Here is a 113,012-nt window from a genome sequence, read left to right as displayed (position 1 = left end):
CCTACGCAGGACAAGGCCACACCCCCGGTGAGTCGTGGCTCGCCGCAACGATCGCAAAGGAGATCCGACTGAACCGAGAGATCGCACGAGAAGCCCTCGCCGACATGCCCGACACGCTGACTGAGGGGGAGTGGTGACCATGGATCGACTTCTGACCGTGGAACAGGTCGCCGAAGTCCTCGGGACGGGTGTCCGCTTCCCTCGACGCCTGATCGAAGAACGACGGATCACCTTCGTCAAGGTCGGGCGGCATGTTCGCATCCCTGAAAGTGCGCTGACCTCCTTCGTCGCTGAGCACACAGTCCAGCCGGTAGCGGTTCGGCCTGGCGTGCTGCGGAGGGTGGCCTGATGGCGAACAATCAGGGAAGGCGTCGTCGGTTCGGCTCCGTCCGACAGCTCAAGTCCACTCGGTGGCAAGTCCGTTACCGTGATCCGAACACGGGCCAGCTGCGGAGCGCAGAGCAGACGTACGCGACCAGAACCGATGCGGAAGTCGCGCTGACCCTCATTGAAGCGGACGTCACCCGCGGACAGTGGGCCGATCCGGACGTGGGCAAGGTTCGCTTCGGGGATTACGCCACCGCCTGGCTCGGGGATCGGAAGCTCGCTGCGCGTTCGCGTGAGCGCCATGAGTCGGTGATCCGGCTTCACCTGCTGCCCACCTTCGGTGAGCGTCCGCTGTCCTCGATCACGACGGGACAGGTCCGGGCCTGGCGTACGGCATGCCTGACGCGGACCGGTGAGCCGACCGTGGTGAAGGCCTACCAGATCATGCGGGCGGTCCTGAACACGGCTGTTGATGACGAGCTGATCCGCCGCAACCCGTGCCGGATCAAGGGCGCCGACAGGTACGACGTGCCGGAACGGCCCGTCCTCACCGTGGCAGAGGTGTACGCCGTGGCCGATGCGATGGCTCCGCGGTACCGGCTTCTCGTCCTCCTGGCCGCGTTCACCGGACTGCGCTTCGGCGAGCTGGCCTCACTTCGCCGGCGGGACGTCGACATAAAGAACGGGGCGCTCACGGTCCGCCGCTCGCAAGCGGAGATGCAGACTGGGGCGCTCTTCGACAAGGCACCCAAGTCAGATGCGGGTGTCCGGCCGGTGGCCTTCCCGACCGAGCTCCTGCCGGACGTGAAGCGCCACCTCGACGGCTTCGCCGGGGCCGGCCGGGATGGACACGTCTTCCTCGGCCCCCAGGGCGGTCGGCTGCGGCGGAGCAACTTCCGCGATGACTGGATCAAGGCGCGGGCCGACGCGGGCATTACGGCAGACGTGCACTTCCACGATCTCCGACACACGGGGAACACCCTTGCCGCGTCCGGCGCGAGCCTGCGTGAGCTGATGACCAGGATGGGCCACAGTACGCCGCGCGCGGCGCTGATCTATCAGCACGTGGTCAGCGGCCGTGACCGCGAGATTGCCGATCGGCTCGGTGCGATGATCCGTAAGACTCGGGGCGGTACGGACATCTAGTTAAGGGGTGCGGGAGGAGCAGTCGCTTTCATGAGGGCAAGGCGCAGTGACCGCCTGGTGTGGTGGCTTAGCAAGTCGCTCGCCTCAAAGGCTTGCCGGAGGGCGATCTCAGCCGATTCGAGCGTCTGTTGAAGGCTGGCTGCCTTAACCCGGGTCTCGTCGGTCCAATCGCGGACCGGGCCGTTCGCTCGGACGTAGTCAGCCAACGACACGCGAGCGATATAGGCAGCGGACTGGAGAGCTACCAGGGCTTCGGGAACCTGTATGTCGTCCACCATCGCATGCTAGGCGCAGAGCGTGAGCGGGGAAAACGCCATGGGCCGGACAGTGCGTTGTGGCACGTGTGTGGCACCGCCGTGATCATACGAAAGGGCCAGTTCGGGAGGATCAAGCCTCTGAACTGGCCCTTCATCGTGTGCCCCCGGCAGGATTCGAACCTGCGACACCCGCTTTAGGAGAGCGGTGCTCTATCCCCTGAGCTACGAAGGCGGGACGGATCTCTGTGAGGTCCGGCGACTAGCGTAGCGGATGCGGGCGGGCGCGGGTCGGGGCGTCCGGTCAGTGGGTGATTCGGGTTTCCAGGCCGTCCAGGACGCGGTCCAGTCCGTACTGGAAGTTGGTGTCGCGGGACGCGCGGGGGTCCTTGCCGCGTTGTTCGGCGTAGCCGTCGCGGAGGTGGGGGTAGGACGCGGCGGCCTGTTCGGCGGTGGGCCAGACGTGGTCGACCCAGTCCTGTTCGGTCCGGCCGCTGCGGGCGAGGACGTTGAGGTAGGCGGCCTCGCTGGTGGCCATGCCGGTGACGTACGCGACGAGGGTCGACGCCGCCTGGTCGGCCTCGGTGGCGGGGAGGCCCGCGCGGGTGAAGAGGGCGAGCAGGCCCTCGGCCAGGCGCATCGCGTTCGGGCCGAGGTAGGACATGCCCATCTCGCCCAGCACCGAGGCGATCCAGGGGTGCCGCAGCATCGTGCCGCGCAGGCTCTGCGCGCAGCGGACGGCGTCCGCGCGCCAGGTCGCGGAGTCAGGGGACTCGGTGGGCTCGGGGACCTCGATCTCCCCGTAGATCTCGTCGATGGCCAGTTCGATGAGCTCGTCCTTGTTGGCGACGTGCCGGTAGAGCGAGGTGGCTCCGGCGCCGAGCCGGGTGCCCAGCTTGCGCATGCTCAGAGCGTCGAGGCCGTCCGAGTCGAGGAGGCGCAGTGCCTCGGCGACGATCTGGTCCCGGCTCAGTGCCGGCTGTTCGCGTCCGGACCGGGGGCGGGTCCAGACGGACGGGATCGGCTGCGGGGGCTGTGAGGGCTGAGGCGGCTGGGGCGACTTCGGGGCCCCGGCCTGGTGGCTTGCCGGCTCCTGGTGTGGCATGCGGCGTCCCTCTCTCCCGTTCCGTTCCGTGCGCACACCTTACCCGGTCCGGTACGTCGTTCCCTCTTGCGCACACTGTACGCAGAACCGTACGGTGTTCTTCAGAGCGCACGGCGTGTGCAGCGCGCTCAGTCCGTTCGAGACGTCCGAGACATTTGAGGGGTATGGAGATGGACCGTCATCCGCGCCGCTGGCTCATCCTGATCGTGTTGTGCCTCAGCACCCTGGTGCTGGTCGTGGACAACATGGCGCTCACCGTGGCGATCCCGACGATCGCCGAGGACCTGGACGCCGGCGCCCAGGACCTCCAGTGGATCCTCGACTCGTACATGCTGGTCTTCGCCGGGCTGCTGCTGACCGGGGGCAGCCTCTCCGACAGGTTCGGGCGGCGCAGGGTGATGATCGTGGGGCTCGCGCTCTTCGGAGCGGCCTCGGTGGTGGCCATGGAGGCGGCGACACCCGGGGCGTTGATCCTGGGCCGGGTCCTGATGGGTGTCGGCGGTGCCCTGGTGATGCCCAGCACCCTGTCGATCCTCGTCACGGTCTTCGACGACGCCGAGCGGCCGAAGGCGATCGCCGCCTGGAGCGCGGTCGCGATGGTCGGTCTGGTCGGCGGACCGGTGCTCGGCGGCGCGCTGCTCGCGCACTTCTGGTGGGGAGTCGTCTTCCTCGTCAACATCCCGATCACCGCTCTCGCGATCGTCGCCGCGCTCGTCCTGATGCCCGAGTCCAAGGGGCCGTGGCGCAAGGCCGACCCCGTCGGCATGGTGCTGTCGATGGTCGGCATGACCGCGCTGATCTGGACGATCATCGAGTTCCCCAAGGGCGGCCTGAGCCACCCGGGCACACAGCTCTCGCTCACCGCGGCCGTGCTCGGTCTGGCCGGGTTCGGCTTCTGGGAGACCCGCTGCTCCTCGCCGATGATCCCGGTGTCGCTGTACCGCAACCGCGTCTTCACCGGGGCCAGCTTCTCCCTCGTGCTGCTGACCTTCGCCCAGGGCGGTCTGATGCTGGTGCTGACCCAGTACCTGCAGTTCGTCCTCGGCTACTCCGCCACCCAGACCGGTCTCGCCTTCACCCCGCTGGCCCTCGCCACCCTCGCCTTCAACAGCGTCGGTGCCGCGCTGCTGCCGAAGACCGGCAACCGGGTCATGGTGGTCCTCGGTCTCCTGGTCATCGCCTCGGGGTTCGGACTGCTGTCCACGCTGGACCCGCAGAGCGGCTGGGGCGTGCTCGCCGGTGCGATGTGCCTGATGGGAGCCGGTGGCGGTCTGACGATGCCCGCGGCGATGGCGGCCATGATGGGGGCGATTCCCGACGAGCACGCCGGAGTGGGCTCCGCGCTCAACGACACCGTCCAGCAGGCCGGCGCCGCCCTCGGAGTGGCCGTCCTGGGCGCGGTCCTCTCCAGTACGTTCACCGGCCACATGCCCGCCGACGCCCCAGCCGACGCGCGCCGCTCCATCGGCGACGCCCTCTCCGTGGCCGCCCGCACCGGCGACACCTCCCTGTCGGCCTCCGCCCACGACGCCTTCACCAGCGCCATGTCGGCGAGCTTCCTGGCCGGCGCGGGGGGCGTCGTGGTGGCGGCGGTCCTCGCCGTCTTCCTGATGCGGGACGGCAGGGCCGCCGCGGACGCCGGCGAGAAGGCGAAGGCGAGCGCCCCGGCCCCGGCTCCGGCCCCGGACGACGCGGCCCGGCTCGCGGACGCGAAGAGCTGACGGGGATGTGAACCACGGACGCGCGAGCGCGAACCGCATACGCGCGAGCGTGAATCGCGGACGCGGGGGCGTGAACCGCAGACGCGACCCGCCGACGAGCCCGCGCGACCCCGCCCCGCCGCCGCCCTCCCCCTCCCGTGTCCGGCCGCTCCCCGTGGCCGGACACGGGCGTTTCACGTGGTCACAGGCACGGGGGGGCCACCCGCCCCGCGGGGACCACCCCGCCCCCGCTGTCACCCCGCCCGCTCCCACCCCGCTCCCTCACGCGCTCGGAACCCGCCGGAACCGTCCCGCGACCCGCAGGTCCGCCTCGACGCTTCCCGCCGTGGCCAGCAGCTCCGGCAGCACCTCGTCGACACACTGGGCGGACGTACGGCGGCTGCTGTGCATCGCGACATTGACGGCGGCGACCACCCGCCCGCCGCGCTCCCGCACCGGGACGGCGATCGAGCGCAGCCCCTGCTCCAACTCCTCGTCGACGAGGGCGTACCCCTCGTCCCGTGCACGGTCCAGGACCGCCTTCAGCCGGTCGGGGTCCGTGATCGTGCGCGGGGTCAGGGGACGCAGCCCGGAGAGCGGGGGGTCGGGCAGGTCCGCCAGCATCACCCGGCCCAGCGAGGTCGCGTACGCGGGCAGGCGGGTGCCGACGGTGATGTGGACGCTCAGGATGCGGCTGGTGGTGATGCGGGCCGTGTACTGGATCTCGTCGCCGGTCAGCACCGCCAGGGACACCGACTCGCGCAGGCGCTCCGAGAGCCCGGTGAGGTGCGGGGCCGCGATCTCGGCGAGCGAGGTGCGGGAGAGCGGCGGGAAGCCGAGGCCCAGCACGTGGGGGGTGAGCCGGAAGACGCGGGCGTGCGCGGTGACGTATCCGAGGTGTTCCAGGGTGATCAGCGCGCGGCGGGCGGTCGCGCGGGCCAGACCGGTGGCCTGGGCGACCTCGGTGAGGGTCAGTTCGGAGCGGCCCTCGCCGAAGGCGGTGATCACCGTGAGTCCGCGGGCCAGCGACTCGACGAACTCCCGGCCCAGCTCCTGCTTGGACGCGCCGGTCCAGACGGCGAGGCCGGAAGGGACGGGGGCCGCGGCGGGCGCGGCGGGCGAGGCCTCGCTCAGCTCCCGTTCCATCGCGGCGACGGCCGCCCGCAGCCGTGGCAGCAGGGTGTCACGCAGATCGGCGGCGGTGTGCCGGCTGGTGTGGCTCACCACGCTCACCACACAGGCGATCCGGCCCGCCTCCCGTACGGGCATGGCGAGGGCGACGAGTCCCGGTTCGATCAGCTGGTCGTCCAGTGCCCAGCCGTCCTCCCGCGCCTCGGCCGTACGCCGCTCGAAGTCGTCGCCGAGCGTGGGGAGCGGGCCTGTTTCCGGGGAGGGGGTCCGGCCGGGGGCCGGTCCGGGATGCCGGTCGGCGCCCGTGGGGACGATCCGGCCGTCGTCCGTGGGGACGATCCGGCCGTCGTCCGTGGGGGCGACCCGGCCGTCGTCCGTGGGGGCGACCCGGCCGTCGTCCGTGGTGGCGGAGGACGGGCCGTCGTCCGGAGTGGGGGACCGGTCCGCGTGGGTCGCGCCGGAGGCGTTCCGTCGCTCGGAGTCGGTCTCGGTCCCGATCGGCCGGCTGCGCGCCGGGACGGCCGGAAAGCCGCGGTCCTCCGGATCCGCGGCGCGCCGCTCCCGCCATCGGACCCACTCCCGCTCGCCCCACTCGGTGGCGAACAACGGTCCTGGCGCGGTGCGTTCGGCGGGCAGCAGGTCGCCGATGCGGAAGCTCAGCGACATGGCTCGGCGCCGGGTCGCCTGGTGGATGAAGCGGATGCCGTCCTGGTCGCCGACCGCGAGGGACACGGACTCGTCGAGCTCGTCGGCGAGGGCGTCGGCGTGCGCGTCGAGGAGGCGGGGCAGGCGCAGGGCGGCGAGGTAGGCGTTGCCGAGCTCCATGAGGCGGGGCGCCAGTACGGCGTCCCGGCCGTCGAGACGTACGTACCCCCTGCGCGCCAGGGTCGCCGTGATGCGGTCGACGGTGGACCGCGCGAGCCCCGTGGACCGCTCCAGGCCGCTGAGGCTGGACACCCCGTCGGCCTCGGTCAGCCGGCGCAGCACCGCGATACCGCGGATCAGCGGGGTGACGGCCTCGACGGGCACGGAGGTCCCACCCCGGCCCCGCCCTCGTCCCCCGCCCGTCCGGTCCGCTCGCTCCCGGTCGCGCTGCCCTGGGCCGCCCCGACGTTCGCTGCCATGTGCTCTCCGTTGCGGCTCTCGATGGAGGCTCTGCGCGACTCCCGTCCGGGACTCGGCGCGGCCCGCGGGGAAGATTCGCTCATTGCGGCCCACGGTAGTGCTTACCCGGTCGACCCAGCAGGTCGGCGGCGTCCGTGCCCACGGCCGGCGACAGGCCGGCGCCGGGGGACGCGGGGACGTCAGCGGCGTGTCACGGACACCTCGTAGTCGCCCGCGGGGTTCGTCCCCGTGACCGCGATCGTGACGCCGGTCTTGGGGTCCTTGAAGGACTCGCCGGGGGCGAAGGGCGCGTCGGACAGTTCCGCGTGGACGTTGGGGCTGCGCGTGCAGCCGCCGCTGTTCTTGTGGGAGTCGTAGACGGTGATGGGGCCGCTCCCGGTGTCGACGTCCGCGTCGACCTTGTAGACGAGGATGCCGGGGCGGCAGATCGTGGTGTCGTTGCCCCCATGGGTGCGCAGTTCGAGGGCGAAGCCCGTGCGGGTGCCGGTGGGGACGAAGACGAGCTTGGCGCCGCCGGGCCGGGACAGCGGGGTGAGCGTGTACCGCGTGGTCCCGGGTCGCGCGGCACAACTGACCTGCGAGTCGTCGAGCCAGCCCAGTTTCCACTTGTGCCAGCCGAGCAGGTCGTTGTCGGCGCCCCAGTCCTCGCTCATGATGTCCCAGTGGCCGACCGAGCCGCCGCCGTCCTGGGTGTAGAGGTCGGGCAGGCCGAAGGTGTGGCCGTTCTCGTGGGGGAGCACCCGGAAACCGGTGTCGGCGTAGGAGCCGGAGCCGTCGTCCTGGCGGCTGTAGACGAAGGACGCGTTGGAGACCGGGACACCGTCGGCGACCGGGGCCTCGGCGTTGCCGGCGAAGGTGACGGACAGCACGGTGTCCAGGGCGGAGGGCCCGGCGTTCGGCGTCACCAGCACGTTCAGGAGGTCGTACGAGTGGAAGTCCACCTCGGGGTCGGCCGCGGCCACGATGTCCTGGACCAGGCCGCGGTACCCGGGGTCGAAGGGGGCGCCGCGTTCTATGCCGTAGGCGCTGAAGGGCTTGGGCATGCGCAGCCAGTGCCGTATCGGGGTCTCGGGACGGTAGTCGAGGCGGCCGTAGGAACTGGTGCGGAACCAGTTCTGGGTCTGCGGGAAGAACTCGCCCAGCCGGTCGAGCGCGCTGCCCTGACCGGGCGCGTCGGAGAAGTCGACCATCACCGTGAGGGCCCGGACCGTGCCGGTGGAGCGGGCGTATCCGGGCACGGTGGGTATCCCTTCCCCCATCTGCACGCCCTTCGTGCCGCTGATCATGCAGGGACCCAGCGCCGTCGAGCGGGCCAGTGCGATGGAGCCCGCCGCCGTGGAGCCCACCGTGAGGTGCCCGGTGCCGGCGGAGGTGCTGACCGCCAGCGTGAGAAGGGTCACCGAGGCCAGGGCGGCCACGCGGCGCCGGCGTATCCGGTGGCTGGTCGGCTGCATGCAGGGGTCCTTCGCTCGCGGCAGCCGCCCGGTCACCGACTGCACCCTGTGCGATCACCCTGTGTCGATGGATGCGCGGGCGCTCGCTGGAGGAGCCCGATCGTGGGTTTCTCGCCGAGGAAGGTGTGACGCGGGTCACAGGAATTGAGCGGGGGTCGGGGAAATAACCGGGGATGGTTTCCCCGTTTGGCATAGGTGTCCGAGTGAAAACGGGGAGTGAATCCCCGGATCACGCCAGAGCCTTCACCTACTTCCGAGGAGCACGCCGTGGAGACCGCCATCCCCGTGAAGCGTCGGATGCCCCGGCCCCGAGCCGATGCGCTGCGCAACCGGGAGCGGATCGTCGCCGCCGCGCGCGAGATGTTCGTCGAGTTCGGCCCCGAGGTGCCGTTCGACGAGATCGCCCGCCGCGCCGGTGTCGGCAACGCCACGGTGTACCGCAACTTCCCCGACCGCGACGCGCTCGCGCGGGAGGTCGTCTGCTCGGTCATGGACCGCACGTCGGAGTGGATCGAGGCGGCACTCGTCGAGGGCGGCGACGCCTTCGACGCACTGAGCCGTTTCGTGCACTTCTCGGCGGACGAGCGGATCGGCGCCCTGTGCCCCATGCTCTCCGCGGCCTTCGACCAGAACCATCCGGACCTGTACGCGGCACGCGAACGGACCGTGGACCTGATCGAAGCGTTGATGAGGCGTGCCCGCGAGGCAGGCCAGTTGCGCTCCGACGTGGAGTCCGGTGACCTGATGGTCGCCGTCAGCCAGCTCACCCGGCCGCTGCCCGGCACCGCGTGTCAGGGCATCGACCGGTTCGTACACCGTCATCTGCAGCTGTTCCTGGACGGTCTGCGGGCACCGGCCCGCTCCGTACTGCCCGGAGTGGCGGCCACCGTGGAGGGTCTGCGAACAGCCTGACCGATCAGTCCAGAGCGATGAGTTCGGCCCGCGGCGCCGGTCCATGGCCCGACAGTCAGCCCCTAGCCGCAGTCCTGACCCGTAACCCGTAGTCCATAACCCGTAATCCGCAGTCCGTAACGTGTGATCCGTGTACGGCTTCCGGACGCGGGCGCCGGACGTCGGACTCCGGACCCCGGACTCCCCAAAGCCTTCGGCCGTCGACGAGGACGAGCCGTCTCTTTCCCTCACCTTTTTTCACTGCGAAGTACCGGAGTGGGTATCCCCATGTCTTCATCAGCAACACCGACAGCGGCGGCGGAAACGGCCGACGCGCATTCCAATCGCTGGAAGGCCCTCGCCTTCATCGCGCTCGCCCAGCTGATGGTCGTCCTCGACGCGACCATCGTGAACATCGCGCTGCCCTCCGCCCAGCGCGACCTGGGGATATCGGACGGCAACCGGCAGTGGGTCATCACGGCCTACGCCCTCGCCTTCGGCGGCCTGCTCCTCTTCGGCGGCCGCATCGCCGACCTGTGGGGCCGCAAGCGCACCTTCGTCACCGGCCTGATCGGCTTCGCCGGCGCCTCCGCGCTGGGCGGCGCCGCACAGGGCGAGGCCCTGCTGCTCGGCGCCCGCGCCCTGCAGGGCGCGTTCGGCGCGCTGCTCGCGCCCGCCGCGCTCTCCCTGCTCGCCGTGATGTTCACGGACGCCAAGGAGCGCGCCAAGGCCTTCGGCATCTACGGTGCGATCGCCGGTGGCGGCGGCGCCGTGGGTCTGATCCTGGGCGGTTTCCTCACCGAGTACCTGAACTGGCGCTGGACGTTCTTCGTGAACATCCCGTTCGCGATCATCGCCGCCCTCGGCGCGTACTTCGTCATCCGTGAGCCGGCCGGCAGCCGCAACCGCTCGCCGCTCGACATCCCGGGCGTCGTCCTGTCCACCCTCGGTCTGGTCTCCCTCGTCTACGGCTTCACCCGCGCCGAGTCGGCCGGCTGGAGCGACTCCAGCACGATCGGCCTGTTCGTCGCCTCGGCGGTGCTGCTCGCCTCCTTCGTCCTCGTCGAGTCCCGGGTCAAGGCTCCGCTGCTGCCCCTGCGCGTGATCACCGAGCGCAACCGCGGCGGTGTCTACCTCTCCCTCGGCCTCGCGATCATCGCGATGTTCGGCCTGTTCCTCTTCCTGACCTACTACCTGCAGATCGTGAAGGGCTACTCGCCGGTCAAGACCGGCTTCGCCTTCCTGCCGATGATCGCGGGCATGATCACGGGCTCCACGCAGATCGGCGCCCGCCTGATGACGCGGGTTCCGCCGCGGCTGCTGATGGCCCCCGGCTTCCTGACCGCCGCGATCGGCATGCTGCTGCTGACCCAGATGGAGATCGGTTCCTCGTACGCCGGTCTGCTGCTCCCGGCCCAGCTGCTGCTCGGCCTCGGCATGGGTACGGCGTTCATGCCGGCCATGTCGCTGGCCACGTACGGTGTCCAGCCGCAGGACGCCGGTGTCGCCTCCGCGATGGTCAACACCTCGCAGCAGGTCGGCGGCGCGATCGGTACGGCTCTGCTGAACACGATCGCCGCCTCGGCGACCACCTCGTACATCGCTGACCACATCGGTGGTGCCGCCTCCAAGCCGCAGCAGCAGCTGGTCCAGCTGCAGGGCCTGGTGAACGGTTACACCAACGCGATCTGGTTCGCCGTCGGCATCCTGGTGCTCGCCTCCGCGATCGCCGTGACCCTCGTCAACACCGGCCGTCCGGACATGTCCTCGACCGTCGGTACGGGCGAGGGCGCCGAGGACGAGATCAAGGTGCCGGTGATCGCCCACTGATCACCCGTCGCGCGGGTACTTCGCGTACGGGCGCGGGGTGGGGACGCCTCGCCCGTACGAATCCCAGGGTCCGCCCCGGTTCCGAACTCGTCGGAGCCGGGGCGGACCCGCGTCCGCACACCCGTCCCCACGGCGGAGCGCTACCGCAACCAGGGCAGATCCGCGCCCGCGTCCTTCGGCTGGAGCCCCTCGGCGATGACGCGCATGGCGTCGCCGAGGGCCTGGTTCTGCTCGGGGGTGAGCCGGTCGAAGAAGGCCTGGCGTACGGCGCTGACATGGCCCGGCGCGGCCCGGCGCAGCATCTCGTGGCCCTCGTCGGTGAGCACCGCGAACTGGCCGCGCCTGTCGGACGGGCAGTCCTCCCGGCGCACCCACCCGTTCTTCTCCAGGCGGGCGATCGCGTGCGAGAGACGGGAGCGGGTGATCTTGGCGTTCATGGCCAGCTCGGTCATCCGCAGTCGCCGGCGCGGCGCCTCGACGAGTTGGACGAGCAGCCCGTAGTAGACGTGCGGCATGCCCGCGTCGCGCTGCAGCTGCCGGTCGAGGTGGTCCTCGAGGAGGGTGGCCGCGTGCATGTACGCACGCCAGGTGCGCTGTTCCTCGTCGGTGAGCCAGCGCGGCTCTTCAGCGGGTGCGGATGCCGTGTTCATGTACTCCACTGTACGAGCCTCTTCTTGAAGGTTAAACAAGTCGGGGGTAGAGTCGTGATGAAAGCTTGAGACTTCAAATAACTGGCTGATCGGTCCTACGATGAATCCCTCGGAGGGAGTAGCCGCCATGTCTGTCGCCATGTCCGACGTCACCGAGGGGCGTGCCCCGCAGGAGCGCATGCCCGCCCTCTACCTCAGTCATGGCGCCCCGCCGCTGGCCGACGACCCGGTCTGGCCCGGCCAGCTGGCCGCCTGGTCCGCCGAACTGCCCCGCCCCAAGGCGATCCTGATGGTCTCCGCCCACTGGGAGGAGGCCCCGCTGGCCCTCGGCGCGGTGGAGACCGTACCGCTCGTGTACGACTTCTGGGGCTTTCCCGAGCACTACTACCGGGTGCGCTACGCGGCCCCCGGCGCTCCCCGGCTCGCCGAGTCCGTACGGAAGCTGCTGCGCGCGCCCGGCATCCCCGTCCAGGACATCCCGGACCGCGGCCTCGACCACGGTGCCTACGTGCCCCTGGTCGAAATGTTCCCCGAGGCCGACATCCCCGTCCTGCAGATCTCGATGCCGACCCTCGATCCGGTGAAGCTGATGGACATCGGCCGCAACTGGCCCCCCTCCGTGATGAGGGTGTCCTGATCGTCGGCTCCGGTTTCTTCACGCACAATCTGGCGGCGCTGCGGCAGGGCGGCGTCCCGTCCTGGTCGGCGGAGTTCGACGACTGGGGGCACCGGGCCCTGGACGCCCACGACTGGGACGCCCTGCTCGACTTCACCCACAAGTCGCCGGCCGGTCTGCTGGCCCACCCCCGTACCGAGCACTTCGCCCCGCTGTTCGTGACGATGGGCGCGGCGGACGCCACCGGTGAGCTCGACGGCCAGAAGTCCGTGATCGACGGCTTCTGGATGGGGCTGGCGAAGCGCTCGGTGCAGTTCGGCTGAAGCCCGGTCACCCGGCGGGGTCGGAGCCGGGGCCGAGCTCCTTCTCGTACCAGGCGACATCCCAGTAACGGCCGAACTTCCGGCCCACCTCCCGGTACGTGCCGACGTGCCGGAACCCGAAGCGTTCGTGCAGCCGCACGGACGCTTCGTTGGGTTGTGCGACGCCCGCGTAGGCGCGGTGCAGGTCCTCGCCGGCCAGCGCCTCGAAGAGTGCCTCGTAGAGGAGTGTGCCGATGCCGCGGCCGCCCGCGCCGGGGGCGAGGTAGACGGACACCTCGACCGAGGTGACGTAGGCGGGCTTCGGGCGAAAGCCGCTGGATGTGGCGTACCCCAGAATCCGTCCGCTCCCTGGTTCCCGGTCCGTGTCCGTGGCAACCATCAGGCGGTGAGGGCCGTCTTGCAGGTGGGAGAGCAGCCACGGACGGCGCTCCTCCGGTGTGAGAACCGCCGTGTCGAAGGTGATCGGCGTCTCGCGTACGTAGTGGTTGTAGATCTTGGTGAGGGCGCCGAGATCGCTCTCCACTCCGGCCCTGACCTGCACATCTGTACGTTCTGACGTCATCTGACCCCCTGCTGTGGCGGCACAGGGTACTGCATGATCAGAAAAATAGGGGAACGGGTTGGGAATTCTGTCCGGATTCCAGTCGTTGTTTCCTTCGGATGCCGGGCACTCGGATGAGTGGCCGAGCCGCCACCAGGACTCGCAAGCCCTCCTCCCGCTCTCGGCTCCGGCTCGAGCGGGGGACACACCGATACGCAAGGGAGCACGCATGGCAACCCGTGCCGTCGCCCGTCGTCAGTCCGCCACCGGCGAGACCCGCGACGCGGCACGCAGTGTTCGCGCCGTAGGCGGCGAAATCGCCGACCGCGACCTGGTCGGCATGTACCTCGACGAGATCGCGCGCACGCCCCTGCTCGACGCCGCCAAGGAAGTCGAGCTGTCCCAGACCATCGAGGCGGGTGTGTTCGCGCGGCAGATCATCGACGGCGAGGTGGATGCCCCCAAGGCGGACGCGACCCGTGAGGAACTGGACGCGCTCATCGCCGAGGGCGAGCGGGCCAAGGACGTCTTCATCCGCTCGAACCTGCGGCTGGTCGTCGCGGTGGCGCGCCGCTACCCCCGCAGCGGCCTCCCGCTGCTGGACCTGATCCAGGAGGGCAACGCGGGCCTGGTGCGCGCGGTCGAGAAGTTCGACTACCGCAAGGGCTTCAAGTTCTCGACGTACGCGACGTGGTGGATCCGCCAGGCCATCACCCGGTCCATAGCCGACCAGTCACGGACGATCCGCCTCCCCGTGCACCTCGTCGAGGAGCTCGGCAGGATCCGCCGGGTGCAGCGCGAGTTCAACCGGAAGAACGGCCGCGAGCCCGAGCACGCGGAGATCGCCGCCGAGCTCGACTCGACCCCGGCGCGCGTCGGCGACGTGCTGGACTGGGCCCGCGACCCGGTCTCGCTGAACATGGCGGTGGACGACAACGGCGACACCCAGTTCGGTGACCTCCTGGAGGACACCTCCGCCGTCTCGCCCGAGCAGTCGGTGCTGACGCTGCTGCGCAGTGAGGAGCTGGACGACCTGATCGGCCGCCTCGACCAGCGCACGGCCTCGATCATCAAGATGCGCTACGGCATCGACGACGGCCGCGAGCGCACGCTCACCGAGGTCGGCAAGGAGCACGGTCTCACCCGTGAGCGCATCCGCCAGATCGAGAAGCACGCGCTGCTCGAGCTGAAGAAGCTGGCTCGCGACACGGGCTTCGACGCGGCGGCGTGACGGGGTCCGCGTGACGAGGTCGATGTGACGAGGGCCATGTGACGGGGACGACGTGACGAGGGCGACGTAATGAGTACGCGCGGTTCGCGCGGTTCGTGCGGTTCATACCGTTCCGCTCCGCGTATGGTTCGTAGGGATCCGAAGCACCCGTCCGGCAGGTCCGGGCGGTGCGGCAGATCCGTATCCGCTTGAGGTCGGCCATAACTCGACCGGACATGGCCATGTAACGCCGCTTCAAAACGCTGAGCTCTGGGCACAAGACTTCAGGGCCCAGGGTTCAGGGTCCCGGGGCGCACGCCCCAGACCCCCCAGAACCGAGTCCCGACGCACTCCCCCCCGCGCCGGGACTCTTCCAGAGCCGAGCTTCGGCGCCTTCCCCCCTGGCGCCGGGGCTCGGCTCCATTTTGTCTCCGCTTTTGTCTTCGCCCGGAGTCTTCGGGCCCGGGGTCTTCGGGCTCGGGGCCTTCGCCCGGGGAAGGTGACGGGGGGCGGGCCGGGTTTCGGGCAGGCCGACGGGCCACCCCGTACCTGAACCCCGGGGTGACCCGGAGGGCAGAGTCTGCCACAAGGGCACATCCGGCCGACCGTGACCGGTGCCGCGTGCGCCGGGCCGCCCGGAAGCGCTACGTGATCTTCCCTCGGGCCGTCGGCGCACCCCACCCGGCGTACGTCACCCGACAACGGTGCCGAAGTCCTCCGCGCCACCCGTCGCCCGCGTCAGGCGCTCGCCCAACTCCCTTATGTGGCCGACCAGTTCCGGTGGCCGATGGACCGTGAACTCGCAGTCGACCAGGGCGATCCGCACGGCCAGCCACTCCACCGAGTCACCGGCGGAGGACCGCAGCCGGCAGCTGTCCTCGTCGATCGGTTCGGGCGCGCCGAGCCAGTTGGGCAGCCGGGCCGCGACGAACGCGGCGGGCGCGGCGAAGGTGACCTCGAACTCGTACGTCTCCTGACGCCGGTACATCGACTGCCGCAGAAACTCCGCGGCGTTCCCCGCCGGCAGCTCGCGTGGTGTGAAGCGGACGCCCGTCGAGGCGGGTTCGGTGACGCGGTCGACGCGGAACGTGCGCCAGTCGGCGCGGTCGAGGTCGTACGCCACGAGGTACCAGCGACGGCCGGTGGAGACGAGCCGGTAGGGCTCCGCCTGCCGCCGCGAGGGCGTTCCGTCCCCGGAGCGGTAGGCGAACCGCAGCCGCTCGCGCCCGGCCACCGACGAGGCGATCACGGTCAGTGTCTCGGGCGCGATGCTCGCTCCGTCCCCGCTGGTCAGCGGGGTGGTCGCGGCCTGAAGGGTGGACACGCGGTGCCGCAGCCGGGACGGCAGCACCTGCTCCAGTTTGGCGAGGGCCCGTACGGAGGCCTCTTCCACGCCCTCGACCGCGTGCCCGGCGCCCGCCCGCAGACCCACCGCGATGGCCACCGCCTCCTCGTCGTCGAGCACCAGCGGCGGCATCGCCTTGCCCGCCACCAGCCGGTAACCGCCGTCGGCGCCCTTCGTCGCCTGCACCGGATACCCCAGCTCGCGGAGCCGGTCGATGTCGCGGCGGACGGTGCGCCGCGACACCCCGAGCCGCTCGGACAGCTCACCGCCGGGCCACTCGCGGGGCGTCTGGAGGAGGGAGAGCAGCTGGAGAAGCCGGGCCGGCGTGTCCGTCGTCATGTTTCCCAGAGTGCCGCACATCTAGGACATGACCTGACCTAATGAGGGCCTACCTTCTTCTCATGACCTCCACCGACATCCCTCCCAGCGGCGTGGCCGTGCGGGCGCCGGGCCCGGCCGACCGGCGGCGCTGCTTCGCCCTGGCCATCGTGATGACCGCGGCCTTCATGGACCTGGTCGACGTGACGATCGTCAACATCGCCATCCCGTCCATCCAGCGGGACGAGGGCGCCTCGTTCGGCCAGATCCAGTGGATCACGGCCGGCTACGCGCTGGCCTTCGCCGCCGGCCTCATCACGGGTGGACGGCTCGGTGACATCCACGGCCGCAAGCGGGTCTTCCTCCTCGGCATAGGCGGATTCACGGTCGCCTCGGCGCTGTGCGGCTTCGCCGCGAACCCGGAGATGCTCGTCGCCTCGCGGATCCTGCAGGGCGGCATGGCCGCGATGATGGTGCCGCAGGTGCTGTCGATCGTGCACGCCACCTTCCCGGCGCACGAGCGGGGGAAGGTCTTCGGCCTCTTCGGCGCGATCATCGGTCTGGGAGCCGTGTCCGGTCCGCTCCTCGGCGCGCTGCTCACCGAGTGGAACCTGTTCGGCCTGGAGTGGCGGCCGATCTTCCTCATCAACCTGCCGGTGGGTGTCGCCGCGCTGATCCTGGGACGACGCTTCATCAGCGAGTCCAAGGCCCCGAAGGCCCTCAAGCTCGACCTCGTCGGCGTGGCTCTCGTGACGCTGGCCCTGCTGATGCTGCTCTACCCGCTGACCCGCGGACGTGAGCTGGGCTGGCCGCTGTGGGGGTACGTGTCGATGGCCGGCTCCCTCGTCGTCTTCGCGGGGCTGGTGGCGTACGAGAGGCGGAAGGCCGCGCGGGACGGTTCGCCGCTGGTCGAGCTGTCGCTGTTCAAGGTGAAGAGCTTCGCGGCGGGCATCGCCGTACAGACCGTCTTCGGGGTCGGCCTCGGCGTCTTCTTCCTGGTCTGGACGCTGTACATGCAGGTCGGTCTGGGCTGGACCCCGCTGCGGGCGGGGCTGACCGGAGTGCCGTTCTCGATCGCGGTCTCGGCCGCGGCCGGTATGTCGGTGCAGCTGCTCGTCCCGCGTTTCGGGCGCAAGGTGCTCCAGGCGGGCGCGCTGATCATGGCGGTCGGCGTACTGCTCTACATCTGGGAGTCCGACCGGTACGGCATGTCCATCGCCTCCTGGCAGATGGCCCTTCCGCTGGTCGTCATGGGAGCGGGCATGGGCTTCATCGTGGCGCCGCTGACCGACGCGGTGCTCTCGGAGGTTCCGCGCGAGCACTCCGGTTCGGCGTCCGGCCTCATCAACACCGTGCAGCAGATGGGCAACGCGCTCGGCCTCGGGCTGGTATCGGTGCTCTTCTTCGGCCGGATCGCCGACCGGCTCACCGCGGTCCAGGTGGGCCCGGCCTTCGTGCACGCCTTCCAGTACGCGCTGGGCTGGGTCGTGGCGCTCATGGCGGCCATCTTCCTCCTGATGTTCGCGCTGCCGAAGCGGCCGGCGCAGCATGTGGAGGGGGCGGGGGAGGAGCCCGTCGGAGAGGGGCCCGGCGGCGAGGACTCCGCCGGGGAGGAGCCCCCGTCCGCCGGGCGGGGCGGCGTTCGGGACGGCGTGGGCTCGTCGGGGGACGCCCCGGTGTCCGACGGTGGGCCGGTGCTGACCGGCTGATCTCCCGAGGTTCGACAGCGAGCGGCCCGAGGGGCCGGCGCCCAGGTCATGTGCCCGTTCTCCGTCCGCGGAGGGCGGGCACCGACCGTTCGCGCGGGCGGGCCCGGCGGTTCGCGCGGGCGGCCCCGGCGGTTCCGGTGGCGTGGGCGGTCAGGAGGCGGGTGCGGGGACCGATCAGGTCTGCTCTTGGCCGCCTCCGAGAAGCATCGATGCCTGTTTGTGTCCGTCCTGCGTCCGAACCTGTTTACTTTCCGGAAATCCGGGCGTAGCCTCCGACTGAAACCACAGATTCGGGCATCAGTCGGAGGCGAACGGACATGTACGCACCGGAGCGGCAGCAGGAGATCCTCCGGCTGGCTCGTGACGGCGGCCGGGTGGACGTGCTGTCGCTGGCCGAGGAGTTCCAGGTGACCGCGGAGACCATCCGGCGTGACCTGAAGACCCTCGACCGCGCGGGTCTCGTGCGGCGGGTGCACGGCGGTGCCATACCCGCCGGGCGCCTGGACTTCGAGCCCGATCTCGCCGAGCGCGAGTCCACCGCGGCCGACGAGAAGGACCGCATCGCCCTGGCAGCCGTGGCGGAACTGCCCGGTGAGGGCACGGTGATCCTCGACGCGGGCAGCACGGTCGCCCGCCTCGCCGGCGACCTCCCGCTGGAGGCGACGCTCACCGTCGTCACCCACAGCCTGCCGATCGCGGCCCGCCTCGCGGACCACCCCGGCATCCAGCTCCACCTGGTCGGCGGACGCGTCCGGCACCGTACGCGCGCCGCCGTGGACGCCTGGGCGCTGCGGGCGTACGGCGAGATCCGCGCCGACGTCCTGTTCATCGCCGCCAACGGCTTCTCCGCCGAGCACGGACTGACCACCCCCGACCTCGCCGAGGCCGCCGTGAAGCGCGCGGCCGTCCAGGCGGCACGCAGGGTGGTGCTGCTCGCCGACTCCTCCAAGCACGGCCAGGAGCACTTCGCCCGCTTCGGCGACCTGAGCGACGTGGACCTGCTGATCACCGACACCGGGCTGAGCCCGGAAGACGCCACCGACATCGAGCGCGGTGGCACGGAAGTAGTACGCGCATGATCCTCACCGTCACCCCGAACCCCTCCCTCGACCGCACGTACGAAGTCCCCTCACTGGACCGCGGCGAGGTCAACCGGGCCACCGGCGAGCGCGTGGACCCGGGCGGCAAGGGCGTGAACGTCTCGCGCGCGGTCGCCGCGGCCGGGCGGCGCACGATCGCCGTACTGCCCCTGGGCGGCGCGCCCGGCGCACTCGTCGCCGAGCTGCTCGACGCGCAGGGCATCGAGGTCGCCCCGGTCCCGGTCGCGGGAGCCACCCGGTCGAACATCTCGGTCGCCGAACCCGACGGCACCCTGACGAAGATCAACGCGCCCGGCCCCGAACTCTCCGCCGCGGAGGCCGAGTCGCTCCTGGAGACGGTGCGTCGGCAGTACGGTTCCGGCGACACCGACTGGATCACCTGCTGCGGCAGCCTGCCGCGCGGACTCGGTCCCTCCTGGTACGCCGACCTCGTCGCCCGCGCCCACGCGGCGGGTGCCCGGATCGCCCTGGACACCTCGGGACCGGCGCTGCTCGCGGCGCTGCGCGAGCGGCCCGACGTGGTGAAGCCCAACGCCGAGGAACTCGCGGAAGCCGTCGGGCGCCCCCTGACCACCGTGGGCGACGCGGTCAAGGCCGCCGAGGAACTGCGCGAGATGGGCGCCGGCGCCGTGCTCGCGAGCCTCGGTGCGGACGGGCAGTTGCTGGTGGACGACTCGGGAGCCTGGTTCGGCAGCGCCCAGGTGGACGCCGTACGCAGCAACGTGGGCGCCGGTGACTCCTCGCTCGCCGGATTCCTGATCGCCGGGGGGCGCGGCCCGGAAGCGCTCGCCTCCGCCGTCGCCCACGGTGCCGCCGCCGTGCAGTTGCCCGGCAGTGTCATGCCGGGACCGGCCGATCTCGACCCCGCCGGCGTGACCGTCACGACGGAGATCCCCGTGGACCGCGTCCTCACGGAGCCGGTGTCATGACGGACCCCACCGCCGCGAGCGCGGCCACGCGCCGGCGCACGCCTCCCGGGCCGGTCTCGCGGGCGTCGAGCCGCGCTCCCGGCCGGAAGGTGCCTCCTGGCCGGGCGCGGAAGGTACCGCGTAGCGGCGCGGTGGCGAAGGCGTCTCCCGGCCCGGTTCCGAAGACGCCTCCCGAACGGGCGCTGAGGTGGGGGGACTTCCCAGGTCCCGCCCACGGCACCCGCCACGGCGCCGTCCTCGCAGATCCCGCAGATCCCGCAGATCCCGTCATTCCCTCGGACCTCACCGTCCCCGCACCTCCGGAGTCCTCCGCGTGCGGCACCCCCGTTTTGACCCCCGTCCCCGTCTTCACCCCCGTCCCCGTCCTCACCCCCGCCCACTCCCCCACGGGCGATACGCGTGCGAAGGAGCCCGCGATGAGCGAGATGATCACCGCGGACCTGGTCGATCTCGACCTGTCCGCCGAGACCAAAGAGGCGGCGGCACGAGCCCTCGCCGAGCGCATGGTTGCCCAGGGCCGGGTCACCGACCTCGACGGCTTCCTCGCCGACGTGGCCGCCCGTGAGGCGCAGATGCCGACCGGTCTCGACGGCGGCATCGGCATCCCGCACTGCCGGAGCGAACACGTCACGGAGCCGACGCTCGCTTTCGGACGCAGCGCCGCCGGGATCGACTTCGGGGCGCCGGACGGCCCCGCCGACCTGATCTTCCTGATCGCCGCTCCGGCGGGCGCCGACGACGCGCATCTGACGATCCTGTCGGCGCTGGCCCGCCAGCTCATGAACGCCGAGTTCACCTCCGCGCTGCGGGCCGTGGACGACGCGACGGCAGCGGCCGCGCTCATCCGCGGGGACGAGTCCCCGGCGGCCGCGGCTGCCGGCGCGGCCACGTCCCCGGCGACGACCGAGGCCTCAGAGGTGCCCGAGGTGGCCGAGGTGGCCGAGGGTTCCCAGGACTCCGTGGCGGTGTCGGCGGCGGCCTCCGCCGACACCGCCACGGTCAGCACCGGCGAGCGCCCGTTCCGTATCGTCGCCGTCACCTCCTGCCCCACCGGTATCGCGCACACCTACATGGCGGCCGAGTCGCTGGAGAACGCGGGCCGCGCGGCGGGCGTCGAACTCGTCGTCGAGACACAGGGCTCGGCCGGATTCACCCGGCTCGACCCGGCGGTCATCGCGGACGCGGACGGCGTGATCTTCGCGCACGACGTGCCCGTACGGGACAAGGACCGGTTCGCCGGGAAGCCGACCGTGGACGTCGGTGTGAAGGCGGGCATCAACCGGCCCACCGAGCTGATCTCCGAGGTGCGCGGCAAGGCGGAGCGCGGCGAGGTCACCGCGGGCTCCGCCCCCGGCACGCCGGTGGAGCGCGCGGGTGCCGCCGGGGAGGGCTACGGGACCATGCTCCGCAAGTGGCTGATGTCCGGCGTGAGTTACATGGTCCCGTTCGTCGCGGCCGGCGGTCTGCTGATCGCCCTCGGGTTCGCGATCGGCGGCTACCAGATCAACAAGGCGCCGTCGGTGATGGACCACTTCGTGTGGACCCAGGGGGACAGCTGGGGCGCGCTGCTCTTCCAGATCGGCGGCGTCGCCTTCGGGTTCCTCGTCCCGGTGCTGGCCGGCTACATCGCCTACGGCATGGCGGACCGGCCCGGTATCGTGCCCGGCTTCGTCGGCGGGGCGATCTCCCTCACCATCAACGCCGGCTTCCTCGGCGGCCTGGCCGCCGGTCTCATCGCCGGTGGTGTGGTGATCGGGATCCAGAAGGTGCGGATCCCGGCGGCCCTGCGCGGCATCATGCCGGTGGTGGTGATCCCGCTGATCTCCGCGGCGATCGTCGGGTTCCTGATGTTCGTGGTCATCGGCAAGCCCATCGCCTCCGCGCAGAAGGGCATGACCGACTGGCTCAACGGTCTCACCGGCTCCAACGCCGTCCTGCTCGGCGCGCTGCTCGGCCTGATGATGTGCTTCGACCTCGGGGGCCCGGTCAACAAGGTCGCGTACACCTTCGCCACCGCCGGTATCGCGGTCGCGAGCCCCAGCGACTCGGCCATGAAGATCATGGCGGCCGTGATGGCGGCCGGTATGGTGCCGCCGCTCGCCATGGCCCTCGCCACGACGGTGCGCGGCAGGCTCTTCACCCAGACCGAGCGCGAGAACGGAAAGGCGGCCTGGGTCCTGGGCGCCTCCTTCATCTCGGAGGGCGCGATCCCGTTCGCGGCCGCCGACCCGCTGCGTGTCATTCCGTCCGCCATGGCGGGCGGCGCGGTCACCGGAGCCCTGTCGATGATCTTCGGCGCGACGCTGCGGGCCCCGCACGGTGGCATCTTCGTGGTCCCGCTGATCGGCAACCCGTTCCTCTACCTGATCGCCATCGCGGCCGGCGTCTGTGTCACCACCGCCCTGGTGGTCGTCCTGAAGGGCATGCGGAAGCAGGCTTCCGCCGGTGCGGGCGCGGGTGTCGCGGAGGCTCCGATAACGACGAAGGCCGACACCACGGAGCCGGTCGCGGCCTGAGACGCGCCCCCGTCCGCCCGATTGGGGCGGTGGTGAGCCGTTCACCGCACCTGCGCGAGATCGACACCTTCGCGGCATCTGCGATATACGTCACGGTCCGGGGCCAAGCCCCGGACCGTGGTGTCTACTGGTGCGTATGCCTGAGCATGTATCGATCTCCCAGTTGATAGGCGTGGCCGTCCTCGCCCTCTTGACCGTCGTCTGGGCCATCGGTCTGATCCGTCTGACGCGCCGGGCCCGCGCCGCGGGACTCCTGGGGCCCACGCGGTCCCACGGAGCCGTGCTGCGGGCGATGCCCCACCAGCGGCGCTCCGGCCCCGTCGCCGAGTCCGTCGAGCTCACCCCCGAGGAGCGCGCCGCGTTCGCGGGCCTGGTACGCCAGTTCAGCGACAGCCGCCCGTAGAACGCGTACCCCGCGGTGCCGCACCCGCGTGTGCACCGCGACACCGGGCCGCATCCGCACGGCTGTGACATCGGGCCCTGCCCGCACGCCCGTGACGCCGGGCCGCACGCGTGCCCGGTACTCGTCCGGGCCGGCGCAGGCGCCCGCGGGATCGCCGTGCGCGGAGTCGTCCCAGCCGGGTCGTGACAGTCCAGGAGTGTCAGCCGCGTCGGGCGGACCGCGTCGAGCGGGCCGTGTTGGGCCGGCCTCCGAGCGGGCCACGCCCGGTCAGCCGTGCCGATCGGGCCGCGTCGAGCCGGCCGCATCAGATCAGCCGCATCAGATCAGCCGCATCAGATCAGCCGCATCAGATCAGCCGAGCCGGGTCAGCCGAGTCGGGTCAGCCGAGCCGTGCTGCCCGGCGTTCCATCGCGGCGCGGGCCGCGTCCTCCGTCGGGTAGACCTCGCACATGTGCCGACCGTCCGGTGTCGCCGTGTGCTCGACCTCCCACAGGGAGATCTCCCGGCCGTCGCGGAGCAGGAACGCGTGCTCGTAGAGCGAGAAGCACAGGCCGACCTGGCCCACCTGGCCCGCCCGGCAGGGGCGGCCGAAGGCCTGGGTGATCTGGTGCGCGAACGCGGTCCGCAGCAGCAGCGTCGCGAGGTCGGGACCCGGCCGGTCCGCGTTCTCCGCGCGTCGCAGCAGACGCCGCGCGTGATCCGCCGAATCGTCGGGCACGTACGCGTGCCGTGGCTCGGGGACCGGCGACAGCCCGACCGTCACCGGCAGCTCGAAGTCCGGCGCGTCCGGCGGCAGCGGCAGCCGCGCCGTGGCGGCACGCAGCTCCTCCTCGTCGACGTACACCTCGTGCTGCGGCTCGCTTCCCGGCGCCGTGTTGTGCACGAGCTCCCACAGCGTGACCGCGGAGCCGTCGGCGAGCAGCCAGGTGTGCCGGTACGTCTCGCGGTGCAGCCCCGCGCTGTGGTGCGCGGAGTGCAGGGAACTGTCGTGCGCCAGCGCGCAGTCGAGCCGGCGTATCGCCTCGTCGGGCAGTTCGAAGGAGTTCAGGGCACGGCCGAGGAGTCGCGCGAGGTGCTCCTCCGGAGACTCGGGCGACTCGGGTGGTTCGTACGCTGCTGTCTCGTACGGAACGCTCAAGGTTTCTCCCGGCGTTGCTGCATGTCACCTTGTGGGTGCATACCGTAGCCCCTCGGTCCGACATCATTCCTGGGAACCGAGAAAACGTACGGACACAAAAACGAGCGGGCCGCGCGGCAAGTTCCCACACGGCCCGCTTCGGCGTCAACGGCGCCCCGTCAGGCGGTATTTCCCGCGGTCCACGCGCTCCACGACATGTTCCAGCCGTTCAGTCCGTTGTCGGGCGCGACCGTCTTGTCGGGCGAGTTCTTCACCGTCACGACGTCCCCGACGAGGGAGTTGTCGAAGAACCACTTGGCGGTCGTGTCCCCCTGCGCGCCCTGTACATCGGCCATTCCCACGCAGCCGTGGCTGGTGCCCTGCCGGCCGAAGGGCGGGTTCCCGCGGTTGTACCAGTAGTTGCCGTGGACGAACGTCCCCGACGAGGTCAGGCGCATCGCGTGCGGCACGTCCGGGATGTCGTACTCGCCGCCGTAGCCCACCGTCGAGCCGTTCATCCGCGTCTGCGCGAACTTCTCGGAGATCACCATCTGCCCGTTGTACGTGGTGTGCTCCGGGCTGCCGGCCGAGATCGGCACCGACTTGAGGGTCTTGCCGTCCCGGACCACCGTCATGGTCTGTGTGTTGACGTCGACCGTGGAGACCTGGGAGCGGCCGATGGTGAAGGTGACCGTCTTCTTCTGCACGCCGAAGACACCGTTCGCCCCCTCGACGCCGTCCAGGTCGATCTTCATCGTCACCTTGGAGCCGGCCTTCCAGTACTGCTCGGGCCGGAAGTCGAGCCGCTGCGCGCCGAACCAGTGCCCGACCACCTGCTGCCCGCTGCTGGAAGTGACGCTGATGTGTGACTGCACGGCCTTCGGCTTGCTGATCGCCTTGTCGAAGGTGAAAGAGACCGGCATCCCGACGCCGACCGTGCTGCCGTTGTCGGGCGTGTACGTACCGATGAAGCTGTTGCTCGAAGAGACCGTCGTGAAAATGGAGTTGGCGGCGGCCGTACGCCCGCTCGCGTCCTTCGCGGTGGCCGAGATCTGGTACTTCGTCCCACGCTCCAGCTGCGCCTTGGGCTGCCAGCTGCCGCCGTCCGCGGTTATCGCCCCCGGTACGGCGGCACCGCTCCCCGACACCGTCATCTTCACGTCCGTCAGCTTGCCGTCGCTGACCTTCACTCCGGTCGCGTTGATGGACGCGCTCGTCGAACCGTCCTTGGCCGAGATGGCGATCTTCGCCGTGGACGTCTTGGCCGAGCCGCTGCCGTTCTTGCCGCCTTTGCCTTCGGTGTCGGCACTGGCGTTGCCGCCGCAGGCGGTGAGGGCGAGGGCGCCGACCATCAGGGCGGCACAGGCCCCCAGTGCGCGCCGCGCTGCTGAGTTCGGCGTATTCACGGGCTTCTCCAGTTCCTTGTGGTGTGGGTGATCCGCTCCGGTGCGTGGGGAAAGAGCGAGCGGTGAAGAGAAGGGTTCCCACGATCTCCGCCTGACGCCGTCCGGTGACAGAACCGGGACAATCGCCCCCTTCATGACCGCCCTGGAGCCACCGGCCACCGACTGTCGCCCACCAACCACCGCTCACCGGGTGTCGGCTACCGGCCTCCGCCCTCCGCCCACCGGCCTCCGGCCACCGGATGTCGACCACCAGCCACCGCCCACCAGATGTCGATAACCAGCACCGACCACCGACCTCCGCCCACCGGATGTCGGCTACGGCCACCGACCTCCGCCCACCGGTTGCCGGCCACTGGTTAGCGACTACCGGCTCCCGTACAACTCCTCGTACGACGGCCACATCCCGCCCGGACCGTCCACCGGGCCGGCCGCCCGCACCGCCCGCACGATCGCCCGTGTCACCAGGTCCGCGCCGGCAGCCAGAATCTCGTTGAGCGCGAGCGGGTCCCCGGCGGCGAGCGGCCGGACGCCGGTGGCCAGCGCGAACACCGTGTCCCCGTCGTTGAGCAGATGCACCGGCCGCACCGCGCGGGCGATGCCGTCGTGCGCCGTCCCGGCGAGTTTGTGCGCCTGCGCCCGGGTGAGGACGGCGTCGGTCGCGACGACGGCGAGTGTGGTGTTCAGCGGCGGCGGCGTGTTCCTCGCGGCGGCCTCGGCGAGCCGCTTCCGAGCCGCCTCATGGACCCCCGGACGCGGGGTACTCCGCCCGCCCGCCCCCCAGCAACTCCCCGTACAGCGCTCCCGTCTCCGGATCCACCGCCGATCCCGCCGCGTTGGCCACCACCAGCGCGGCCACCGTGATCCCCGAGCCGAGCACGGCGCTCGCCGAACCGACCCCGCCCTTGACCGCCCCGACCGTCGCGCCCGTGCTTAGCTGCCCACGCACCCCTCCGCCACCGGGGCGCCGGGTCCACTCGCGTCGGCCGCCTCGACCGCGGCCCGGCCCGTGGCCGCGTCCGGCCGTGCCCGGAAGTCGCCGCCGCGGCCCAGGTCGAAGACACAGGCGGCGGGCACCACCGGCACGACGTGCGCCGGATCGACGCCCACCCGCACGCCGCGGCCCCGCTCCTCCAGCCAGGCCATCACCCCGGACGCGGAGTCCAGCCCGTACGCGCTGCCCCCGGTCAGGACGACCGCCTCGACCTTCTGCACCAGATTGCGCGGGTCGAGCGCGTCGGTCTCCTTGGTGCCGGGTCCACCGCCGCGCACATCGACGGCCGCGACGGCGCCGCCCGGGGGAGCGAGCACCACGGTGGTGCCGGTGAGCCAACCGCCGCCGGTGCGTGTCGCGTGCCCCACGCGCAGCCCCGCGACATCTGTCAGAGCGTCAACTGTCATGGGCCCAGTGTTTCCCCCGCCCCGCCCTCGGCGCTCCCCCTCCGTCCCGCGCCTCCTCCGTGCCCGCCCGTCCGCCTGTGCCCGCACCGCTCGAGCGGCTCTACGCGGCCCCCGCCGTCGCCCGTCTCTCGGGTGCGGTCATCCGCGCGGTCAGGATCACTCCCACCGCCACCGCCAGGGTCGCCACGATTCCGGCCACGAGCACCGCCCAGTCGCCCAGGAACGTGCACAGGATCACCAGCAACGCGGCCGTGGGCAGGACCAGTTGCTGAGCGGTGCCCACCTTGAAGTGGCGCGCGTGCAGGAGCCACACCATGAGGAAGTACAGAGCGGTCGGCAGTGTCACCGCGGCGGATGCGGCGAGCGTCGAGATGTGGGCCTTGCCGACCGCCTGCTCGACCGCGACCTCCAGACCCGCGCCGATCGCGGCCGCCGACGAGAAGATCAGATAGTGGCCGTACCCCCACAGGAACGACTGTCTGTTGGACCGCAGGAAGCCGTGGATGGGCACCGCGAAGTAGATCCACCAGGCGGCGAACACGATCAGCAGGCCGCCCACGGCGATCGGCAGCAGACGGCCCAGCGCGTCGTGCTCGTCGACGCCCGTCTTCACGGCGACCGTGGCCGCGGAGATCGACTCGCCGAGCACGATGATCGTGAACAGGCCGAACCGCTCGGAGATGTGGTGCGCGTGCCACGAGGTGACGTAGTCCTTCTCCGCGTACAGCGGGACGCACATCTCCAAGGGCGCCATCACCAGGAACACCCAGCCGCGGCCCGACTCCGGCAGGACCAGCAGCCCCAGCCAGCCGACCTGGCACAGCAGCACACCGACCGCGTACCGCAACGCCATCGTTCTCTCGGCGCCCTCGGCGGAGCGCGCCGCTCGGAGCCACTGGGTGATCAGCGCGAACCGCATGATCACGTAGCCGAGCCAGACGGCCAGGAAGACGTGGTTCTCGAACGCCCGCGACACCCCGGCGGCGAGCACCAGCACACCGGCGATCTGCACCAACGTGACCACCCGGAAGAGCGCGTCGTCGTTGTCGTACGCCGAGGCGAACCACGTGAAGTTCATCCACGCCCACCAGATGGCGAAGAAGATCATCACGTAGTTGAGGATGCCCTCGCCCGCGTGACCCCTGGCCATGGAGTGCATCAGCTCGGCGCCGGCCTGGGCGATCGCCACGACGAAACACAGGTCGAAGAAGAGCTCCAGCGGCGTCGCGACGCGGTGCGCCTCGCCCCGCCCCCGGGCGGTCATCCTGCGCAGGGGCCCGAGCCGGGACGTGCCGGGCGTCGGTGCGGACTCGGAAGCGGAACTGGACGTCATGCGGCCAAGCACAGCAGAAAAGGACCCGGAACGCCCACGCGGGGGGCCTGATCCGCCGGTCGTGGCGCGAGGGGCCGGCATGCCCTCGGCGTACCCTGGACGCATGAGTAGCACCCCCGCGCCCGAACCGCGCGATGCCCCGGAACCGCGCACCGAGTCGTCCGGGGAGGTACGCCCCGCTCCCCGGAAGCCGACGCTGGTCTTCGACGACCCGCTGAGCCAGCAGTCCTCCGACGACACGGACCGGGGATGGGGCGAGCGGCCGGGCGGCGACGCCGACAGCGCCGCTGACCTGAAGCGTTTCCTCGACGAGAAGCCGCCCCACCACCTCTGAGCCGGGCGATGGGGCCGCCGAACGCGGCCCCGGCGCCTTGGGGACCGGCCCCCGTCCGGCCCCCACCGCGACAACACGCCCAGCCGGAACAGCCCCCGTCGGAACAGCCCCAGCCGGGACAGCCCTAGCCGGGCCTCTGCCCCGAACCGCGCTGAGCCAGCAAGGCGTCGCGGATCTCCTTGAGCACTTCCAGCTCGGACACCTCGATGACCTCCTGTGTGCCTTCCTTCGCCTTCTGGCGGGCCGCCTGCCGGGCCAGGAACTTCGACATCGGCAGGACCATCAGGAAGTAGACGACGGCCGCGGTGATCACGAAGCTGAGCGTGGCGCCCAGCACCGAGCCCCACAGGATCCGGACGCCCGTGGCGGTGTCCCCGCTGCCCTGGCACGGCCCCTTCAGACAGGAGTGGTAACTGTCGAGGTTCTTCGTGCCGACCGCACCGACCAGCGGGTTGATGATGCCCTTCACCACCGAGTTGACGATGTTGGTGAAGGCCGCTCCGATGACCACCGCGACGGCCAGATCGATGACATTGCCCCGCATGAGGAAGGCCTTGAAGCCCTCCCAGACGCCGGGTTGCTGCTTCTCGCTCACCAAGAGGCCCCTCTGCACAAGTTGTGGAACAAACAGCTCCGCAACCTACGGCAGGGCATGTGGGCGCTGTCCAATCCCGTAGCCCCCGTGCGGGACTTGACACCGATTCGATATCCGGCGGAGTCCTCAGCACAGTGTCACCGCCAACCGTGCGGAGATGCCCGCACCCGCCAGCCGTGCGGCGGTGGGCCGGGGCACGGACAGCACGACCAGCGCACCGGGCTCGGTACCGCCGGAGTCCGGTACCGCGCTCACCCGGGCCCCGGCCGCGACCACGCGCCCCTGGTCGCGGCCGTCCGACGCGATCACGTCGACACGATCCCCGGGCCTGAGCAGCCGCACCGTCGCCGCGTCGGCGATCCGCACCGGCGCCGCCACCATCTCGACCCCGCCGGACTCCCGTACGGAACCGGAAGCGGAACTGGACGAGGAGGAGGAAGAGGAAGCGGAACCGGAAGGGGAGGAGGCGGCGGACGTGGGCGTGGACATGGCCGAGGTCGAGGCCGTGGACGCCGGGTGGCCGCGTGCCCGCTCCGCGGCTCGGGGGACGGCCGCCACGAGGGCCGCCGCCGTGACCGCGAGCCCCGCGGCCACGGCCCGCCGCCGGTACCGGGCGAGGCACCGCGGCCGATACCGGCCTCCGCGCACACGAACGGGCGGGAACTGCGGCACCTCGCAGGTCGGGGGCGCGTCCACGCCCGGCGGACGCAGGTCGTCCACGTCGTACGGGTCCGAGGGCCGTCCCGCGTACGGGTCCGAGGGCCGTCCCACGGGGACCTCCGCGTCCCAGGGGAGGACGGGGGCCGTGGGGAGCGGGCGGGAGGAGAAGGGGAGAGCTGGGCCATGGGGAACCACCACCTGCGACGAGGGACCGGGCTTGCGATCCCACGATGAGGCCTCGCGGCGAATCCCGTCGGAGCCGGTGGATCACCGACGATTTGTGGACAACTCCCTCACCCGAACGAGGAGTTCCGCACGCCTCGACCGGTCTCCCCGCAGGTCCGTCCCCACCTCGCCACTTCCCGCCCGCCGACGGTCACGGCAGTTGGAACCCCGGGTCCATGCCCCCCATCGCCGTCGTGCACAGGCAGTCCCGCGTTCCGTTCTCCGGCAGCCCCGCCACCACGTCGAACAACACGCTCCGCAGCCGGTCCACGTTGGCCGCGAACACCTTGAGGACGTCGTCGTGCGAGACGCCCTCGCCGGCCTCCGCGCCCGCGTCCAGGTCGGTGACCAGGGTCAACGACGTGTAGCAGAGCTCGAGTTCACGGGCGAGCGCGGCCTCGGGATGGCCGGTCATGCCCACCACGGACCAGCCCTGCGCCTGATGCCACAGCGACTCGGCGCGGGTGGAGAACCGCGGCCCCTCGACCACCACGAGCGTGCCGCCGTCCACCGGCTCCCAGTCCCGCCCGCGCGCCGCCTCCAGAGCGGCCTTGCGGCCGACGGGGCAGTAGGGGTCGGCCAGCGACACGTGCACCACGTTCGGCACCGTGCCGTCCGGCAGCGGCAGTCCGTCGAAGTACGTCTGCGCCCGCGCCTTCGTCCGGTCGACCATCTGGTCCGGCACGAGCAGCGTGCCCGGCCCGTACTCGGGGCGCAGACCGCCCACCGCGCAGGGCCCGAGGATCTGCCGGGCGCCGACAGACCGCAGCGCCCACAGGTTGGCCCGGTAGTTGATGCGGTGCGGAGGCAGATGGTGGCCGCGGCCGTGGCGTGGCAGGAAGGCGACCCGTCGCCCGGCGATCTCGCCGAGGAACAGGGAGTCGCTGGGCGGCCCGTAGGGGGTGTCCACCTGTATCTCGGTCACGTCGTCGAGGAAGGAGTAGAAGCCCGAGCCGCCGATGACGCCGATCTCGGCCACGCCGGGCACCTGCTTTCCGGCCGGGTTCACTGGATTCACGGGGTTCACGGGGTTCTCCATGAACCGCACCCTAGCCGGGCCCGAGGCACACCGAAGACCCTGCCGTCGCTGACGGCAGGGTCCGGTAGGAATCGCGTCCCGGGGGGCGGACTACGCGGCGGAGCTGCTGCTGGACGAACCGCTGCCCGACGACTTCGACTCCGACGACGACGAGGTCGTCGATGACGATGACGAAGAAGACGACGACGCCGGTGAGGACGTCGACGGCTTGGACGCCGGCGAGCTGGTCGACGAGGAGCCGCGGCTGTCATTGCGGTAGAAGCCGGAGCCCTTGAAAACAATGCCGACGGCCGAGAACACCTTCTTCAGGCGGCCACCGCAGTTGGGGCACTCGGTCAGGGCATTGTCGGTGAACTTCTGCACCGCCTCGAGGCCCTCGCCGCACTCGGTGCACTGGTACTGGTAGGTCGGCACTTGTCTTCCTCCTGGCACTCTCACTCAGTGAGTGCTAACGACGGTCCATAGTGACGTATTCCGAGAGATCAGTCCACTGTCACCGGCACTCGGTGACCGACGCCACGTGCGACGGTGCGGCCGGCGGGTCGTGTCCCGAGCCGTGAACGCAGGGCCACCAGGGTGACCAGCGCCAGGGCCGTACCGCCCATCGGCACCAGGAATCCGGCGCCGTCCCACAGGCGGTCCTCCATCTGCCCGGCCACCGTGACGGCCGCGGCCTGGCCGAGGGCGACGGCGCCGGTCAGCCAGGTGAAGGCCTCGGTGCGGGCACCGGCCGGCACCAGTCCCTCGACCAGGGTGTAGCCGGTGATCAGGGCCGGAGCGATGCACATCCCGACCAGGAGTCCGATGCCGATGAGCACGGCCACCGAGTGGGCGGTCCACAGCCCGGAGGCGGTGAGCGTCAGGGCGGCGTACCCGATGACGAGACGGCGCCGCGGGGCCACCTTCCAGGCGATGGCGCCGCAGGCGACGCCCGACAGCATGTTGCCGGCGGCGAAGACGCCGTACAGGACACCGTTCATGCCGGGCTCGCCGATGGACTCGCTGAACGCGGCGAGCGAGACCTGCATGCCGCCGAAGACGGAGCCGATGCCCAGGAAGGTCACGATCAGTACGCGCACCCCGGGGATCCGCAGCGCGGAACCGTGCTCCACGCGCGCGTGGCCCTCGCGGGCGGTGGCGGGCTGGGTGCTCTTCTGCGCGGCGAAGAGAAGGCCGCCGAACAGGGTCAGCGCGGCCTCGGTCAGCAGGCCCGCGGCCGGGTGCACGGTGGTGCACAGGGCGGTCGCGACCAGCGGGCCCAGGACGAAGGTCAGCTCGTCCGTGACGGACTCGAAGGCCGCCGCGGTGCTCATCAGGGGCGAGTCCTGGAGTTTCACGCCCCAGCGGGCGCGGACCATGGGCCCGATCTGAGGCACCGAGGCGCCGGTCGGCACGGCGGCGAGGAAAAGGGCCCACAGGGGGGCGTCCGACAGGGCCAGGGCGGTCAGGCAGAGGGCGGCCAGGACGTGCACCAGGACGCCGGGCAGCAGGACGGCCCGCTGCCCGTGACGGTCGGCGAGACGGCCGGTGAAGGGAGCGAACAGCGCCATGGAGACGCCGGTGGCCGCGGCGACGGCGCCGGCGGCCCCGTACGAGCCGGTGGTGTGCTGGACGAGGAGCACGAGGGAGATGGTCAGCATCGCGAACGGCTGGCGTGCCGCGAAACCGGGAAGCAGGAACGTCCAGGCGCCGCGGGTGCGCAGCAGCTGTCCGTACCCGGGGCGGGAGGTGACCGTGGATGCCACGGCCCGTGCCTTTCTGCCGCCTGGTAGCGCGCCCGTGCGGGGGCGCCGAGAGCTGTCCTCTTGCGCGGAACTGCGGTAGATGCCGCGCCGCCCCCTGCAAGGGCACCGCGACCGCCATACGGTCGCGCCAGCTCTGCGTCAGGCAGAGTTGGTTCGATCAAAGTATGCCTTCATGGTACAGGGGGAGAGGCGGGCGGTGCCTGTGAAAACGAGCACCACCGCACCGCTGGCCTGTGAATGCGCAACGGGGTGGATTTCCGCCGTCTCAGCGTCCGCTGCCGCCGCCCAGGGGGCCCAGCCAGTCCGCCAGCTTGCCGCCCTGGCCTACCGCGCGCAGTCGTCGCTCGGCCGCGTCGCGGACCGGGTCGGTGGCCACCACCAGCAGTTCGTCGCCGCGCCGCAGCACCGTCGTGGGCAGCGGTACGAAGGAGGTCCCTTCGCGTACGACGAGGGTGACGGCGGCGCCCGCGGGCAGGCGCAGCTCGGCCACCTCGACGCCGTGCATGCGTGACCCCTTGGGGATCGCCACGGACAGCAGATGTCCCCGCAGCCGCTCCAGGGGTGCCGATTCGATGCCGAGGTCGGCGGGGCCCGTGGACTCGCCCAGCCGCAGCGTGCGGGCCAGCCAGGGCAGCGTGGGCCCCTGGACGAGGGTGTAGACGACGACCAGGACGAAGACGATGTTGAAGATCCGGCGGCTCTCCTCGATGCCGCTCACCATCGGAATGGTCGCCAGGATGATGGGCACGGCGCCGCGCAGCCCCGCCCAGGACATCAGCGTCTGCTCCTGCCAGGGGATGCGGAAGGGCAGCAGGGCGGCGAAGACGCTCAGGGGCCGGGCCACCACGGTCAGCGCCAGGCCGATGACGAGCGCGGGCCAGATGTCGTCGCCCATCTCGTGCGGCGTGACCAGCAGGCCGAGCAGGACGAACATGCCGATCTGGGCGATCCAGCCGAGTCCCTCGGCGAAGCCCCGGGTGGCGGGCCAGTGCGGCAGCTTGGCGTTGCCGAGCATCATCGAGGCGAGGTACACGGCGAGGAAGCCGCTGCCGTGCGCGAGGGCGCCGGCCGCGTAGGCGGTGACGGCGATCGCCATCACGGCGATCGGGTAGAGGCCGGAGGCGGGCAGGGCCACGTGCCGCAGGCCCCAGGAGCCGAGCCAGCCGACCGCGAGTCCCATGGCCGCGCCGATGGCCAGCTCCAGGGCTATCTCTCCCACCAGCACGTACCAGTGCTCCACGGGGCCCGCCGTGCTGAACGCGACGACGAGGATGACCACCGGGGCGTCGTTGAAGCCCGACTCGGCCTCCAGGACGGCCGTCACCCGGGAGGGGAGGGGGACCTTGCGCAGCACCGAGAAGACCGCCGCGGCGTCCGTCGAGGACACCACCGCGCCGATGATGAGCGCCTGCCGCCACTCCAGGTCGATCAGGTAGTGGGCGGCGGTGGCCGTGACCCCCACGCTCACCGCGACGCCGACCAGCGCCAGCGAGGTGGCGGCCGGAAGGACCGGTTTGATCTCCTTCCACTTCGTGCCGAGGCCGCCCTCGGCCAGGATCACGACCAGGGCCGCGTATCCGATGACCTGGGTCAGCTCGGCGTTGCTGAAGTGGATGTCGCCGACGCCGTCCTGGCCCATGGCCATGCCGATGCCCAGGTAGACGAGCAGGCTGGGGAGCCCGCTGCGCGAGGAGATCCGAACCGCTGCCACCGCGACGAGCAGGACGAGCGAGCAGACGAGCAGGAGCTGGTTGAGGTGGTGGACAGTCAGCGGCCGTTCCCTTCTCGCCGATCCGGGCACGGGGTCCGAGCAGGTCGATCCGAACGCCGGAAGTCGGTACAGCGGTCCAAGTACTTCGTTACCTTACCTAACTCTTGACGCTTTCTTGACGCTCCCGGGGCCGAGATCAAACGCTCGGCCGTCCGGGTACCCGACTCCGCGTCAAGGCGCGGTGGGCCCTGCGCCTATGGTTGCTCCAGCACTCCAGGACCGCCTGCCGCTCGCGTTAGGACAGCAAGGACAGCGATGCCCCCGAACACCACCGCCTCTTCCGGCCAAAAGCCCGGCAAGTCCGGCAGGAAGAAGGGGCGCCGCGCCCGTCTGATCCTGATCGTCCTGGTTCTGGCCCTGATCGGGGGCGTGGCCTACGGGGGGTACTGGGGAGTCAGCACCGTCCGTGCCTCCTTCCCGCAGACCAAGGGCTCGCTCACGCTCGAAGGGCTCTCCGGGCCCGTCGACGTGAAGCGGGACGGCTACGGGATTCCCCAGATCTACGCGTCCTCGGACACGGACCTGTTCATGGCCCAGGGTTACGTCCAGGCGCAGGACCGGTTCTACGAGATGGACGTGCGCCGGCACATGACCTCGGGCCGGCTGTCCGAGATGTTCGGCAAGGGCCAGGTCAAGAACGACGAGTTCCTGCGCACGCTGGGCTGGGACCGGGTCGCCAAGAAGGAGTACGACACCAAGTTGTCGGCCTCCACGAAGAAGTACCTGCGGGCGTACGCCAAGGGAGTCAACGCCTACCTGAAGGGCAAGGACGGCAAGGACATCTCCCTGGAGTACGCGGCCCTCGGTTTCACCAACGACTACAAGCCCCAGGAGTGGACCCCGGTCGACTCGGTGGCCTGGCTCAAGGCGATGGCCTGGGACCTGCGCGGCAACATGCAGGAGGAGATCGACCGCTCCCTGATGACCAGCCGCCTGGGCCCGAAGCAGATCGCCGACCTGTACCCGGATTACCCGTACGGCCGGAACAAGACGATCACGCAGGAGGGCGCGTACGACAGTGTCACGCAGTCGTACGTCCAGAACGGCTCGACGACCACGGGCGGCACCGGGCAGTCGACGGCGGGCACCGGGCTGGCCGGCGACACGACGGCGCCGGGGGGTCTGCAGAGCCAGCTCTCCAAGCTCTACGACGTCCTCGACGACGTGCCCACGGCCGTCGGGGTCAACGGCAACGGCATCGGTTCCAACTCGTGGGTCGTGTCGGGCGGACGCACCATCACCGGCAAGCCGCTGCTGGCCAACGACCCGCACCTGTCGGCCTCGCTGCCCTCGGTCTGGTACCAGATGGGCCTGCACTGCACCGCGGTCTCCAGCAAGTGCCCGTACGACGTCTCCGGCTACACCTTCGCGGGCATGCCCGGCGTGATAATCGGCCACAACCAGAACATCGCGTGGGGCATGACCAACTCCGGGGTCGACGTCACCGACCTGTACCTGGAGAAGATCACCGGGAACGGCTACCAGTACGACGGCAAGGTGCTGCCCTTCACCACCCGCAAGGAAACGATCAAGATCGCGGGCGGCGGCAGCAGGACGATCGTCGTGCGCACCACCAACAACGGACCTCTGCTGTCCGACCGCGACGACGAGCTGGTCAAGGTCGGCAAGAAGGCCACCGTCGACGCCGCGGCGCCCGACCGCGGCGACGGCTACGCCATCGCGCTGCGCTGGACCGCCCTGGACCCGGGCACCTCAATGGACGCCGTCTTCCGGATCGACAAGGCGTCGGGCTGGGACGAGTTCCGCAAGGCGGCCCAGTCCTTCGAGGTGCCCTCGCAGAACCTGGTCTACGCCGACGGCAAGGGCCCCAAGGGCCACATCGGCTACCAGCTGCCCGGCAAGATCCCGATCCGCCCGAAGGGCGACGACGGTTCGCTCCCCTCGCCCGGCTGGGACCCCAAGTACAGCTGGACCGGCAACTACATCAAGCCGTCCGAACTGCCCTACGAGTTCGACCCGAAGCGCGGCTACATCGTCACCGCCAACCAGGCCGTCGTCGACAAGGACAAGTACCCCTACACGCTCACCACGGACTGGGGCTACGGCGCGCGCAGCCAGCGGATCACCGATCTGATCAAGACGAAGACCGACGGCGGCGGCAAGATCTCGACCGACGACATGCGGCAGATGCAGCTGGACAACAGCAGCGAGATCGCGAGCAAGATCGTGCCCAAGCTGCTCAAGCTGGACGTCGCCGACAAGAACGTCCGCGAGGCGCAGAAGCTCCTGGAGGGCTGGGACTACACCCAGGACGCCGACTCCGCGGCGGCCGCGTACTTCAACGCGGTCTGGCGCAACATCCTCAAGCTGGCCTTCGGCAACAAGCTGCCCAAGGAGCTGCGGGTCAAGGGGCAGTGCCTGTACGTCGATCCGGTCGACACCACCGGTCCCGCGGACGACGACCGGAAGGTCCTCGAGTGCGGTCAGCGCGACGCCGACCAGGCGCAGCCGGACGGCGGCGACCGCTGGTTCGAGGTGGTCCGCAAGATCATCGACGACGAGCACAACGACTGGTGGAAGGCGCCCAAGACGCGCCTCGACAAGGCGATCGACACCCGTGACGAGCTGTTCGTACGGGCCATGAAGGACGCCCGCTGGGAGCTGACCGCCAAGCTCGGCAAGGACCTCGACACCTGGAGCTGGGGCCGGCTGCACCGCCTGTTCCTGAAGAACCAGACCCTGGGCACCGAGGGCCCCGCCTTCCTGAAGTACATGCTCAACCGCGGCCCCTGGAAGCTCAGTGGCGGCGAGGCGACGGTCAACGCGACCGGCTGGAACGCCGCGGGCGGCTACGGAGTGGTCTGGGTGCCGTCGATGCGGATGGTGGTCAACCTCGACGAGCTCGACAAGTCGAAGTGGATCAACCTCTCCGGAGCGTCCGGGCACGCGTACAGCGCGCACTACACCGACCAGACGGACAAGTGGGCCAAGGGCGAGCTGCTGCCGTGGGCCTTCTCGCCGAAGGCGGTCGAGAAGAGCACGAGCGACACCCTGGTGCTCAAGCCGTGAGGCGCTGACGGCATCCGCGGAAGGGCCCTCCACGCACGCGTGGAGGGCCCTTCCGCGTCACACGGGGACTCCGAGCCGGGGTCGCCACGAGCCAGGCCGGGGTCGCCACGGGGAACGTCACCGGAAGCGGCGAACCCCCGAAGGCGTCACCACCGCGTGCACCGGACGGTCGTGCGGCTCCCGCGGCACGTCCTCGACGACCTCGGTGTCGTACAGGAGCACCACCAGGGCCGGATCCGTCCCCGCGCGCTCCAGGCGGGCCAGCACGCGGTCGTACGAGCCGCCGCCGCGCCCCAGCCGCTGTCCGCGCCGGTCCACCGCCAGGCCGGGCAGCAGGACGGCGTCGGCCTCCTGGACGGACTCGGGGCCCAGGCGCTCACCCGCGGGCTCCAAGAGGGCCATCCGGCCGCCGTGTTGGACGCGGGTGAGGGAGCCCTCGCCCGCGTAGGCGCCCCAGTCCAGGTCGTTGTCGGCCATGAGCACCGGCAGCAGGACGCGCACACCGCGGGCGTGCAGCGCGTCCAGGAGCGCGAGGGTGCCCGGCTCGCTCCCCACGGACACGTACGCGGCCACCGTGCGCGCGTGCGCCAGCTCCGGCAGCTCCAGTGCGCGCAGGGCCAGGGCCTCGGCGGTCTCCCGCAGGTCACCGGCTGTCAACCTGCTTCTCACCGCCAGGAATCCTTGGCGCAACATTCGCTTGTCAGGCTCGGCCTCACGTCCGGCGTGATGCACAGATCGCTCCCCGTGGTTCCTTATGTGCTCATATGAGAGCCAACTGACCGGAGCCACAGATTCTGCTCATAGGCACCGGATATGGTTACGGGCATGACTGAGTCGCACCCCAGGATCAGCAAGGCTGTCATCCCTGCAGCAGGCCTCGGCACCCGGTTCCTTCCGGCCACGAAGGCCACTCCCAAAGAGATGCTGCCGGTCGTCGACAAGCCGGCGATCCAGTACGTGGTCGAAGAGGCCGCGTCGGCGGGTCTCGACGACGTCCTCATGATCACGGGACGCAACAAGCGCCCCCTCGAGGACCACTTCGACCGCAACTACGAGCTGGAGTCGGCCCTCCAGAAGAAGGGCGACGCCGGGCGGCTCGCCAAGGTCCAGGAGTCCAGCGACCTCGCGACCATGCACTACGTGCGCCAGGGCGACCCCAAGGGTCTCGGCCACGCGGTCCTGTGCGCGGCCCCGCACGTCGGCCACGAGCCCTTCGCGGTGCTCCTCGGCGACGACCTGATCGACCCCCGCGATCCCCTGCTCGCCCGCATGGTCGAGGTCCAGGAGCAGCACGGCGGCAGCGTCATCGCGCTCATGGAGGTCGAGCCCGAGCAGATCCACCTCTACGGCTCCGCCGCCGTGGAGACCACCGGTGAGAGCGACCTGGTCAAGGTGACCGGCCTGGTCGAGAAGCCCGACCCGGCCGACGCGCCCAGCAACTACGCGATCATCGGACGCTACGTCCTCGACCCCCACATCTTCGACATACTGCGCAAGACCGAGCCGGGCCGCGGCGGCGAGATCCAGCTCACGGACGCCCTCCAGCAGCTCGCCGCCGACGAGAAGGTCGGCGGCCCGGTGCACGGCGTCGTCTTCAAGGGCCGCCGCTATGACACCGGGGACCGCGGCGACTACCTGCGTGCCATTGTCAGACTCGCGTGCGAACGTGAAGACCTGGGCCCGGACTTCCGGACCTGGCTTCGCAGTTACGTAGCCGAGGAGATGCAGGGATCTTGAGCAGCACTGCCGCCGCCCGCACCACCGGCCAGGACCGTCTCTGGTCGGTGGACGACCACCTGGAGGACATCCTCGCGACCGTCCGCCCCCTCGAACCCATCGAGCTGCAACTCCTCGACGCCCAGGGCTGCGTCCTGGTCGAGGACGTCACGGTGCCGGTCTCCCTGCCGCCGTTCGACAACAGCTCGATGGACGGGTACGCGGTGCGGGTCGCGGATGTCTCGGGCGCCGGTGAGGAGTATCCGGCGGTCCTCACCGTCGTCGGCGACGTCGCGGCGGGCCGGTCAGAGCCGCCGCACGTGGGTCCGGGGCAGGCCGCCCGCATCATGACCGGCGCCCCGCTGCCGCCCGGTGCCGAAGCCGTCGTCCCGGTGGAGTGGACCGACGGAGGACTCGGCGAGGGTCCGGTCTCCGGGATGCGCGCCCACAGCGCCGCCCCCGAGGGCGCCTCCGGCCAGGTGCGGGTGCACCGCCCGGCCGAAGCGCGCGCCCATGTGCGCGCGAAGGGCAGCGACGTGCGGGCGGGCGACCTCGCCCTCGCGGCGGGTACGGTCCTCGGTCCCCCGCAGATCGGCCTGCTGGCCGCGATCGGCCGCGGCACCGTCCGCGTGCGGCCCCGCCCGCGGGTGGTGGTCCTGTCCACCGGCAGCGAACTGGTCCAGCCGGGCGAGCCGTTGGACACCGGCCAGATCTACGACTCGAACAGCTTCGCCCTGTGCGCCGCCGCCCGCGACGCCGGGGCCATCGCCTACCGCGTGGGCGCGGTCGCCGACGACGCCGAGACACTCCGCTCCACCATCGAGGACCAGCTCATCCGCGCCGACCTGCTGGTCACCACCGGTGGCGTGAGCGTCGGCGCGTACGACGTCGTCAAGGAGGCCCTGTCCTCGGTGGGCGACGAGGACGAGGCGGGCGCCGGCGTCGACTTCCGCAAACTCGCCATGCAGCCCGGCAAGCCCCAGGGCTTCGGGTCCATCGGCCCCGACCACACCCCGCTGCTCGCCCTGCCGGGCAACCCCGTGTCGTCGTACGTCTCCTTCGAACTGTTCGTCCGCCCCGCGATCCGCACGCTCATGGGTGTGGACGACGTCCACCGCCCCACCGCCAGAGCGACCCTGGAGACCGAGAAGGCGCTGACCTCGCCCCCGGGGCGCCGGCAGTTCCTGCGGGGAACGTACGAGGACGGCAGGGTGACACCCGTCGGCGGGGCCGGATCCCACCTGGTCGCGGCCCTCGCGCACGCCGACGCGCTGATCGTCGTGCCCGAGGACACCACCTCGGTCGAGCCCGGCACCGAGGTCGAAGTGGTCCTCCTCGGCTGACCCGGCCGGAGCCAGGGAGGGTCCTGCCCGGCTGCCCGTGCCGAGTTGGCGGTACCGTGTCGCGCACAACAGGCCCGACCGGGAGCGCTGCCGCACATGAGTACGCAGGACCGACTGACCCACATCGACGAGGCGGGTGCCGCCCGCATGGTCGACGTCTCCGGGAAGGACGTGACCGCGCGCACCGCCCGCGCCAGCGGCCGTGTCCTGGTCTCCCCCCGTGTGGTCGAACTGCTGCGCGGCGGGGGAGTGCCCAAGGGCGACGCCCTGGCCACCGCGCGCATCGCGGGCATCATGGGCGCCAAGCGCACCCCGGACCTCATCCCGCTGTGCCACCCGCTGTCGGTGTCGGGCGTCAAGGTCGACCTGTCGGTCGCGGACGACGCCGTCGAGATCCTCGCCACCGTGAAGACCACCGACCGCACGGGCGTCGAGATGGAGGCCCTCACCGCGGTCAGCGTGGCGGCCCTGACCGTGATCGACATGGTCAAGGCGGTCGACAAGGGGGCGGTCATCACGGACGTACGGGTCGAGGAGAAGACAGGCGGCAAGTCGGGCGACTGGAGCCGGTCATGACGTCACCGTCGTACCGCGCCCTCGTGGTCACCGCCTCCAACCGGGCCGCCGCGGGTGTCTACGCGGACCGGGGCGGGCCCCTGATCGCCGAGGGGCTCACGTCGTACGGCTTCACCGTCGACGGCCCCCGGGTCGTGCCCGACGGCGACCCCGTGGAGGCGGCGCTGCGCGCCGGCGTCGAGGCCGGTTACGACGTCATCGTGACCACCGGTGGCACGGGGATCTCGCCCACCGACCGGACGCCCGAGGCGACCCGGCGCGTAGTGGATCATGAGGTGCCGGGCATTCCTGAGGCGATCAGGGCGTTCGGCAGAGAGAAGGTCGCGACGGCGGGGCTGTCCCGTGGGCTCGCCGGAGTCGCGGGACGGACGCTGATCGTCAACCTGCCGGGTTCCACCGGCGGGGTGAAGGACGGTCTGGCCGTCCTCGAGCCCTTGTTGGTCCACGCCGTGGAGCAGATCCGCGGCGGCGACCACCCCAGACCCAGCGGCAGTGGGGGTGCGAGCTGAACAGCCCGTCCTGGCCCGTCGAGCTGGTGGACGGCGATGTCGTCCTCCGGCCGATAAAGGTGCGCGACCAGCGGGCCTGGCGTGAGGTGAACCGGCGCAACCGCGACTGGCTGCGGCCCTGGGAGGCGACCATTCCGCCCCCCACCCCCAGCGGGCCGATAGCGCACCGGCCGACCTACCGGCAGATGGTCCGCCATCTGCGCGCCGAGGCGAACGCGGGCAGGATGCTGCCCTTCGTGATCGAGTACCAGGGCCGTCTGGTGGGCCAGCTGACCGTCGCCGGGATCACCTGGGGCTCGATGTGCTCGGGGCACGTCGGCTACTGGGTGGACCAGGCGGTGGCGGGGCGCGGGGTGATGCCGACGGCCGTGGCGCTGGTGACCGACCACTGCTTCCGCACGGTCGGGCTGCACCGTATCGAGGTCTGCATTCGCCCGGAGAACGGCCCCAGCCGCCGCGTCGTGGAGAAACTCGGATTCCGTGAGGAAGGGCTCCGGCCGCGTTATCTCCACATCGACGGGGCCTGGCGGGACCATCTCGTCTTCGCGCTCACCGCGGAAGAGGTGCCCGAGGGGCTTCTCGGCCGCTGGCAGCGGGCACGCTCTCAGAACCGGAGCAGGCCGAGTACCCAGTAAATGAAATGCGTGTTCGAAATTGATCGGTCGGCGATCACCTCGGAACCATCTCGGGGCGATCTCGGTGTCTCTCGGTGTCTCTCGAAGTCGTCCCACGGCGATAAATTCACGGGTCTCGGCGGCCTGCTGATCGCATCGGTCACAAAAAAAGCTCGAAATATCAGCCAGATCGTGCGACACACCGGCTCAATTGGCAGATGGCCTCACGCAAACCCCTCTACCGTGTGAGGCGTGAGCAGCAGCGGCCTCATCTACGCAGTCATCGTCGGGGCCTGGGCCGCCTACTTGGTGCCGATGTGGCTCCGTAGGCAGGACGAGCTGAACGAAGCCCGTCCGACGGAACGCTTCAGCACCGCCATCCGGCTGCTGTCCGGACGGGCGGGGATGGAGCGCCGGTACGCCAAGGACCTGCGGGCGCGCTCCACCGACGAGGGGGAGCCCAGCGCCGACCCGGGCGGCGTCACCGATTCGGTGGACGTCCGGGCCTTCGCCATGCCCCCGGCCCGGGAACACACCAAGGCTCAACTCCCGCAGCCCGCCGAGCAGGAGCCCCAGCAGGCACCGCAGCCGGCCGCCCGGCACGGTGCCCCGCAGGGCTCCGCTGCGACCGCCAGACCGGTACCGCAGCAGCCGGCGCACACCGAACCCCTGCCCTCGGCGTCGTCACCGTCGGCATCGGGCGCGTCCGCGGCCTCGCGGATTCCCGCCGAGCGGCGGGTCTCCGCGGCGGAGGCCGCAGCACGCGCCCGGCGCTCGAAGGTGCTCGCGCGCCGACGGCGTACGACCGTCATGCTCTTCCTCGCCTTCACCTGCGGCGCGATCGTGGCGGCCGTCGGGGGGCTCGCGTTCCTGTGGGCCCCCGGCGTGCCCGCCGTGATGCTGAGCTCCTACATCGTCTATCTGCGGGCCCAGGAGCGGCGGCGCTTCACCTACGTCATGGACCGCCGCCGGGCCGAGGTCGCGGCGCAGCGGCTGCGCGAGCGGCAGCCGCGCCGCCGCGCCGGCCTCGACGCGGGTGCCGAGGACCAGGACGAGGGCCCCGAGCCGGAGACCGACCCCGGTCTTTCCGCGCTCGCTGCCGACCGCCGCGCCCTCGTCGAGCAGACCGACCACGCCGAGTGGGTCGACCAGCAGCGCGAGCGCAGGCGGGGCCCCGGCCGGGGTGACAGCTGGGACCCGGTGCCGGTACCGCTGCCGACGTACGTGACCGCGCCCGTGGCGCCGCGGGCCACCTCCAGCGTCGACCTGGGCGCGCCGGACACGTGGAGTTCCGCGCGCTCCAGCGCGGTCGAACCGGCCGAGCCGGAGGCGGAGCCCGCAGAGGAGGGCGGCCCAGCCGAGGCCGCCGAAGGGACCGAGGCCGACGGCGACGGCCGCAGCGACGCCCGGCGCGCCGCGTCCGCCCGGCGGGCCCGCGAGCGCGGCCGCACCCCGCTGTTCGATCAGTACGAGGACGGCGAACGGCCGCGCGCGGCCAACGAGTGACCCCGCGCGGGCCGCACGGCCCTGGGCGCGCGGGCCGTGTGACCGCCTGTTCGGGAGCCCCGGCTGACCAGCCAGGAACGGATTTCCAAGCACCCGGATCGGGATGCTAGAGTTTCACTCGTTGCAAGGGCCTGTGGCGCAGTCTGGTAGCGCACCTCGTTCGCATCGAGGGGGTCTGGGGTTCAAATCCCCACAGGTCCACCGCAATTCAGAACCCCGCCGGATTCGTCCGGCGGGGTTTCTGCATGTTCCGGAAGTTCCGGATGTTCCGGCGTGGAACTCGGTGCGCCCGGCTCAGGACGCGGACAGCGGCTTGGCGAAGCACATGCTCAAGTCATGGAATCGGTAGTAGCCGAACTTGACGCAGGGCGCGTAGCCGCTGGATGTGTAGAGGGCGACCGCCTCGGGCTGCTTGGCGCCGGTCTCCAGGACCATACGGGTGCGGCCGGCCGCACGGGCGTCGTCCTCCAGGGCGGCCAGGATGCGGCGGGCGAGGCCGAGACCGCGGGCCTCCGGCACGACGTACATGCGCTTGAGCTCGGCGTCGCCGTCCGCGTACCCCTCGTCGTTCTCGTCCTGGGTGCGCCAGCCGCCCGTCGCGACCGGGCGGTCCCGCTCGTCGTACGCGAGCAGGTACAGGCCGAGCGGCGGCCGGAACATCGCCGCGTCCAGCGGTGTGACATCGCCCTCGTCCCCGTAGCGCTCGGCGTATTCGGCCTGCACCTGGTCGTTGAGCTTGACGGCGTCGGGGTGGTCGAAAGAGACCGGGCGGATATGCATGCCGAATATCGTACATGTATGCATGCGTGGAGTGGACCGGATTAAGTATCGTGCCCGGGTGCTGACTGTCACCTCTGTGAATGTGAACGGACTCCGGGCCGCCGCGAAGAAGGGTTTCGTGGAATGGCTCGCGGAGACCTCCGCCGACGTCCTGTGCCTCCAGGAGGTGCGGGCCGAGCCCGGGCAACTGCCCGAGGAGGTGCGGGCGCCCGAAGGGTGGCACGTCGTGCACGCTCCGGCCGCCGCCAAGGGCCGCGCCGGCGTCTCCCTGTACACCCGCCGTGAGCCCGACCGCGTCCAGGTCGGATTCGGCTCCGAGGAGTTCGACGCCGCCGGCCGGTACGTCGAGGTGGACCTCCCGGGCGTCACCGTCGCCAGCCTCTACCTGCCCTCCGGGGAGGTCGGCACCGAGCGGCAGGACGAGAAGATGCGGTTCATGGGTGAGTTCCTCGCCCATCTGAAGGCCCTGCGCGAGCGGGCGGCCGCCGACGGGCGCGAGGTCGTGGTCTGCGGCGACTGGAACATCGCGCACCAGGAGGCCGACCTCAAGAACTGGCGGGCGAACAAGAAGAACTCCGGCTTCCTGCCCGAGGAGCGCGAGTGGCTGGGCCGGGTCCTGGACGCGGCCGACGGCGGATACGTCGACGTCGTGCGCGCCCTGCATCCGGACACGGAGGGACCGTACTCGTGGTGGTCCTACCGGGGGCGGGCCTTCGACAACGACGCCGGGTGGAGGATCGACCTGGTCGTAGCGACCGGAGGGCTCGCGAGGCGTGCGGTCAAGGGGTTCGTGGAGCGTGCCGCCACTCACGGGGAGCGGTGGTCGGACCACGCGCCCGTCACGGTGGTCTTCGAGAAGTGACCTGACCTGACCTGATCCGACCTGACCCGACCCGCGTGGGTCGGGTCAGGTCGGATGGCGAGGTCGGACGGTTCGCCGGCCGGAGTGCAGCCGAGCGGCTCGGCGCGGCGGGCGCTCAAGCCCCCGGGCGGCGGCTGAGCCGGCGGTCCAGCGCCATCGACAGTTCCGCCTCCACCACGCTCTTCGCCAGGGGGCGCAGGCGGGTCAGGTCGTCCGTCGTGCGGTTCTCGGTGAGGACGAGGGTGGTGAAGAGGGTGGCGAGCGCCTCGGCGTGGTCGCGGACGCCGCGGGCCGCGGTGAGGACGTCGGCGAGCGGGATGCCCTCGCGGACCAGGGCCGCCGACACGTCGAGCAGACGGCGGCTGATGTGCACGATCTCGCCGCCGTCCGTGCCGAGGTAGCCGAGGTCGAGGGCGGCGGCGAGGTTCTCCGGGGTCGCCTGGCCCGCGAAGACGTCGGCCAGTTCCTCGGGGGAGAGGCGGACCGGGGTCTCCTCGGTGGGCTCGCCGAGCCCGAGCAGTTCGCCCACGTCGCGGCCGTGGTCGAAGGCCTCGGCCAGTTCCGCGATGCCGCTGAGCGTGTGGCCGCGTTCCAGCAGCGCCGAGATCGTGCGCAGGCGGGCCAGGTGCGTGTCGTCGTACCAGGCGATCCGGCCCTCGCGGCGGGGCGGCGGTATCAGCTTGCGCTCCCGGTAGAAGCGCAGGGTGCGCACCGTGATGCCGGCTTCCTCGGCCAGCTCCTCCATTCGGTACTCACGCTTCTCCGCCACAGGCGCACCTTACGTCGTACCCCCGGTAACTTTCCCGGTCGCGACCCCTACCCATCAGTACGGAGCTGCTCTACGCTCCCCATTGCGCCAGTGTTCACTGGCAGGGTCGTGCGGCTAGGGAGGCGTCGGGATGACCGAGCACGAACATGTACGCGTGGCGGTGGTCGGGTCCGGGTTCGGAGGCCTGGGGGCGGCGGTGCGGCTGCGCCGCGAAGGAGTCACCGACTTCGTCGTCCTGGAACGGGCCGGCGGCGTGGGCGGCACCTGGCGGGACAACAGCTACCCCGGGTGCGCCTGCGACGTACCGTCCCATCTGTACTCGTTCTCGTTCGCGCCGAACCCCGACTGGCCCCGCACCTTCTCCGGGCAGGAGCACATCCGGGCCTATCTCGAGCACGTCACCGACGTCTTCGGACTGCGCCCCCACCTCCGCTTCGACTCCGAGGTGAAGCGGATGACGTGGGACGGAGAGAAGCTGCGGTGGGACATCGAGACCAGCAGCGGGTCCCTCAGCGCCGACTTCGTCGTGTCCGCCACCGGACCGCTGTCCGATCCCAAGATCCCGGACATCCAGGGGATCGACACCTTCCCCGGCAAGGTCTTCCACTCGGCCCGCTGGGACCACGACTACGACCTGCGCGGCAAGCGCGTGGCGATGATCGGGACCGGTGCCTCGGCCATCCAGATCGTGCCGGCCGTCCAGCCCGAGGTCGCGCGCCTCACTCTCTTCCAGCGCACCCCGCCCTGGGTGATGCCCCGCGTCGACCGCGCCATCAGCGGCCTCGAACGCGGGCTGCACCGCATGCTCCCGTTCACCGCCCAGGCCCGCCGAGGACTCCTGTGGGGCATCCGGGAGCTGCAGGTCCAGGCGTTCACCAAGCGGCCCGACGAGCTGGGCCTGGTCGAGCGGCTGGCCAAGCGCAACATGGCGCGGGCCGTCCAGGACCCGGAGCTGCGCGCGAAGCTGACGCCGGACTACCGGATCGGCTGCAAGCGGATCCTGCTCTCCAACGCCTACTACCCCGCGCTCACCCGGCCCAACGTGGACGTGGTGGCCTCCGGGCTCGACCGGATCGAGGGGTCCACCCTCGTCGCGGCCGACGGCAGCACGGCCGAGGTCGACGCGATCATCTTCGGTACGGGATTCCACGTCACGGACATGCCGATCGCCGACCGGGTGGTGGGCGCGGAGGGCAGGACACTCGCCGAGGCGTGGAAGGGCGGGATGAGCGCCCTGCGCGGCGCCTCCGCGGCCGGGTTCCCCAACTGGATGACGATCATCGGGCCCAACACGGGTCTCGGGAACTCCAGCATGATCCTGATGATCGAGTCCCAGCTGAACTACATGGCCGACTACGTACGGCAGTTGGGCGTGCTCGGCGGGCGGGTGGCCCTCGACGCACGGCCCGGCGCGGTGGCGGACTGGAACCAGAAGGTCCAGGAGCGCATGAAGCGCACGGTGTGGAACACCGGCGGCTGCACCAGTTGGTACCTCGACGCGCAGGGCCGCAACACGACGGTGTGGCCGGGCACGACGACCGAATTCCGCACGGCCACCCGCCGGCTGGACCTGGGAGAGTACGAGGTGTTGCGGGCCCCGGGGGCACGGCAGGGCGGGCAGCCGGGGAGCCCGGCGAAGGTGGAGGCCGGGGCGTGAGCCGACTGACGCACGTGACGAGCGGCCCCTACGCGCCGCCGGCCCCCGCGCGCGAACTGACCGCGGTCTCCGCCGACGGCGCCCGGCTGCACGTCGAGGTGCACGGACCCGTGGACGCCGCCGTGCCCACTGTCGTCCTCGCGCACGGGTGGACCTGCTCGACCGCCTTCTGGGCGGCGCAGATACGGGACCTCGCCGCCGACCACCGGGTGATCGCGTACGACCAGCGCGGGCACGGGCGCAGCCCCGCGAGCGACGCGTGCGGCACGGACGCGCTCGCCGACGATCTGGAGGCCGTGCTCGCGGCCACCCTCGGGCCGGGTGAGAAGGCCGTGCTGGTGGGGCATTCCATGGGTGGGATGACGCTGATGGCGGCCTCGGCGAGGCCGCGCTTCCGGGAGCACGCGGCGGCGGTTCTGCTGTGCAGCACGGGCAGTTCGCGGCTGGTGGCCGAGGCGCGCGTGCTGCCGCTGCCCGCCGGGCGGCTGCGCACCGGGGTCACCAAACGGGTCCTCGGGTCGCGGGCACCGCTCGGGCCCGTCACGCCGGCCGCCCGCAGGATCCTCAAGTACGCGACCATGGGCCCCGGTTCGTCGCCGGGCATGGTCGAGGCGTGTGCGCGGATCGTGCACGCCTGTCCACGCGCGGTGCGGCACGCCTGGTCGCGGGTGCTCGATCTGCTCGACCTCGACCACGGGGTGCGGGAGTTGGCGGTGCCGACGGCCGTGGTGGCGGGGACGGCGGACCGGCTGACGCCCCTGGTGCACGCGCGCGCCCTGGTCGCGGCGCTGCCGAACTGCGTCGGCCTCACCGAGCTGACCGGACTGGGACACATGACACCCGTGGAGGCGCCGGACGTGGTGACCGCACGCATACGCGAACTCGTCGCCGACTACGCACAGATCAAGGAGGGCGCATGAGCAGGGTGAGCCTGGAGGGACAGGTCGCGGTCGTCACGGGGGCCGCGCGGGGCGTCGGTGAACTTCTCGCACGCAAGCTGTCCGCGCGGGGCGCCAAGGTCGCGCTCGTCGGTCTGGAGCCGGACGCGCTCAAGCAGGTCTCGGAGCGGCTGCTCGGCGAGAGCGACCACTGGTACGCCGACGTCACCGACCACGAGGCGATGGCCCGGGTCGCGGGCGAGGTGAAGGAACGGTTCGGGAAGGTGGACATCGTCGTCGCCAACGCCGGTGTGGCCAACGGCGGTCCGTTCGTGGACTCCGATCCCCTCGCCTGGCGCCGGGTCATCGAGGTCAACCTCATCGGTTCGGCCGTCACCGCCCGCGCGTTCCTGCCCGTACTCATGGAAAGCCGGGGGTACTTGCTGCAGATCGCGTCGCTCGCGGCGATCACGCCGGCGCCCATGATGACGGCCTACTGCGCGTCCAAGTCGGGCGTGGAGGCGTACGCGCACAGCCTGCGTGCCGAGGTCGGTCACAAGGGTGTGCGGGTCGGCGTCGGATATCTGTCCTGGACCGACACCGACATGGTGCGCGGGGCCGACCAGGACGACGTGATGCGCGAGCTGCGGCAGCGGCTGCCCTGGCCGTCCAACAAGACCTACCCGCTCGGACCGGCCGTCGACCGGGTCGTCGCGGGGATCGAGCGGCGGTCGAGCCATGTGTACGCGCAGTGGTGGCTGCGTGGGATGCAGGGCGTCCGCGGCTACCTGCCCGGAGTCATCGCGGCGGTGGGGCAGCGGGAGATGCGGCGGTTCGAACCACGGCTGGGAAGTGTCGGCAAGGGGCTCGTAGGGGCCGGTGGGGCAGCCGACGACAGACGGGAGCAGGGCGTCTGACCACGGGTTATCCAGCCTGGATCACTGTGAGTTACTGATCGAAATGCGTGCGTAGTGTCCCCGTGTAAGTCTGGTCGAGCCCGATCCCCTCACCCACACATGGGAGTGAAACAGCATGGGCAAGAAGGACCAGATGCAGAACAAGGCGGAGAACATGAAGCAGCAGGGCAAGAAGAAGATGGACCAGGAGATCAGCGAGCCGGGACGGCGTTCTCCGCAGCAGCCCGGTCAGCACTCCCCGCAGGGGACGGGCCACCGCGCCTCCCAGGAGGGCTCGGCCCAGCGTTCGCCGCAGGCGGCGGGCCAGCGTTCCGCGCAGGGCTCGGCCCAGGGCTCGGCCCAGGGCTCGGCCCAGCGTTCGGCGCAGGGTTCTGCGCAGGAGCGCGACCGCTCCATCCCTGAGAACGAGCGCGTGCGTCGTGAGGCGCAGGACCGCTTCGACGAGGACCACGACGCCTGACGTCGGACGTCCGCTTGAAGTCTGAGTGGGGCGCCCCGACTTCGGGGCGCCCCACTCGGCTGCGTGCTCAGCGGGTGCGTGGCGGCAGCTTCGGGCGGGTGCGGTCCGGTACGTCCGAGAGATCGGGCGGGGAGGCCGCCGAGTGGGTGCTCAGCAGATCGAGGGCCAGTTGGATCGCGGTGTCCATCTCGGCGTGACGGCCCTCCGCCCAGTCCAGCGGGGTGCGCAGGACCTCCAGGTCCGGGGCGACACCCCGGTTCTCGACGGACCACCCGTACGCGTCGAACCAGGCCGCGTTCATCGGGACCGTGATCACCGTGCCGTCGCCGAGCTGGTGCCGGCCGGTCATGCCGACGACTCCGCCCCAGGTGCGCTGGCCGACCACCGGACCGAGCCCGAGCAGCTTGAAGGCGGCCGTGATCATGTCGCCGTCGGAGGAGGTCGCCTCGTCGGCGAGGGCGACCACCGGGCCGCGCGGAGCGCTCGAGGCGTACGACACCGGCTGGGCGTTGCGCGTCAGGTCCCAGCCCAGGATCGTGCGCGTCAGCTTCTCGACGACGAGTTCGCTGATGTGGCCGCCCGCGTTGCCGCGTACGTCGACGAGGAGCGCCGGGCGCGAGACCTCCAGACGCAGATCACGGTTGAACTGGGCCCAGCCCGAGCCGCCCATGTCCGGGATGTGGAGGTAGCCGCAGCGGCCACCGCTCAACTCCCTCACCACCTCGCGGCGTTTGGCCACCCAGTCCTGGTAGCGCAGCGGCCGCTCGTCGATCAGCGGCACCACCGCCACCCGGCGCGAGGGTCCCTCGCCCGTCGGGGGGACGAACGTGAGCTCCACCGTCGTACCGCCCGCGCCCGCGAGCAGCGGGTACGGGCCTGTCACCGGGTCCACCGGGCGGCCGTCGATGTGGGTGAGCACCGCACCCTCGCGGATGCCGGTGCCTGCCAACGGTGAGCGGGCCTTGGAGTCGGAGGAGTCGCCGGGCAGGATCCGCTTCAGGGTCCAGCAGCCGTCGCGCCGGACGAAGTTGGCGCCCAGCAGGCCCTGCCAGCGCTGGTAGTGCCCGGGTCCCTCGTTGCGGCGGGCGGCGGCGACATAGGCGTGCGAGGTGCCCAGTTCACCGAGGACCTCACGCAGCAGGTCCGCGAACTCGTCCGGGGACGCGACCCGTTCGACCAGCGGGCGGTACTGGGCGAGTACGGCGTCCCAGTCGATGCCGCACATGTGGGGTTCCCAGAAGTAGGCGCGGATGATGCGGCCCGCCTCGTCATAGGCCTGGCGCCACTCGGCGGGCGGGTCCACCTCGTGGAGGATGCGGCGCAGGTCGATCCAGACCGTCGAGTCGCTGTCGCCGGGCTCGGTGGAGGGGACGGCGCGCAGCTCGCCCTCGTCGACCACGACCAGCCGGGAGCCGTCGCCGCTCACCGCGAACCAGTCGAGGTGGCCGACGAGTTCCGACTTCTTCGCCTTGCTGATGTTGAAGTACTCCAGGGTCGGGCGCCCCGAGGTGTCGTCGGGGTTGGCGAAGGTCTCGCCGAGCGCGCCCGAGATCGGCCAGCGCAGCCAGACCAGCCCGCCGCCCGCGACCGGGTAGAGCGCCGAGTACTTGGAGGCGGTGACCGGGAACGGGGTGACCCGGCTCTCCAGTCCCTCCAGTTCGACACTGACCGCGCCGTCGGCGCCCTCGTCCTCGACCGGGTCCAGGCCTCCGGCGACCGGCCGCCCGTCGGGGTTCAGGGCGAAGGGGGAAGGGGTGGCGGAGGACAGGGGGACGAGGTACGGGCGGCAGCCCAGCGGGAAGGAGAGGTCGCCGGTGTGGACGTCGTAGACCGGGTCGAAGCCGCGCCAGGAGAGGAAGGCCAGATAGCGGCCGTCCCTGGTGAAGACCGGGTTCTCGTCCTCGAAGCGCCCGTTGGTGACGTCGACGACGAGCCGGTCCTTTATCCGCGCCATCTTGATCTGGCGCAGGGAGCGGCCGACCCCCGGGTGCGACCAGGTCAGCCAGGCCCCGTCCGGGGAGAAGGCGAGATCCCGGACCGGTCCGTTGAGGGACTGGATCAGCTCCGTGACCTGGCCTCCCCCATTCTTCACCCGGCCGGTCCCGCGGGATTCCTCCGTCTCCTCCGCGCCCCCGCCCTCGGTGGCCTCCGCGGTCTCCGCGACCTCTTCCGCAGCCCCCGCCGCCTGTACCTCCTCTGCCTCCTCCTCCGCCCCTTCTGCCTCCTCTGTCTCCTCTGTCTCCTCCGGCGTCTCTGTCTCCGCTGTCTCCGCTGTCCCCGCTAGTTCTCCCGCATCCTCCGTCGCGTCGAGAAGCAGCAGCCGTCCGTCGTTCGAGGCGATCGCGAGCCGGTCTCCCTGGGGGTCCGCCACCAGCTCCAGGACGCGGCCCAGCTCGCCGGAGGCCAGCCGGCGCGGCTCGCGCGCGCCGGAGGCCCGCGGCAGATAGGCGATCTCGACGGCGTCCTCGCCGTCCGCGTCGGTCACATAGGCGACCTGGCCGCCCGAACCGAGCATCTCGGGGAGCCGGACCCGTACCCCCGGGGTGTCGGCGATGGTGCGGGCGGGCCCGTCGCGGTGGGTGAGCCAGTACAGGCTGCCGCGTACGACGACGGCGCCTGCCCGCCCCGTCTCGTCCACGGAGATGGCGTCCACGTGCTGGGCCGCGGGCACCTGGTAGGGGCGCCGGCCCGCGCGCTGCCCGCCGAGGCGGACGTCGAGACGGCGCGGGAGCGAGTCGGGGGACAGGTCGTCGACGATCCACAGATCCCCGGCGCACTGGTACACGACCCGGCTGCCGTCGCTGGAGGCGTTGCGTGCGTAGAACGCGTCGTGGTCGGTGTGCCGGCGCAGGTCGGAACCGTCGTACGCGCACGAGTACAGGTTGCCGAGGCCCTCGTGGTCGGAGAGGAACGCGATCCGGCCGCCGACGAACATGGGGGAGTCGAGGTGGCCGTCGATACCGGCGAGCAGGCGCTGCCCGTGCAGCCAGAGCCGGCCCATGGCGCCGCCCCGGTAGCGCTTCCAGGCGGCGGGATCGTGCGGCGGGGTGCCGGTGAGCAGCAGGGTCCTTCGTTCGCCGTCGATGTCGGCGACCGCGATGTCCGCCACCGGCCCCCAGGGCAGGTTGCCGCCGGGGTCGCCGTCGGTCGGGACGCTGTGGGCCCAGGTGAAATAGGAGAAGGGCTGTCCGTGCGAGGCGACGGCGAGGATGTCGCCGTCGGGGGACCAGCCGCAGACCCGGGTGTCCGCGCTGCCCCAGTAGGTGAGGCGGCTGCCCGGTCCGCCGTCCACCGGTGCCAGATGGATCTCCGGCACATAGCTGCGCCAGCTCGTGTACGCGATGTCTCTTCCGTCGGGGGAGAAGCGTGGGTGTCCGACCTTGGTGCGGTCCACGGTGAGCCGCCAGGCCCGCCCCGGGCCGTCCAGCGGTGCCACCCACAGATCGTCCTCGGTCACGAAGCACAGCCGGTCGCCGCTCAGGTGCGGGAAGCGCAGGTAACCGGATGCGCGGTCGGTGGTGTCCTTGTCCGCGGTCGCCTTCTCGTACTCGTCGCTCACCTCCCCATGCTTTTCCCCTCGGAGGGCCCCGGCAACTTGTGCGGGGGACACGCCCGGCGCGGGGCGCGCGTGACCCAGCACACGTACGAAACGGTTTCGTTTCGCTGACGGCCGGGGTATCTTGAAACACGTACGACGACGAAGAAGATGCCGTACAACGATGACGTACAGAACCGAGTCGTTCTGAGCGGGAGATGGTGAGTGGGATGACTGAAGCCGCAACGGTGCGTCGCAGTCGGATCACGCCCGAGCGCGAGGCCGAGCTGTACCGGGCCGTGCTCGACCTGCTCAGGGAGGTCGGCTACGACGCTCTGACCATGGACGCCGTCGCCGCCCGCACCAAGTCCAGCAAGGCCACCCTCTACCGTCAGTGGGGCGGCAAGGCCGAGCTGGTGGTGAAGGCGCTGCGGCACGAGAAGCCGAGCGCCGGCGACGCCGACACGGGATCCCTGGCAGGCGACTTCCACGCGTTGGTGATGCGTGAGGACGACTGCCGGATGGAGCAGAACTCCGCGCTGATGCGGGGTCTGGCCACGGCACTGCACGGGAACCCCGATCTTCTGAAGGCCTTCCGGGAACTGATCATCGAACCGGAGACCGTTGAGCTGCGCCGCGTACTGGAGCGTGCCGTCGCCCGGGGTGAGATCCGACCGGACAACCCCGCGCAGGAGTACGTGCTGCACATGCTGATCGGTGCCTTCGCGGTGCGCGGCGTCATCGACCAGCGGCCACCGACCCGTGCCTTCCTCACCTCGTACGTGGATGCCGTGATCCTCCCCGCACTCGGCGCCTGATCCCGCACCACCCCGGGACGAACCCTCGTATCCGTACCTGACGCGACCGCTCACGTCGTCGGGCTGATCTCCCCTGCCCCCATCGGGTGACCTCACCAGCCCCTGCCACCCCACGACCTGACCGGGAGTACGCCCTCGTGGCCACGTTCCTCTACAAACTCGGCCGACTCGCCTTCCGGCGACGGCACTTCGTCGCCCTGATCTGGGTGGCGCTGTTGACGCTGGCGGGAGTCGGCGCGGCCAACGCCCCGGCCGCCGGCGCCAGCTCCTTCTCCATACCCGGCACCGAGGCGCAGAAGGCCTTCGACCTGCTGGAGCAGCGCTTCCCCGGCATGAGTGCCGACGGGGCGACCGCGCGCGTCGTCTTCAAGGCGCCCACCGGCGAGAAGATGGCGGACAAGGCCAACAAGGCGACCGTCGAGAAGACCGTCAAGGCGCTCGAGGACGGCTCGGAGGTCACCTCCGTCACCGACCCGTTCAAGGCCAAGGCCGTCAGCAAGAACGGTTCGATCGCCTACGCGTCGGTGAAGTACAAGGTCTCCGGCATGGAGCTGAAGGACTCCTCGAAGGGCGCCCTGGAAGCGGCCGCGCAGCAGGCGCGGGACGCCGGGCTGACCGTCGAGGTGGGCGGTGACGCGCTCCAGGCCACGCCGGAGACCGGGTCCACCGAGGTCATCGGTATCGCGATCGCCGCGGTCGTCCTCGTCATCACCTTCGGTTCGCTGATCGCCGCCGGACTGCCGCTGCTGACCGCGCTGATCGGCGTCGGGATCGGCGTCTCGACCATCACCGCCCTGGCCAGCGCGCTCGACCTGGGCACCACCACCTCCACACTCGCGATGATGATCGGCCTCGCGGTCGGCATCGACTACGCGCTGTTCATCGTCTCCCGCTACCGCGCCGAACTCGCCGAGGGCCGCGAGCGCGAGGAGGCGGCCGGGCGGGCCGTCGGCACGGCGGGCTCGGCAGTGGTCTTCGCGGGCCTGACGGTCGTGATCGCGCTCGTCGGCCTGTCGGTCGTGAACATCCCGATGCTGACGAAGATGGGCGTCGCGGCGGCCGGCACGGTCGCCATCGCCGTCCTGATCGCGCTCACGATGATCCCGGCCCTGCTGGGTTACGCGGGCCGCAAGGTCCAGCCGGCCGGCCAGAAGAGCAGGCTGCTGGGTGGCGGCCGTGCCGCGAAGAACGCGAGCCGGCCCAACATGGGCACCCGCTGGGCGAGCTTCGTCGTCCGTCGTCCGCTCGCCGTCCTGCTGCTCGGTGTGGTCGGCCTGGGCGCCGCCGCGGTGCCGGCGGCCTCGCTGGAACTGGGTCTGCCCGACGACGGTTCGCAGCCCGCCTCGACCACCCAGCGCAGGGCCTACGACCTGCTGTCCGACGGGTTCGGTCCCGGTTTCAACGGTCCCCTGATGCTGGTCGTGGACGCCAAGGCGAGTGACGACCCCAAGGGCGCGGTCACCCGGGTGGCCGACACGGTCAAGGACCTCAAGGGCGTCGTCTCGGTGACTCCGGCGACGTACAACAAGCCCGGGGACACCGCGATGATCACGGTGATCGCGGACTCGAAGCCGTCCTCGGTGAAGACCGAGAACCTGGTGCACACCATCCGTGACGCGGGCGGCGACATCAAGGCGGACACCGACGCCCAGGTGCTGGTCACCGGCAGCACGGCGATGAACATCGACTTCTCGCAGAAGCTCAACGACGCGCTGGTCCCGTATCTGGCGCTGGTGGTCGGTCTCGCCTTCCTGCTCCTGATCGTGGTCTTCCGCTCGATCCTGGTCCCGCTGAAGGCGGCGCTCGGCTTCCTGCTGAGCGTGATGGCGGCGCTCGGCGCGGTCGTCGCGGTCTTCCAGTGGGGCTGGCTGGCGAACCTCATCGGTGTGGAGCAGACCGGCCCGATCATGTCGATGATGCCGATCTTCATGGTGGGTGTCGTCTTCGGCCTCGCGATGGACTACGAGGTGTTCCTCGTGACCCGGATGCGCGAGGCGTACGTGCACGGGGAGAAGCCCGGCCAGGCCATCGTGACCGGCTTCAAGCACGGCGCGCGGGTGGTGACGGCCGCGGCCGTCATCATGATCGCCGTCTTCTCCGGCTTCATCGGTTCCAGTGAGTCGATGATCAAGATGATCGGCTTCGGTCTCGCGATCGCCGTCTTCTTCGACGCGTTCGTCGTCCGCATGGCGCTCGTCCCGGCGGTCCTGGCGCTGCTCGGCAAGAAGGCATGGTGGCTGCCGAGGTGGCTGGACCGGGCCCTGCCGAACGTGGACGTCGAGGGCGAGGGGCTGCGCAAGATGGGCGACGGACGCCCGAGGAACGAGGACGACGACCGCGAGCTGGCGCGGGTCTGACCGTCCGACGTCAGTGAGCCACCGGGGTGGCGGCCAGGTAGGTACGACGCAGGAAGCGCATCAGGGCTTTCGAGTCGACCTGCACGACCGCCACCCCTTTGGGCGAGTGGAACTCCATGACCGCCTGCACCCGGCCGCAGGGCCAGACGCGTACGTCGCCGTTGCTGACGGGGACCCGGAGGCCCTGCTCCAGCAGCTCACGCGGGAAGACCCACTCGTGCGGGCCGGGCAGGGTGATGCGCACCTGACGGGAGTCGGTCTCGGGGTCGTAGTGGAAGGCCACCGGAACAGCTCTGCCTTCGTCCTCGGGGGAGTCGGCCGTGTCCGTGACGATATGGGCGCGTGCGTACTGTTCGACGGCAGACATGAACCGACTCCTTACGCTGCGTAACCTGTGCGGAATCTATGAATCCGTCACCTTTCCAATGTCCCACATTCCGTGGATTCCGCTCTTGGACAACCGCGTACCCCTGTGGGGCCCTCGCGACACGGTCTTGTGGGACAGGACACGTGACGGGACACGTGACGGGACGTGCGGCGGAACGCGCGGCGGGACATGTGACAGGGCGCGCGGCGGGGCGTGTGACGGGGCGCGCGGCGGGGCGCGTGACAAGGCGTGTGGCGACCCTCTCGGTTATTCATGAGTGCCTCGCTCTTGCAAGTCGTTCGCAACAAGGCACTATCATCGAACGGTGCATGTGCCTGACGGATTCATCAACGCCCCGGTCTCCGCCGCCACCGGACTCGTCGCCGCCGGCGCCGTCGCGGTGAGCCTGCGAGGCGCCCGCCGCGAACTCGACGAGAGGACCGCGCCGCTGGCCGGTCTGGTCGCCGCCTTCATCTTCGCCGTACAGATGCTGAACTTCCCGGTCGCGGCCGGGACCAGCGGACATCTGCTCGGCGGCGCACTGGCGGCGATACTCGTCGGCCCCTTCACCGGGGTCCTGTGTGTCTCCGTGGTCCTGCTCATGCAGGGCATCCTCTTCGCCGACGGCGGCCTCACCGCGCTCGGCGTGAACATCACCGACATGGCGATCGTCACCACCGTCGTCTCGTACGCCGTCTTCCGCGGCCTGCTGAAGGTGCTCCCGAGGAGACGGCGCTCGGTCACCGCGGCCGCCTTCGTGTCCGCGCTGCTCTCCGTCCCGGCCGCCGCCGTCGTCTTCACCCTCATCTACGCGCTCGGCGGTACCACCGACGTCGCGATCGGCAAGGTCGCCACCGCGATGATCGGCGTGCACGTCCTCATCGGCATCGGCGAGGCCGCGATCACCGCCCTCACGGTCGGCGCGGTCATCGCCGTACGGCCGGACCTCGTGTACGGCGCGCGCGGTCTGCAACAGCGGCTCAAGCTGCGGGTGGGCGGCGAACTGGTCGACGCGGCCGCGCCGGCCCTTCCCGCCGCCGCCCCGGTCTCCCGCCGCAAGGTGTGGATCGCCGGTCTCGTCACCTCCCTCGTCCTCGCGGGCTTCGTCAGCTTCTACGCCTCCGCCAGCCCCGACGGCCTGGAGAAGGTCGCCAAGGACCAGGGCATCGACCAGCGCACCAAGAAGCACCACACCGAGGACTCCCCGCTCGCCGGGTACGGCGTCAAGGACATCTCCGACGCCCGCATCTCCGGCGGCCTCGCGGGTGTGATCGGCGTCGGCGTCACGATCGTCGCGGGCACCGGCGTTTTCTGGACACTGCGCAGGCGCCGTACGGCCGACGCGTCACCCGCCTCCCTCCCCGAGGGCGTCTGAGGTGGGCGCGGGTCATGCCCACCGCCTCTACCGGCACGGGCACTCACCGGTGCACGCCCTGCCCCCGCACACCAAACTCGCCGCGGCCTTCGCCTTCGTGGTCGTGGTCGTCTCGACCCCGCGCGAGGCGATGTGGGCGTTCGCGCTGTACGCCGTGCTGCTCGCGACGGTCGCGTGGCGGGCCAGGGTGCCGGCCGGGTTCCTGCTCAAACGGCTGCTGATCGAGGTACCGTTCGTCGCCTTCGCGGTGCTGATGCCGTTCGTCGCCGAGGGCGAGCGGGTGGACTTCCTCGGCCTGTCCCTCAGCGTCAACGGCCTGTGGGGCGCCTGGAACGTGCTCGCCAAGGGAACGCTGGGCGTGGCGGCCTCCGTGCTGCTGGCCTCGACCACCGAACTGCGCGAACTGCTCCTGGGACTCCAGCGGTTGCGCCTGCCTCCCCTCCTCGTGCAGATCGCGTCGTTCATGATCCGGTACGGCGACGTCATCACGGACGAGATGCGGCGCATGCGCATCGCCCGGGAGTCGCGCGGCTTCGAGGCGAGCGGAGTACGGCACTGGGGCGTCCTCGCCAAGTCCGCGGGCGCGCTCTTCATCCGCTCCTACGAGCGGGGGGAGCGTGTGCATCTCGCCATGGTGAGCCGGGGATACGCCGGTTCGATGCCGGTCATCGACGAGGTGACCGCGTCACGGGCGCAGTGGTCGTACGCTCTCGCCCTGCCCGCCGCCGCCCTGCTCGTCTGCCTGTTGGGATGGACCCTGTGACCACTTCACCCTCGCTTTCACCCTCGCTGGAAGTGGCCGGACTGGCTTTCGCCTACCCCGACGGACACCAGGCCCTTTTCGGCGTGGACTTCACCGTCGGCCGCGGCGAACGCGTCGCGCTGCTGGGCCCGAACGGCGCCGGCAAGACCACCCTCGTGCTGCACCTCAACGGCATCCTGACCGGCGGCGCCGGGACCGTGACGGTGGCCGGACTCCCGGTGGACAAGCGGCACATGGCCGAGATCCGGCGCAAGGTCGGCATCGTCTTCCAGGACCCGGACGACCAGCTCTTCATGCCGACCGTGCGCGAGGACGTCGCCTTCGGTCCCGCCTCCGCCGGGATGAAGGGCGCCGCGCTGGAGGAACGCGTCCGTACGGCCCTGGAACAGGTCGGCATGGACGCCTTCGCCGACCGGCCCCCGCACCATCTCTCGTTCGGCCAGCGGCGCCGGGTGGCGGTGGCGACCGTGCTCGCGATGGAGCCGGAGATCCTGGTCCTGGACGAACCCTCGTCCAACCTGGACCCCGCCTCGCGCCGTGAACTCGCCGACATCCTGCGGTCCTTGGACGTCACCGTCCTCATGGTCACGCACGACCTGCCGTACGCGCTCGAACTGTGCCCCCGGGCGATGATCCTGAGCGACGGGGTGATCGCGGCCGACGGCAAGACCGGCGAACTCCTCTCCGACGACGGGCTGATGCGTACCCACCGGCTGGAACTGCCCTTCGGGTTCGACCCGCGCTCCGTGGCCATCGGCACCCCGTGACACCCGGCGCTCCCCGAACGGGCGTGTGACGAACCGGCGAGTCCGCCGGGCGGCCTCGCTGACCTGCCCTGTTCCGCGACCGCGGGGTTACCCGCGGTCGCTCCCCCTGGTGGTCCAGGACTCCATACCGACCAGTATCTTGTGCGCGATGCAGTTGTGCGTCCCTGTGTTTCCGTCCTGGGGGAGGTCCGCCATGATCGATGGCACCGCCGTCGACACTCGTCCGACGAAGATCATGTACGTCGCCGAGGCGACCGCGCACGGCGGCCGTGACGGCTATGTCACGAGCCAGGACGGCCAGATCGAGCTGAAGGTCGCGATGCCGCCCGCACTCGGCGGCGACGGCAACGGCACCAACCCCGAGCAGCTCTTCGCCGCCGGGTACAGCGCCTGCTTCCACAACGCGCTGGTCCTGGTGGGCCGCCGGTCCGGCTACGACCTGTCCGGATCGACGGTCGCCGCGAAGGTCGGCATCGGGCCCAACAAACAGCGCGGATACGGTCTCGCGGTCGCATTGAGCGTCTCGCTCCCCGTCGTGGAGCGGGAACTCGCGACGAAGCTGGTGGGCGAGGCCCACGAGGTCTGCCCGTACTCGAACGCGACCCGGAACAACATCGAGGTCACGATCCTGCTGGGCTAGGAATCCGCGCCTTCGCACGAGTGTTGCAGCCACTGTCGCAGGCGAGTGGACGGAGTGCGGACGTGGACGTGAACGGCACAGTGGCCGAGGGCTTCGAGCCGGTCAGGACGGCGTTCCTGCGCAACTTCGAGACACTCGGGGACCGGGGCGCGGCCGTCGCCGTGTACCGGGACGGGCGCAAGGTCGTCGACCTGTGGGGCGGCGCGAAGAACGCGGATGAGGCGACCGGCGGGTCCGACGGGGCCGACGGTGCGGTCACCGGCGGTACGGCGGGCCCGGCGCCCTGGGAGCACAGCACCGCGCAGATCGTGCGCTCCGCGACCAAGGGTGTGGCCGCCGCAGTCCTGCTGCTGCTCGCCCAGCGTGGAGAGCTGGACCTCGATGCCCCGGTGGGCCACTACTGGCCCGAGTTCAAGGCGCGCGGCAAAGAGCGCGCCCTGGTCCGGCACGTGCTCGCGCACCGGGCCGGGGTGCCCGTGCTCGACCGTCCGCTCACCCCGGCCGAGGCGGCTGACCCGGACGTGACGGCCGCCGCCGTGGCCGCGCAGACGCCGGCCTGGGAGCCGGGGAGCGACCACGGGTACCACGCGCAGACGTACGGCTGGCTGACGGGCGAGCTGGTGCGCCGGGTCACCGGGCGCTCGATCGGCACCTGGATCGCCGAGGAGATCGCCGGGCCGCTGGGACTCGACCTGTGGGTCGGGCTGCCGGACGCGCAGGCGGGCCGGGTGGGCCGGGTCGCCCCGATCGAGGCCCCGGCGGCCGACGGCGGCCTGCGGCTGCGTCCGAAGCGGGCGGTCGCCGAGGCGTACGCGGACCCCTCGTCGCTCACCCGCCGCGCCTTCGGCGCGATCACCCCGCAGCCGGACGAGAACGATCCCGCCTACCGGGCCGCCGTCCTGCCCGCCTCCAACGGCGTGGCGACGGCGGACGGCCTCGCCCGCTTCTACGCGTCGCTGATCGGGGAGGTGGACGGCGTGCGGCTGTTCACGCCGGAGAGCGTCGCGCTCGCCCGCGCCGAACAGTCCGCGGGACCCGACCGCGTCCTGGTCGTGCACACCCGCTTCGGCCTCGGGTACATGCTGCACGGCAGCGCGTCCCCGCTGCTCGGCGACGGCTCCTTCGGACACCCCGGCCGCGGCGGGTCACTCGGCTTCGCCGACCCCGGCTCCGGAATCGCCTTCGGGTACGTGACGAACGGCTTCCGCAAGAGCGTGACGGCCGACCCGCGAGCGCAGGCACTGGTCAGGGCGGTGCGGACGGCACTCGGGGAGTGAGCTGGGGGCGCGGCCTGCGGAGGAGCGGGGCGCGAGGGGAGTGGGGAGCGCGGCCTGCGCAGGAGGCCGGGGGAGTCTCGCGGGGGCCGCCCACCGGGCCGTTCCGCGGCGTCTATCCGGCGTGCAGCATCAGCCCGATGCCCACCACCAGCAGCCCCGCCGCCGCGATCCGGGGCGCCCCGAACCGTTCCTTGAAGAAGACGGCGCCGATTGCCGCTCCGATGATGATCGATGTCATACCGGGCTCATAATGCGGCAGCCCATGGATCTCGAAGAGCCTCTCTCGATAGCCGACGACAAGCGCGTACTCCTGCACGGCGAGGCGAACCGGCGCGATCTGTCGGACCCTGACGACCGGTTCATCCTGCGTATCGAGGTGGCGCGCGCCTGCCGCTCTTCCAACGATTCTTCACGCCGGCTGAAGGCCGCTCTGAAAGACAAGGCCCGCGAGGGCAAGCCGCGCCCGCCGACGAGGAAGGGTAGGGGGTTCGACACCGACCGGGTGGACATCAAGCCGAACCCGCTGGACTAGTAGCGGCACCGCTGAAGGCTGCGCGCACTGTCATGGGTAGGCTTATCTGATCAATGATGTAACGGGGTGTGACAGCATGTCGTTTGATCAGGAGTGGTCGGAACTGAAGACGAAGGCCCGGATGCGGCTGGACAGCGTGTCTACGGATCCCGGCGGAACGTCGCCTGGTGGCGCGGATTTGATCCTCAGGTACGACGACATGGGGAAGATCGGGCATGCCGCTTTCCTGCTGCACCAGCACTTGTCGAGCGCTGGTAAGCATGCGCAGTCACACACCGATGCCGCCGCGAAGAGCCTGGAGAGCGAGGGGTTCGACATGGGCGACGCACTGGCCAAGGCCGAAGAGGGCTGGCAGGCGCAGCTCCAGGTGCTGGTCGACGCCTGCGCTCAGATCTCCAACCATCTCGACTACTCGGAGAAGTCGTCGAAGCAAGACGACCACTTCATCGCCGCGCAGATACGGGTCTCGAAGATCTCCGAGTATCTGGACGTGCCACCGCCTACCCCGAGTTCCGACGCGCCCCACGTTCCGAAGGCGGACGGCCCCATCATGTGACGGCTGGTCAGTGTGTGCGGGGCAGAGGGATTCCAAAGCGGACTGGGAACCCTCCGGAAAACGACGGCGGCGACGCCGGGAACGGCCGGGGGCCGATGCCGACTTTCGAAGAACTTCTCCACGTCAATCTCTCGAGGCTACAGTCGGCGGCCGACGACTGGGCCGCCATGGCGGTCCTGCTGAAGAAAGTCGCCAAAGAGGCCGGGAGCATGCGCAGCCTGGCCCAGGGAACCGAGTGGAGGGGTGAGAACGCCTCCGTCACTAAGCCGTTCGTCGTCCGGGTGTCGGACGAGTTCACCGACGCCGTCACCGAAGCGGAGAGCATCGGGAACCTGCTGGCTTCCGCACACGACAAGATCAAGACGGCGAGGAACGACCTGAAGGAGCTCTGCGGGAATCCGCCCGCAGGCATCACGATGCATACCGACGGCACGCTGAGCCGTAGCGTCCAGCCCCAGCGCATGTCTCACGGGGATCCTGAGTATGTGGTGATCCAGGCCGACTTCGACGCCCTGCAACGGCGCATCGATGCGATCATCGCCCGGGCGGCGGAAGCGGACTCGACCTGCTCCTGGGGCCTGCGGCAACTCACCAAGGACAAGCACGAGTTCGGCAGCACGTACTACGGCTCCCTCAAGGACGCGAGCATCGACGCCCGACAGGCGCAGCAGACGAAGACGGATTCGGTGGAGTACACGCCGCCCGCGAAGTGGGGCAGCGGCACCATCAAGCCCATTGCCGAGTTCCTCAGTTACCGCTCCTGGATGGGTGGTGGCGAGGCGTTCCTGCACGGAGACATCAACGGCGCGATACAGGGCTTGATCGGCGGCGCCCCCTCCGCGGCCGGCGGCAAGGCCAGCGCGGACCTCGCCAAGGGCTCGATCCTGAGCAACGTAAGCGGAAAACACCATCGCCCCACGTTCATCAACACGATCGGCAAGTTCGGAGAGAAGATATTCAGCGCGCCGGTCGCTGTGGTCGCGACGGGGATCGACTTCTACTACACGCCCAACCAGCCCAGGACCCCGGGCGACACCCATGTGGACGCCCCAGCAGAACCGGGAAAGGTGAGATACCAATGACGCACTCCGCCGGCCCACCCACGCGTGGGCGCCGCCGCCCGGACCTGCGGCACTGGCTGAAACCCCAGGGTTCGCGGTTTCTAGTCCTCGGCATGAGCATGTCCGTCGGCGGGCTCGCCGGTGGGGTGCGCTCTGCGTTGGACGGCAAGGGGATCTGGACGATCCTCGGCACCTTCGCCGTGGGGATTTTCGGCTTGCTCATTGTTGTGAGCTTCTTCGTCAACTACGAGGACCGGCGAGGCCGCCGCTGAGCCCCTTGCCGACGCGCGACGGCCCCTGCTCCGCCGCATCGAGAGGACCGCAGACCTTCGAGCGCCACGTCGCCGCGCTGGAGATCCGGCTGCTGCGGCCGCCCGGTAGGGGAGAGCGGGAACGGGCTGTGGCCGGGGTGGTCAGGCCACTGCGTCAGATCATCGGGTCCGCCAACGAGACCTGGAGTCCTCCCGTGCAGGGCCGAGGAGCCGCGCGAGTCGCGTAGCGCTCTTCGGCCTTTCCGCGTGGGGAAGTCAGCTGTCTGGGCGTCCGATGGCTCATGCTGGGTTGAGAACGTCGCCAACTGACGCCGGCGAAAAGGTAGATGTCCATCGCGCTCTCACGGCGCGGGACGAGGCCGGGTGTGCGGAATTACTGATTCCGCGAGGTCGCTGACCTGCTGGAGCTGACTCGCGGTGAGACGTCGCACGTCCCAGATGAGCTCGGCCACGCCGGCGGCGGCCGGCCGCGGTGACGAGTCGGGCGGCTCGATGCCCGTCATCGCCGCCAGGTCGCCGACGGCGACGCCGAGCACGGTGGAGAAGTCGAGCAGGAGCTCAGGGGTCAGCTGGATGCGACCATGGCCCACCCCGCCGTAGGTGGCAGCGGACCAATACCGACCGGTGAGCGCCTGGAAGGTCATGGCTGTGGCCAGCCAGTTGAGATTTCCGTTCCGCGCCATGCGCATGAGCAGGGCACCGGGACCTGGAGAGTACTGCTCGTGCACCGGCGGCCCGGGAACAGGCTTCGTGCGCTCCTCCTGGGGCAGGGACGTCACGAACCCGCGCAACGCGTCCTTCTGCTCCGGTGGCAGAGCGACGGCGTGTCGGACGAGGCGGGGAACAAGCGATCCGGCTGTCGTGTCCGTGGGGGCGAGGTCGTCGGATACGTCGACGCCGACAACCGCGAAGAGGTCCGCCGTCCGCAGACCGAGCACGGGCGCGAGCCGCCGAATCAGCGATGGGTTCGGCGTTCCGCCGTGGAACAGTGTGAGCAGTTCGCGCTCGGTGACGCCGGTGAGCTGTGCCAAGGCGCCGATGTCCAGCTGTCGATGACCCGTCAGTCGCTTCAGCACACCCAGGCCCTCATCCGCTGTCATCGGGTCAGCCTAGTCCGGTGACAACATCCGTATCAGCAGCCGAGCGCGCGCTGTTGTAGTCGGACGACGACGTGTCCAGCCCCCCGAGCAGCGAAGTTATTGCCGCGTGAAGGGGAGTTGACCGAGCTCCCGTAGTCGCACGCGATCAACCAGCGCACGCCTAGGAGCGACCAACCCCGACGTGCGCCATACGCGACCTCGACCGTACTGAGGACAACTGCGCCACTTCTGGCTGGGTAGCTTGATCGGCATGGATCAGGGGCGGGTGGTTGAAGCGTTTCGTCTTGAGGCGGGGCAGCTCGCGCGGGCGATGACGGAGGTCTCGGTTGCCGAGTGGGGTCTGCCGACGCGGTGTGCACCGTGGAACGTGAGCGATTTGCTGGCTCATGTTCGTGTGGTGATTGCCTGGCTGCCGGGCATGCTGGCCGCGCCGGCGCCGATTCGTGCCGAGGTCTCGGCAGTGGAGTACTACCGGCCCGACGACCGTTTCGCTCCGGGGGCCAACGCCGCTCGGATCGCTCTGGCCCAAGACCATGCGGCCGAACAGCTCAGCGGTGCCGCACTCGCCGACGACTTCGACGCCACTTGGCAAGAGGTGGACCGACTGTGCCGGGCCGAGCCCCAAGGGCGTGTGGTTCGCACCCGGCACGGTGATCCGATGCTCCTGTCGGAGTTCCTGCTGACGCGCGTGGTCGGGGTCGCCGTGCACGGTCTGGACCTGGCCGACGCCCTGGGGCGTGAGCCGTGGCTGACTTCCCAGGCCGCCGATCTGTTGCAGGGTCTTCTGCTCGGGCCGGATGGGGCAGCGGCACTGGAGAGGCTGGGCTGGGGTCGGCTTCACTTCCTGCGCAAGGCGACGGGGCGCGAGCCGATCACCGGGGAGGAAGCCTTGGATGTCAGCCGCCTCGGCATCCGATGGCTCACGCTGGGTTGAGAACGTCGCCAACTGGCGTCGGCGAAAAGGTAGATGTCCATCGCGTTCTCACGGCGCGGGACGAGGCCGGGGCGTACGGAGTCGCTTCTCCGGCCCCCTGACCAGCGAAGTCGTTACCGCATCAGCACGGCTTGACCGAGGGCTCCCGGAGCGCCGCGATGGGTGTCGGTGCGGCCCGTGCCTGGGCCCAGAGTACGAGGCCGTACGCCAGGACGGAGAGTGTCGAGCCCGGCAGACCGAGGGCGGCGAAGGGCCGTGGCGAGGCGACGCACTCTCCGCGCAGGGGTGGGGGCGTACAGCGGGAGCACTGCACTCTGGAGCGTGGCGCTGACCTGTGGGGTTACCGCCGCCGCTCGCGTACGTCCACCGGCGTGCGGTCCGTGGCCTAGCTTCCCGCCTTGAGGAGCGCCGCCACGATCGGGCCCGCGGTGTCGCCGCCGTGGCCGCCCTGCTGGACCACGCCGGCCGCGGCGAGGTCACCCTTCCACGCGGTGAACCAACCGTTCGGCTTCTTCTGGTTGTCGACCTCGGCGGAGCCCGTCTTGGCGCCGTAGTCGGGGCCGAGCCCGGACATCGCCTCGGCGGCCGTACCGTACGCCGCCGTGTACTGCATGAGTTCGCGAAGCTGGGAGAGCGTCCCCGCGGAGAGGGTGCGGGAGGCGGCGGCCAGCTTGCGGTGGTCCACGTCCGGCGACACCAGGTACGGCTGGTGGAACTCGCCCGACTTGACCGTCGAAGCGACCGACGCCATGTTCAGCGGGTTCATGCGGACCCCGCCCTGGCCGATCAGCGAGGCCGCCATCTGGGCCTTCGACTGGACGGGCACCGAGCCGTCGAAGCTGGGGACGCCGATGGCCCAGTTGTTCATGCTCAGCCCGAAGACCTGCTGGGCCTGCTGCGTCAGGTCGGCGTTCTCCAGTTTCGGCGCCTGGCTGACGAAGGCCGTGTTGCAGGAGCGCGCGAAGCTCGCCTTGAACGTGCCGCCCTTGATCTCGAACTTGTCGTCGTTCTGGAACTTCCAGCCGCCGTACGTGACGTACTTCGGGCACGGGTGCGGCTTGTCCGCCGAGGCGAGCTTCTTGTCGATCAGCAGCGACGAGGTGATGACCTTCATCGTGGAGCCGGGCGCCAGGGAACCCTGGAAGGCGGTGTTGAAACCGTGGCTCTGGTTGGCGACCGCGAGGATCTCGCCGGTCGAGGGACGCATCACGACGACGGACGCCCGGGTCTTCTCGGCCACCTGCTGCTCGGCGTCCGCCTGGAGGGCCGGACTGAGGGTCGTCCGCACCGTGCCCGGGGTGCCCTCGCTGAAGGTCACCAGCGTCTTGTCGGGCGACTTCTGGGTGCCCTTCGTCGCGGCCTTGCGGACCACCCGCAGTTCGACGCCCGCCGTACCGCCGGCGGTCTTGCCGTACTTCTCCCGCAGACCGTCCAGGACCGTGCCCAGCGAGGGGTACTTGGCCGTGGTCAGTTCACCGCCGGCGCGGTCGAGCGCCTTGATGGGCGGAGTGCCCGCCGCGCCCGTGACCAGACGGTCGCCGTCCTGGAGGTCCGGGTGCACGACGGACGGCTTCCAGTCGACCAGCGCGACGCCGTCCTCGGCCCGCCGGGCGACGGTCAGCTTCGACTCGTACGCCAGCGGCTTGCTCGTGCCCTTGTAGGTGACCGTGGCCTTGACGGAGAAGGGGACGGAGGCTCCCGACGGCCTGCCCGCAGTGACCGTGACGCCGGTGATGTGCGCGTCCTTGGTGTAGCCGGTCAGCACGGTCGTCGCGGCCCCGGCGTCGGTGGTGGCGGCGGCCGCCTTCGTGACCTGGCCGCTCTGCCAGGCGGCGAGGAACCGCGTGGACAGGGCGGTGACCTCGGCCGCCGTCGGCGGACCCGTCTTCACGGCCTTGTGGCCGGCGGTCGTCGACCGGTCATCGGCCGACGCGCCGCCCCCGTACAGGCTGTAGGCGCCGAACGCCCCGCCGACGACGGCCACGGCGATCAGCCCGCCGATCACGGCGGGCTTCGTCTTCCGTCGCTCGGCGACGCGCCTTCTCTTCCCCACGGTTCCCGATCCTCCGCTGCTTCCCCTGGCCCCCGGTGCCCTCACGCTCCACAACGAGGGCTCCCAGCGTAGGGTCCCGTCCTGTGAAGGGTGACTTCAGCCGCCCGTTCGTAGCACAGCTGCGACGATCGGACCGGCCGCGTCCACGCCGTGGCCGCCCTGCTGGGTCATCGCGGCGGCCGCGATGTCGTTGCGGTAGCCCGTGAACCAGCTGTTCGACCTGGACTGCGCGTCGACCTCGGCGGAGCCGGTCTTGGCGCCGATCCTGCCGGTGAGGCCGGCCATCACCTGGGCGGCGGTACCGCTGACCGCGGTGCGGTTCATCATCGTGCGCAGCTGAGCGACCGTGCTCGGCGGCAGCCCCTTGGCGGTGGCGATCTCACGGTTGTCGAGGCTGGGCGACACGATGACCGGCTGCCGGAAGACGCCGGTCATCGCGGTCGCGGTCACGGACGCCATGTTCAGCGGGCACATCTGGACCTGGCCCTGGCCGATCAGGTTGGCGGCGGTGTCGGGGCCGCCGGAGGCCGGGACGGAGCCGTCGAAGGACTCGATGCCGGTCTTCCAGTTGTTCCGGCCGAGGCCGAAGCGCTGCTCGGCCTCGTTGGTGAGCGAGTCGACCTTCACCGTGTCCGCGTACTTCACGAACGCCGTGTTGCAGGAGCGCGAGAAGCTGTCGGAGAGCGTCGCGTTCAGCTGGGGTGTCATGTTCGCCAGGTTGTGGAAGGTCTGGCTCTCCGAGACCGCGCTGTCCGGGCACGTCGCGGGGCCGTTCGCCGTGGTGATGCCGTTGTCGATGAGCGTGGCCGCGCTGATGATCTTCATGGTGGAGCCGGGGGCGAGTTTGCCGAGGAAGGCCGCGTTGAAGCCGTCCGCGCGGTGGTTGGCGACCGCCAGCACCTCACCGGTGCTGGGCTTGACCGCGACCACGGACGATTCGGCGTACCGCGCGACCGCCTTCTCCGCGGCGCCCTGCGCGCTCGCGCTGAGCGTCGTGCGCAGCTTGCCCGGCTCTCCCTTGGCGAGGGTCACCAGAGTGGTGTCGCCCGCGCCCTCGGTCGCGTGATGGATCGCGAGCTCGACGCCCGCCGTACCGCCCGCCTTGTCGCCGTACTTCTCGCGCAGCGCGTCGAGGATCGGGCCCAGCGAGGGGTACTTTTCCTTGGTCAGGACAACGTTGTTCCGGTCCACGGCTTCGATCGGCGGGCTCGCCGACTCGCCGGTGACCAGGGTGTCGCCCTCCTCCAGCTCCGGATGGACGACCGACGGCTTCCAGTCGACCAGCGCCTTGCCGGTGGTCTCGCCGCGTACGACGGTCAGTTCCGAGTCGTACGCGAGGGGCTTGGACTTCCCCTCGAACGACACCGTGGCCTTCACCGAGAACGGCACGGTCGCGCCGGACGGTGTGCCCGGTGTGATCCGCACGCCGGTGAGGTGGGCGTCGGTGCGGTAGCCGGCCAGCAGGCCCTCGGCCTGGCTCGCGTAGTTCGTGTACGTCGCCGCCTCGGCCGCGTCGCCCTTCGCCCAGGCCGCGAAGAACTTCGCCGAGGTCTCCTTGACCTCCGCGCCGCTCGGCGGCCCGCTCTTCACCGGCGCGGGCCCGCCCGCGCTCCCGCTCTCGCTCCCGTCGAGCGCGCTCACCACGTTGAACGCGCCGTATCCGGCGCCCCCGACCATCACGGCGAACACACTGCCGATGATGGCGGCCTTTGCCCCCTTGCGCATCGCGCGAAACCCTCCCCGTGGACCGCTCTTCCGAACTTCTGAACGCGTTCAGAAAAGTCGGCCTGCGTAGCACTGTATGCGGGAGGAGGGACGCGTGGGGTCTACATTTTCCGAATCGTTAGACCGGACCTCGATCGCATCCTTGAACTTAGGTCACGGATGAGGCCTGGCTACCCGGGCCACTTCCTCCCAGGCCGGTCCTGGGCCGTTCCCAGGTCACTTCCCAGGCCGCGCGAACGGCCCAGGTATACGATCGAAGGTGCGCGGCGAGTGGGGCGAGAGCCCGTGCGGCGTCCTCCCGAAGGGCTGCGCGTCCGGGAAGCGGTGAGCCGCCGCCCCCGACGCGAGCCCAGGCGTCCACCGGTCCCCGGCCCCGCCGAGGCGCCGTGCCGGGAGTAGTGATGACCAGTCCACACGAGATCGATCCGCGCGCCCTCAGCGACCCGCGCAACGTCTACCCGACCGACGAACAGTTCTACGCGCACGGCCGGCCGACCGACCCCCTGCTGGCGGAGGACCGCCCACGCGGCGGCAGCCCCGCGGCACCGCTGCACCACCGGGGGACGTGGGCGACCGTCGCGCTCGTCGCCGGCATCATCCTGCTGATCCTCGTCGGGATCGCCCTGTTCCCGTGACACCGCGGACGCACGGCGGCCCACCGGGGGCGAGATGAGAGGGCGCGGCCTCGTGCCGCGCCCCCTCGCCACGTCCGCCCAGCCAGTGCCACGGCACTAGGGCGTGATACGAAAGTCCCGCCTGCCGCACGTATCCAGCCACATCCGTGCCGGAGCTAGACGCGGTTCTGGAAGACGCAGTTCCACACGTGCGTGCCCACGACGACGCCGTCCGCGCGCACCGCCTCCAGCAGGTAGAAGTGCGTGGTCCCCCGCGCGGCCGTGGTGTCCGTGTAGGCACGGGTCTCCGCCGCCAGCAGTCCGGCGTGCAGCGGCTCGTACGCCTGGCTGGCCGCGTTCCACCGGCTGACCCGGTAGCCCGCGACGGTGTCGCACTCAGCCGTCCTGTCGCACCGCCAGTTGATGGACGGCCCGGCCACGTCGGGTCCGCCCATGATGGTGTCGTAGCCCATGCTGCCGAGGTTCCAGTCCCGGGTGACCGTCACGGACGGCCGGACGTCCAGCTCGGTGGCCTCGACGACCGTGACCTTCGGGTCGGCCGGGTGCAGTTCGTTGTCCCAGCGGTCCAGGGCGAGGACCGCGTACACGAACGTCTCTCCGTCCGGCAGGTCGCCACAGATGACCGCGAGCGGGTCGCTCATGCCCTCCGCGCAGGAGGTGGAGCTGAGCCACTTGACCGTGCCGTCGGCCTGCCGGACGCCGTTCCAGACCGCGTAGCGATCGACGTCGTCCTCGGTCGAGGCCGCCCAGCTCACCAGCACACCGTCGGCGCGCGGGGTGGCCTTCACGCCGGTGACCGGGCCGGGCGCGACGCGGTCGCCGGTGCGGACGACGAGCGGGGCGGACAGCGCCGACTCGTTTCCGGCCGGGTCCACCGCCGCGACCGCGTACGACACGTACGTGCCCGCGGGCATGTCCAGGTCGTGGCAGATGCCGCCGGTGCTGGTCTCGTCGCTCTCCTCGGCGCAGGTCACGCGGGTGAGTGCGGCCGGGTCGAGGGTCTTGCCGGGCGAGCGGTAGACGCGGTAGGTCCCGCCGTTGTCGAAGTCCTCGTAGAAGCCGTCGGGCTGCCTCCAGTACACCTTGGTGGAGCCGCTGCGGACGACGGAGCCGAGGGCGGTCGGGGACTTCGGCGGCGTCCGGTCGACACCGTCGCCGGTGACGGCGGCGTACGCCGACGGGTTGCCGAGCGCGTCGAGGGCGCGGACCCGGTAGTACCGGGCGGTGTTCACAGGTGCGTCGGTGCGGTACGACGTCGTGGTCGTCGTGCCCAGCGGCTCGAATGGGCCGGCGGCCGCGGAGGCTGCGTACACCTCGTACCTCGCGGCGTCGGTGGCCGCCCGCCAGGACAGGGTGGCCCACCACGCGTCGCCGGCGACCGTGAGACCGGTCGGTGCCGCCGGGCCGGTGCGGTCCACGGTCGCAGCGGTGGCGTCGAGGCTGCCGGCGGACTCCCGGCCCGCCTTGTCGACGGCGCGGACCTCGTACAGGAAGGTCTGGCCCGTGGCGGGCGTCGCGTCCACGAAGGACGGGGAGGTGAGCAGCGACGAGCCGCCGGCCCTCGCCCAAGGGGTGGTGCTCAGCCGGCGGTACACGCGGTAGCCGGCGAGGTCCATCTCCTTGTTCGCGGCCCAGCGCAGGGTGGTCTTCGTGGTGCCCCGGTCGTACATGGCGGTGAGGCCGGTCGGGGCCAGCGGCTTGACGGTGTCGACGGCGGCCTCGGTGCGCGGGGCGTACGTGAACCCGGCGTAGGCGAAGCCGGTCCAGGCGACGTAGTCCACGCGGATCGCGTGCTTGCCGGCGGGGATGGTCAGGTCGACGGTCTTGCGGGCGGTGGTGGAGACGTTCTTCCACAGGTCGATCTTCCGCACGCCGTCGACGTAGACGCGCATGCCGTCCTGCGTGGCGGCAGCGAGCCGGAAGGGGCCGCCGGAGCCGAACCCCGAACGCGCGCCGGTAGCCCTTGGTGCCCCCGCCGATGCACGAAAACGCGTCGAGCACGCGGAAGGGTTCGAGCCGGGCGGGCAGTCGCCGGACGTCGGTGGGTTGCGTCATGCTGAATGTCTCCAGTTCCTTGGTGAGGTGCTGGCGAGCAAGGGCGGCCCCGGTTCTTGGCGGAATGGGGGGCCGCCCTTGGCGTAGCTGCGCCATATGTGGACGCGTGGTGTGGGGGGTGTCATGATCACGCAAGCGTCTGACCTGCATTGGCACCCGGAGGGGGAAACATGTCCATCTACCTCGGGGCGTTTTTCGCCTTGGGCGCGTTGGTGGTCGCTGTCGGCGGCATCGCCGCGATCACTTATGGCTGGGTACTCCCCAGCATCCGGGCGAAGGTGGTGCGTCCTCGCCTCTACGGCTTGGGAGTGCTGGTCCTCGCCGTCGGCTTGTTCTTGATGGGGGCCGCCATGGTGGCGTCCACCGACGTGGTCGAGTCGGCGGTAAGAACGGTTGCCGTCGGACTCGTGCTTGTCAGTTCCAAGGTGACCCGGACGAGCGGACGCCCTGCGGGTGTCGATGAGCAGATCCCGGACAAGACCTTGCCGGGGCCAGCCGTTGAACCAGATGGTCCGGGTGATCGGCAGTGACGCCACGCTCCCCTCGCGCTAGCTAGCTGTAGAAGCGGTTGCGCTTGATCACGGCCTTGCGGATGTGGACCGTGGTCCCGCCCTTCGAGCCGGACGCGGAGAAGATCTGTACGGCGATCCATCCGCCGAAGATCACGGCGGCCAGGATGATCAGTTGGGTGATCAGTGCGGTGAGTGCGGCGATGAACGTCGTCAGGAGCAGCAGCCCGCCGCACACCGTGGCGAACCCGACGCCCCCGAGTGCCACGTTCACGGCCGCACGGGACACGGCCGGCTTGGCCACAGCCGGTACGGGCTGCATGGGGTTGATGGCGTAGCCGGTGACGACTCGCCCATCCGGCAGGACGACGCTCGCCACGCTTGGAACGGCGCCTGGCTGTATGGGCACGAGGGGTGCCGGGATCACGGCGGCGGGGATGAGCGGGGTGGGCCGGTGGACGTCCAATGCGGTCTCGTAGCAGTCGTGGGTGGGGTGTTCGGGGTACATGCGGAATCCCTTCGCGATGCGGTGCAGGGAGGCGGGGCCACACCCTTGCGGGGTGGCTGTGGAGGGGTTTTCGGGGGTCTGACCTGCGGTCCTCCCTGACTCCCTGAACGATCATTTGTGCAGCTCAGAGGCAGGGAGGCGGGTCAGGGAGGGGTTCAGGGAGTTCTCCCTGTCTCCCTGGCCCGTCACGGGTCGGCTCCCTGTCATCCTTCGGCGGAAGCAGAACCGTCCGTGTCCCGGTTGGCGAGCGCCCGCAGGACGCGGTCACGACCGACGACCATGACCCCATCGGACTTGTAGGCGATGTCCGGGCCAGCCGCGTCCAAGACGCGCTTGAGGTCGATGAACGACCAACCGCCGTAGGCATCCGCGCTCAGCGTCGCGAGGCGAGCCAGCACGTCCTTGGTCCGCACCCGGGACGCGTCCCCGAGCACCGCGGCGATGTCCGCGAGCGGGTCGCCCTCCTCACCCCGCTCGATCACGGTCAGCGTCGTGACTCCGTCGCGCAGGGCCGTGGCCCGGTCGGCGATGGCAGTCGCCTCTTCGGTGCTGATGTAGTGCGTCCGCACCGTGATGGACGACTGCCCCTTCGGAATCTCGATCCCGTCCGACGCAACGACCAACGTCCCCTTGTCTAGCCCGGGGCGCAGCAGGTGCGGGGCGGCCCCACCGTCGACGGCCTTGTCCCCGAGCGCCATGCGGGCCTGGGAGTCGGAGCCGAGCGCGAGGGAGGCGCGGGTGTGCGCGCCCTCGCGGACCAGCTTGGGAAGGTTCTGGTCGGTCGGGTCCTGCGTGCCCTGCCACAGCAGCACGTTCACCGCGCGGCCCTGGTTGTGGATCTTCCGCGCGGCCATGAAGTACCGGGAGGTGGAACTCGACCCGCCGTAGGGCCGCTTGTCCTCACCCTTGACCGGGCACATGAACGCGACCTGCGCCTCATCCACGATCACGATCAGCGCCGGGAACTGCGTACCGGGCGGCGACTGGAGACGGCGGTTCATCTCCTCCACCGCGTCTTCCAGCATCTCCGTGACCTGGATGACGTGCTCGTCGGTCGGGCCCTGGATGAGCCGGGCGGCGAGCCCGTCGCACATGGCCCAGTCGCCGGCGCCCTTGAGGTCACCCATCCAGAACTCCACCGACCGATCCAGGGCCAGCCACAGGACCAACGACCGCAGTGCGGCCGTCTTGCCCTGGTTGGACAGACCGGTGATCAGAAGGTGACGCTGGTAGACGGACAGGGCCGCCGCGTCGCCGCGCAGGTCCTGACCCCACGGGGCGCGTCCCTTGGCGTAGTCGGCGGTCATGGTCTGGTCGGTGACCAGCGGGGACGGGCCGATCGGCTGGTCAAGCGCGCCGGAGTCCGCGATCCACAGCCGGACCGTGCGGGCCGCCTGCGGGATCACGATGAACACCTCGTGCTCATGCCGGGACAGGTTCTCAGCGAGCTTGCGGCGCCGGTTCTGGATCTCGTTCGTGGACACCCCGGACGGCAGGGTGACGTCGACTTCTACGCCGCATCCGGCGATCCGGATCGGTCCGAGCATGCTCGCGCCGGCATCGCCCATCTCCTTGATGGCGTTGCGCAGCGCGGGCACTCCGAGGTCCCGGAGCGCCTTGACGACGATGGACGGGGTGATCGGCTCGCCCTCGCCGTTGCGGACGTTCGCCGGCAGTGCCCACTGAGGAGCGGCTTGTTGCTTGCTGCCGATCGTCCAGAGGGCGAGCAGGGCGAGGAACGGGCCGATCGTCAGGGCCGGCCCCCACACCACCTGAACGATCGTGATCATCAGGTTGATGAACTCGACTACGGCCATCAGAGGGGTGACGACGTGCGTGACGTCCTTCGTAGCGATCGCCATGACGATCCCGAGCGCGATCAGACCACCGATGCCCGCGCCGGTGCCGACTGCTATGCCCTTGGCTGCGTCCACGGGCGAGTGGAGGAGGTCCATGCGGCGGCGGTGGCGGGCCGCGCGGAACTGTTGCCCGCGCTCCTCCCACTCCGCGGCCACCTCGTAGTTCCCGGCGGCTTCCGCGGCGCGGAACATCCGCTCGTAGCGGGATGCGGTGCGGCCGTCCCACGTCTGCTTCGCCGCGATCTTCGCCCCGCCGGCGACGTAGAGCGTGTGGCGGGCGATGGCGCGGGCGGTCGTCTTGGTCGTCTCGTGCGTGACCGCGTGCTTCACGGCCCGTCCGGAGCGCACCCAGAGCGGAACGGGTGCGGCGGGGGCCGGTTCGGGGACCACGGTCAGCGTGGTCACGGTGCCAGGCTCGGGGGTCGGCGGGGTGTTCTTGTGCAGGGGAACGACGTTGTCACTCATCGGGAAAGCACTCCTGACTGCCCCATGGCGGGGTGAAGTTGAAGAGAGAGATCAGTGCGGAGTGGTGCGGGAGCGGGGTGGTGCGGGCGGGTTTCACCACCAGCCGGATGACTTCTTGGCGGCCTTGGCGCGGGCGGCTTCGGTGATGAGCCGCTGACGCTCGCCGTGCAGGGCGGTCAGTTCCGCGTTCAGCCGGGTCTCCGCAGCGTTGGACACGGAGTCCAGTCGCTGTTCGGCGCGGGCGGGGCTCTTGCCGCGGGCGACGCGGTAGGAGCCGCCGGCGAGCGCGGTGAGCACGGCGCGGCGCTCGGAACTGGTGAGCGGCCACGTCTCGCCGCGGCGGACCGCTTCGAGCTTGCGCATCGTCTTGTGGATCTCGCGGTCCAGGCGACGGGTGTCGGCGTTGGCCATGCTTGTTTCCCTTCGTGGGACGGGAGTTGGGGTGTGCGGGCAGAGCTGTCGTTTCTGCGGGAGCGATAAGGTCCGCGCATGGGTGGGGAGATCGAGGCGCACGGCGCCGGCACAGGTGAAAGCAGCACGTCCAAGGGAAGTACCGAGCCGTCGTCGGCACCGAGCACTGAGGACGGGTCCTCATGGCGCCGTCTCGCCGGGCAGATAGCAGGCGCAGCGGTTTTCCTGGCGGTGGCAGCGGACCGGCTGGGCCTGCACTTCTTTCTGTTGCTTGCGCGTTTCGCCGTGCACGCGTATTCGTGGCTCGGCTTCGGGAACTGAGCTGGTCCCGTCTCACCCGAGCGGGTCGGCGCAGGGTACGCAGGTGCCGAGTGAGGTGGGGATGACGTATCCGGCGTCGCGTCGGCAGGCCGGGCAGGTGCGGCGGGCGCGCATCATCGCCGCGTGAGCCCGCCACCGGCCCGGCGTCATCGGTCGGACCGGTCGGGCGAGATCGACGCGGTAGAGGTAGGCGACCAGCGGCGGCCGACCCCGGCCGCGGGGCCGTTCGAGCTGGGCGGCGACGTCCTGACCGCCGGGGCGCATGTTGCGCGCCCGGAGTTGGCGGCGGGTGGCGTAGCCGTCCGGGGCGAGGCGCCACCGGAACACCGGCAGCGTCCCGCTCACGCGACGCGCTTCCACGCGGCCCGGAGTCGGACCTCGGATGCGGAGTGGCCGGCCGCGCGGAACCGTAGGGCCATCTCGCGGTAGGAGAGGGCGGGCGTTTCGCTGTGCCGGATCTCGTCGACGAGCGTGTCGAGGGCCGCGTCGCTGAGGGCGGGCGCGGTCTCCAGCGCGGGCGCCAACGGCTCGATGGGACCCCAGACGGGCAGTTCCCAGCGGGGTGTGACGTCGGGTGTGACGCGGTGCGTCACGCTGGTGAGCGCCCTTCCGGTGTCCTCACCGTTGCGCGCGGTCTCCAGCGTCGACCAGGCGCGGGAGAGGGTCTGTGCGGTTTTGGCCTGGACGCGGGCGACGCGGGCGCCGGCTTCCGTCACGGCCGTCAGCCGGGTCTCCTCGGTGCCGGCTTCGGCCCGCAGTCGGGCGCGGGCCACGGCCGCTTCGTCCCGGGCTTCCTGCTGGACTCCGCGGATCATGTCGAGGGCGCGTGGGGTGAGGGCGGTGCGCTCCCACATGCCGTGCACCAGCCACAAGGCCTTGGCCGCGATGGGCAGCCACGCCACGGCCAGCCACGCGCCCGTGGACGCTTCCACGGTGAGCGCGTGAGCGACCAGGACACCGGTGGCGACCAGGCCGAACGACCAGCCGACCGCGGTCACGGCCCGGCTGTGGTCGCCTTGGGCGGCGAGGCGGCGTTCGTAGGCGAGGGTGGCGAGCCATCCGCCGTCGATGCCCAGACCGACGACCAGGGCGACGGGCCACGGCATCGCCGTGCCCAGCCACATCACCACCACGGCGAGGGTGAGGACCAGGGACACCGCAGTCACCGCGACGGCGGGCAGAGCGGTCGGGCGTGCCATCACGCCACCCCCGCCTCGGACATCCGCGCGCCGGCGGGAACCTCCGTGAAGCCAGTCAGGGCGACGTTCGCACCGCCGTACTCGGTCTGTGCGGTCATTACGGCGGTGCGGTGGTCGCACTGCACGTGGAAGTCGACCGCACTCGGGTCGATGCCGAGCGCCGCCCGCCACGCCTCGAACCCAGTGAACCCGCCCTGCGACGGGTGGAACGACAGGGACAGTCGGTCCGGGTAGATCGCGGATACGTCGACCACCGGGGCAGGCAGGTCCGGGAAGTCGAGCGCCAGCAACCGCAGCGCCCGCAGCGGCGCGGACAGGGCGTCCAGCGTGAGAATCGTGCTCATGCCGCACCGCCCACCGCGTCGGTGGTGCGGTTGGCGAGGACGCGGTACTCGCTGAGGACCCGAGCGAGGGCACGCCGCACGCGGCGGGTGTCGACCTCGTTCGGGGTGCGGTCCATGGCGATGATCTGCGCGTCGATCAGGTCGACGTCCGCCAGGATCAGCGGCATCTCCGACTCGATCGCGTCCAGCTCCGCATCCGTCGGCTCGTTCCAGTCGGCGAACGCAGTAACAGCTTCCTGAACAGTGACGATGGTGTTCATTGGGTCGTGGTCTCCCTAGAAGATGTACGGCCCGACAGCGCCCCCGGAGTTCCAGCTCCGGGGGCGCGCCGTTGGGGTGGGTGTCAGTCGGTGATGGTGATCTGAGCGCCGGGGCGCTTCTGCCGGCTCAGCTCGTTGCCGATCGCGGTCCGGGCGTCGGCCCGGCTGACCACGTGGTCGAAGTGCGCGGTGTCACTGACCTGCTCCCGCTTACCGGTGCTCAGGTCCGTGACAAAGGCGGTGAAGCGGTAACTGCGCTTCATGCAGGACTCCTGACGTGTTGATGGGGGCGGGCCTGGCCGGACGGCTCCGGTCTCGGCCCCTGTCGCCTCGCTTGCACGACCGCGGTGGCCGGGCAGGCGAGGGGAGGCAGCGGCCGTCACCCGGACCGCCGCGGGGACGGGGGTTCCCCCGTCGATTCGTCGCACTGTTGAGTTCTCAAGGAACGACCAGCAAGGGGCCCCACGTTGAGGCGAGCAATCCCGAACCGGCATGGCCCGTTGGCAGCTCAAAGAAGAGCCGCCAACTCGCTGTCCTAGGGCTGCGAGCGCTTGGGATGGCAGTGGCATGCAGTCCTAGGACTGTCAACAGTCCTAGGACTGTGATTCACTGGTTCGCGTCGAGAGGAGTTCTGCGTGGCACCGAAGTGGCGCGACCTGGCGGACAGGCTCGCGGAGCAGATCAAGAACGGTGAGTACGCACCGGGCGCCCAGTTGCCCCAGATCAGGGAGTTGGTCGACGCAGGAGAAGGCTCGAAGGCCACCGTTCACCAGGCCTATAAGGCTCTGGAGGCCGAGGGCCTGGTGACGTCTACACGCGGCCACGGCACCGTGGTGCGTCCGCGCACTCCCCTTAAGCGGCTTGGTATCGCCCGCTACGACAAGGCGAAGTGGCGTGACGGGGACGAGGTGGCGTTCATCGCTGACCGAGTTGCTTCGGGACGGGCCTATAAGCGCGACGAGCAAACGCAGACCGTAACCCGTGTAGAGGCGAACAGCCTCGTGGCGGAGGGGCTAGGCGTCTCAGTCGGCTCTGAGGTGTACGCGCGCGCCCGCCTCGTGAAAGAGGGAACGCAGCCGACCCACACCCTGACTAGCTACTACAGACCAGAGCACGTCGAGGGCACACGCATCGTTGACGCCACCCCTGGCCCTGCCGGCCGTGGCGGCGGATACCGGGTTCTCTATGACGCCGGATACGAGATCGACCACATGAGAGAAGCCTTGTTCGCCCGAGTCCCGACCGCGGACGAGGTGCAGCTCCTGCAACTCCCCGCCGGTGAGCCCGTGGTCGAGCTTCACCGGACCACGTACACCGCAGACGGCACGGCGGTCGAGTTCGCAGTGGGTATCCACTCAGCGTCTCGCTTCGCCTGGGAGTACGACTTCAAGGTTCCGGACTCGGCGGCAAAAGACAGGAAGGGCCAGGAATGATCTCGGCGCAGACATGGGCGGATGCCCGGCTCCTGTGGGACTACCACCGCATGCACCACGACCCGCGACCCTGTTCGGTGGCTGTCGGTCTGGGCAGCCACGACCTAGGGGTGGCTGACATGACCGCGGAGCTGTTTCGCCAAGGCATGGCGCCGGTCATCGTGTTCACCGGGGCCACAAGCCCCACGACCCGGTCACGCATGCCGCGTGGAGAGGCAGTCCACTACCGGGAGCGGGCATTGCAGCTCGGGGTCCCCGATTCCGCCGTATTCGTGGAGCCGCGCGCGACGAACACCGGCGAGAACATTGAGTTCACGAAAACACTGCTGGCAGAGGCCGGTATCGCGGTCTCGGCAGTCCTGCTCGTGAGCAAGCCGTATGAAGAGCGGCGCTCGTACGCCATGATGCGGAAGCTCTGGGCCGACGTAGAGGTGGTGTGCGCGTCCACGCCGATGAGTTTGGAGAAGTACGCCGACTCCATCGGGGATGCTCGCATGGTGATCGACATGATCGTGGGCGCCCTGCAACGCGTGCTCGTGTTCCCTGGCTGGGGTCTGGCCGTCGAACAGGATGTCCCAGACGCAATCGTGGCTGCCTACGAGCGGCTGTGTGCCGAAGGGTTCACCGGACGGCTCCTGCCCGCTGACGTTGCCGCTCGTCCTAGCGGGTGATGTCGACGCAGGCTACGGGCCGGCGGCGCGGTAGAACTTTCTCTATTTCATCAAGGCCCGCGCACGGCGCGGTCGCACGCCGCCTTGTCGGCGGGGCCGCCGCCCTGTCTTCGCCAGCGGCGGCCCCGCCCGGCGGCGCGGTAGCGGCAGCGGGCACGAAGTAGGAGACACCCTCTGGCTGGGGCGGTCGGCTCCACGACTTTAGCCAGCCACTTTGGCGCGAGCATCGAAGATCACGGCCCCAACGTCGTGCTTTACCGGGCAGGTCCACAGCCTGCCCGACGCGCCGGAAGCTTACGGGGCCATGATCACTCGTGCCAAAGCAGCTCCCGACCAAAGTCGCTACGCCGACCTCTCGTCGCTGTGAGCCTGATCCACTTGTGAGCGATCATGACGGCTGCACGACGCTGCTTCGTTATGGCCGTAAAACTCAGGCTGGGAGCGGCTGGGCTATCGCGGCTCAGATCTAGCTCAAGTCGGTTGAATATCACGAACACCGGTGGCTAAGTTCGACTCCGTTCGCCACAAGGGGAACTCAGTTCGCTCCACCCCCGCACCACCCCGGCCTGACCAGCACGGGAGTGGCTCATGCAAAGGAATGTGAGCATTGAAGTACATCGGCAGGACGGTGGCGGTGACTGCCTCAGCGGCACTCGCAGCCCTGGCGTTTGTGGGCCAGGCTAGCGCTGACGCTGACAAGACCGACAACCACGTAGCACTTCACGTCACCGGGAAGAAGCTACACGTCGACGATGTGACTATCTATGGCGGTTCACCCAGTAACAATTACTGCCTGAACGCCCGTGTCACCTTCGACAACTCCAGGGGCAATCAAACCTACTACCTGTGGCACCCGAGGGGGCAGCGCTGCGGGAACGGCGACTACTACACGGGGATCGCCAAGGACACGCGGTGGCCCAACGGAACCAAAATCTGCGCGGCCTTCTACAGGACGAACGGGGACCGCTGGGGCGGCAAGCCCTGCGCGACCATTCACAACTGACCAGGGGGAAACGACAATGAGTTGGAAGAAAAAGGGATTCGCGGCCACAGCAATCGGCGCGGCCATCGTCCTCGGTGGTGCGTCTGCAGCGTTCGCGGAAGGTCCGCACTACCCGCAGTCCTCGGGGCGGGTAGCCGGCGGCAGCCACAACCAATGTACCTACAATTGGATCCAGGCCGACACGACGAACTTCCCGGGGCACCGCGGCAAGCATGTGTTCGTCTCCGGCATGGCCTACTACAGCGCTGGGGGTGGCAGCGATCCTCGCTGCCACCCTCACGTTGAGATTACGTACAAGAACAACGCCGGAGAGGCTTCCCATACGTGGGGCAAGAAGCAGAGCAACGGCGCGTTCGAAGCAGCGGTTGAAGCCAAGTCCTACAAGTTGGTCTACCACACCGAGATGTGGGTCACGGACAACGCCGGGCATACCATCAGCGGCACCTACATCCAGGTGGACCCCAGGGGGCGGGTCCTCGCCAGGTGATAGTGGTATCCCTTTGAGAGCTCCTCAGGAGGACGGCTAGCGCCCCTAGAGAGCTCTCTTGTTCCGCGCACGGCGGTACCTAGACTTTCACCGTTTTCGTACTGATGGGCCCGTCCGGGGACGCCCCCTGGCCTGGCCCATCAGTCGTCTCCCGAGAGCCTGTGCGGTATCCTCCCTCGACAAGCATCACGGACCCGGAGGGCGAGATGGACCAGGACGGCGCGCACCTGGTACGAGGCAGACTGATGAATGCGGGGCAGCCCCATCTGAGCCAAGTGAGCCTTCCCTATGAAGAGGTAATTCGGGTCGTCGTGCTCCTCGGCTACTACGAAAAGGCGTGGGAAGAGCACCAGATCGGTAATGCTCTGAACTGGTGGCGAGCCCTGCCTGAGGCACTTCCTCAGTCGGAAGGATGGGCCTTCACCCTACGCGACTTCGAACCTGCATGGATTAACGAGACACAGAACGGTGACTTCACCGCCGTTTACGTCTCGGCTGATGAAGATGGTCACATGTCGTATCAAGTCATCGGTAACCATGGCGGCAACGAGACTGAGACGCTCTGCCCGGATATCACAGTCTTGAAAAGTGCACTGCTCGCGAACTGACGGTTTGCGCGCGGTAGGGGTCGGCGGAAACGGGAGCCCACGGTCGTGCGCCTTGGGGGGATACTCCTGGGAGGTAAGGGCCGTGCAGTAGCGGCGTACAGCAACCCCCGTGACCGCACTCGATTGCAAACAGACCCAGACGACCGTCTGACCAGCCCACCAGACCTCGACGTCCTCCCCGCCCGTAGTTTGCATCGAGGGGGATCCTGCGGCCCTGGCAGCAAAGCGGTGCAAAATGGCAGCACCAGACAGCCGCCAGCAGCACTGAAAGCCGCGGCGCCAATAGGGGTGACGTTTTCCGGCCGAACTCCTAAAGGAGCAGCCGGACTTTGACTATTCGTGAACACCCCGGCCGATCTACCGCGCGCTGGGTCGGGATCTGCTTCTGGTCGACCTCCGAAAACCTGTACGGCCAATCCCTTTTCGGATTCTAGATGCACCGGTTCACGGCACCAGCCCACCAGAGTAAGCGCCCCTCTCACCGCCCCAGCCGGTTTGCGTTTTCCAGACAACACGTATCCCTAGGTCACTCAACAGGGAAATATGCGCCCCTCCTATCTCTTCGCTGAATAGCGCCACCATTCCAGGCTTAACCCCTTCGGAGTAGAAAAAGTGACGATACTCAAGAAGCTGAGCGAGCGCCGCTCTAGCAGCTTCAGTCCCGTTTCCCCGATACACCACCTTGACTTCAACCAGCCAAGTTTGCGCACCACGGACGAGCTCCAGGTCTCGCGGATGAACCTTAGTCGACGGGCGCCAACGCATACTCGCCATTTCTTGCCCGTAGGAACGCAGTAGATCTTCATGCTCCCGCTTTTTAGTAAGCTCCCGACCCGCTACCCTTGCAACATACTCACTTGCATCTTTAGGGGAAAAGTCGGCTAAGAGATCCCTCTCATCTACGGGATCCATTTGACATGCAGAAAACATTGACCCTTGCGGCGATATCCGCCATTCATCCCCCCGAGATGAAGGCATCATGAGCCCTTCTCTTTTCAACAGGTGATAAAGAGAGTCCAGATTGTTTCTCCATGCCTCCTCTCCGCGTCTCCCCACCCGGGGCAAGCGGTCTTCGGTGGTGAACTGGTGGCCGAACTTGTCCGCCACGCGTCCATGCACGTCTGCACGTGGGGCAGAACCTCCGAGCTCCGCTACAGCTATCAACAACCAGCTCTTTAGGACGCCGCGTGGTGTCTCAGACATACGAGGCAGTCTGCCAGCGGGCAGATGATTCTTCAGCGGGATCGTTGTGCTTGCTACGCCCCGACGATGCTGAGGCTCCGGGTTAGCAGTGCGACACCGCAGCCGCGGCAACCGTCCCCGGCCGCTCTCCTGCCGTCAGGCCCGTGCAGCGACCGGAGTGGACGTCGCCGACCAGTAGAGCTACGCGTCAGAAACTCTCTGACATCCACTTCTGACATCAACGGCGTTGGATAGGGACGTACATGAGCACCCCTGACCGGCCGTCATGGCTGCGGAACCGCCAAGTCTCGTTGGCACCCGACCGAGCTCCTAATGCGGTGCTCATGCACGAGCGCCCTCCCGGGCCGTGCAAGGGCGCTCAATGATGACCAAGGTCGACAGCTACCGACAGCTCATCAGTAGGTCAGGACGTTGATCGATGAGGCGGCTGCAGGCCACGGCCGCTGGCGGTCAGTTGTGGCTGAGCTAAGAGATCCAGCGTATCCAGGCGACTCGGCCAGACGTACCGCCCCCTCGTCTTTGCCCTGCCACGGCCGTGCGGCATCTGGCCGTCAACCACGGTCAGCAGCGGCTCGCGGCGGTCGGCTCCGGAGCGCTGATCCCCCACACGTCCCCCAAAAACTGGCTTGGGGGGCAGAGCGGCTGGTCAGAGGGAGCGGAGCCAGCCCGCTGTAAATCTGCCGGGCCCAGAGCTGGGCCGTCCTCGGGCCGTCCGAGGGCGACCAACGTCAACCGCCAACGACTAGCAACGACCAAGGGGACGCGGCGGATTGCCGCGCCCCCTTGCTACAACTGCCCAGCTAGACCCACGTATCCAGCCACATCCGCGACCGCCACTGCTCTATCGGGATCGACGTGCCCGTGTACAGCGGCCAGAAGTAGATGAAGTTCCAGGCGATCAGCAGGACCAGGACGCCCGCGCTCGTCGCGCCGATGACGCGGCGGCGTTCCGTGGAGCCCGGGGGGCCGAGGATCGCGCCGATCATCATGGCGAGGGCCAGGCACAGGAACGGGAGGAAGATCACCGCGTAGAAGAAGAAGATCGTGCGCTCCTGGTACTGGAACCAGGGCAGATAGCCGGCCGCGATGCCGCAGGCGATCGCGCCCGCGCGCCAGTCGCGGCGGAACGCCCAGCGCCACAGCAGGTACACGACCGCGAAGCAGGCGGCCCACCACAGGATCGGGGTGCCCAGAGCCAGCACCTCGCGGGCGCACTTGTCGCCCGCGTCGGCCGGGCAGCCGTCCTTGCCGGGCAGCGGGGACTCGTAGAAGTACGAGACCGGGCGGCCCAGGACGAGCCAGCTCCAGGGGTTCGACTGGTAGGTGTGCGGCGACGAGAGGTGGACGTGGAAGTTGTACACCTCGTGCTCGTAGTGCCACAGGCTGCGCAGCCAGTCGGGCAGGAAGGTCCAGTTGCCGCCCTTGCCGTCGGTCATGGCCCAGTTGCGGAAGTAGCCGCCCTTGCCGTTGTCCGGCGAGAGGATCCAGCCGGTCCAGGAGACGAGGTACGTGACGATCGCCACCGGGACCGTCGCGAGGAACGCGAGTCCCGTGTCGTGCTTCAGGGTGGCGGCGTACGGGTGCTGGGCACCGGCGACGCGGCGTGAGCCGACGTCCCACAGGACGGACATGAGGCAGAACGCGGCGAGGACGTAGAGACCGCTCCACTTGGTGCCGAGCGCGAGCCCCAGCATCAGGCCCGCCGTCCAGCGCCAGGGCCGCCAGCCGAGGCGGGTCGTCTCCGCGGTGTGCGCGTCCGGGCGGACGACGCCGTCCGCGTCGGCCGGCAGCGCGGCCGCCAGCCGGGCCCTCGCCCGGTCCCGGTCCACGACCAGACAGCCGAAGGCCGCTAGTACGAAGAACATCAGCACACCGTCGAGGAGCGAGGTGCGGCTCATCACGAAGTGCAGCCCGTCCACCGCCATCAGCGTGCCCGCGAGACAGCCAAGGAAGGTCGAGCGGAACATCCGGCGCCCGATCCGGCACAGCAGCAGCACCGACAGCGTGCCCAGCACCGCCGTCATGAAGCGCCAGCCGAACGGGTTGAACCCGAACATCCATTCGCCGATCCCGATGACGTACTTGCCGACCGGGGGATGGACGACGTACGCGGCGTCGGCGGGGATCGAGACGTGCCCGTTGTGCTGGAGGACCAGGTCGTTGGCGTTCTTGTCCCAGTTGACCTCGTAGCCGCGGTGGATCAGCGCCCACGCGTCCTTGGCGTAGTACGTCTCGTCGAATATCACCGCCTTCGGGCTGCCCAGGTGCCAGAACCGCATCAGCCCGGCGAGCAGCGTCACCAGGAGCGGCCCTCCCCAGCCCGACCAGCGCGTGAGGCGCTCGGCGACCTCGTGGCGCAGGCCGAACACGGCCCAGATCCGTGGGCTCGGTTCGGCGTACGGCGGCACGAGCCGGTCGCGCACATCGGTTCTCGGCGGCGCCGTGTATCCGAAGCGGCGCAGCCGCTGCTGCCACGACGGCTGCTGCGCTTCGGCGGCCTGGCCCTGCCGGGTGTCCGTGGAGGACGCGGTACTGGTCACCGCGCCATCGTAGGGAACAGGTCTGTGCGAGTCCCGTGCACGGGCCTTAAAGGGTGGATGAGGCTGCCGCGGATCGCCCCTGCGAGGATGGATCCGTGACAGGAACCCTTGTTTTGGCAGGCACCCCGATCGGTGACACGGCCGACGCCCCGCCCCGGCTCGCCCAGGAGCTGGAGAGCGCGGACGTCGTCGCCGCGGAGGACACCCGCAGGCTGCGCCGGCTCACCCAGGCGCTCGGGGTGCAGCCCACCGGGCGGGTCGTGTCGTACTTCGAGGGCAACGAGGCGGCCCGTACCCCGGAACTCGTGGAGGCGCTGGCGGGCGGCGCGCGGGTGCTGCTGGTGACCGACGCGGGCATGCCGTCGGTCTCCGACCCCGGCTACCGGCTGGTCGCGGCGGCCGTCGAGAAGGACATCAAGGTCACGGCCGTACCCGGCCCGTCCGCCGTGCTCACCGCGCTCGCGCTGTCCGGGCTGCCCGTCGACCGCTTCTGCTTCGAGGGGTTCCTGCCGCGCAAGGCGGGGGAGCGGCTGTCGCGGTTGCGGGAGGTCGCCGACGAGCGCCGGACGATGGTCTATTTCGAGGCTCCGCACCGGCTCGACGACACCCTCGCCGCGATGGCCGAGGTCTTCGGGGACACCCGGCGGGCCGCCGTCTGCCGCGAGCTGACCAAGACGTACGAGGAGATCAAGCGCGGGCCGCTGGGCGAGCTGGCCGCCTGGGCCGCCGAGGGCGTGCGCGGGGAGATCACCGTCGTCGTCGAGGGCGCGCCCGCCAAGGGCGCGGAGGAGCTGGACGCCGGAGAGCTCGTGCGCCGGGTGCGGGTGCGGGAGGAGGCGGGCGAGCGCCGCAAGGAGGCCATCGCGGCGGTCGCGGCGGAGGCCGGAATTCCCAAGCGCGATGTCTTCGATGCGGTCGTAGCGGCAAAGAACGCGGCACACACCGCCCCATAGAAGCGCAAAGGGCGGTCGCCAAAAGCAAAGCTCAGACCGTGTTCCGAGACCGTTCCGACAAGGAAAGGCCAAAACGGCTCCAACACTCGACAGGCCGGATGCGTTCGCGCCCGGAGAAGCGTCCACTGGTTGAAGGGACGCACCGGTCCCCAGTCTTCGAAAGGCCGGAGGGATTCAGGGGGAATCCTCCTCGGCGAAGGCGCTTGTCCAGCGGACAAGAGGAGCACTGGCATGAGTGAGATCGCAGGACGGACCGGCCGTGTCGACGGCCCGGTCACCAGGCAGCAGACGGGCCCTCGCAGCGCGGCGACCGCCGTCGTCAACGAGTCGTACTCCTTCGCCTGCATGCGCTGCGGGCACGGCTGGGAGCAGTCGTACGAGATAGAGCACCACCACGACGCCGAGGGCAGCGAGTTCGTGATGTACGTGGCGGACGGCCGTGTCGTGCCGTCGCCGCTGAGCCGCCCCTCCTGCCAGAACTGCGACGGTCACGTGGTGCGCATCATGCGCGCCGGCCAGGTGTCCTCCGTCCAGAACTCCATGCACCGGCCGCACCACCCGGAGCGCCCGCTGTCCCGCCAGCCCGCGACGGCGCGCGGCGAGGTGCCGGACGAGGACCTCGACCGGTCGGTGACGCCCAAGGAGCCGCACCACTGGCACCTCTCCGACCTGCTCCACCCCTTCCACCACCGCCGCGCGAGCTGACGCCCACCGCAGGGCGGGCCGGCGCTCGGCACCTGCTCGGGTGAGACCGGGCATGCCCCTTTCGTAGGATCGGGGCATGCCCTCCGACAAGACCGAAGCGCCCCCGCTCCCCGAGCCGCTGCGGGTGCCCGTCGCCGACTCGCACACCCACCTCGACATGCAGTCCGGCACGGTCGAGGAAGGCCTCGCCAAGGCCGCGTCGGTCGGCGTGTCGACGGTCGTCCAGGTCGGCTGCGACCTGAACGGCTCGCGCTGGGCGGCCGAGACCGCCGCCGCGTACGAGGCCGTCCACGCGACCGTCGCGCTGCACCCCAACGAAGCGCCCCGTATCGTGCACGGCGATCCCGACGGCTGGTCCCGCCAGGGCGCGCGGCGGCCCGGTGGCGAGGACGCACTCGACGAGGCCCTCGCCGAGATCGACCTCCTCGCCGCTCTCGCGCAGGTCAAGGGCGTCGGTGAGACCGGACTCGACTACTTCCGCACGGGTCCCGGGGGCGAAGCCGCCCAGGAACGGTCCTTCCGCGCCCACATAGAGATCGCCAAGCGGCACGGAAAGGCGCTGGTCATCCACGACCGCGACGCCCACGCCGACGTGCTGCGCATCCTCAAGGAGGAGGGCGCTCCCGAGCGGACCGTCTTCCACTGCTACTCCGGCGACGCCGACATGGCCGGGATCTGCGCCCGCGCGGGCTACTTCATGTCCTTCGCCGGGAACATGACCTTCAAGAACGCCCAGCCGCTGCGCGACGCGATCGCCGTGGCGCCCCTGGAACTGCTCCTCGTCGAGACCGACGCGCCCTTCCTGACACCCGTCCCGTACCGCGGACGGCCCAACGCGCCGTATCTCATTCCGGTCACGGTCCGCGCCATGGCGGCCGTGCGAGGCATCGGGGAGGACGTGCTGGCGACGGCGCTCTCGGCGAACACTGCACGCGCTTTCGATTACTGAGCGATAACGCTCGCAGGCGTTTTCCGGGGGCTCGGCCGGGGACAGTGTCGCGACACAGCGTAGCCGCGTTGCTTGGGAGAGTGACGACCGCTCCGCTAGGTTCTGGTCGCCCGATCCGGACCCTGGAGCGTGTCGTCGTGAGCAACTCGCAGTACGAGACGTTTGGCCTGACCGCAACGCCGTACGCGCCGTACGCACCGTACGAGCCGCCCTACGGCCCCTACGAGTCGTACGAGAACCCCGAGCCGTACGCCGACGGCAGCCCGGGGAGCCCTCCGGACGGTCCGGTCGGGCCGCCGGGCGGCTCGGGGGACACGTACCGGCCCGCGTACGAGGAGGCCTCGGCCGACCGGACGACCCAGGTGTCCCGGGCCACCCTGCTGTCCCAGGCCCCCACGGAGCCCCAGCTGCCCCGCCAGGAGTACCCGCAAGGGCCGATGGTGGCCTCGACGGACCCGTTGGACCCGGTGGGCGCCGAGGCGGCGACGGCGGAACTCCGGACCGGTGGGCGGGCGCAGGCGCGCCGGGCCGCCCGGCGTGCGCCCCGGCGCCGAGGGGTCACCGAACGCGCCGATCCGCTGCGCCGGCTGCTCCCGCAGGCGCTGGTCGTCGCCTTCCTGGCCGGCGGCACCTCCGCGTTCGTCGCCAGTGACAAGGCCGTCGAGCTGACCGTCGACGGGAAGCCGCGCACGCTGCACACCTTCGCGGACGACGTGAGCGAACTGCTCCGGGGCGAGGGCGTGCGGGTCGGTCCCCACGACGTGGTCGCACCCGCCCCCGGCACCCCGTTGACCAGCGGTGACGAGGTCGCGGTCCACTACGGGCGGCCCGTGCACCTCACGCTCGACGGGCACCGTCGCAGGGTGTGGACGACGGCGGCCACCGTGGACGGGGCGCTGGAACAGCTCGGGGTGCGGGCCGAGGGGGCGTACCTGTCGGCCTCGCGCTCCCGGCCCATCGGCCGGGAGGGCCTCGCGCTCGACGTCCGCACCGAACGCACGGTGACGATCATGGCGGACGGCCGGGCGCGGACGATCCGGACGAACGCGGCGACCGTGGCGGAGGCGGTCGAGGAGGCCGGGATCACGCTGCGCGACCAGGACACGACGTCCGTGCCGTCCGGGAGCTTCCCGCGGGACGGACAGACGGTCAGCGTGATGCGGATCACCGGGTCCAGGGAGATCCGCGAGGAGGCGATCCCCTTCGAGGTGACGCGGACGAACGATCCCTCGCTCTTCCGTGGCACGGAGGTCGTCGACCGGGCCGGTGAGCCGGGGACCCGGCGGGTCCTGTACCTGCTGCGGACCGTCAACGGGGTCAAGGAGCGGCCCCGTCGGATGGGGGCCGAGGTGGTGCGGGAACCGCGGACGCAGGTGGTACGGGTCGGTACCAAGCCGCGGCCGGACTCCGTGAAGGGGGCCGACCATCTGAACTGGTCCGGCCTCGCCGCGTGCGAGTCCGGGGGACGGCCCGCCGCCGTGGACGCCTCCGGGAACTACGGGGGCCTCTACCAGTTCGACACGCACACTTGGCGCAGCCTCGGCGGGTCGGGGCGGCCGCAGGACGCGCCCGCCACGGAGCAGACGATGCGCGCGAAGAAGCTGTACGTGCGGCGGGGCGCGACCCCGTGGCCCCACTGCGGCGGCCGCCTCCACGGCTGACCTCCGGGGTTCCCGGTGCTGGGGCCGCGCCCCTGGCCCCCGTTCGGCCTGACGGCCTCGTCCTCAATCGCCGGACGGGCTGGAAGGACGCGGGGCGCGCCCCTGCCCCGCAGGGGCGCGGGGGACTGCGCGGCCGGCTCCCACTCACCCGCACCAGAAGCCGAAGCCGTCCCCAGGGCCCCGCCCCGCAGGGTGGTGGAGTCGGCCGGGGTCGTCGTCCCCGTACCCTGGCTGCGTGAACAGCCCCACCCCCGACGCCCTCCTGGGCCCCGCCGAGGTCCGCGAGCTCGCGGGCGCGCTCGGCGTGCGGCCCACCAAGCAGCGCGGCCAGAACTTTGTGATCGACGCCAACACCGTGCGCCGTATCGTGCGCACCGCCGGCGTCCGGGAGGACGACGTGGTCGTCGAGGTGGGCCCCGGCCTCGGCTCGCTGACCCTCGCGCTGCTGGAGGCGGCCGACCGGGTGGTCGCCGTCGAGATCGACGACGTCCTCGCGGGCGCGCTCCCCGCGACCGTCACGGCCCGCATGCCGGCCCGCGCCGACCGCTTCGCGCTCGTGCACTCCGACGCCATGCAGGTGACCGAACTCCCGGGCCCCGCGCCCACCGCCCTCGTCGCCAACCTCCCCTACAACGTCGCCGTACCCGTGCTGCTGCACATGCTCGACACCTTCCCCACCATCGAGCGCACGCTCGTCATGGTGCAGGCGGAGGTCGCCGACCGGCTCGCAGCCGACCCCGGCTCGAAGGTGTACGGCGTGCCGAGCGTCAAGGCCAACTGGTACGCCGACGTGAAGCGGGCCGGCTCGATCGGCCGCACCGTCTTCTGGCCCGCTCCGAACGTCGACAGCGGCCTCGTGTCCCTCACCCGGCGCGCCGAACCCGTCGAGACCACCGCGTCCAAGCGCGAGGTCTTCGCCGTCGTGGACGCCGCCTTCGCACAGCGCCGCAAGACGCTGCGCGCCGCCCTGGCCGGCTGGGCGGGATCCCCCGTCGCGGCCGAGGCCGCGCTCGTCGCCGCCGGGGTCTCCCCGCAGGCCCGCGGCGAGTCCCTCACCGTCGAGGAGTTCGCCCGCATCGCGGAGAACCGTGTCGCCGGGAACACCGTCGAGAACAAGGAGCCGGTCCAGCCGTGACGCAGACGGTGACGGTACGCGTCCCTGCCAAGGTCAACGTGCGGCTCGCCGTCGGCGGCGCCCGCCCCGACGGCTTCCACGACCTGGCCAACGTGTTTCTCGCGGTCGGCCTGTACGACGAGGTCACGGTGACACCGGCGGACGAGCTGCTCGTCACCTGCTCGGGCCCCGACGCCGACCAGGTCCCCCTCGACCGTACGAACCTCGCGGCCCGCGCCGCCCTCGAACTCGGCCGCCGCCACGGCATCGAACCCGCCGTCCACCTCCACATCGCCAAGGACATCCCCGTCGCGGGCGGCATGGCGGGCGGCAGCGCCGACGGCGCCGGTGCGCTGCTCGCCTGCGACGCCCTGTGGGGCACCGGCACCTCGCGCCGGGAACTCCTCGACATCTGCGCCGAGTTGGGCAGCGACGTGCCGTTCAGTCTGGTCGGCGGGGCGGCACTCGGCATCGGACGCGGCGAACGGCTGCGGACGCTGGAGGTCGGCGGGACCTTCCACTGGGTCTTCGCGATCGCCGAGCGCGGGCTGTCCACCCCGGCGGTCTTCCGGGAGTTCGACCGGCTGAACGAAGGGGTGCGGATCCCCGAACCGGTCGCCTCGCAGGAGCTGTTCGACGCGCTGGCGAAGGGCGACGCCGCCGCCCTCGCGGCCACGGTCTCCAACGACCTCCAGCCCGCCGCCCTCTCCCTCTTCCCGGCCCTCGCCGACACCCTCGCCGCGGGCCGCGCCGCCGGCGCCCTCGCCGCGCTCGTCTCCGGCTCGGGGCCGACCACCGCCTTCCTCGCGGCCGACGCCGAGTCCGCGCGGACGGTGGCCGGGGCGCTGCGCGCTTCCGGAACCTGCCGGACGGTGAGGGTCACCGACGGGCCCGCGCCGGGCGCCACCGTCGTGTGATCCCTCCGGCCCGTCCGACCTCCGCGCACGGCCGGCGCCCGTACTCAGAAGCGAGTTGAGTACGGGCGCGCTGACGCCGAACGGCCCCGCGGCGCGACCGTACCGGTATGGGATCAAGCGCTCGTGACCTCGCCGCGGCCACCCCCGCCACGCGCGACAAGTACATCGACCTCCTACGGGTCGCCTCGCTCGGCACGGTGGTGCTGGGGCACTGGCTGATGGCCGCCGTCTCCGTGGGCGACGACGGGCGGGCCGAGGTCGGGAACCTGCTCGCCGTGCAGCCCCGGCTGCAACTGCTCACCTGGGTCCTCCAGGTCATGCCCGTCTTCTTCTTCGTCGGCGGGTTCTCGCACGCGCAGTCGTACCGCTCGCTGCGGCGCCGGGCGGAGCGGGAGGGCACGGAGGGGGCGCTCTACGCCGTCTTCCTGCGGGCGCGGCTCCAGCGGCTGCTGCGGCCGACCATGGTGTTCATCGGGGTGTGGGGGCTGGCGGCCCTCCTGCTGCAGCTCGCCGGCGCGAGGGGCGGGCTGCTGGACGTGTCCCTGCGTCTGGTCGCCCAGCCGCTGTGGTTCATAGGGGTCTATCTGGCGATGGTGGCCTTCACACCGCCGCTGCTCCGGCTCCACGAGCGACGGGGGTGGGGCGCGTTCGGCGGGCTCGTCGCGGCGGCCGGCTGCGTGGACGTCCTCCGGTTCGGCTTCGGTGTCCCGTACGTGGGGTTCCTCAACTTCGCCTTCGTCTGGCTCGCGGTCCATCAGCTCGGCTTCCTGCGCGCGGACGGGAGACTGCGGCGGCCGTACCTCCTCGCGGGCGCCGGGCTCGCCGGGGCGGTGCTCCTGGTCGCCTGCGGGCCGTATCCGCTCTCCATGGTCGGCATGCCCGGCGAGAGGATCTCGAACATGGCACCGCCGACCTTCGCGCTGCTGTGCCACGGGCTGTGGCTGGTCGGCGGGGTGGAACTGCTGCGCGGGGCCGCGGGGCGGTGGCTGCGCAGGCCGCGGGTGTGGCGGGTGGTCGTCGCGGCCAACGGAGTCTCCATGACCGCCTTCCTGTGGCATCTCACCGCGATGCTCGGGGTGTACGGGGTGCTGCTGGGGCTGGGGGTACGACTGCCGGAGCCAAGCCACGGGGGAGTGGTGGGCGCAGGTGCCGGTGCGGGGGGTGGTCGCCGGGGTGGTGACCGCGGGGCTCGTCGCCGTGTTCCGGGGGGTTCGAGCGGGGCACTGCCGTGCCGGGGGTGCGGGGGTGTCCGATGGAGTGCGGGGGCTGCCGCCGTGGGGGTGGCCCTGTGTCTGTTCGGCGTTCTCGGGTTGTCGCTGGTCGGGTTCGGGGGGCTGCTGGAGGGGCGTACGGCGGTGTTGGTGGCGGTACGGGTGTCCGCGCCGGTCGCTGTCGCGATGACGTTGGTGGGGTGGCTGCTGGTGGAACGCACGGGCCGCGCCTGACCGCGGTGCCCCCGCCCCCGCCAAGGGGCTGCGCCCCCAGGTACGGGATGGGCCGGTAGGGCGGCGGGGGCGAGGAAAGGTGGTGGATCGGGTGCGGGGGCGGTCGGATTACTCTTGAGGGTCGATCGTCCCCCTTGTCAGGAGAGAAATGGCCGTCAACCTGGTCAATGTCGAGTCCGTCAGCAAGGTGTACGGCACCCGTGCCCTGCTCGACGGAGTCTCCCTCGGCGTCAGCGAGGGCGACCGCATCGGTGTGGTCGGGCGGAACGGCGACGGCAAGACCACCCTCATCCGCATGCTCGCCAAGCTGGAGGAGGCCGACACCGGACGCGTCACGCACTCCGGCGGCCTGCACCTGGGGGTGCTGACGCAGCACGACTCGCTCGACCCCACGGCCACCGTCCGCCACGAGGTCATCCGTGACCTGGCCGACCACGAGTGGGCGGGCAACGCCAAGATCCGGGACGTGCTGACCGGACTCTTCGGCGGACTCGACCTGCCCGGATTCCCGCAGGGACTGGACACCGTCATCGGCCCCCTCTCCGGAGGCGAGCGCCGCCGCATCGCCCTCGCGAAGCTGCTCATCGAGGAGCAGGACCTGATCATCCTCGACGAGCCCACCAACCACCTGGACGTCGAGGGCATCGCCTGGCTCGCCCAGCACCTGCGGGAGCGCCGCTCCGCGCTGGTGTGCGTCACCCACGACCGGTGGTTCCTCGACCAGGTCTGCACCCGCATGTGGGACGTGCAGAAGGGCTCGGTCTACGAGTACGAGGGCGGCTACTCCGACTACGTCTTCGCGCGGGCCGAGCGCGAGCGCATCGCCGCGACCGAGGAGGTCAAGCGGCAGAACCTGGTCCGCAAGGAGCTCGCCTGGCTGCGGCGCGGCGCCCCCGCCCGTACCTCCAAGCCCCGCTTCCGCGTCGAGGCCGCCAACGAGCTGATCGCGGACGTGCCCCCGCCCCGCGACAAGAGCGAGCTGATGAAGTTCGCCAGCTCCCGGCTCGGCAGGACGGTCTTCGACCTGGAGGACGTGACCGTACAGGCCGGACCCAAGGTGCTGCTCAAGCACCTGACCTGGCACCTCGGCCCCGGCGACCGGGTCGGACTGGTGGGCGTGAACGGCGCCGGCAAGACCTCGCTGCTGCGCGCCATGGCCGAGGCCGCCCGCAGCGAGGGCGAGCGGCAGCCCGCCGCCGGCCGGGTCGTCACCGGCAAGACCGTCAAGCTCGCCTACCTCTCCCAGGAGGTCGCCGAGCTCGACCCGACCTGGCGGGTGCTGCAGGCCGTCCAGGCCGTGCGTGACCGCGTCGACCTCGGCACGGGCCGCGAGCTGACCGCCGGGCAGCTGTGCGAGACGTTCGGTTTCAACAAGGAGAAGCAGTGGACGCCCGTCGGCGACCTGAGCGGTGGTGAGCGGCGGCGGCTCCAGCTGCTGCGGCTGCTCATGGACGAGCCCAACGTGCTCTTCCTCGACGAGCCGACCAACGACCTCGACATCGAGACGCTGACCCAGCTGGAGGACCTGCTCGACGGCTGGCCCGGCTCGATGGTCGTGATCTCCCACGACCGGTTCTTCATCGAGCGGACCACGGACAACGTGTTCGCCCTGCTCGGCGACGCCACGCTGCGCATGCTGCCACGCGGGATCGACGAGTACCTGGAGCGGCGCAAGCGGATCGAGGAGGTCGCGGCGGCCGCCGTGCTCGCCGCCGCCCCCGCGCCCGCCAAGGCGGCCTCGGCCGCCGACGCGCGCGCCGCCAAGAAGGAACTGCAGAAGATCGAGCGGCAGCTCGACAAGATCTCCGAGAAGGAGACCAGGCTGCACGCCCAAATCGCCGACAACGCGACGGACTTCGCGAAGGTCGCCGAACTCGACGCCGAACTGCGTGAGTTGACCGGCGAGCGCGAGGAACTGGAGCTGCGCTGGCTGGAGCTCGCGGAAGACGCGTAAGCCTCGGGCGGGCGGCGCGCACGTCCCGTGAAGGGGGCGTGAAGGCGCGTAACGAGGGCATCACGGGCCGGTCCTCCCTTGGGAACAGGGGAACGACCGGCCCCTCGTGCGAGGGGCGCGGAGTGATAGAAAGAGCGGTCTGAGAACAGTCTGAGAACCACCGGCGTGGCGCGGGACGGAGGCGCGGTCGGGGCCTGTGCGGGGCCGGCCGCCGACGCCGCCGGTGGGGCGCCGCATCAGTGAATGAGGGGGACGCGCTGATGAGTCAGCCGCCGAATGAACCGCCGCAGGGCGGCTTCGGAGCACCACAGGACCAGCCATCGGCGCAGGGCGGCTTCGGCCCGCCCCAGGATCCCCGGCAGGCGCCGCCGCCACCCGCGCAGCCGCCCCAGGCGCCTCCGCCCCCGCAGACCCCGCTAAGCCGGACCGCCGCAACCCGGCTACGGCTACCCGCAGCAGCCCGGCTACGGCTATCCGCAGCAGTCCGGCCAGCAGCCGTACGCGCAGCCCGGCCCGTACGCACAGCAGCCGGGTCCCTATGGCCAGCCCGCTCCGTACGGCCAGCAGCCGGGATACGGGCAGGCCCCCGGACAGGGGCAGGGATACGGGCCCGGGTACGGCCATCCCGGGCAGGTGCCGTATCCGGGCGCGCCCGGCACTCCGCCGCCCGGCATACCCGGCGGTTCCAGGAACCCCTTCAAGGGTCGGCCCGCCGTCATCGTCGGGGCGGCCGTGGCCGCGCTGCTCGTCGTCGGCGGGACGGTGTGGGCCGTCAGCGGTGGCGGCGGTGGAGACGACGGGAAGAAGCCGGTCGCCGAGGACAGCAAGGGCGGCAAGGACGGCAAGGGCGGCAAGGACACCGCGTCCCAGCCCTCGGCCAATCCGGGTGACGGCAGTGGTGACGGTGGCGAGGACCCGGAGAACCTCAACGACGGCCGTCAGGCCGGTGAGGCGAAGGTGCTCTGGTACAAGCAGGCGCCGGACGCGCCCGGTTCGGGCGCCGACGCCCCCGGCCTGTGGATCACCGGCAAGGCCGCGGTGAAGGCCGCGTACAAGCAGGTGTTCGCGTACAACGTCGATGACGGCAAGCCCACTTGGGCCCCGATCACGTTTCCGCAGAAGATCTGCGCGGTCACTCCGCAGAAGACGTCCGACGACAAGGTCGTCGTGGCGTACATGAGCGGCGCGGGCGACAGCGCCAAGTGCAACCAGCTCCAGCAGATCGATCTCGCCACCGGAGCGAAGGGCTGGAGCGGGAAGGTCGCCGACGGCGCGCTCTTCGACAGCACGCTCACCGTCGAACTGTCCGTCACCGGGAAGACGTTGATGGTCGGCCGTTCGCAGTCCGGTACGGCGTACGACGTCACCAGCGGCAAGAAGCTCTGGGACAAGAAGAACTACGGCCAGGCCTGCTATCCGGCCGCGTTCGCGGGCGGCGCCAAACTGCTGTCCGTCGCGTCCTGCGGGGCCGGCAGCACCACCCAGCACGACGAGGTGCAGGAACTGGACCCGGCCACCGGCAAGGCCAGGTGGACCACGAAGATCCCCAAGGGCTGGCGGGTCGTGCGCGCCTACTCCGTCGACCCCGTCGTCCTCTACATGACCAACGACGACAAGAAGACGGTCAACGTCACCACCCTGAAGGACGGCGGAGGCGTCCGCTCGCAGCTGTCGAGCAAGGACTCCTTCGCGCCCGAGTGCGGGTTCGCCATCATCGACCGGGATCTGCCGGGCTGTTTCGGCGCCGTCGCCGACGCGAACACCCTCTACCTGCCGACCGAGGCGAAGACCGGCGCCAACGAGGTCGTCGCCTTCAACCTGGCCACGGGCAAGGAGAGGTGGCGCGTCAAGTCCCCGACGGACAAGTCGATGATGCCGCTGAAGATGGACGGCACCCGGCTGATCGCGTACGTCGAGCCGTCGTACGACGCCGGTGGGCAGGTCGTGTCGATACCGACCACGGGCAGTGGCCACACACCGGCGAAGCTGCTGCAGAACCCGCAGGGCACGGCGTCGATCGAGAACGGGTTCTTCTCGAAGGCGGTCGACTACGTGGACGGGCGCTTCTACATCTCCACCACCCGGCTGACGGGCAATGACCAGTCGAGGGAGAAGCTGATGCTGGCCTACGGCAAGTGAGGCGCGCTCACGCCACCTTCGGCACCCGCTTCGTCCACGTCCCCAACGCATCCGTATCCGAGGTACACACGCCATGAGCCAGCCGCCGCCCCCGCCGCCGCCCAACGAGCCCCCCGAAGGACGGGTTCGGCGCGCCCCAGGACCCGCCCCCGGGCGGGTTCGGCGCTCCGCAGACACCGCCGCCCGGCGGGTTCGGCGCCCCGCAGCCTCCGCAGGGCCCGGGTTACGGATACCCGCAGACGTCCCCGCCCCAGTCCCCTCCGCAGTCCCCGCCGGGCTACGGCTATCCGGGTCAGCAGCCCGCGCAGTCCCCGCCGGGCTACGGCTATCCGGGTCAGCAGCCCGCGCAGTCCCCGCCGGGCTACGGCTATCCGGGTCAGCAGCCCGCGCAGCCGCCGTACGGCTACGGCTATCCGCAGCAGCCGCCGACCTACCCCATGCAGCCGCAGGTTCCCCAGGGCGGCGGCGGGCGGAAGATGAGCGGTCAGGCGGTCATCATCGTGGCGGCCGTCGTGGCCGTCGCGCTGATCATCGGCGGCGGTGTGCTGTACGCGACCTCCTCCGGCAAGGACGACAACAGCAAGAACAACTCCTCAGGTACGGGGGGCGGCACCGGCGGCAAGAAGGACAACGGCGGTACGGGCGGCGGCGGGACCACCGGTTCGAACGGTGAGGAGAAGGTGCCGGCCGACACCAGCTCCAAGGTCCTCTTCCAGGTCCCCGCGCCGTCCGTGGCCGCCGGGAGCAGCGCGACCACCGTCGGCTCCTGGCTCACCGACAAGGTGTACGCCAAGAGCGGCAACGCCGAGGTCGACGGCTACGACCCCGACTCCGGCGCCAAACTCTGGACGATCAAGCTCCCCGGGCCGGTGTGCTCGGCCAGCCGGCACGCCACCGACTCCGACCGGACCGCGATCGTCTACGAGCCCGCCATGCCGACCAAGGCCCAGCCCTCGCACGGCTGCAGCGAGGTCGCCGCGCTCGACCTCGCCGCCGGCAAGGAGCTGTGGGCCAAGTCCGTCAAGTCCGGTGACCAGAAGATCAGCCTGGACAACGTCACCGTCAGCGGCGACACGGTCGCCACGGGCAGCACCAGCGGCGGCGCCGCGTTCGACATCTCCACCGGCAAGGCGCTCTGGTCGCCGAAGCCCACGGACAGCTGCTACGACGCCGGGTACGCCGGCGGTGCCAAGCTGGTCGCGGTCCGCAAGTGCGGTGCGTACGGCAGCACGAGGCAGCTGCACATCCAGACCATCGACCCGAAGTCCGGGAAGGTGATCTCCGAGTACAAGATGTCGCCCGGCATCGAGTACGCGAGTGTCGTGTCGACCGACCCCCTCGTGGTCGCCGCCGACGTCGGCGACACCGCCGGGGACGGCAGCGGCATCTCCGACTTCTTCTCGATCGACAACAGGACCGGCCGGCTGCGCACCAGGATCTCGGCGCCCGGCAAGACGTACGCCGCCAAGTGCGACGGCATCAGCAAGACCGAGGCCTGCATGATGCTGGCGGTCGGCAACGACAAGCTCTACATCCCGACCGAGGAACACGACGGCACCGGCCAGTACAGCAGGACCAACGAGATCGTCGCCTTCGACCTCGGCACCGGGAAGCAGACCGGCCAGCGCGCCAACGCGGGCGACGGCTACACGATCTCCCCGCTGCGCATGGACGGCGCCAACATCCTGGCGTACAAGCGGCCGCCGTACGACAAGGGCGGTCAGATCGTCAGCATCGACGCCACCACCTTCAAGGAGACCAAGCTCCTGGAGAACCCGGCGACCCGGTCGGTCCGCGACGCGGAGACGAGCATGCTTCCGGAGTACGCGGAGATCCTCTACGGCGGCGGTCGTCTCTACATGTCCGCGGTCTACGCCCACAAGCCGACCGGCACGGACGAGAAGGAGTATCTGGCGATCGCGTTCGGCACGCGCTGACCGGCACCACGTGATCACGGCCCCGTCCCTGCTCAGGGGCGGGGCCGCGCGCTTGCCCCCCGGCATTCCCGAATGCGAGGAATTTCGGTATTCCGGGGCGGTTCTCTCCGGTAGGGGAAGCGCAACGTCGAACAAGCGTGTAGCTTCCGGGGGATGGAGAGCCGGGGGGCTCCGAATCCACGGGGAACCAGTGGGGATGCTTGGGGGGACTGGGGGGTTGCTCGATGGGAGTGCGGCTCATGGTGGTCGACGACCACCGACTGCTCGCCGAGGCGCTGGCCTCGGCGTTGAAGCTGCGCGGGCACCGGGTGCTCGCCGCGGCGGCACCTGCCGCGGGAGCGGCGGAGCTGGTGATCACGAGGGCACCCGAGGTGTGCCTGATCGGTACGGCGACACCCGCCGAGCCGGGGATGTTCGACCCGGTGGTCAAGATCAAGCGAGAACGTCCGCAGGTGGCCGTTCTGGTGCTGGGCCCGGTGCCGAACCCGCGTGGCATCGCCGCCGCGTTCGCCGCGGGCGCGTCGGGATACGTACGCCATGACGAGCGCATAGAGGGCGTCGAACGGGCGATCATGAAGGCGAGGGCGGGCGAGGCCGCGGTGGCCCCCGGCCTGCTCCAGGGTGCCTTCAGCGAACTGCTCAACCCCGCCGCCCAGCCGGACGACGAGGGCCAGCGCCTGCTCCAGATGCTGACACCCCGGGAGGTCGAGGTGCTGGTCCGGGTCGCCGACGGCGAGGACACCCGGCTGATCGCGGCGGGCATGGGCATCGCGCCCTCCACGGCCCGGACCCATGTCCAGCGGGTGCTGATGAAGCTGGGCGTGGGGTCGAGACTGGAGGCGGCGGCACTGGCGGCACGAACGGGACTGCTTGACCGGGCGGGGACGGTGGCCACCTAGGGCGTGTTGCGAAAGTCCCGCCTGCCTCGCGACGCCTGGCACGCCTTGGAGCGTTTCGTTTGGATCACAGACAGTTCACAGCGTGAGGAGAGGACTTTACGCGCATGCGGCCCCATGATCACCTCGGATCGGCGTAGCCGTACGGCCTCGGGAGAGGGGCCGCGAGGATGGGGGAGGGCGTCATCGTGCGCACCGTCGAGGAGAAGTCCCAGTCGTGCCCGGAGTGCGGAGCCGCGATCAGCGCGGACAGCAGGTTCGTCGTCTGGTGCGGGGCCTGCGACTGGAACGTCGATCCGCAGGAGCCACAGCGGGACCGGGATCGGCTGGATCGGGCACGGCGTGCGCTGGCCCGAAGACACGGCGAGAGGCTGCTGACGGAGTTCACGGCCGGCGGGAGACCGCGCGCCCGGCGCGACGCCGCCTCGCTGCTCGCCTTCGCGATCGGCCTCGCCGTGCACGGCGTCACCCTGGCCCTGGCCTTCGGCGGCCTCTGGTGGCTGGTGCGCGGATGGGGCGGGGTGGGCATGCTGCCGGGGCTGCTCCTCCTCGTGGCCGCGTGGTCCCTCAGACCGCGTGCGGCGCGGCTGCCCGAGGCGGTTCCGGCGCTGCTCCGTGAAGACGCGCCCGAGTTCTACGCGCTGGTCGACGAGGTCGCCGGGGTGGTGGGCACCCGCGGGATCGACCGGGTGGTGGTCGACGGGGGCGTCAACGCGAGTGTCGTGGCCCACGGTGTGCCAGGGCGGCGGCTGTTGGTGCTGGGCCTGCCTCTGTGGGAAGTTCTCACGCCGCAGCAGCGGATCGCGCTGCTGGGCCACGAACTCGCCCACTACAGCAACGGCGACACCCGTCACGGCCTCGTCGTGTCGGCGGCGTACCGCTCCCTGACCACCTGGCACTACTACTTCGTTCCGATCGAGGACCCGTCCGTCGTCGAGATGGTCGTCAACCTCTTCTACGCGGTGCCGCGCCTGCTTCTCCTGGGCGTGCTGACGCTGCTCGACCACCTGACGCTGCGGGCCGCCCAGCGAGCCGAATACCTGGCCGACCGCGAGGCCGCCCGGGCCGCTTCCACGGAGGCGGCCGTGGGCCTGATGGACCGCCTCCTGGTGGCGGGGTCCGTCGAGGTCGTCCTCCGTCGCGAGGCCAACCGCGCCGCCCTCGCCGGACCACGCGGTGCCCGCACGGCGGAGGCCGGGGGCGACGAGATCTGGGAGCGGCTCGGCGCGCACATGGCGTCGATCCCCGAGAACGAGTACGAGCGGCAGCGGCGAGTCGGCGCCCGGCGCGGACACAGCGTCGACTCGACCCACCCGCCGACCCACCTCAGACGTACGTGTCTGCTCGTCGGTCCGTCGCTGCCGGCTGCCGTGGTGACGAACGAGGACCGGGAACGACGGATCGCCGCCGAACTCGCGGGCGCCCGTGCCACGGTGGGCCGCGACATTGTCCGCGACGGCTTCGGGGACTGAGGGCCGTGTCGCCACCCGGAACCCGGTGAGGTCCGGCCCCGCGGGTGGCCGCCCCGGCTACTCGGCCGGTTCCTTCTCCTCGGCGGCCGGTGTCGGTGGTGTCAGGGGGCGCAGCCACAGCCAGGCCAGGAAGAAGAGGCCCAGGGCCAGCATGCCCAGGCCGGTCCAGAGGTTGATGTTGATGCCCTGTGTCTTGGTGCGGTCGGCATCGGAGGCGGTCAGGCCGGCGACCGTGACGATGACGCCGTAGACGACGAACAGGCCGCCGATGATGCGGCGGATGTCGAAGAGACGGGCCGCGGTCGCGGAGTTCTTCTCCAGCTCCGTGACCTCGCGCTGGACGTCGCGGTCCGAGTAGTGGTCGGACATGGCTTTCTGGGCCTTTCTCTTCGGGGTGGGTGCGGCGCGGGAGCGGGATCAGAACGAGAACGGGATGTAGCAGGCCGCCGCCAGGATCAGCGCGCCCCAGCCCAGCAGGGCGGGCTTGCGGTACCAGGCGTCGTCGCCGGTGGCGGCCGGCTCGGCCGCGCCCGGTGAGCGGGTGCCGTAGACGAGGCCCTGGAGGTCCTGAGCCGGCTTGGGCGCGGTGAACAGGGAGACCGCGACCATCACCACCGCACCGGCCACGAAGCCCGCGATCGCCGACACGAAGTTCGCGCCCTGGTCGGAGGGGATGCCGATGATGCCCTGCTTGTAGATGACGAAGTAGTTGACCATCGCGGCGGTGGTGCCCGCCAGCAGGCCCCAGAAGCCCGACTTCACGGACGCCCGCTTCCAGAACATGCCGACGATGAAGACCACGAACATCGGTACGTTGAAGAAGGAGAAGAGCGTCTGCAGGTAGCTCATGATGTTGGAGAAGGACGAGGCCAGGAAGGCCGTGCCGATCGACGCGAGGACGCCGATGACCGTGATCAGGCGGCCGAAGCGGATGTAGTAGGCGTCCTCCCGGTCCTTGACCACGTACTTCGCCCAGATGTCGGTGGTGAACACGGTGTTGAAGGACGACACGTTGGCCGCCATGCCCGCCATGAAGGCCGCGAGGAGGCCGGTCACCGCGATGCCGAGCACGCCGTTGGGCAGCAGCTCCTGCATCAGGTACGGGATCGCGTCGTTGTACTGGAGGTCCGAGCCGCTCGTGCCGATCTTCGGGACCAGGACGGCCGCCACCAGGCCCGGGATCATCACCAGGAAGACGATGAAGATCTTCGGGTACGCGGCGATGAGCGGGGTGCGCCGGGCCGCGCTCAGGTTCTTGGCCGACAGCGCGCGCTGCACCTCGGCGAAGTTCGTCGTCCAGTAGCCGAAGGAGAGCACGAAGCCGAGGCCGAGCACGATGGTCAGCCAGTTGGCGCCGAGCGGGTTGTCGCTGCCGATGCCGGTGCCGCCCCACGCCGTGGTGAAGTGGGTGCCGTGGGACTTGTCGAGCGAGTCCGTCAGACCGTTCCAGCCGCCGACCCGGTGCAGGCCCAGCACCGCGATCGGGATCAGCGCGGCGAGGATGACGAAGAACTGCAGTACCTCGTTGTAGATCGCGGACGACAGACCGCCGAGGGTGATGTAGGCGAGGACGAAGAAGCCGGCGACCACGATCGCCACCCACTGCGGCCAGCCGAGCAGTGCCTCGACGACGATCGCGAGTGAGTAGAGGTTGACGCCCGCGATCAGGATCGCGGCGAAGGCGAACAGGATCGAACTCAGCAGGTGTGCCCATTTGTCGAAACGCAGCAGAAGGAACTCGGGAACCGAGCGGACCTTCGAGCCGTAGTAGAACGGCATCATCACCAGGCCGAGGAAGACCATGGCGGGGATCGCGCCGATCCAGTACCAGTGCACGGTGTAGACCCCGTACTGCGCGCTGTTCGCGGCCATGCCCAGGATCTCGGTGGCGCCCAGGTTGGCCGAGACGAACGCGAGGCCGGTGACCCAGGCGGGCAGCGAGCGCCCGGAGAGGAAGAAGTCGAGGCTCGTCCTGACCGAGCGTTTCGCGGCGAAGCCGATGCCGAGGACGACGACGAAGTAGATCCCGAGGATCGTGTAGTCGAGCCCGTTCGTGGGGAGCCGGAGGCCTTCGGCCAGATGGGCGGTGGGGCCGGAGGCCAGGGGTCCGGAAGCCAGGTGGACGGCCCCGTCGGCCAGGTAGGTGGGGGTAGGCATGCCGGTATCTATGCCCCGTGCGCCCCAGAGGCCGCCCAAGCTTCACAGAGACCCCCCAAACCCGCACAGGCATTGACGTTACTGTTGCTTTGTGATTTGTTGTGTTGGGTTCTGTTGGGTGGCTTTGCTGGTTCGAAGCGGTGCTGATGAGGAGTCCAGCGGTGAAGAAGACCTCGACCCGGCTTGCCGACGGTCGTGAGCTGATCTACTACGACTCACGCGACGACACGGTGCGCGACGCGGTGGACCGGCGTCCGCTGGAGCCGACCGTCACCAGTTCCCAGGTGCGCCGCGACCCGCTCCTCGGCGACGCGGTGGCGATCGCCTCGCACCGGCAGGGCCGCACGTACCACCCGCCGGCCGACGAATGCCCCCTGTGCCCCTCCCGGGGCGACCGGCTGAGCGAGATCCCCGACTCCTCGTACGACGTCGTGGTCTTCGAGAATCGTTTCCCCTCCCTGGCCGGCGACTCCGGCCGCTGCGAGGTCGTCTGCTTCACCTCCGACCACGACTCGTCCTTCGCCGACCTGACCGAGGAGCAGGCGGGGCTCGTCCTGGAGGCGTGGACGGACCGGACGGCGGAGCTGTCCCATCTCCCCTCCGTCGTACAGGTCTTCTGTTTCGAGAACCGCGGCGCCGAGATCGGCGTCACGCTCGGTCACCCGCACGGGCAGATCTACGCCTACCCGTTCACCACCCCGCGCACGGCGCTGATGCTGCGCTCCCTGGCCGCGCACAAGGAGGCGACCGACGGCGGGAACCTCTTCGACGAGGTCGTCGCGCGCGAGCTGGCCGAGGGTGAACGGATCGTCCTGGAGACCGAGCACTGGGTGGCCTTCGTGCCGTACGCGGCGCACTGGCCCTACGAGGTCCACCTCTACCCCCGGCGCAGGGTGCCCGACCTGCTCGGCCTCGGCGAGGACGCGCGCCAAGAGTTCCCTCAGGTCTATCTGGAACTCTTGAAGCGCTTCGACCGGATCTTCGACGGGCCGGGTGGAGAGAAGGAAGGGGCGGGGGAGCCTCAGACGCCGTACATCGCCGCCTGGCACCAGGCGCCGTTCGGCACGCTGGAGGAGTTCGACGGCGTCAACCGCGACGACTTCGCGCTCCACCTCGAGCTTTTCACCATTCGCCGCACTTCCGGCAAGCTGAAGTTCCTCGCGGGTTCCGAGTCCGGCATGAGTGTGTTCATCAACGACGTGCCGCCGGAGGCCGCGGCTCAGCGACTGCGAGAGGTAGCGAGTACATGAGTGGGAAGTACCTGGTCACCGGTGGCGCCGGATATGTCGGCAGTGTGGTCGCGCAGCACCTGATCGAGGCCGGCCACGAGGTCACCGTCCTCGACAACCTCTCGACCGGCTTCCGCGAGGGCGTCCCGGGCGGGGCCACCTTCATCGAGGGCGACATCCGCGACGCCGCCAAGTGGCTGGACGCGTCGTACGACGCCGTCCTGCACTTCGCCGCGTTCTCGCAGGTCGGCGAGTCCGTCGTGAAGCCCGAGAAGTACTGGGACAACAACGTCGGCGGCACGATGGCGCTGCTCGCGGCCATGCGCGAGGCGGGCGTGCGCAGGCTGGTCTTCTCGTCGACCGCCGCGACGTACGGCGAGCCGGAGACCACCCCCATCGTCGAGACCGCGCCGACCAGGCCCACCAACCCCTACGGCGCCTCCAAGCTCGCCGTCGACCACATGATCACCGGAGAGGCCGCGGCGCACGGGCTGGGCGCGGTGTCGCTGCGGTACTTCAACGTGGCGGGCGCCTACGGCGCGCAGGGCGAGCGGCACGACCCCGAGTCGCACCTGATCCCGCTGGTGCTCCAGGTCGCGCAGGGGCGCCGCGAGGCGATCTCCGTCTACGGCGACGACTACCCGACGCCGGACGGCACCTGCGTCCGCGACTACATCCACGTCGCGGATCTGGCCGACGCGCATCTGCTGGCGCTGAAGGCCGCCGCCCCCGGTGAACACCTCATCTGCAACCTCGGCAACGGCAACGGGTTCTCGGTCCGCGAGGTCGTCGAGACCGTCCGTCAGGTGACCGGGCACCCGATCCCCGAGGTCATGGCGGGGCGCCGCGCCGGGGACCCGGCCGTACTGGTCGCCTCCGCGGCGACCGCGCGCGAGCGGCTCGGCTGGAACCCGTCCCGCGCGGACCTCGCCGGCATCGTCGCGGACGCGTGGGCGTTCGCGCAGAACATCGCAAGGGAGCAGTAGGTGGGGGTACGCGAGGGCTTCGAGGAACTGTACGGCGCCGCGCCCGAAGGCGTCTGGGCGGCGCCCGGCCGGGTCAACCTGATCGGCGAGTACACGGACTTCAACGAGGGGTTCGTGATGCCGCTCGCGCTGCCGCAGACGGCGGTCGCCGCGGTGTCGCGTCGCGACGACGGGGTGCTGCGGCTGCACTCGGCCGACATCGAGGGGCCGGTCGTCGAGCTGCGCGTCGACGAACTGACGCCGCTGACGAACACCAGCTGGGCCGCGTACCCGGCGGGTGTGGTGTGGGCGCTGCGCGAGGCCGGGCACGCGGTGACGGGTGCCGATGTCCATCTCGCCTCGACCGTGCCCACGGGGGCCGGGCTGTCCTCCTCGGCCGCCCTCGAGGTCGTGACGGCGCTCGCCCTCGACGACCTGTACGGACTCGGGCTCACCCGGCCCGAACTGGCCCGCCTCGCGCAGCGCGCCGAGAACGACTTCGTCGGGGTGCCCTGCGGGATCATGGACCAGACGGCGTCGGCGTGCTGCACCGAGGGGCACGCGCTGCACCTGGACTGCCGGGACCTGTCGATCCGCCAGGTCCCCTTCGACCTGGCCTCCCAGGGTCTGGAACTGCTGGTCGTCGACACCCGGGTGAAGCACGCGCTGGGCGACGGGGCGTACGCCGAGCGGCGTGAAGGGTGCGAGGAGGGCGCGCGGCAGCTGGGGGTCTCCCATCTGCGGGACGTCGCCCACGAGCAGCTGGACGCGGCGCTCGCCCGGTTGTCCGACGAGCGGGTGCGCCGGTACGTGCGCCATGTCGTCTCCGACGATCACCGGGTGGCGCGGGTCATCGCGCTGCTGGACGCCGGGGACGTCCGGGCCATCGGGCCGGTTCTCACGGACGGACACGCCTCGCTGCGGGACGATCTGCGGATCTCCTGCGAGGAGTTGGACCTCGTCGTCGCCACGGCGAACGCCGCGGGGGCGCTGGGGGCGCGGATGACGGGGGGTGGCTTCGGGGGTTCGGCGATCGTGCTGGTCGAGTCGGCCGACGTGGACTCCGTCGGGAAGGCGGTGACGGAGGCGTTCGCGGCCGCCGGGTACACCGCGCCGCGGGTGTTCCCGGCGGTCCCTTCGGCGGGCGCACGCTTCGCTCCACTGACCTGCGATTCTTTCGCCCCCGCCGCCCCTACCCGACCGATCCTGGGGCTCCGCCCCAGACCCCGCATCGCCCGAAGGGCTCGTCCTCAAACGCCGGACGGGCTGGGTAGTCAGCCCGTCCGGCGATTGAGGACAAGGCCGTTCAGGCCGACCGGGGGTCTGGGGGCGGAGCCCCCAGGCACGGGATGGGTCGGGTAGGGGCGGCGGGGGCGGAAGAACCCGCGGGTCAGCCCAGGTGCTTGGTCAGCGTGTACTCCGTGGTCCCCGGCGGATAGTCCGGGACCACGCACACCACCTCGTAGCCCTGCTTCTTGTAGAACCCGGGCGCCTGGAAGTCCCACGTCTCCAGCCGGGCGGCGAGACAGCCGCGCTCCTCCCGCGCGAGACGCTCCCCCTCGGCGAGGAGACGGGAACCGAGGCCGGAACCCCGGTGGACGCCGTCCACCCACAGGTATGTCACGTGCAGCCACGTCGTCCAGGTGTGCCCGACGAGCCCGCCCGCGAGCTCGCCGGCGGAGTCCATGGCCCAGACGTGGAGCGGAAGTTCCCGCTCGGCCGGGGTCCCGCGCAGCGCGCGCAGGACGGGAGACGCCTCCGTGTTGGTGTCGAGCAGCCGTTGGCGGAGCAGTTCACGTCGGTCTTTGTCGACTTCTGTCTCCATACGAAACATACGACTCACCCTAAACGCCCCGGCCAATCAGTTCTGCAAATTACCTTCCGCTCCCGGCCCCCGGCCGTACTCTGATGAACAGCACCGGTGGGGGCCGGTGCTGATCAGGGGGCGAGACAGCCGGGTACGACACCCGGAGTGGGGGTAGCACTTCCAGCACGGCGGCGGCCGTGCGGCTGCGGCGCCCCGTTCTCCGAGCCGGAGACCGGTTCGGGTTCTCTCCGGGTGTCGTACCTGCGCGGGTCGTCCCCCGACAATGGGGTATCCCCTGCTCCTCAGGAGCGTGGGGAAGGGGGTTTCTGTGGTTCGCATCCGAGTCCTGGTCGTCGACGACCACCGCATCTTCGCCGAGTCGCTCGCCGCGGCTCTGGCCGCCGAGCCCGATGTCGACGTGTCCGCCGCCGGCAGCGGCCCGGCCGCGCTGCGCTGCCTGGAACGGGCGGCGGCGGAGGGCCGCCGGTTCGACGTGCTGCTCGTGGACGCCGACCTCGGCGGCAACGTGCCGGGCGCCAGGCCCGCCGTCCCGGTGCAGGAGAGCAACGAGGACGGGCTGGTCGACGGCATCTCGCTGGTCGCGGGCGTCCGTGCGGGCCAGCCCGGGGTGCGCATCGTCGTACTCGCCGAGAAGGACGACCCGCGCCGGGCCGCGCTCGCCCTGCAGGCCGGTGCCTCGGGCTGGGTCGCCAAGGACTGCTCCCTGTCGCGGCTCCTCACCGTCATACGGGGTGTGCTGCGGGACGAGACGCATCTCCCGCCCGCCCTGCTCACCGGTGTACTGCGGGAGTTGACGGCCGCGCGCAAGCACCGCACCGAGAGCGAGCGGCTGGTGGAGTCGCTGACGCCCCGGGAGCGGGAGGTGCTGCGGTGCATGGTCGCGGGACTGGGGCGAAAGGCCGTCGCGGAGCGGCTGTTCCTCTCGCCGCACACCGTGCGTACCCATATGCAGAACGTGCTCGGGAAGCTGGGCGTGCACTCGACGCTCGCCGCGGTCGCCCTCGCCCGGCGGGCCGGGGTCGGGCCCGTCGACCTAGCCGGGGATGTTGTCGAACGGGGCGGTCAACTGGCGTAGCAGCGAGGCGAGTTCGCCGCGCTGAGCCCTGCTGAGTTCCGCGAGGATCGCGCGCTCCTGGTCGAGGAGCCCGGCCAGTGCCTGGTCGGCGCGGTCGCGGCCCTCGTCGGTGAGGCGTACGAGGACGCCCCGTCGGTCGCTCGGGTCCGGGAGGCGCTCCACCAGACCCTTCTGTGTCAGCCGGTCGATGCGGTTGGTCATCGTGCCGGAGGTGACGAGGGTCTGTGTGAGCAGTTGGCCGGGGGAGAGCTGATACGGGGCGCCGGCGCGCCGCAGCGCGGTCAGGACGTCGAACTCCCAGGGCTCCAGGCTGTGCTCCGAGAACGCCAGCCGTCGGGCGCGGTCCAGATGCCGGGCCAGCCTGCTGACCCTGCTGAGTACCTCGAGCGGTTCCACGTCGAGGTCAGGGCGCTCCCGGCGCCACGCTCCGACCAGCCGATCGACCTCGTCCTCCATGACGATCAGTGTAGTGGTTGTGTCGACGTGAAGTCTCTTGATGTGAAGTCTCTTGACGTCGAGATACTTGGATGTGAGGGTGGAGCTCCGCCCGGACATGATGTCCGTACGCGACTTCGAGGAGGTCTGCCCATGCCTGCCACCGCCCCCACCTGGGACCCGGGCCAGTACCTGCGTCACGCCGGCCACCGCGCACGCCCCTTCGCCGACCTCCTCGCCCGGGTCCCGGAGCTGCCGGGTGACCCGGCCCGCGTCGCCGATCTGGGCTGCGGCCCCGGGAACGCGACGGCGGTGCTGGCCGAACGCTGGCCCACCGCGCGGATCACCGGCCTGGACAGCTCCCCGGAGATGCTGGCGCGCGCCGAGGCGCTCGCGGGCCCCACCCCGGGCGGCGGCCGTCTCGACTTCGCCCCGGCGGACGCCAGGACCTGGACACCCGCGGAACCGTACGACCTGGTGATCAGCAACGCGACCCTCCAGTGGGTGCCCGGACATGTCACCCGCTTCCCCGACTGGGTGGCGGGCCTCGCCCCCGGCGGTACCTTCGCCTTCCAGGTCCCCGGCAACTTCGACGCCCCGAGCCACCGCCTGATGCGCGAACTCGCCCACTCCCCCCGCTGGAAGGACCGCCTGGCCGAGGCGCTGCGCCACGACGACGCCGTGCACACCCCGGCCGTCTACCTGGAGCAGCTCACCGCCCTCGGCTGCGCGGCCGACGTGTGGGAGACGACGTACCTGCATCTTCTCCACGGCGAGGACCCCGTCCTGGACTGGGTGAAGGGAACCGGGCTGCGGCCGGTCCTCACCGAGCTGGGGGCGGACGCGGAGGCCTTCGTCGCCGAGTACCGGGACGCGCTGCGCGAGGCGTACCCGGCGACCCGGCACGGCACCGTGTTCCCCTTCCGCCGGATCTTCGCCGTCGCGCGGAAGGAGGCCTGAGGGTGCTCGCCGCCATCGACCACGTCCAGCTCGCCGCCCCGCCGGGGTCGGAGGACCTCCTGCGCCGCTACTACGTCGACGCCCTCGGGATGACCGAGATCCCCAAGCCGCCCGTCCTGGCCGCGCGCGGAGGCTGCTGGTTCCGGGCGGGGGCCGTGCAGCTGCACCTGGGGATCGAGGGCGCTTCCGGGAGCGGGGGACCGGCGGGGTTCCGGCCCGCGAAGAAGGCGCATCCCGGGCTGCGGGTCACGGACATCGAGGCTTACGCCGCCCGGCTGGAGTCCCACGGGGCCGAGGTCGCCTGGGACGACGACCTGCCCGGTCACCGCCGCTTCTACTCCGAGGACCCCGTCGGCAACCGGCTGGAGTTCCTGGAGCCGGTGGTCAGGGCGTACGCCCCAGGTTCATGACGAGGATGCGGATGGCCTCGTCGTCGATCAGGTAGAGGACCCGATGGTCGCCGACGCGGAGACGCCTGATCTGAGATCCGTAGGGAGTGGAGTTGGCAGGCCGCGGGGCTTCGGCGAGTGCGTCGACGGCTTCGTAGACCGCGGCGAGTTCCGTGGGGTCGTCCTTGAGGAACCGTACTGCCGTGTTCGTGGCATCCGGTTCCCACGTGATGCGGTACGTCACGGACGCAGCCCCAGCATTCGCCCGACTTCCGCGTGGGGGATGCCTTCTTCCAGCGTGCCCTCGGCCTTGCGCCGCTGATAGTCGGCGACAGCGAGGGCGTCTTCGAGATCCTCTATGACCTGAGGGGAGACGAGGAGCGCTGCCACATGGCCGTGGTCCGTGAGGGCGATGGTCTCCCGGCCGTGGGCCGCCCGGCGGACAAGATCTCCGAGCTGGGAGCGGGCCGCGCTGATCGCAATCTCAGTCATGCGCAGATGATTCCACAAGATTAATCTTGTGGTCAATATCGAGCTCCGACCGCCCCCTCAGCTCTTGCGGTGCCCTATCAGGCGGGGCTTCGGTTCCAGGCCGTCCAGGCCGTGCCAGGCCAGGTTCACCAGATGCGCGGCGACCTCGGCCTTGCGGGGCTTGCGGACGTCCAGCCACCACTGGCCGGTCAGCGCGACCATGCCGACCAGCGCCTGCGCGTAGAGCGGGGCGAGCTTCGAGTCGAAACCGCGGTTCTTGAACTCGCGGCCCAGGATGTCCTCCACCTGGGTGGCGATGTCGGAGATGAGCGAGGCGAAGGAGCCCGTGGACTGGGGGATGGGGGAGTCGCGGACCAGGATGCGGAAGCCGTCCGTGTACTCCTCGATGTAGTCCAGGAGGGCGAAGGCGGCCTGCTCGCACAGTTCCCGCGGGTGGCCCGCCGTCAGGGAGCCGGTGACCATGTCCAGCAGCCGGCGCATCTCACGGTCCACCACCACCGCGTACAGGCCCTCCTTGCCGCCGAAGTGCTCGTAGACCACCGGCTTGGAGACGCCCGCCTTGGCCGCGATCTCCTCCACCGACGTGCCCTCGAAACCCTTCGCGGCGAACAGCGTGCGGCCGATCTCCAGCAGCTGCTGACGGCGCTCGGCACCGGTCATTCGGGTGCGACGCGCACGCCGCGGCTTTTCGTTGCTGCCTGGGGTGCTGCTGGAGTCGGTCGCCACGCCGTCAATCATGCCGGGTCGGGGGCTTCCGTCTCGCGCCGGGAGGCGGACCCGTCGGTGTCGCGCTTGGAATCGATACGCGAGCGTGACGGCCAGCGCACGTCGTAC

101 protein-coding genes, 2 tRNA genes and 8 pseudogenes (2 of these 111 cut by a window edge) are annotated in these 113,012 nt (G+C 70.5%); 65 read left to right on the top strand and 46 right to left on the bottom strand.

Annotation, left to right across the window (positions count from 1 at the left end):
* The 3 genes in view from repSA to HEP85_RS17680 are tightly spaced (at most 2 nt apart) and all read left to right on the top strand, a layout consistent with a single transcriptional unit that may run on beyond the window.
* On the top strand, positions 1–137 hold the end of the coding sequence (gene repSA, locus HEP85_RS17690) for a replication initiator protein RepSA (RefSeq protein WP_369657747.1). 1,258 nt of this gene lie to the left of the window's left edge; only the last 137 of its 1,395 coding nucleotides appear in the window; the start codon falls outside the window, past its left edge; it ends in the stop codon at positions 135–137.
* Between the two features lie 2 nt (positions 138–139).
* Positions 140–349, top strand: a complete 210-nt coding sequence (locus HEP85_RS17685) for an excisionase family DNA-binding protein (RefSeq protein WP_168528607.1) — start codon at positions 140–142, stop codon at positions 347–349.
* Entirely contained in the window at positions 349–1,473 is a 1,125-nt protein-coding gene (locus tag HEP85_RS17680; protein WP_168528606.1) for a site-specific integrase, read from the top strand. The genes HEP85_RS17685 and HEP85_RS17680 overlap by 1 nt, the downstream gene beginning before the upstream one ends.
* Before the next feature lie 416 nt (positions 1,474–1,889).
* On the opposite strand, the gene HEP85_RS17675 is transcribed toward HEP85_RS17680, so the two are convergent.
* Positions 1,890–1,962 (bottom strand) — tRNA-Arg (locus tag HEP85_RS17675).
* A gap of 69 nt (positions 1,963–2,031) precedes the next feature.
* Positions 2,032–2,832 (bottom strand): TetR/AcrR family transcriptional regulator, encoded by an 801-nt coding sequence (locus HEP85_RS17670; RefSeq protein ID WP_168528605.1) that lies wholly within the window; start codon positions 2,830–2,832, stop codon positions 2,032–2,034.
* A 170-nt stretch (positions 2,833–3,002) separates the two neighbouring features.
* Here HEP85_RS17670 and HEP85_RS17665 point away from each other — a divergent pair, with 170 nt between their 5' ends.
* On the top strand, positions 3,003–4,553 hold the full coding sequence (locus tag HEP85_RS17665; RefSeq protein WP_168528604.1) for an MFS transporter: 1,551 nt from the start codon (positions 3,003–3,005) through the stop codon (positions 4,551–4,553).
* Positions 4,554–4,814: 261 nt separating this feature from the next.
* Here the strand turns inward: HEP85_RS17665 and HEP85_RS17660 are convergent, their stop codons facing one another.
* Complete coding sequence (locus HEP85_RS17660) at positions 4,815–6,692, bottom strand: IclR family transcriptional regulator C-terminal domain-containing protein (RefSeq protein WP_369657746.1); 1,878 nt, start codon at positions 6,690–6,692, stop codon at positions 4,815–4,817.
* 275 nt (positions 6,693–6,967) lie between these two features.
* Positions 6,968–8,242, bottom strand: coding sequence for a M6 family metalloprotease domain-containing protein (locus tag HEP85_RS17655; protein ID WP_168528603.1), 1,275 nt, complete (start codon positions 8,240–8,242; stop codon positions 6,968–6,970).
* Between the two features lie 267 nt (positions 8,243–8,509).
* Between HEP85_RS17655 and HEP85_RS17650 the strand changes: the two genes are divergently transcribed.
* Positions 8,510–9,154 (top strand): TetR/AcrR family transcriptional regulator, encoded by a 645-nt coding sequence (locus tag HEP85_RS17650; protein WP_168528602.1) that lies wholly within the window; start codon positions 8,510–8,512, stop codon positions 9,152–9,154.
* A 267-nt stretch (positions 9,155–9,421) separates the two neighbouring features.
* Entirely contained in the window at positions 9,422–10,963 is a 1,542-nt protein-coding gene (locus HEP85_RS17645) for an MFS transporter (protein WP_329288391.1), read from the top strand.
* A gap of 140 nt (positions 10,964–11,103) precedes the next feature.
* Here HEP85_RS17645 and HEP85_RS17640 read toward each other — a convergent pair whose 3' ends face one another.
* On the bottom strand, positions 11,104–11,613 hold the full coding sequence (locus tag HEP85_RS17640; RefSeq protein WP_168528600.1) for a MarR family winged helix-turn-helix transcriptional regulator: 510 nt from the start codon (positions 11,611–11,613) through the stop codon (positions 11,104–11,106).
* Between the two features lie 178 nt (positions 11,614–11,791).
* On the opposite strand from HEP85_RS17640, the pseudogene HEP85_RS17635 reads away from it, so the two are divergent.
* A pseudogene (locus tag HEP85_RS17635) lies at positions 11,792–12,552 on the top strand (dioxygenase).
* 7 nt (positions 12,553–12,559) lie between these two features.
* Here the strand turns inward: HEP85_RS17635 and HEP85_RS17630 are convergent.
* Positions 12,560–13,114 (bottom strand): GNAT family N-acetyltransferase, encoded by a 555-nt coding sequence (locus tag HEP85_RS17630; RefSeq protein WP_168528599.1) that lies wholly within the window; start codon positions 13,112–13,114, stop codon positions 12,560–12,562.
* Between the two features lie 208 nt (positions 13,115–13,322).
* Here HEP85_RS17630 and HEP85_RS17625 point away from each other — a divergent pair, with 208 nt between their 5' ends.
* A complete protein-coding gene (locus HEP85_RS17625; protein WP_168528598.1) occupies positions 13,323–14,324 on the top strand; it encodes an RNA polymerase sigma factor RpoD/SigA in 1,002 nt (333 codons plus the stop codon).
* 670 nt (positions 14,325–14,994) lie between these two features.
* On the opposite strand, the gene HEP85_RS17620 is transcribed toward HEP85_RS17625, so the two are convergent.
* Positions 14,995–15,987, bottom strand: coding sequence for a YafY family protein (locus tag HEP85_RS17620; RefSeq protein WP_168528597.1), 993 nt, complete (start codon positions 15,985–15,987; stop codon positions 14,995–14,997).
* A gap of 62 nt (positions 15,988–16,049) precedes the next feature.
* Here HEP85_RS17620 and HEP85_RS17615 point away from each other — a divergent pair, with 62 nt between their 5' ends.
* The 5 genes from HEP85_RS17615 to HEP85_RS17595 all read left to right on the top strand — a co-directional run bounded on the left by HEP85_RS17615 (position 16,050) and on the right by HEP85_RS17595 (position 22,623).
* Entirely contained in the window at positions 16,050–17,675 is a 1,626-nt protein-coding gene (locus tag HEP85_RS17615) for an MFS transporter (RefSeq protein WP_168528596.1), read from the top strand.
* Between the two features lie 317 nt (positions 17,676–17,992).
* A complete protein-coding gene (locus tag HEP85_RS17610; protein ID WP_168528595.1) occupies positions 17,993–18,754 on the top strand; it encodes a DeoR/GlpR family DNA-binding transcription regulator in 762 nt (253 codons plus the stop codon).
* Positions 18,751–19,704 (top strand): 1-phosphofructokinase, encoded by a 954-nt coding sequence (gene pfkB, locus HEP85_RS17605; protein ID WP_168528594.1) that lies wholly within the window; start codon positions 18,751–18,753, stop codon positions 19,702–19,704. Before HEP85_RS17610 ends, pfkB begins: the two co-directional genes overlap by 4 nt.
* Positions 19,705–20,120: 416 nt before the next feature.
* Positions 20,121–22,220, top strand: a complete 2,100-nt coding sequence (locus HEP85_RS17600; RefSeq protein WP_168528593.1) for a fructose-specific PTS transporter subunit EIIC — start codon at positions 20,121–20,123, stop codon at positions 22,218–22,220.
* A gap of 136 nt (positions 22,221–22,356) precedes the next feature.
* Positions 22,357–22,623 carry a hypothetical protein gene (locus HEP85_RS17595; protein WP_168528592.1) on the top strand — a complete coding sequence of 89 codons (267 nt, stop codon included), beginning with the start codon at positions 22,357–22,359 and terminating at the stop codon, positions 22,621–22,623.
* Between the two features lie 379 nt (positions 22,624–23,002).
* On the opposite strand, the gene HEP85_RS17590 is transcribed toward HEP85_RS17595, so the two are convergent.
* The 4 genes and pseudogenes from HEP85_RS17590 to HEP85_RS17575 form a co-directional block, all read right to left on the bottom strand.
* Positions 23,003–23,761, bottom strand: a complete 759-nt coding sequence (locus HEP85_RS17590) for a DUF6227 family protein (RefSeq protein WP_168528591.1) — start codon at positions 23,759–23,761, stop codon at positions 23,003–23,005.
* Positions 23,762–23,919: 158 nt separating this feature from the next.
* Entirely contained in the window at positions 23,920–25,146 is a 1,227-nt protein-coding gene (locus HEP85_RS17585; RefSeq protein ID WP_168528590.1) for an Ig-like domain-containing protein, read from the bottom strand.
* 363 nt (positions 25,147–25,509) lie between these two features.
* Positions 25,510–26,544: pseudogene (locus HEP85_RS17580) on the bottom strand (P1 family peptidase).
* A gap of 100 nt (positions 26,545–26,644) precedes the next feature.
* A complete protein-coding gene (locus tag HEP85_RS17575; protein ID WP_168528589.1) occupies positions 26,645–27,877 on the bottom strand; it encodes a low temperature requirement protein A in 1,233 nt (410 codons plus the stop codon).
* 103 nt (positions 27,878–27,980) lie between these two features.
* Between HEP85_RS17575 and HEP85_RS17570 the strand changes: the two genes are divergently transcribed.
* Complete coding sequence (locus HEP85_RS17570) at positions 27,981–28,211, top strand: hypothetical protein (protein WP_168528588.1); 231 nt, start codon at positions 27,981–27,983, stop codon at positions 28,209–28,211.
* Between the two features lie 124 nt (positions 28,212–28,335).
* On the opposite strand, the gene mscL is transcribed toward HEP85_RS17570, so the two are convergent.
* The 6 genes from mscL to HEP85_RS17540 all read right to left on the bottom strand — a co-directional run bounded on the left by mscL (position 28,336) and on the right by HEP85_RS17540 (position 34,276).
* Positions 28,336–28,806: a large conductance mechanosensitive channel protein MscL gene (gene mscL / locus HEP85_RS17565; protein WP_168528587.1), complete on the bottom strand. Its 471-nt coding sequence runs from the start codon at positions 28,804–28,806 to the stop codon at positions 28,336–28,338.
* Between the two features lie 126 nt (positions 28,807–28,932).
* Positions 28,933–29,526, bottom strand: a complete 594-nt coding sequence (locus tag HEP85_RS17560; protein ID WP_168533728.1) for a hypothetical protein — start codon at positions 29,524–29,526, stop codon at positions 28,933–28,935.
* 316 nt (positions 29,527–29,842) lie between these two features.
* Entirely contained in the window at positions 29,843–30,730 is an 888-nt protein-coding gene (locus tag HEP85_RS17555; RefSeq protein WP_248001967.1) for an S-methyl-5'-thioadenosine phosphorylase, read from the bottom strand.
* Positions 30,731–30,820: 90 nt separating this feature from the next.
* Positions 30,821–31,144, bottom strand: a complete 324-nt coding sequence (locus HEP85_RS17550) for an FmdB family zinc ribbon protein (protein WP_168528586.1) — start codon at positions 31,142–31,144, stop codon at positions 30,821–30,823.
* A gap of 68 nt (positions 31,145–31,212) precedes the next feature.
* Positions 31,213–32,475 carry an MFS transporter gene (locus HEP85_RS17545; RefSeq protein WP_168528585.1) on the bottom strand — a complete coding sequence of 421 codons (1,263 nt, stop codon included), beginning with the start codon at positions 32,473–32,475 and terminating at the stop codon, positions 31,213–31,215.
* Between the two features lie 265 nt (positions 32,476–32,740).
* A complete protein-coding gene (locus tag HEP85_RS17540) occupies positions 32,741–34,276 on the bottom strand; it encodes a potassium/proton antiporter (RefSeq protein ID WP_168528584.1) in 1,536 nt (511 codons plus the stop codon).
* 225 nt (positions 34,277–34,501) lie between these two features.
* Between HEP85_RS17540 and HEP85_RS17535 the strand changes: the two genes are divergently transcribed.
* On the top strand, positions 34,502–37,276 hold the full coding sequence (locus HEP85_RS17535) for a penicillin acylase family protein (protein WP_168528583.1): 2,775 nt from the start codon (positions 34,502–34,504) through the stop codon (positions 37,274–37,276).
* Between the two features lie 117 nt (positions 37,277–37,393).
* Here HEP85_RS17535 and HEP85_RS17530 read toward each other — a convergent pair whose 3' ends face one another.
* Positions 37,394–37,969 carry a 5-formyltetrahydrofolate cyclo-ligase gene (locus HEP85_RS17530; protein WP_168528582.1) on the bottom strand — a complete coding sequence of 192 codons (576 nt, stop codon included), beginning with the start codon at positions 37,967–37,969 and terminating at the stop codon, positions 37,394–37,396.
* Positions 37,970–38,101: 132 nt separating this feature from the next.
* On the opposite strand from HEP85_RS17530, the gene galU reads away from it, so the two are divergent.
* The 7 genes from galU (at position 38,102) to HEP85_RS17495 (ending at position 43,741) form a co-directional block, all read left to right on the top strand.
* The gene (galU, locus tag HEP85_RS17525) at positions 38,102–39,013 is read left to right on the top strand and encodes a UTP--glucose-1-phosphate uridylyltransferase GalU (protein WP_168528581.1); all 912 of its coding nucleotides are present in this window, start codon (positions 38,102–38,104) and stop codon (positions 39,011–39,013) included.
* Complete coding sequence (gene glp / locus HEP85_RS17520; RefSeq protein WP_168528580.1) at positions 39,010–40,335, top strand: gephyrin-like molybdotransferase Glp; 1,326 nt, start codon at positions 39,010–39,012, stop codon at positions 40,333–40,335. Before galU ends, glp begins: the two co-directional genes overlap by 4 nt.
* A gap of 96 nt (positions 40,336–40,431) precedes the next feature.
* Positions 40,432–40,911: a cyclic pyranopterin monophosphate synthase MoaC gene (moaC, locus tag HEP85_RS17515; RefSeq protein WP_168528579.1), complete on the top strand. Its 480-nt coding sequence runs from the start codon at positions 40,432–40,434 to the stop codon at positions 40,909–40,911.
* The gene (locus HEP85_RS17510) at positions 40,908–41,420 is read left to right on the top strand and encodes a molybdenum cofactor biosynthesis protein B (protein WP_168528578.1); all 513 of its coding nucleotides are present in this window, start codon (positions 40,908–40,910) and stop codon (positions 41,418–41,420) included. Before moaC ends, HEP85_RS17510 begins: the two co-directional genes overlap by 4 nt.
* A gap of 26 nt (positions 41,421–41,446) precedes the next feature.
* A complete protein-coding gene (locus HEP85_RS17505; RefSeq protein ID WP_248001966.1) occupies positions 41,447–42,055 on the top strand; it encodes a GNAT family N-acetyltransferase in 609 nt (202 codons plus the stop codon).
* Between the two features lie 231 nt (positions 42,056–42,286).
* On the top strand, positions 42,287–43,540 hold the full coding sequence (gene glpR / locus HEP85_RS17500) for a gephyrin-like molybdotransferase receptor GlpR (protein WP_329288353.1): 1,254 nt from the start codon (positions 42,287–42,289) through the stop codon (positions 43,538–43,540).
* A gap of 127 nt (positions 43,541–43,667) precedes the next feature.
* Positions 43,668–43,741, top strand: a tRNA-Ala gene (locus HEP85_RS17495).
* 93 nt (positions 43,742–43,834) lie between these two features.
* Here HEP85_RS17495 and HEP85_RS17490 read toward each other — a convergent pair.
* The gene (locus tag HEP85_RS17490) at positions 43,835–44,320 is read right to left on the bottom strand and encodes a GNAT family N-acetyltransferase (protein WP_168528576.1); all 486 of its coding nucleotides are present in this window, start codon (positions 44,318–44,320) and stop codon (positions 43,835–43,837) included.
* Positions 44,321–44,378: 58 nt separating this feature from the next.
* On the opposite strand from HEP85_RS17490, the gene HEP85_RS17485 reads away from it, so the two are divergent.
* Positions 44,379–45,182 (top strand): exodeoxyribonuclease III, encoded by an 804-nt coding sequence (locus HEP85_RS17485; RefSeq protein ID WP_168528575.1) that lies wholly within the window; start codon positions 44,379–44,381, stop codon positions 45,180–45,182.
* A 115-nt stretch (positions 45,183–45,297) separates the two neighbouring features.
* Here HEP85_RS17485 and HEP85_RS17480 read toward each other — a convergent pair whose 3' ends face one another.
* Positions 45,298–45,927: a MerR family transcriptional regulator gene (locus tag HEP85_RS17480; RefSeq protein WP_168533722.1), complete on the bottom strand. Its 630-nt coding sequence runs from the start codon at positions 45,925–45,927 to the stop codon at positions 45,298–45,300.
* 154 nt (positions 45,928–46,081) lie between these two features.
* Here HEP85_RS17480 and HEP85_RS17475 point away from each other — a divergent pair, with 154 nt between their 5' ends.
* The 4 genes from HEP85_RS17475 to HEP85_RS17460 all read left to right on the top strand — a co-directional run bounded on the left by HEP85_RS17475 (position 46,082) and on the right by HEP85_RS17460 (position 49,863).
* Positions 46,082–47,608 (top strand): NAD(P)/FAD-dependent oxidoreductase, encoded by a 1,527-nt coding sequence (locus tag HEP85_RS17475; RefSeq protein ID WP_168528574.1) that lies wholly within the window; start codon positions 46,082–46,084, stop codon positions 47,606–47,608.
* Positions 47,605–48,528 carry an alpha/beta hydrolase gene (locus tag HEP85_RS17470; RefSeq protein WP_329288346.1) on the top strand — a complete coding sequence of 308 codons (924 nt, stop codon included), beginning with the start codon at positions 47,605–47,607 and terminating at the stop codon, positions 48,526–48,528. The genes HEP85_RS17475 and HEP85_RS17470 overlap by 4 nt, the downstream gene beginning before the upstream one ends.
* A complete protein-coding gene (locus HEP85_RS17465; protein ID WP_168528572.1) occupies positions 48,525–49,403 on the top strand; it encodes an SDR family oxidoreductase in 879 nt (292 codons plus the stop codon). The genes HEP85_RS17470 and HEP85_RS17465 overlap by 4 nt, the downstream gene beginning before the upstream one ends.
* A gap of 115 nt (positions 49,404–49,518) precedes the next feature.
* On the top strand, positions 49,519–49,863 hold the full coding sequence (locus HEP85_RS17460) for a hypothetical protein (RefSeq protein WP_168528571.1): 345 nt from the start codon (positions 49,519–49,521) through the stop codon (positions 49,861–49,863).
* 67 nt (positions 49,864–49,930) lie between these two features.
* Here the strand turns inward: HEP85_RS17460 and HEP85_RS17455 are convergent, their stop codons facing one another.
* On the bottom strand, positions 49,931–53,422 hold the full coding sequence (locus tag HEP85_RS17455) for a S41 family peptidase (RefSeq protein ID WP_168528570.1): 3,492 nt from the start codon (positions 53,420–53,422) through the stop codon (positions 49,931–49,933).
* Between the two features lie 206 nt (positions 53,423–53,628).
* On the opposite strand from HEP85_RS17455, the gene HEP85_RS17450 reads away from it, so the two are divergent.
* On the top strand, positions 53,629–54,216 hold the full coding sequence (locus HEP85_RS17450; RefSeq protein WP_168528569.1) for a TetR/AcrR family transcriptional regulator: 588 nt from the start codon (positions 53,629–53,631) through the stop codon (positions 54,214–54,216).
* Positions 54,217–54,353: 137 nt separating this feature from the next.
* On the top strand, positions 54,354–56,573 hold the full coding sequence (locus tag HEP85_RS17445) for an MMPL family transporter (protein ID WP_329288337.1): 2,220 nt from the start codon (positions 54,354–54,356) through the stop codon (positions 56,571–56,573).
* A 10-nt stretch (positions 56,574–56,583) separates the two neighbouring features.
* Here HEP85_RS17445 and HEP85_RS17440 read toward each other — a convergent pair whose 3' ends face one another.
* On the bottom strand, positions 56,584–56,940 hold the full coding sequence (locus HEP85_RS17440) for an SsgA family sporulation/cell division regulator (RefSeq protein WP_168528568.1): 357 nt from the start codon (positions 56,938–56,940) through the stop codon (positions 56,584–56,586).
* A gap of 325 nt (positions 56,941–57,265) precedes the next feature.
* On the opposite strand from HEP85_RS17440, the gene HEP85_RS17435 reads away from it, so the two are divergent.
* From HEP85_RS17435 to HEP85_RS17415, 5 genes are all read left to right on the top strand, one after another.
* A complete protein-coding gene (locus tag HEP85_RS17435) occupies positions 57,266–58,315 on the top strand; it encodes an energy-coupling factor ABC transporter permease (protein ID WP_168528567.1) in 1,050 nt (349 codons plus the stop codon).
* A 1-nt stretch (position 58,316) separates the two neighbouring features.
* Positions 58,317–59,078 carry a cobalt ECF transporter T component CbiQ gene (gene cbiQ, locus HEP85_RS17430; RefSeq protein ID WP_168528566.1) on the top strand — a complete coding sequence of 254 codons (762 nt, stop codon included), beginning with the start codon at positions 58,317–58,319 and terminating at the stop codon, positions 59,076–59,078.
* The gene (locus HEP85_RS17425; RefSeq protein ID WP_168528565.1) at positions 59,066–59,845 is read left to right on the top strand and encodes an energy-coupling factor ABC transporter ATP-binding protein; all 780 of its coding nucleotides are present in this window, start codon (positions 59,066–59,068) and stop codon (positions 59,843–59,845) included. The genes cbiQ and HEP85_RS17425 overlap by 13 nt, the downstream gene beginning before the upstream one ends.
* Before the next feature lie 193 nt (positions 59,846–60,038).
* Complete coding sequence (locus tag HEP85_RS17420) at positions 60,039–60,485, top strand: organic hydroperoxide resistance protein (RefSeq protein ID WP_168528564.1); 447 nt, start codon at positions 60,039–60,041, stop codon at positions 60,483–60,485.
* A gap of 62 nt (positions 60,486–60,547) precedes the next feature.
* Positions 60,548–61,762, top strand: a complete 1,215-nt coding sequence (locus HEP85_RS17415; RefSeq protein WP_369657745.1) for a serine hydrolase domain-containing protein — start codon at positions 60,548–60,550, stop codon at positions 61,760–61,762.
* Between the two features lie 112 nt (positions 61,763–61,874).
* Here HEP85_RS17415 and HEP85_RS17410 read toward each other — a convergent pair.
* A pseudogene (locus HEP85_RS17410) lies at positions 61,875–61,997 on the bottom strand (EamA family transporter); the annotation flags it as partial.
* Positions 61,998–62,024: 27 nt separating this feature from the next.
* Here HEP85_RS17410 and HEP85_RS17405 point away from each other — a divergent pair.
* From HEP85_RS17405 to HEP85_RS17390, 4 genes are all read left to right on the top strand, one after another.
* On the top strand, positions 62,025–62,294 hold the full coding sequence (locus tag HEP85_RS17405; protein ID WP_248001965.1) for a hypothetical protein: 270 nt from the start codon (positions 62,025–62,027) through the stop codon (positions 62,292–62,294).
* Positions 62,295–62,370: 76 nt separating this feature from the next.
* Positions 62,371–62,850: a hypothetical protein gene (locus HEP85_RS17400; protein ID WP_168528563.1), complete on the top strand. Its 480-nt coding sequence runs from the start codon at positions 62,371–62,373 to the stop codon at positions 62,848–62,850.
* A 95-nt stretch (positions 62,851–62,945) separates the two neighbouring features.
* Complete coding sequence (locus tag HEP85_RS17395) at positions 62,946–63,932, top strand: hypothetical protein (RefSeq protein WP_168528562.1); 987 nt, start codon at positions 62,946–62,948, stop codon at positions 63,930–63,932.
* Between the two features lie 92 nt (positions 63,933–64,024).
* Positions 64,025–64,183 carry a hypothetical protein gene (locus tag HEP85_RS17390; protein WP_248001964.1) on the top strand — a complete coding sequence of 53 codons (159 nt, stop codon included), beginning with the start codon at positions 64,025–64,027 and terminating at the stop codon, positions 64,181–64,183.
* A gap of 341 nt (positions 64,184–64,524) precedes the next feature.
* Here the strand turns inward: HEP85_RS17390 and HEP85_RS17385 are convergent, their stop codons facing one another.
* Entirely contained in the window at positions 64,525–65,283 is a 759-nt protein-coding gene (locus HEP85_RS17385) for a hypothetical protein (protein ID WP_369657744.1), read from the bottom strand.
* A 250-nt stretch (positions 65,284–65,533) separates the two neighbouring features.
* Between HEP85_RS17385 and HEP85_RS17380 the strand changes: the two genes are divergently transcribed.
* A complete protein-coding gene (locus HEP85_RS17380; protein ID WP_168528561.1) occupies positions 65,534–66,217 on the top strand; it encodes a maleylpyruvate isomerase N-terminal domain-containing protein in 684 nt (227 codons plus the stop codon).
* A gap of 121 nt (positions 66,218–66,338) precedes the next feature.
* Here HEP85_RS17380 and HEP85_RS17375 read toward each other — a convergent pair.
* The 3 genes and pseudogenes from HEP85_RS17375 to HEP85_RS17365 form a co-directional block, all read right to left on the bottom strand.
* Positions 66,339–66,473 (bottom strand): annotated as a pseudogene (locus HEP85_RS17375) (EamA family transporter); the annotation flags it as partial.
* Between the two features lie 129 nt (positions 66,474–66,602).
* The gene (locus tag HEP85_RS17370) at positions 66,603–68,270 is read right to left on the bottom strand and encodes a penicillin-binding transpeptidase domain-containing protein (RefSeq protein WP_168528560.1); all 1,668 of its coding nucleotides are present in this window, start codon (positions 68,268–68,270) and stop codon (positions 66,603–66,605) included.
* A 96-nt stretch (positions 68,271–68,366) separates the two neighbouring features.
* Positions 68,367–69,995 (bottom strand): penicillin-binding transpeptidase domain-containing protein, encoded by a 1,629-nt coding sequence (locus tag HEP85_RS17365; RefSeq protein ID WP_168528559.1) that lies wholly within the window; start codon positions 69,993–69,995, stop codon positions 68,367–68,369.
* A gap of 401 nt (positions 69,996–70,396) precedes the next feature.
* On the opposite strand from HEP85_RS17365, the gene HEP85_RS17360 reads away from it, so the two are divergent.
* Positions 70,397–70,630, top strand: coding sequence for a hypothetical protein (locus HEP85_RS17360; protein WP_211118009.1), 234 nt, complete (start codon positions 70,397–70,399; stop codon positions 70,628–70,630).
* Between the two features lie 155 nt (positions 70,631–70,785).
* Here the strand turns inward: HEP85_RS17360 and HEP85_RS17355 are convergent, their stop codons facing one another.
* Positions 70,786–72,522 (bottom strand): fibronectin type III domain-containing protein, encoded by a 1,737-nt coding sequence (locus HEP85_RS17355; RefSeq protein ID WP_168528558.1) that lies wholly within the window; start codon positions 72,520–72,522, stop codon positions 70,786–70,788.
* A gap of 333 nt (positions 72,523–72,855) precedes the next feature.
* Here HEP85_RS17355 and HEP85_RS17350 point away from each other — a divergent pair, with 333 nt between their 5' ends.
* Positions 72,856–73,215 carry a hypothetical protein gene (locus tag HEP85_RS17350; RefSeq protein WP_168528557.1) on the top strand — a complete coding sequence of 120 codons (360 nt, stop codon included), beginning with the start codon at positions 72,856–72,858 and terminating at the stop codon, positions 73,213–73,215.
* Positions 73,216–73,237: 22 nt separating this feature from the next.
* Here the strand turns inward: HEP85_RS17350 and HEP85_RS17345 are convergent, their stop codons facing one another.
* From HEP85_RS17345 to HEP85_RS17335, 3 genes are all read right to left on the bottom strand, one after another.
* On the bottom strand, positions 73,238–73,702 hold the full coding sequence (locus tag HEP85_RS17345; protein ID WP_168528556.1) for a hypothetical protein: 465 nt from the start codon (positions 73,700–73,702) through the stop codon (positions 73,238–73,240).
* 203 nt (positions 73,703–73,905) lie between these two features.
* Positions 73,906–76,026, bottom strand: coding sequence for an ATP-binding protein (locus HEP85_RS17340; protein ID WP_168528555.1), 2,121 nt, complete (start codon positions 76,024–76,026; stop codon positions 73,906–73,908).
* 93 nt (positions 76,027–76,119) lie between these two features.
* Complete coding sequence (locus tag HEP85_RS17335) at positions 76,120–76,437, bottom strand: hypothetical protein (protein ID WP_168528554.1); 318 nt, start codon at positions 76,435–76,437, stop codon at positions 76,120–76,122.
* Between the two features lie 78 nt (positions 76,438–76,515).
* Here HEP85_RS17335 and HEP85_RS17330 point away from each other — a divergent pair, with 78 nt between their 5' ends.
* Positions 76,516–76,758, top strand: coding sequence for a hypothetical protein (locus HEP85_RS17330; RefSeq protein ID WP_168528553.1), 243 nt, complete (start codon positions 76,516–76,518; stop codon positions 76,756–76,758).
* A gap of 12 nt (positions 76,759–76,770) precedes the next feature.
* On the opposite strand, the gene HEP85_RS17325 is transcribed toward HEP85_RS17330, so the two are convergent.
* The 5 genes from HEP85_RS17325 to HEP85_RS17305 all read right to left on the bottom strand — a co-directional run bounded on the left by HEP85_RS17325 (position 76,771) and on the right by HEP85_RS17305 (position 78,824).
* Positions 76,771–77,103, bottom strand: a complete 333-nt coding sequence (locus HEP85_RS17325) for an RRQRL motif-containing zinc-binding protein (protein ID WP_248001962.1) — start codon at positions 77,101–77,103, stop codon at positions 76,771–76,773.
* A complete protein-coding gene (locus HEP85_RS17320; protein ID WP_168528552.1) occupies positions 77,100–77,957 on the bottom strand; it encodes a protein spdB in 858 nt (285 codons plus the stop codon). Before HEP85_RS17320 ends, HEP85_RS17325 begins: the two co-directional genes overlap by 4 nt.
* Positions 77,957–78,301 carry a hypothetical protein gene (locus HEP85_RS17315; RefSeq protein ID WP_168528551.1) on the bottom strand — a complete coding sequence of 115 codons (345 nt, stop codon included), beginning with the start codon at positions 78,299–78,301 and terminating at the stop codon, positions 77,957–77,959. The genes HEP85_RS17320 and HEP85_RS17315 overlap by 1 nt, the downstream gene beginning before the upstream one ends.
* Complete coding sequence (locus HEP85_RS17310) at positions 78,298–78,561, bottom strand: DUF6284 family protein (RefSeq protein WP_168528550.1); 264 nt, start codon at positions 78,559–78,561, stop codon at positions 78,298–78,300. The genes HEP85_RS17315 and HEP85_RS17310 overlap by 4 nt, the downstream gene beginning before the upstream one ends.
* 83 nt (positions 78,562–78,644) lie before the next feature.
* Positions 78,645–78,824 carry a hypothetical protein gene (locus HEP85_RS17305; protein WP_168528549.1) on the bottom strand — a complete coding sequence of 60 codons (180 nt, stop codon included), beginning with the start codon at positions 78,822–78,824 and terminating at the stop codon, positions 78,645–78,647.
* 372 nt (positions 78,825–79,196) lie between these two features.
* Between HEP85_RS17305 and HEP85_RS17300 the strand changes: the two genes are divergently transcribed.
* The 5 genes from HEP85_RS17300 (at position 79,197) to HEP85_RS17280 (ending at position 82,763) form a co-directional block, all read left to right on the top strand.
* Entirely contained in the window at positions 79,197–79,994 is a 798-nt protein-coding gene (locus HEP85_RS17300) for a GntR family transcriptional regulator (protein ID WP_168528548.1), read from the top strand.
* Entirely contained in the window at positions 79,991–80,665 is a 675-nt protein-coding gene (locus tag HEP85_RS17295) for a YdcF family protein (RefSeq protein WP_168528547.1), read from the top strand. The genes HEP85_RS17300 and HEP85_RS17295 overlap by 4 nt, the downstream gene beginning before the upstream one ends.
* A gap of 607 nt (positions 80,666–81,272) precedes the next feature.
* On the top strand, positions 81,273–81,668 hold the full coding sequence (locus HEP85_RS17290; protein WP_168528546.1) for a hypothetical protein: 396 nt from the start codon (positions 81,273–81,275) through the stop codon (positions 81,666–81,668).
* A gap of 16 nt (positions 81,669–81,684) precedes the next feature.
* The gene (locus HEP85_RS17285; RefSeq protein ID WP_168528545.1) at positions 81,685–82,155 is read left to right on the top strand and encodes a hypothetical protein; all 471 of its coding nucleotides are present in this window, start codon (positions 81,685–81,687) and stop codon (positions 82,153–82,155) included.
* A gap of 206 nt (positions 82,156–82,361) precedes the next feature.
* A complete protein-coding gene (locus HEP85_RS17280; RefSeq protein WP_168528544.1) occupies positions 82,362–82,763 on the top strand; it encodes a hypothetical protein in 402 nt (133 codons plus the stop codon).
* A 444-nt stretch (positions 82,764–83,207) separates the two neighbouring features.
* Here the strand turns inward: HEP85_RS17280 and HEP85_RS17275 are convergent, their stop codons facing one another.
* Both HEP85_RS17275 and HEP85_RS17270 read right to left on the bottom strand, forming a co-directional pair.
* Positions 83,208–83,870 carry a hypothetical protein gene (locus tag HEP85_RS17275; protein WP_168528543.1) on the bottom strand — a complete coding sequence of 221 codons (663 nt, stop codon included), beginning with the start codon at positions 83,868–83,870 and terminating at the stop codon, positions 83,208–83,210.
* A gap of 896 nt (positions 83,871–84,766) precedes the next feature.
* Entirely contained in the window at positions 84,767–86,506 is a 1,740-nt protein-coding gene (locus HEP85_RS17270) for a dolichyl-phosphate-mannose--protein mannosyltransferase (RefSeq protein ID WP_168528542.1), read from the bottom strand.
* Between the two features lie 95 nt (positions 86,507–86,601).
* Here HEP85_RS17270 and rsmI point away from each other — a divergent pair, with 95 nt between their 5' ends.
* The 12 genes and pseudogenes from rsmI to HEP85_RS17210 all read left to right on the top strand — a co-directional run bounded on the left by rsmI (position 86,602) and on the right by HEP85_RS17210 (position 102,648).
* Positions 86,602–87,459 carry a 16S rRNA (cytidine(1402)-2'-O)-methyltransferase gene (rsmI, locus tag HEP85_RS17265; protein WP_168528541.1) on the top strand — a complete coding sequence of 286 codons (858 nt, stop codon included), beginning with the start codon at positions 86,602–86,604 and terminating at the stop codon, positions 87,457–87,459.
* A 231-nt stretch (positions 87,460–87,690) separates the two neighbouring features.
* Positions 87,691–88,164 (top strand): hypothetical protein, encoded by a 474-nt coding sequence (locus tag HEP85_RS17260; RefSeq protein ID WP_168528540.1) that lies wholly within the window; start codon positions 87,691–87,693, stop codon positions 88,162–88,164.
* A 76-nt stretch (positions 88,165–88,240) separates the two neighbouring features.
* Entirely contained in the window at positions 88,241–89,113 is an 873-nt protein-coding gene (locus HEP85_RS17255) for a TatD family hydrolase (protein ID WP_168528539.1), read from the top strand.
* 137 nt (positions 89,114–89,250) lie between these two features.
* Positions 89,251–90,774 (top strand): resuscitation-promoting factor, encoded by a 1,524-nt coding sequence (locus tag HEP85_RS17250; RefSeq protein ID WP_282189847.1) that lies wholly within the window; start codon positions 89,251–89,253, stop codon positions 90,772–90,774.
* Between the two features lie 235 nt (positions 90,775–91,009).
* On the top strand, positions 91,010–91,909 hold the full coding sequence (gene rsmA / locus HEP85_RS17245) for a 16S rRNA (adenine(1518)-N(6)/adenine(1519)-N(6))-dimethyltransferase RsmA (protein ID WP_168528538.1): 900 nt from the start codon (positions 91,010–91,012) through the stop codon (positions 91,907–91,909).
* Positions 91,906–92,805, top strand: a complete 900-nt coding sequence (locus tag HEP85_RS17240) for a 4-(cytidine 5'-diphospho)-2-C-methyl-D-erythritol kinase (protein WP_369657743.1) — start codon at positions 91,906–91,908, stop codon at positions 92,803–92,805. Before rsmA ends, HEP85_RS17240 begins: the two co-directional genes overlap by 4 nt.
* A 107-nt stretch (positions 92,806–92,912) precedes the next feature.
* A pseudogene (locus HEP85_RS17235) lies at positions 92,913–94,250 on the top strand (acyltransferase).
* A gap of 148 nt (positions 94,251–94,398) precedes the next feature.
* Positions 94,399–96,204: an ABC-F family ATP-binding cassette domain-containing protein gene (locus tag HEP85_RS17230; protein ID WP_168528536.1), complete on the top strand. Its 1,806-nt coding sequence runs from the start codon at positions 94,399–94,401 to the stop codon at positions 96,202–96,204.
* 260 nt (positions 96,205–96,464) lie between these two features.
* A pseudogene (locus HEP85_RS17225) lies at positions 96,465–98,343 on the top strand (PQQ-binding-like beta-propeller repeat protein).
* Positions 98,344–98,416: 73 nt separating this feature from the next.
* A pseudogene (locus tag HEP85_RS17220) lies at positions 98,417–100,280 on the top strand (PQQ-binding-like beta-propeller repeat protein).
* A gap of 224 nt (positions 100,281–100,504) precedes the next feature.
* Complete coding sequence (locus HEP85_RS17215; RefSeq protein ID WP_168528533.1) at positions 100,505–101,179, top strand: LuxR C-terminal-related transcriptional regulator; 675 nt, start codon at positions 100,505–100,507, stop codon at positions 101,177–101,179.
* Positions 101,180–101,346: 167 nt separating this feature from the next.
* The gene (locus HEP85_RS17210; protein ID WP_168528532.1) at positions 101,347–102,648 is read left to right on the top strand and encodes a M48 family metallopeptidase; all 1,302 of its coding nucleotides are present in this window, start codon (positions 101,347–101,349) and stop codon (positions 102,646–102,648) included.
* A 57-nt stretch (positions 102,649–102,705) separates the two neighbouring features.
* Here the strand turns inward: HEP85_RS17210 and HEP85_RS17205 are convergent, their stop codons facing one another.
* Both HEP85_RS17205 and HEP85_RS17200 read right to left on the bottom strand, forming a co-directional pair.
* Positions 102,706–103,017 carry a hypothetical protein gene (locus tag HEP85_RS17205; protein WP_168528531.1) on the bottom strand — a complete coding sequence of 104 codons (312 nt, stop codon included), beginning with the start codon at positions 103,015–103,017 and terminating at the stop codon, positions 102,706–102,708.
* Positions 103,018–103,065: 48 nt separating this feature from the next.
* Positions 103,066–104,805 carry a sodium:solute symporter family protein gene (locus HEP85_RS17200; RefSeq protein ID WP_248001961.1) on the bottom strand — a complete coding sequence of 580 codons (1,740 nt, stop codon included), beginning with the start codon at positions 104,803–104,805 and terminating at the stop codon, positions 103,066–103,068.
* Between the two features lie 161 nt (positions 104,806–104,966).
* On the opposite strand from HEP85_RS17200, the gene galT reads away from it, so the two are divergent.
* The 3 genes and pseudogenes from galT to galK all read left to right on the top strand — a co-directional run.
* Positions 104,967–106,055, top strand: coding sequence for a galactose-1-phosphate uridylyltransferase (gene galT, locus HEP85_RS17195; RefSeq protein WP_168528530.1), 1,089 nt, complete (start codon positions 104,967–104,969; stop codon positions 106,053–106,055).
* Positions 106,052–107,020: a UDP-glucose 4-epimerase GalE gene (galE, locus tag HEP85_RS17190; protein WP_168528529.1), complete on the top strand. Its 969-nt coding sequence runs from the start codon at positions 106,052–106,054 to the stop codon at positions 107,018–107,020. The genes galT and galE overlap by 4 nt, the downstream gene beginning before the upstream one ends.
* Positions 107,021–108,151, top strand: a pseudogene (galK, locus tag HEP85_RS17185) (galactokinase); the annotation flags it as partial.
* 238 nt (positions 108,152–108,389) lie between these two features.
* On the opposite strand, the gene HEP85_RS17180 reads toward galK, so the two are convergent.
* Positions 108,390–108,833 (bottom strand): N-acetyltransferase, encoded by a 444-nt coding sequence (locus HEP85_RS17180; RefSeq protein ID WP_168528527.1) that lies wholly within the window; start codon positions 108,831–108,833, stop codon positions 108,390–108,392.
* Between the two features lie 301 nt (positions 108,834–109,134).
* Here HEP85_RS17180 and HEP85_RS17175 point away from each other — a divergent pair, with 301 nt between their 5' ends.
* Complete coding sequence (locus HEP85_RS17175; RefSeq protein ID WP_153290129.1) at positions 109,135–109,902, top strand: response regulator transcription factor; 768 nt, start codon at positions 109,135–109,137, stop codon at positions 109,900–109,902.
* On the opposite strand, the gene HEP85_RS17170 is transcribed toward HEP85_RS17175, so the two are convergent.
* Positions 109,861–110,358, bottom strand: coding sequence for a MarR family winged helix-turn-helix transcriptional regulator (locus tag HEP85_RS17170; RefSeq protein ID WP_168528526.1), 498 nt, complete (start codon positions 110,356–110,358; stop codon positions 109,861–109,863). The two genes, HEP85_RS17175 and HEP85_RS17170, sit on opposite strands and share 42 nt — an antisense overlap.
* A 132-nt stretch (positions 110,359–110,490) precedes the next feature.
* On the opposite strand from HEP85_RS17170, the gene HEP85_RS17165 reads away from it, so the two are divergent.
* Together HEP85_RS17165 and HEP85_RS17160 are read left to right on the top strand one after the other, a co-directional pair.
* Positions 110,491–111,297, top strand: coding sequence for a trans-aconitate 2-methyltransferase (locus tag HEP85_RS17165; RefSeq protein WP_168528525.1), 807 nt, complete (start codon positions 110,491–110,493; stop codon positions 111,295–111,297).
* 2 nt (positions 111,298–111,299) lie between these two features.
* Positions 111,300–111,707 carry a VOC family protein gene (locus tag HEP85_RS17160; RefSeq protein ID WP_168528524.1) on the top strand — a complete coding sequence of 136 codons (408 nt, stop codon included), beginning with the start codon at positions 111,300–111,302 and terminating at the stop codon, positions 111,705–111,707.
* Here HEP85_RS17160 and HEP85_RS17155 read toward each other — a convergent pair.
* The 4 genes in view from HEP85_RS17155 to HEP85_RS17140 are tightly spaced (at most 57 nt apart) and all read right to left on the bottom strand, a layout consistent with a single transcriptional unit that may run on beyond the window.
* Positions 111,682–111,930, bottom strand: a complete 249-nt coding sequence (locus tag HEP85_RS17155) for a type II toxin-antitoxin system RelE/ParE family toxin (protein ID WP_168528523.1) — start codon at positions 111,928–111,930, stop codon at positions 111,682–111,684. The two genes, HEP85_RS17160 and HEP85_RS17155, sit on opposite strands and share 26 nt — an antisense overlap.
* Entirely contained in the window at positions 111,927–112,178 is a 252-nt protein-coding gene (locus HEP85_RS17150) for a type II toxin-antitoxin system Phd/YefM family antitoxin (protein WP_168528522.1), read from the bottom strand. Before HEP85_RS17150 ends, HEP85_RS17155 begins: the two co-directional genes overlap by 4 nt.
* Before the next feature lie 57 nt (positions 112,179–112,235).
* A complete protein-coding gene (locus HEP85_RS17145; RefSeq protein WP_168528521.1) occupies positions 112,236–112,916 on the bottom strand; it encodes a TetR/AcrR family transcriptional regulator in 681 nt (226 codons plus the stop codon).
* A protein-coding gene (locus HEP85_RS17140) for a fatty acid desaturase (protein WP_168528520.1) crosses the window boundary here: on the bottom strand, positions 112,913–113,012 show its end. Its footprint extends 911 nt past the window's final position; 100 of the gene's 1,011 nt are visible here — the last part of the coding sequence; the start codon falls outside the window, past its right edge — the gene reads right to left on this strand; its stop codon occupies positions 112,913–112,915. Before HEP85_RS17140 ends, HEP85_RS17145 begins: the two co-directional genes overlap by 4 nt.

Origin of the sequence: Streptomyces sp. RPA4-2 (assembly GCF_012273515.2) — a bacterium.
Lineage (GTDB): Bacteria > Actinomycetota > Actinomycetes > Streptomycetales > Streptomycetaceae > Streptomyces > Streptomyces kaempferi.
This window is presented reverse-complemented; position numbering and strand designations above follow the sequence as displayed.

Bases quoted from the DNA above. Each gene is read 5' to 3' on its own strand.
- HEP85_RS17640 (WP_168528600.1), bottom strand. From the start codon at position 11,613: ATGAACACGGCATCCGCACCCGCTGAAGAGCCGCGCTGGCTCACCGAC.
- HEP85_RS17380 (WP_168528561.1), top strand. From the start codon at position 65,534: ATGGATCAGGGGCGGGTGGTTGAAGCGTTTCGTCTTGAGGCGGGGCAG.
- HEP85_RS17630 (WP_168528599.1), bottom strand. From the start codon at position 13,114: ATGACGTCAGAACGTACAGATGTGCAGGTCAGGGCCGGAGTGGAGAGC.
- HEP85_RS17625 (WP_168528598.1), top strand. From the start codon at position 13,323: ATGGCAACCCGTGCCGTCGCCCGTCGTCAGTCCGCCACCGGCGAGACC.
- HEP85_RS17400 (WP_168528563.1), top strand. From the start codon at position 62,371: ATGTCGTTTGATCAGGAGTGGTCGGAACTGAAGACGAAGGCCCGGATG.
- galU (WP_168528581.1), top strand. From the start codon at position 38,102: ATGACTGAGTCGCACCCCAGGATCAGCAAGGCTGTCATCCCTGCAGCA.
- HEP85_RS17315 (WP_168528551.1), bottom strand. From the start codon at position 78,301: ATGAGCACGATTCTCACGCTGGACGCCCTGTCCGCGCCGCTGCGGGCG.
- HEP85_RS17405 (WP_248001965.1), top strand. From the start codon at position 62,025: ATGGATCTCGAAGAGCCTCTCTCGATAGCCGACGACAAGCGCGTACTC.
- HEP85_RS17510 (WP_168528578.1), top strand. From the start codon at position 40,908: ATGACGTCACCGTCGTACCGCGCCCTCGTGGTCACCGCCTCCAACCGG.
- HEP85_RS17440 (WP_168528568.1), bottom strand. From the start codon at position 56,940: ATGTCTGCCGTCGAACAGTACGCACGCGCCCATATCGTCACGGACACG.
- HEP85_RS17395 (WP_168528562.1), top strand. From the start codon at position 62,946: ATGCCGACTTTCGAAGAACTTCTCCACGTCAATCTCTCGAGGCTACAG.
- HEP85_RS17305 (WP_168528549.1), bottom strand. From the start codon at position 78,824: ATGAAGCGCAGTTACCGCTTCACCGCCTTTGTCACGGACCTGAGCACC.
- HEP85_RS17340 (WP_168528555.1), bottom strand. From the start codon at position 76,026: ATGAGTGACAACGTCGTTCCCCTGCACAAGAACACCCCGCCGACCCCC.
- HEP85_RS17530 (WP_168528582.1), bottom strand. From the start codon at position 37,969: ATGTTGCGCCAAGGATTCCTGGCGGTGAGAAGCAGGTTGACAGCCGGT.
- HEP85_RS17165 (WP_168528525.1), top strand. From the start codon at position 110,491: ATGCCTGCCACCGCCCCCACCTGGGACCCGGGCCAGTACCTGCGTCAC.
- HEP85_RS17260 (WP_168528540.1), top strand. From the start codon at position 87,691: ATGAGTGAGATCGCAGGACGGACCGGCCGTGTCGACGGCCCGGTCACC.
- HEP85_RS17350 (WP_168528557.1), top strand. From the start codon at position 72,856: ATGTCCATCTACCTCGGGGCGTTTTTCGCCTTGGGCGCGTTGGTGGTC.
- HEP85_RS17475 (WP_168528574.1), top strand. From the start codon at position 46,082: ATGACCGAGCACGAACATGTACGCGTGGCGGTGGTCGGGTCCGGGTTC.
- HEP85_RS17360 (WP_211118009.1), top strand. From the start codon at position 70,397: ATGACCAGTCCACACGAGATCGATCCGCGCGCCCTCAGCGACCCGCGC.
- moaC (WP_168528579.1), top strand. From the start codon at position 40,432: ATGAGTACGCAGGACCGACTGACCCACATCGACGAGGCGGGTGCCGCC.
- HEP85_RS17570 (WP_168528588.1), top strand. From the start codon at position 27,981: ATGAGTAGCACCCCCGCGCCCGAACCGCGCGATGCCCCGGAACCGCGC.
- HEP85_RS17145 (WP_168528521.1), bottom strand. From the start codon at position 112,916: ATGATTGACGGCGTGGCGACCGACTCCAGCAGCACCCCAGGCAGCAAC.
- galE (WP_168528529.1), top strand. From the start codon at position 106,052: ATGAGTGGGAAGTACCTGGTCACCGGTGGCGCCGGATATGTCGGCAGT.
- HEP85_RS17450 (WP_168528569.1), top strand. From the start codon at position 53,629: ATGACTGAAGCCGCAACGGTGCGTCGCAGTCGGATCACGCCCGAGCGC.
- HEP85_RS17490 (WP_168528576.1), bottom strand. From the start codon at position 44,320: ATGCATATCCGCCCGGTCTCTTTCGACCACCCCGACGCCGTCAAGCTC.
- HEP85_RS17365 (WP_168528559.1), bottom strand. From the start codon at position 69,995: ATGCGCAAGGGGGCAAAGGCCGCCATCATCGGCAGTGTGTTCGCCGTG.
- HEP85_RS17620 (WP_168528597.1), bottom strand. From the start codon at position 15,987: ATGACGACGGACACGCCGGCCCGGCTTCTCCAGCTGCTCTCCCTCCTC.
- HEP85_RS17670 (WP_168528605.1), bottom strand. From the start codon at position 2,832: ATGCCACACCAGGAGCCGGCAAGCCACCAGGCCGGGGCCCCGAAGTCG.
- HEP85_RS17170 (WP_168528526.1), bottom strand. From the start codon at position 110,358: ATGGAGGACGAGGTCGATCGGCTGGTCGGAGCGTGGCGCCGGGAGCGC.
- HEP85_RS17355 (WP_168528558.1), bottom strand. From the start codon at position 72,522: ATGCGCGTCTACGTCGACGGCGTGCGGAAGATCGACCTGTGGAAGAAC.
- HEP85_RS17390 (WP_248001964.1), top strand. From the start codon at position 64,025: ATGAGCATGTCCGTCGGCGGGCTCGCCGGTGGGGTGCGCTCTGCGTTG.
- HEP85_RS17555 (WP_248001967.1), bottom strand. From the start codon at position 30,730: ATGGAGAACCCCGTGAACCCCGTGAATCCAGTGAACCCGGCCGGAAAG.
- HEP85_RS17665 (WP_168528604.1), top strand. From the start codon at position 3,003: ATGGACCGTCATCCGCGCCGCTGGCTCATCCTGATCGTGTTGTGCCTC.
- HEP85_RS17255 (WP_168528539.1), top strand. From the start codon at position 88,241: ATGCCCTCCGACAAGACCGAAGCGCCCCCGCTCCCCGAGCCGCTGCGG.
- HEP85_RS17685 (WP_168528607.1), top strand. From the start codon at position 140: ATGGATCGACTTCTGACCGTGGAACAGGTCGCCGAAGTCCTCGGGACG.
- HEP85_RS17575 (WP_168528589.1), bottom strand. From the start codon at position 27,877: ATGACGTCCAGTTCCGCTTCCGAGTCCGCACCGACGCCCGGCACGTCC.
- HEP85_RS17330 (WP_168528553.1), top strand. From the start codon at position 76,516: ATGGGTGGGGAGATCGAGGCGCACGGCGCCGGCACAGGTGAAAGCAGC.
- HEP85_RS17600 (WP_168528593.1), top strand. From the start codon at position 20,121: ATGAGCGAGATGATCACCGCGGACCTGGTCGATCTCGACCTGTCCGCC.
- HEP85_RS17595 (WP_168528592.1), top strand. From the start codon at position 22,357: ATGCCTGAGCATGTATCGATCTCCCAGTTGATAGGCGTGGCCGTCCTC.
- HEP85_RS17645 (WP_329288391.1), top strand. From the start codon at position 9,422: ATGTCTTCATCAGCAACACCGACAGCGGCGGCGGAAACGGCCGACGCG.
- HEP85_RS17425 (WP_168528565.1), top strand. From the start codon at position 59,066: ATGGACCCTGTGACCACTTCACCCTCGCTTTCACCCTCGCTGGAAGTG.
- HEP85_RS17345 (WP_168528556.1), bottom strand. From the start codon at position 73,702: ATGTACCCCGAACACCCCACCCACGACTGCTACGAGACCGCATTGGAC.
- HEP85_RS17295 (WP_168528547.1), top strand. From the start codon at position 79,991: ATGATCTCGGCGCAGACATGGGCGGATGCCCGGCTCCTGTGGGACTAC.
- HEP85_RS17310 (WP_168528550.1), bottom strand. From the start codon at position 78,561: ATGAACACCATCGTCACTGTTCAGGAAGCTGTTACTGCGTTCGCCGAC.
- pfkB (WP_168528594.1), top strand. From the start codon at position 18,751: ATGATCCTCACCGTCACCCCGAACCCCTCCCTCGACCGCACGTACGAA.
- HEP85_RS17615 (WP_168528596.1), top strand. From the start codon at position 16,050: ATGACCTCCACCGACATCCCTCCCAGCGGCGTGGCCGTGCGGGCGCCG.
- HEP85_RS17460 (WP_168528571.1), top strand. From the start codon at position 49,519: ATGGGCAAGAAGGACCAGATGCAGAACAAGGCGGAGAACATGAAGCAG.
- HEP85_RS17210 (WP_168528532.1), top strand. From the start codon at position 101,347: ATGGGGGAGGGCGTCATCGTGCGCACCGTCGAGGAGAAGTCCCAGTCG.
- HEP85_RS17535 (WP_168528583.1), top strand. From the start codon at position 34,502: ATGCCCCCGAACACCACCGCCTCTTCCGGCCAAAAGCCCGGCAAGTCC.
- HEP85_RS17480 (WP_168533722.1), bottom strand. From the start codon at position 45,927: ATGGAGGAGCTGGCCGAGGAAGCCGGCATCACGGTGCGCACCCTGCGC.
- HEP85_RS17610 (WP_168528595.1), top strand. From the start codon at position 17,993: ATGTACGCACCGGAGCGGCAGCAGGAGATCCTCCGGCTGGCTCGTGAC.
- HEP85_RS17180 (WP_168528527.1), bottom strand. From the start codon at position 108,833: ATGTTTCGTATGGAGACAGAAGTCGACAAAGACCGACGTGAACTGCTC.
- HEP85_RS17200 (WP_248001961.1), bottom strand. From the start codon at position 104,805: ATGCCTACCCCCACCTACCTGGCCGACGGGGCCGTCCACCTGGCTTCC.
- HEP85_RS17230 (WP_168528536.1), top strand. From the start codon at position 94,399: ATGGCCGTCAACCTGGTCAATGTCGAGTCCGTCAGCAAGGTGTACGGC.
- HEP85_RS17320 (WP_168528552.1), bottom strand. From the start codon at position 77,957: ATGGCACGCCCGACCGCTCTGCCCGCCGTCGCGGTGACTGCGGTGTCC.
- HEP85_RS17385 (WP_369657744.1), bottom strand. From the start codon at position 65,283: ATGACAGCGGATGAGGGCCTGGGTGTGCTGAAGCGACTGACGGGTCAT.
- HEP85_RS17215 (WP_168528533.1), top strand. From the start codon at position 100,505: ATGGGAGTGCGGCTCATGGTGGTCGACGACCACCGACTGCTCGCCGAG.
- HEP85_RS17205 (WP_168528531.1), bottom strand. From the start codon at position 103,017: ATGTCCGACCACTACTCGGACCGCGACGTCCAGCGCGAGGTCACGGAG.
- HEP85_RS17280 (WP_168528544.1), top strand. From the start codon at position 82,362: ATGGACCAGGACGGCGCGCACCTGGTACGAGGCAGACTGATGAATGCG.
- HEP85_RS17655 (WP_168528603.1), bottom strand. From the start codon at position 8,242: ATGCAGCCGACCAGCCACCGGATACGCCGGCGCCGCGTGGCCGCCCTG.
- HEP85_RS17335 (WP_168528554.1), bottom strand. From the start codon at position 76,437: ATGGCCAACGCCGACACCCGTCGCCTGGACCGCGAGATCCACAAGACG.
- HEP85_RS17150 (WP_168528522.1), bottom strand. From the start codon at position 112,178: ATGACTGAGATTGCGATCAGCGCGGCCCGCTCCCAGCTCGGAGATCTT.
- HEP85_RS17420 (WP_168528564.1), top strand. From the start codon at position 60,039: ATGATCGATGGCACCGCCGTCGACACTCGTCCGACGAAGATCATGTAC.
- HEP85_RS17680 (WP_168528606.1), top strand. From the start codon at position 349: ATGGCGAACAATCAGGGAAGGCGTCGTCGGTTCGGCTCCGTCCGACAG.
- HEP85_RS17465 (WP_168528572.1), top strand. From the start codon at position 48,525: ATGAGCAGGGTGAGCCTGGAGGGACAGGTCGCGGTCGTCACGGGGGCC.
- HEP85_RS17285 (WP_168528545.1), top strand. From the start codon at position 81,685: ATGAGTTGGAAGAAAAAGGGATTCGCGGCCACAGCAATCGGCGCGGCC.